The organism is Glaciecola siphonariae (assembly GCF_042652645.1).
Classification (GTDB): domain Bacteria; phylum Pseudomonadota; class Gammaproteobacteria; order Enterobacterales; family Alteromonadaceae; genus Glaciecola; species Glaciecola siphonariae.
Window position 1 is genome coordinate 1,729,858 of sequence record NZ_JBHSGU010000002.1, and the last position, 115,343, is coordinate 1,845,200.

Annotated in this window: 98 protein-coding genes (2 of these 98 only partly in view); 42 read left to right on the plus strand and 56 right to left on the minus strand. The window is 45.2% G+C overall.

What is annotated here, in order from left to right:
* The 11 genes from murG to ACFO4O_RS09035 all read right to left on the minus strand — a co-directional run.
* Positions 1-274, minus strand: partial view of an undecaprenyldiphospho-muramoylpentapeptide beta-N-acetylglucosaminyltransferase gene (murG, locus tag ACFO4O_RS08985; RefSeq protein ID WP_382407576.1) — the start only. It extends 968 nt beyond the left edge of the window; only the first 274 of its 1,242 coding nucleotides appear in the window; it begins with the start codon at positions 272-274; its stop codon lies off the left edge, out of view.
* Positions 267-1,601 (minus strand): cell division protein FtsW, encoded by a 1,335-nt coding sequence (gene ftsW, locus ACFO4O_RS08990; protein ID WP_382407578.1) that lies wholly within the window; start codon positions 1,599-1,601, stop codon positions 267-269. Before ftsW ends, murG begins: the two co-directional genes overlap by 8 nt.
* Positions 1,598-3,043, minus strand: a complete 1,446-nt coding sequence (murD, locus tag ACFO4O_RS08995) for a UDP-N-acetylmuramoyl-L-alanine--D-glutamate ligase (RefSeq protein WP_382407580.1) — start codon at positions 3,041-3,043, stop codon at positions 1,598-1,600. The genes ftsW and murD overlap by 4 nt, the downstream gene beginning before the upstream one ends.
* A gap of 4 nt (positions 3,044-3,047) precedes the next feature.
* Entirely contained in the window at positions 3,048-4,130 is a 1,083-nt protein-coding gene (gene mraY / locus ACFO4O_RS09000; RefSeq protein ID WP_382407582.1) for a phospho-N-acetylmuramoyl-pentapeptide-transferase, read from the minus strand.
* On the minus strand, positions 4,124-5,539 hold the full coding sequence (locus ACFO4O_RS09005; RefSeq protein ID WP_382407584.1) for a UDP-N-acetylmuramoyl-tripeptide--D-alanyl-D-alanine ligase: 1,416 nt from the start codon (positions 5,537-5,539) through the stop codon (positions 4,124-4,126). Before ACFO4O_RS09005 ends, mraY begins: the two co-directional genes overlap by 7 nt.
* Positions 5,536-7,254, minus strand: a complete 1,719-nt coding sequence (locus tag ACFO4O_RS09010) for a Mur ligase family protein (RefSeq protein WP_382407586.1) — start codon at positions 7,252-7,254, stop codon at positions 5,536-5,538. Before ACFO4O_RS09010 ends, ACFO4O_RS09005 begins: the two co-directional genes overlap by 4 nt.
* Positions 7,217-9,025, minus strand: a complete 1,809-nt coding sequence (locus ACFO4O_RS09015) for a peptidoglycan D,D-transpeptidase FtsI family protein (protein ID WP_382407588.1) — start codon at positions 9,023-9,025, stop codon at positions 7,217-7,219. Before ACFO4O_RS09015 ends, ACFO4O_RS09010 begins: the two co-directional genes overlap by 38 nt.
* On the minus strand, positions 9,025-9,348 hold the full coding sequence (ftsL, locus tag ACFO4O_RS09020; protein ID WP_382407589.1) for a cell division protein FtsL: 324 nt from the start codon (positions 9,346-9,348) through the stop codon (positions 9,025-9,027). Before ftsL ends, ACFO4O_RS09015 begins: the two co-directional genes overlap by 1 nt.
* Positions 9,345-10,283, minus strand: coding sequence for a 16S rRNA (cytosine(1402)-N(4))-methyltransferase RsmH (gene rsmH, locus ACFO4O_RS09025; protein ID WP_382407591.1), 939 nt, complete (start codon positions 10,281-10,283; stop codon positions 9,345-9,347). The genes ftsL and rsmH overlap by 4 nt, the downstream gene beginning before the upstream one ends.
* Complete coding sequence (mraZ, locus tag ACFO4O_RS09030) at positions 10,280-10,738, minus strand: division/cell wall cluster transcriptional repressor MraZ (protein ID WP_382407593.1); 459 nt, start codon at positions 10,736-10,738, stop codon at positions 10,280-10,282. Before mraZ ends, rsmH begins: the two co-directional genes overlap by 4 nt.
* Before the next feature lie 273 nt (positions 10,739-11,011).
* Positions 11,012-11,785 (minus strand): SapC family protein, encoded by a 774-nt coding sequence (locus ACFO4O_RS09035; RefSeq protein ID WP_382407595.1) that lies wholly within the window; start codon positions 11,783-11,785, stop codon positions 11,012-11,014.
* A 406-nt stretch (positions 11,786-12,191) separates the two neighbouring features.
* Between ACFO4O_RS09035 and ACFO4O_RS09040 the strand changes: the two genes are divergently transcribed.
* Entirely contained in the window at positions 12,192-13,367 is a 1,176-nt protein-coding gene (locus ACFO4O_RS09040; protein WP_382408291.1) for a dipeptidase, read from the plus strand.
* A 224-nt stretch (positions 13,368-13,591) separates the two neighbouring features.
* Complete coding sequence (locus ACFO4O_RS09045; protein ID WP_382407597.1) at positions 13,592-15,538, plus strand: alpha/beta hydrolase family protein; 1,947 nt, start codon at positions 13,592-13,594, stop codon at positions 15,536-15,538.
* Positions 15,539-15,622: 84 nt separating this feature from the next.
* Here ACFO4O_RS09045 and ACFO4O_RS09050 read toward each other — a convergent pair whose 3' ends face one another.
* Together ACFO4O_RS09050 and ACFO4O_RS09055 are read right to left on the minus strand one after the other, a co-directional pair.
* The gene (locus ACFO4O_RS09050) at positions 15,623-16,795 is read right to left on the minus strand and encodes an alpha/beta hydrolase (RefSeq protein ID WP_382407599.1); all 1,173 of its coding nucleotides are present in this window, start codon (positions 16,793-16,795) and stop codon (positions 15,623-15,625) included.
* The gene (locus ACFO4O_RS09055) at positions 16,770-17,513 is read right to left on the minus strand and encodes a glutathione peroxidase (protein WP_382407601.1); all 744 of its coding nucleotides are present in this window, start codon (positions 17,511-17,513) and stop codon (positions 16,770-16,772) included. The genes ACFO4O_RS09050 and ACFO4O_RS09055 overlap by 26 nt, the downstream gene beginning before the upstream one ends.
* A gap of 179 nt (positions 17,514-17,692) precedes the next feature.
* Between ACFO4O_RS09055 and ACFO4O_RS09060 the strand changes: the two genes are divergently transcribed.
* A complete protein-coding gene (locus ACFO4O_RS09060; protein ID WP_382407603.1) occupies positions 17,693-18,388 on the plus strand; it encodes an AAA family ATPase in 696 nt (231 codons plus the stop codon).
* The gene (locus ACFO4O_RS09065; RefSeq protein WP_382407605.1) at positions 18,348-18,650 is read left to right on the plus strand and encodes a hypothetical protein; all 303 of its coding nucleotides are present in this window, start codon (positions 18,348-18,350) and stop codon (positions 18,648-18,650) included. The genes ACFO4O_RS09060 and ACFO4O_RS09065 overlap by 41 nt, the downstream gene beginning before the upstream one ends.
* A gap of 151 nt (positions 18,651-18,801) precedes the next feature.
* Here ACFO4O_RS09065 and prsR read toward each other — a convergent pair whose 3' ends face one another.
* The 9 genes from prsR to ACFO4O_RS09110 form a co-directional block, all read right to left on the minus strand.
* Complete coding sequence (gene prsR / locus ACFO4O_RS09070; RefSeq protein ID WP_382407607.1) at positions 18,802-20,160, minus strand: PEP-CTERM-box response regulator transcription factor; 1,359 nt, start codon at positions 20,158-20,160, stop codon at positions 18,802-18,804.
* A 6-nt stretch (positions 20,161-20,166) separates the two neighbouring features.
* The gene (gene prsK, locus ACFO4O_RS09075) at positions 20,167-22,206 is read right to left on the minus strand and encodes an XrtA/PEP-CTERM system histidine kinase PrsK (RefSeq protein ID WP_382407609.1); all 2,040 of its coding nucleotides are present in this window, start codon (positions 22,204-22,206) and stop codon (positions 20,167-20,169) included.
* Positions 22,207-22,212: 6 nt separating this feature from the next.
* Positions 22,213-23,337: a beta-ketoacyl-ACP synthase III gene (locus ACFO4O_RS09080; RefSeq protein WP_382408293.1), complete on the minus strand. Its 1,125-nt coding sequence runs from the start codon at positions 23,335-23,337 to the stop codon at positions 22,213-22,215.
* 161 nt (positions 23,338-23,498) lie between these two features.
* Positions 23,499-24,410, minus strand: a complete 912-nt coding sequence (locus ACFO4O_RS09085; protein WP_382407611.1) for a hydrogen peroxide-inducible genes activator — start codon at positions 24,408-24,410, stop codon at positions 23,499-23,501.
* A 3-nt stretch (positions 24,411-24,413) separates the two neighbouring features.
* A complete protein-coding gene (locus ACFO4O_RS09090; RefSeq protein ID WP_382407613.1) occupies positions 24,414-25,706 on the minus strand; it encodes an inorganic phosphate transporter in 1,293 nt (430 codons plus the stop codon).
* A 134-nt stretch (positions 25,707-25,840) separates the two neighbouring features.
* The gene (gene phoU / locus ACFO4O_RS09095; protein WP_382408295.1) at positions 25,841-26,554 is read right to left on the minus strand and encodes a phosphate signaling complex protein PhoU; all 714 of its coding nucleotides are present in this window, start codon (positions 26,552-26,554) and stop codon (positions 25,841-25,843) included.
* Between the two features lie 16 nt (positions 26,555-26,570).
* Positions 26,571-27,377 (minus strand): phosphate ABC transporter ATP-binding protein PstB, encoded by an 807-nt coding sequence (gene pstB / locus ACFO4O_RS09100; RefSeq protein ID WP_382407615.1) that lies wholly within the window; start codon positions 27,375-27,377, stop codon positions 26,571-26,573.
* Between the two features lie 36 nt (positions 27,378-27,413).
* The gene (gene pstA / locus ACFO4O_RS09105; protein ID WP_382407617.1) at positions 27,414-28,934 is read right to left on the minus strand and encodes a phosphate ABC transporter permease PstA; all 1,521 of its coding nucleotides are present in this window, start codon (positions 28,932-28,934) and stop codon (positions 27,414-27,416) included.
* 13 nt (positions 28,935-28,947) lie between these two features.
* Complete coding sequence (locus ACFO4O_RS09110) at positions 28,948-31,206, minus strand: ABC transporter permease subunit (RefSeq protein WP_382407619.1); 2,259 nt, start codon at positions 31,204-31,206, stop codon at positions 28,948-28,950.
* Between the two features lie 17 nt (positions 31,207-31,223).
* Between ACFO4O_RS09110 and ACFO4O_RS09115 the strand changes: the two genes are divergently transcribed.
* The 3 genes from ACFO4O_RS09115 to ACFO4O_RS09125 are packed head-to-tail and all read left to right on the plus strand — an operon-like array spanning position 31,224 to position 35,398.
* A complete protein-coding gene (locus ACFO4O_RS09115) occupies positions 31,224-31,787 on the plus strand; it encodes a glycine cleavage system transcriptional repressor (protein WP_382407621.1) in 564 nt (187 codons plus the stop codon).
* A gap of 14 nt (positions 31,788-31,801) precedes the next feature.
* Positions 31,802-33,871, plus strand: a complete 2,070-nt coding sequence (gene ppk1, locus ACFO4O_RS09120; protein ID WP_382407623.1) for a polyphosphate kinase 1 — start codon at positions 31,802-31,804, stop codon at positions 33,869-33,871.
* On the plus strand, positions 33,872-35,398 hold the full coding sequence (locus ACFO4O_RS09125; protein ID WP_382407625.1) for a Ppx/GppA phosphatase family protein: 1,527 nt from the start codon (positions 33,872-33,874) through the stop codon (positions 35,396-35,398).
* Between the two features lie 38 nt (positions 35,399-35,436).
* Here the strand turns inward: ACFO4O_RS09125 and ACFO4O_RS09130 are convergent, their stop codons facing one another.
* From ACFO4O_RS09130 to tkt, 4 genes are read right to left on the minus strand one after another with little or no spacing between them, the layout of a single operon-like run.
* Positions 35,437-36,336 carry a fructose bisphosphate aldolase gene (locus ACFO4O_RS09130; protein WP_382407627.1) on the minus strand — a complete coding sequence of 300 codons (900 nt, stop codon included), beginning with the start codon at positions 36,334-36,336 and terminating at the stop codon, positions 35,437-35,439.
* A gap of 58 nt (positions 36,337-36,394) precedes the next feature.
* Entirely contained in the window at positions 36,395-37,570 is a 1,176-nt protein-coding gene (locus ACFO4O_RS09135) for a phosphoglycerate kinase (protein ID WP_382407629.1), read from the minus strand.
* 9 nt (positions 37,571-37,579) lie between these two features.
* Complete coding sequence (locus ACFO4O_RS09140) at positions 37,580-38,692, minus strand: glyceraldehyde 3-phosphate dehydrogenase NAD-binding domain-containing protein (protein WP_382407631.1); 1,113 nt, start codon at positions 38,690-38,692, stop codon at positions 37,580-37,582.
* A 21-nt stretch (positions 38,693-38,713) separates the two neighbouring features.
* Positions 38,714-40,705 (minus strand): transketolase, encoded by a 1,992-nt coding sequence (gene tkt / locus ACFO4O_RS09145; RefSeq protein WP_382407633.1) that lies wholly within the window; start codon positions 40,703-40,705, stop codon positions 38,714-38,716.
* A 435-nt stretch (positions 40,706-41,140) separates the two neighbouring features.
* Here tkt and metK point away from each other — a divergent pair, with 435 nt between their 5' ends.
* Both metK and ACFO4O_RS09155 read left to right on the plus strand, forming a co-directional pair.
* On the plus strand, positions 41,141-42,292 hold the full coding sequence (gene metK / locus ACFO4O_RS09150; RefSeq protein ID WP_382407635.1) for a methionine adenosyltransferase: 1,152 nt from the start codon (positions 41,141-41,143) through the stop codon (positions 42,290-42,292).
* 64 nt (positions 42,293-42,356) lie between these two features.
* Positions 42,357-43,172 carry a M48 family metallopeptidase gene (locus ACFO4O_RS09155; protein WP_382407637.1) on the plus strand — a complete coding sequence of 272 codons (816 nt, stop codon included), beginning with the start codon at positions 42,357-42,359 and terminating at the stop codon, positions 43,170-43,172.
* Between the two features lie 86 nt (positions 43,173-43,258).
* Here the strand turns inward: ACFO4O_RS09155 and ACFO4O_RS09160 are convergent, their stop codons facing one another.
* Positions 43,259-44,086 carry a mechanosensitive ion channel family protein gene (locus tag ACFO4O_RS09160; RefSeq protein WP_382407639.1) on the minus strand — a complete coding sequence of 276 codons (828 nt, stop codon included), beginning with the start codon at positions 44,084-44,086 and terminating at the stop codon, positions 43,259-43,261.
* Positions 44,087-44,320: 234 nt separating this feature from the next.
* Here ACFO4O_RS09160 and ACFO4O_RS09165 point away from each other — a divergent pair, with 234 nt between their 5' ends.
* From ACFO4O_RS09165 to ruvX, 5 genes are all read left to right on the plus strand, one after another.
* Positions 44,321-44,545 carry a hypothetical protein gene (locus tag ACFO4O_RS09165; protein ID WP_382407641.1) on the plus strand — a complete coding sequence of 75 codons (225 nt, stop codon included), beginning with the start codon at positions 44,321-44,323 and terminating at the stop codon, positions 44,543-44,545.
* A 119-nt stretch (positions 44,546-44,664) separates the two neighbouring features.
* Complete coding sequence (locus tag ACFO4O_RS09170) at positions 44,665-45,393, plus strand: 16S rRNA (uracil(1498)-N(3))-methyltransferase (protein ID WP_382407643.1); 729 nt, start codon at positions 44,665-44,667, stop codon at positions 45,391-45,393.
* Between the two features lie 79 nt (positions 45,394-45,472).
* Positions 45,473-46,420 (plus strand): glutathione synthase, encoded by a 948-nt coding sequence (gene gshB / locus ACFO4O_RS09175; RefSeq protein WP_382407645.1) that lies wholly within the window; start codon positions 45,473-45,475, stop codon positions 46,418-46,420.
* Between the two features lie 24 nt (positions 46,421-46,444).
* Positions 46,445-47,011: a YqgE/AlgH family protein gene (locus ACFO4O_RS09180; protein ID WP_382408297.1), complete on the plus strand. Its 567-nt coding sequence runs from the start codon at positions 46,445-46,447 to the stop codon at positions 47,009-47,011.
* 1 nt (position 47,012) lies between these two features.
* Positions 47,013-47,438: a Holliday junction resolvase RuvX gene (gene ruvX / locus ACFO4O_RS09185; protein WP_382407647.1), complete on the plus strand. Its 426-nt coding sequence runs from the start codon at positions 47,013-47,015 to the stop codon at positions 47,436-47,438.
* Here ruvX and ACFO4O_RS09190 read toward each other — a convergent pair.
* The 3 genes from ACFO4O_RS09190 to ACFO4O_RS09200 form a co-directional block, all read right to left on the minus strand.
* Entirely contained in the window at positions 47,425-47,748 is a 324-nt protein-coding gene (locus ACFO4O_RS09190) for a putative signal transducing protein (protein ID WP_382407649.1), read from the minus strand. The genes ruvX and ACFO4O_RS09190 overlap by 14 nt on opposite strands.
* An 81-nt stretch (positions 47,749-47,829) precedes the next feature.
* Complete coding sequence (locus tag ACFO4O_RS09195; protein ID WP_465253832.1) at positions 47,830-48,948, minus strand: PilT/PilU family type 4a pilus ATPase; 1,119 nt, start codon at positions 48,946-48,948, stop codon at positions 47,830-47,832.
* A gap of 28 nt (positions 48,949-48,976) precedes the next feature.
* On the minus strand, positions 48,977-50,008 hold the full coding sequence (locus ACFO4O_RS09200; RefSeq protein ID WP_382407651.1) for a type IV pilus twitching motility protein PilT: 1,032 nt from the start codon (positions 50,006-50,008) through the stop codon (positions 48,977-48,979).
* Positions 50,009-50,049: 41 nt separating this feature from the next.
* Between ACFO4O_RS09200 and ACFO4O_RS09205 the strand changes: the two genes are divergently transcribed.
* From ACFO4O_RS09205 to ACFO4O_RS09225, 5 genes are all read left to right on the plus strand, one after another.
* Positions 50,050-50,775 carry a YggS family pyridoxal phosphate-dependent enzyme gene (locus tag ACFO4O_RS09205; RefSeq protein ID WP_382407653.1) on the plus strand — a complete coding sequence of 242 codons (726 nt, stop codon included), beginning with the start codon at positions 50,050-50,052 and terminating at the stop codon, positions 50,773-50,775.
* Positions 50,776-50,844: 69 nt separating this feature from the next.
* Positions 50,845-51,666, plus strand: coding sequence for a pyrroline-5-carboxylate reductase (proC, locus tag ACFO4O_RS09210; protein WP_382407655.1), 822 nt, complete (start codon positions 50,845-50,847; stop codon positions 51,664-51,666).
* 15 nt (positions 51,667-51,681) lie between these two features.
* Positions 51,682-52,227 (plus strand): YggT family protein, encoded by a 546-nt coding sequence (locus ACFO4O_RS09215; protein ID WP_382407657.1) that lies wholly within the window; start codon positions 51,682-51,684, stop codon positions 52,225-52,227.
* A 70-nt stretch (positions 52,228-52,297) separates the two neighbouring features.
* Positions 52,298-52,738 (plus strand): DUF4426 domain-containing protein, encoded by a 441-nt coding sequence (locus ACFO4O_RS09220; RefSeq protein WP_382407659.1) that lies wholly within the window; start codon positions 52,298-52,300, stop codon positions 52,736-52,738.
* Between the two features lie 305 nt (positions 52,739-53,043).
* Complete coding sequence (locus ACFO4O_RS09225) at positions 53,044-55,965, plus strand: EAL domain-containing protein (protein WP_382407661.1); 2,922 nt, start codon at positions 53,044-53,046, stop codon at positions 55,963-55,965.
* A 141-nt stretch (positions 55,966-56,106) separates the two neighbouring features.
* On the opposite strand, the gene ACFO4O_RS09230 is transcribed toward ACFO4O_RS09225, so the two are convergent.
* From ACFO4O_RS09230 to yaaA, 4 genes are all read right to left on the minus strand, one after another.
* Positions 56,107-56,484 (minus strand): hypothetical protein, encoded by a 378-nt coding sequence (locus ACFO4O_RS09230; RefSeq protein ID WP_382407663.1) that lies wholly within the window; start codon positions 56,482-56,484, stop codon positions 56,107-56,109.
* A gap of 563 nt (positions 56,485-57,047) precedes the next feature.
* Positions 57,048-57,467: a hypothetical protein gene (locus ACFO4O_RS09235; protein WP_382407665.1), complete on the minus strand. Its 420-nt coding sequence runs from the start codon at positions 57,465-57,467 to the stop codon at positions 57,048-57,050.
* Between the two features lie 365 nt (positions 57,468-57,832).
* Positions 57,833-58,462, minus strand: a complete 630-nt coding sequence (locus ACFO4O_RS09240; RefSeq protein ID WP_382407667.1) for a glutathione S-transferase family protein — start codon at positions 58,460-58,462, stop codon at positions 57,833-57,835.
* Positions 58,463-58,558: 96 nt separating this feature from the next.
* Complete coding sequence (gene yaaA / locus ACFO4O_RS09245; RefSeq protein ID WP_382407669.1) at positions 58,559-59,332, minus strand: peroxide stress protein YaaA; 774 nt, start codon at positions 59,330-59,332, stop codon at positions 58,559-58,561.
* A 305-nt stretch (positions 59,333-59,637) separates the two neighbouring features.
* Here yaaA and ACFO4O_RS09250 point away from each other — a divergent pair, with 305 nt between their 5' ends.
* The 5 genes from ACFO4O_RS09250 (at position 59,638) to ACFO4O_RS09270 (ending at position 64,664) form a co-directional block, all read left to right on the plus strand.
* Positions 59,638-60,009, plus strand: coding sequence for a BlaI/MecI/CopY family transcriptional regulator (locus tag ACFO4O_RS09250; protein ID WP_382407671.1), 372 nt, complete (start codon positions 59,638-59,640; stop codon positions 60,007-60,009).
* The gene (locus tag ACFO4O_RS09255; protein WP_382407673.1) at positions 60,002-61,261 is read left to right on the plus strand and encodes a M56 family metallopeptidase; all 1,260 of its coding nucleotides are present in this window, start codon (positions 60,002-60,004) and stop codon (positions 61,259-61,261) included. Before ACFO4O_RS09250 ends, ACFO4O_RS09255 begins: the two co-directional genes overlap by 8 nt.
* Before the next feature lie 298 nt (positions 61,262-61,559).
* Positions 61,560-62,513 (plus strand): transaldolase, encoded by a 954-nt coding sequence (gene tal / locus ACFO4O_RS09260; protein WP_382407675.1) that lies wholly within the window; start codon positions 61,560-61,562, stop codon positions 62,511-62,513.
* 78 nt (positions 62,514-62,591) lie between these two features.
* The gene (pgi, locus tag ACFO4O_RS09265) at positions 62,592-64,232 is read left to right on the plus strand and encodes a glucose-6-phosphate isomerase (RefSeq protein ID WP_382407677.1); all 1,641 of its coding nucleotides are present in this window, start codon (positions 62,592-62,594) and stop codon (positions 64,230-64,232) included.
* A 255-nt stretch (positions 64,233-64,487) separates the two neighbouring features.
* Positions 64,488-64,664, plus strand: coding sequence for a DUF3545 family protein (locus tag ACFO4O_RS09270; protein ID WP_382407679.1), 177 nt, complete (start codon positions 64,488-64,490; stop codon positions 64,662-64,664).
* 46 nt (positions 64,665-64,710) lie between these two features.
* Here the strand turns inward: ACFO4O_RS09270 and ung are convergent, their stop codons facing one another.
* Genes ung through thrA form a run of 4 tightly spaced genes read right to left on the minus strand, consistent with a single transcriptional unit; the run spans position 64,711 to position 70,124 of the window.
* Positions 64,711-65,388, minus strand: coding sequence for a uracil-DNA glycosylase (ung, locus tag ACFO4O_RS09275; protein WP_382407681.1), 678 nt, complete (start codon positions 65,386-65,388; stop codon positions 64,711-64,713).
* A gap of 7 nt (positions 65,389-65,395) precedes the next feature.
* Positions 65,396-66,682 (minus strand): threonine synthase, encoded by a 1,287-nt coding sequence (gene thrC, locus ACFO4O_RS09280; protein WP_382407683.1) that lies wholly within the window; start codon positions 66,680-66,682, stop codon positions 65,396-65,398.
* An 11-nt stretch (positions 66,683-66,693) separates the two neighbouring features.
* Positions 66,694-67,659: a homoserine kinase gene (thrB, locus tag ACFO4O_RS09285; RefSeq protein WP_382407685.1), complete on the minus strand. Its 966-nt coding sequence runs from the start codon at positions 67,657-67,659 to the stop codon at positions 66,694-66,696.
* Positions 67,659-70,124, minus strand: coding sequence for a bifunctional aspartate kinase/homoserine dehydrogenase I (thrA, locus tag ACFO4O_RS09290; RefSeq protein WP_382407687.1), 2,466 nt, complete (start codon positions 70,122-70,124; stop codon positions 67,659-67,661). Before thrA ends, thrB begins: the two co-directional genes overlap by 1 nt.
* A 511-nt stretch (positions 70,125-70,635) precedes the next feature.
* Between thrA and aceK the strand changes: the two genes are divergently transcribed.
* Positions 70,636-72,375 carry a bifunctional isocitrate dehydrogenase kinase/phosphatase gene (gene aceK, locus ACFO4O_RS09295; protein WP_382407689.1) on the plus strand — a complete coding sequence of 580 codons (1,740 nt, stop codon included), beginning with the start codon at positions 70,636-70,638 and terminating at the stop codon, positions 72,373-72,375.
* Positions 72,376-72,604: 229 nt separating this feature from the next.
* Entirely contained in the window at positions 72,605-72,847 is a 243-nt protein-coding gene (locus ACFO4O_RS09300; RefSeq protein ID WP_382407691.1) for a hypothetical protein, read from the plus strand.
* Here ACFO4O_RS09300 and ACFO4O_RS09305 read toward each other — a convergent pair.
* The 3 genes from ACFO4O_RS09305 to ACFO4O_RS09315 form a co-directional block, all read right to left on the minus strand.
* Positions 72,839-73,810 carry a DUF4350 domain-containing protein gene (locus tag ACFO4O_RS09305; RefSeq protein ID WP_382407693.1) on the minus strand — a complete coding sequence of 324 codons (972 nt, stop codon included), beginning with the start codon at positions 73,808-73,810 and terminating at the stop codon, positions 72,839-72,841. The two genes, ACFO4O_RS09300 and ACFO4O_RS09305, sit on opposite strands and share 9 nt — an antisense overlap.
* A 280-nt stretch (positions 73,811-74,090) precedes the next feature.
* Positions 74,091-74,381, minus strand: coding sequence for a type II toxin-antitoxin system RelE/ParE family toxin (locus ACFO4O_RS09310; RefSeq protein ID WP_382407695.1), 291 nt, complete (start codon positions 74,379-74,381; stop codon positions 74,091-74,093).
* Positions 74,381-74,668: a type II toxin-antitoxin system ParD family antitoxin gene (locus tag ACFO4O_RS09315; RefSeq protein WP_382407697.1), complete on the minus strand. Its 288-nt coding sequence runs from the start codon at positions 74,666-74,668 to the stop codon at positions 74,381-74,383. Before ACFO4O_RS09315 ends, ACFO4O_RS09310 begins: the two co-directional genes overlap by 1 nt.
* A gap of 69 nt (positions 74,669-74,737) precedes the next feature.
* On the opposite strand from ACFO4O_RS09315, the gene ACFO4O_RS09320 reads away from it, so the two are divergent.
* Complete coding sequence (locus ACFO4O_RS09320) at positions 74,738-75,118, plus strand: site-specific integrase (RefSeq protein ID WP_382407699.1); 381 nt, start codon at positions 74,738-74,740, stop codon at positions 75,116-75,118.
* A gap of 114 nt (positions 75,119-75,232) precedes the next feature.
* Here ACFO4O_RS09320 and ACFO4O_RS09325 read toward each other — a convergent pair whose 3' ends face one another.
* Complete coding sequence (locus tag ACFO4O_RS09325; protein WP_382407701.1) at positions 75,233-76,633, minus strand: MATE family efflux transporter; 1,401 nt, start codon at positions 76,631-76,633, stop codon at positions 75,233-75,235.
* Positions 76,634-76,905: 272 nt separating this feature from the next.
* On the opposite strand from ACFO4O_RS09325, the gene ACFO4O_RS09330 reads away from it, so the two are divergent.
* From ACFO4O_RS09330 to ACFO4O_RS09345, 4 genes are all read left to right on the plus strand, one after another.
* Entirely contained in the window at positions 76,906-77,787 is an 882-nt protein-coding gene (locus ACFO4O_RS09330) for a helix-turn-helix domain-containing protein (protein ID WP_382407703.1), read from the plus strand.
* 134 nt (positions 77,788-77,921) lie between these two features.
* Positions 77,922-78,878, plus strand: coding sequence for an alpha/beta hydrolase (locus ACFO4O_RS09335; protein ID WP_382407705.1), 957 nt, complete (start codon positions 77,922-77,924; stop codon positions 78,876-78,878).
* Between the two features lie 23 nt (positions 78,879-78,901).
* A complete protein-coding gene (locus ACFO4O_RS09340; RefSeq protein WP_382407707.1) occupies positions 78,902-79,867 on the plus strand; it encodes a nuclear transport factor 2 family protein in 966 nt (321 codons plus the stop codon).
* 640 nt (positions 79,868-80,507) lie between these two features.
* Entirely contained in the window at positions 80,508-80,891 is a 384-nt protein-coding gene (locus ACFO4O_RS09345; protein ID WP_382407709.1) for a DUF3192 domain-containing protein, read from the plus strand.
* 71 nt (positions 80,892-80,962) lie between these two features.
* On the opposite strand, the gene ACFO4O_RS09350 is transcribed toward ACFO4O_RS09345, so the two are convergent.
* A complete protein-coding gene (locus ACFO4O_RS09350) occupies positions 80,963-81,349 on the minus strand; it encodes an MAPEG family protein (RefSeq protein WP_382407711.1) in 387 nt (128 codons plus the stop codon).
* Positions 81,350-81,421: 72 nt separating this feature from the next.
* Here ACFO4O_RS09350 and ACFO4O_RS09355 point away from each other — a divergent pair, with 72 nt between their 5' ends.
* Both ACFO4O_RS09355 and ACFO4O_RS09360 read left to right on the plus strand, forming a co-directional pair.
* On the plus strand, positions 81,422-82,117 hold the full coding sequence (locus ACFO4O_RS09355) for a response regulator transcription factor (RefSeq protein WP_382407713.1): 696 nt from the start codon (positions 81,422-81,424) through the stop codon (positions 82,115-82,117).
* Positions 82,118-82,164: 47 nt separating this feature from the next.
* Entirely contained in the window at positions 82,165-83,559 is a 1,395-nt protein-coding gene (locus ACFO4O_RS09360; protein WP_382407715.1) for a sensor histidine kinase, read from the plus strand.
* A 96-nt stretch (positions 83,560-83,655) separates the two neighbouring features.
* Here the strand turns inward: ACFO4O_RS09360 and ACFO4O_RS09365 are convergent, their stop codons facing one another.
* Positions 83,656-84,201, minus strand: coding sequence for a DUF3833 domain-containing protein (locus ACFO4O_RS09365; RefSeq protein ID WP_382407717.1), 546 nt, complete (start codon positions 84,199-84,201; stop codon positions 83,656-83,658).
* Between the two features lie 14 nt (positions 84,202-84,215).
* On the minus strand, positions 84,216-84,740 hold the full coding sequence (locus ACFO4O_RS09370) for a chalcone isomerase family protein (protein WP_382407719.1): 525 nt from the start codon (positions 84,738-84,740) through the stop codon (positions 84,216-84,218).
* Between the two features lie 294 nt (positions 84,741-85,034).
* Between ACFO4O_RS09370 and ACFO4O_RS09375 the strand changes: the two genes are divergently transcribed.
* The 4 genes from ACFO4O_RS09375 to nspC all read left to right on the plus strand — a co-directional run bounded on the left by ACFO4O_RS09375 (position 85,035) and on the right by nspC (position 88,989).
* Positions 85,035-85,961 (plus strand): 1-aminocyclopropane-1-carboxylate deaminase/D-cysteine desulfhydrase, encoded by a 927-nt coding sequence (locus ACFO4O_RS09375; protein ID WP_382407721.1) that lies wholly within the window; start codon positions 85,035-85,037, stop codon positions 85,959-85,961.
* A 74-nt stretch (positions 85,962-86,035) separates the two neighbouring features.
* Positions 86,036-86,464: a hypothetical protein gene (locus ACFO4O_RS09380; RefSeq protein ID WP_382407723.1), complete on the plus strand. Its 429-nt coding sequence runs from the start codon at positions 86,036-86,038 to the stop codon at positions 86,462-86,464.
* 171 nt (positions 86,465-86,635) lie between these two features.
* Entirely contained in the window at positions 86,636-87,838 is a 1,203-nt protein-coding gene (locus tag ACFO4O_RS09385) for a saccharopine dehydrogenase family protein (RefSeq protein WP_382407725.1), read from the plus strand.
* A 14-nt stretch (positions 87,839-87,852) separates the two neighbouring features.
* Positions 87,853-88,989, plus strand: coding sequence for a carboxynorspermidine decarboxylase (nspC, locus tag ACFO4O_RS09390; RefSeq protein ID WP_382407727.1), 1,137 nt, complete (start codon positions 87,853-87,855; stop codon positions 88,987-88,989).
* A gap of 228 nt (positions 88,990-89,217) precedes the next feature.
* Here the strand turns inward: nspC and ACFO4O_RS09395 are convergent, their stop codons facing one another.
* The 3 genes from ACFO4O_RS09395 to ACFO4O_RS09405 all read right to left on the minus strand — a co-directional run bounded on the left by ACFO4O_RS09395 (position 89,218) and on the right by ACFO4O_RS09405 (position 96,721).
* Entirely contained in the window at positions 89,218-92,295 is a 3,078-nt protein-coding gene (locus tag ACFO4O_RS09395) for a TonB-dependent receptor domain-containing protein (RefSeq protein WP_382407729.1), read from the minus strand.
* 373 nt (positions 92,296-92,668) lie between these two features.
* A complete protein-coding gene (locus ACFO4O_RS09400; protein WP_382407731.1) occupies positions 92,669-93,205 on the minus strand; it encodes a Slp family lipoprotein in 537 nt (178 codons plus the stop codon).
* A 339-nt stretch (positions 93,206-93,544) separates the two neighbouring features.
* Positions 93,545-96,721, minus strand: coding sequence for a TonB-dependent receptor (locus ACFO4O_RS09405; protein ID WP_382407733.1), 3,177 nt, complete (start codon positions 96,719-96,721; stop codon positions 93,545-93,547).
* 261 nt (positions 96,722-96,982) lie between these two features.
* Here ACFO4O_RS09405 and udk point away from each other — a divergent pair, with 261 nt between their 5' ends.
* Genes udk through ACFO4O_RS09420 form a run of 3 tightly spaced genes read left to right on the plus strand, consistent with a single transcriptional unit; the run spans position 96,983 to position 99,694 of the window.
* Positions 96,983-97,624, plus strand: a complete 642-nt coding sequence (gene udk / locus ACFO4O_RS09410) for a uridine kinase (protein ID WP_382407735.1) — start codon at positions 96,983-96,985, stop codon at positions 97,622-97,624.
* Positions 97,617-98,828: a NupC/NupG family nucleoside CNT transporter gene (locus tag ACFO4O_RS09415; RefSeq protein WP_382407737.1), complete on the plus strand. Its 1,212-nt coding sequence runs from the start codon at positions 97,617-97,619 to the stop codon at positions 98,826-98,828. Before udk ends, ACFO4O_RS09415 begins: the two co-directional genes overlap by 8 nt.
* A 26-nt stretch (positions 98,829-98,854) precedes the next feature.
* Positions 98,855-99,694: a 2OG-Fe(II) oxygenase family protein gene (locus tag ACFO4O_RS09420; protein ID WP_382407739.1), complete on the plus strand. Its 840-nt coding sequence runs from the start codon at positions 98,855-98,857 to the stop codon at positions 99,692-99,694.
* A gap of 104 nt (positions 99,695-99,798) precedes the next feature.
* Here ACFO4O_RS09420 and ACFO4O_RS09425 read toward each other — a convergent pair whose 3' ends face one another.
* The 6 genes from ACFO4O_RS09425 to ACFO4O_RS09450 all read right to left on the minus strand — a co-directional run bounded on the left by ACFO4O_RS09425 (position 99,799) and on the right by ACFO4O_RS09450 (position 107,620).
* Entirely contained in the window at positions 99,799-101,226 is a 1,428-nt protein-coding gene (locus ACFO4O_RS09425; RefSeq protein ID WP_382407741.1) for a TonB-dependent receptor, read from the minus strand.
* 154 nt (positions 101,227-101,380) lie between these two features.
* Positions 101,381-102,580 (minus strand): tetratricopeptide repeat protein, encoded by a 1,200-nt coding sequence (locus tag ACFO4O_RS09430; RefSeq protein WP_382407743.1) that lies wholly within the window; start codon positions 102,578-102,580, stop codon positions 101,381-101,383.
* Positions 102,581-102,669: 89 nt separating this feature from the next.
* Positions 102,670-103,362, minus strand: a complete 693-nt coding sequence (locus ACFO4O_RS09435; protein WP_382407745.1) for a 3'-5' exonuclease — start codon at positions 103,360-103,362, stop codon at positions 102,670-102,672.
* Complete coding sequence (locus ACFO4O_RS09440; protein ID WP_382407747.1) at positions 103,362-105,194, minus strand: DUF294 nucleotidyltransferase-like domain-containing protein; 1,833 nt, start codon at positions 105,192-105,194, stop codon at positions 103,362-103,364. Before ACFO4O_RS09440 ends, ACFO4O_RS09435 begins: the two co-directional genes overlap by 1 nt.
* Before the next feature lie 450 nt (positions 105,195-105,644).
* Positions 105,645-107,351, minus strand: a complete 1,707-nt coding sequence (locus tag ACFO4O_RS09445; protein WP_382407749.1) for a sodium:solute symporter family protein — start codon at positions 107,349-107,351, stop codon at positions 105,645-105,647.
* 2 nt (positions 107,352-107,353) lie between these two features.
* Positions 107,354-107,620 carry a DUF4212 domain-containing protein gene (locus ACFO4O_RS09450; protein ID WP_382407751.1) on the minus strand — a complete coding sequence of 89 codons (267 nt, stop codon included), beginning with the start codon at positions 107,618-107,620 and terminating at the stop codon, positions 107,354-107,356.
* Between the two features lie 257 nt (positions 107,621-107,877).
* On the opposite strand from ACFO4O_RS09450, the gene ACFO4O_RS09455 reads away from it, so the two are divergent.
* Positions 107,878-111,339, plus strand: a complete 3,462-nt coding sequence (locus tag ACFO4O_RS09455) for a PAS domain-containing hybrid sensor histidine kinase/response regulator (RefSeq protein ID WP_382407753.1) — start codon at positions 107,878-107,880, stop codon at positions 111,337-111,339.
* A gap of 3 nt (positions 111,340-111,342) precedes the next feature.
* Here the strand turns inward: ACFO4O_RS09455 and ACFO4O_RS09460 are convergent, their stop codons facing one another.
* Together ACFO4O_RS09460 and acs are read right to left on the minus strand one after the other, a co-directional pair.
* On the minus strand, positions 111,343-111,996 hold the full coding sequence (locus tag ACFO4O_RS09460) for a response regulator transcription factor (RefSeq protein ID WP_382407755.1): 654 nt from the start codon (positions 111,994-111,996) through the stop codon (positions 111,343-111,345).
* Between the two features lie 201 nt (positions 111,997-112,197).
* A complete protein-coding gene (acs, locus tag ACFO4O_RS09465) occupies positions 112,198-114,141 on the minus strand; it encodes an acetate--CoA ligase (protein WP_382407757.1) in 1,944 nt (647 codons plus the stop codon).
* A gap of 518 nt (positions 114,142-114,659) precedes the next feature.
* Between acs and ACFO4O_RS09470 the strand changes: the two genes are divergently transcribed.
* A protein-coding gene (locus tag ACFO4O_RS09470; protein ID WP_382407759.1) for a DcaP family trimeric outer membrane transporter crosses the window boundary here: on the plus strand, positions 114,660-115,343 show its 5' portion. It continues 486 nt past the right edge of the window; 684 of the gene's 1,170 nt are visible here — the first part of the coding sequence; it begins with the start codon at positions 114,660-114,662; its stop codon lies off the right edge, out of view.

Here is a 115,343-nt window from a genome sequence, read left to right on the forward strand (position 1 = left end):
GCTTGAGCTTTTTTAGTAATCTACGGCTCGCGATAACTGCTTTTACTAGTTTAAAGGGCGTCATTAACTTGTGCGTAAGGCCTTTGCCCCGAACACCAGCAATGTCAATAAAGTGTATGGGGTAGCCGTACTTAGGTACCGTAGCCGCTTCCATTTTGTCGGCGGTGCCAAACCAATTTACCGTCCAGCCTCGCGAACTCAGTTCATCTGCGACTGCCAAGCCCGGGAATACGTGACCACCAGTGCCGCCAGCCATAATCACAATGCTAGACATGAGCCAAGTCTCCGTCATCATCGTCATATGCAACGGTACTGTTATTCATGCCATCGGTTTTGGCTTTGCTTGTCGCTTTGGTTTTAGGTGTGGCCTTAGATTTTAATTGGGATGGCGACCGAGATTTAGACTTAACAGCAGCGCGTTTTTTACTTCGAGTAATCGCCTGCACACCATCTACTCGCATTTCAAAATCAATGCGAATTAACAAGGCCACCGCGATACTCATTATAATCAAAGACGAACCGCCAAAACTAACAAGTGGCAAAGTAAGGCCTTTGGTGGGCAATACGCCTGAACTAGCGCCAATATTGACCGCTGTTTGAAAACTAAACCAAACGCCGATGCTATAAGCGATAAATCCGTCAAATGGTCGTTCATTGGCAAGGGCTTTACTGCCAATTTGAAGCGCAATTACCACCATTAATAAAATTAAAAGCAGTACGCTTAATACGCCTGCAAAGCCAAGCTCCTCTGCCAGTATGGCTACGATAAAATCGGTATGTGCTTCAGGTAAAAATTCAAGTTTTTGCACGCTGTTGCCCAAGCCTTGTCCAAACCATGAGCCACGGCCATAAGCCATTAAAGACTGCGTAAGTTGATAACCTGTGCCAAACGGATCAGCCCAAGGGTCCATAAACGCCGTAATGCGCTTCATCCGATATTCTGAAAAAACAATCAGTGCCACCACAGCAGCTAATCCGGTAAAGGCAAGCGCGAAAAACTGCCATAGTTTAGCACCAGCCAAAAACAACAAGGTCATTGTGGTGGCAAACATCACAATCACCGTGCCTAAATCGGGCTGAAATAACAGTAAGGTCGCCAATAAAAACAACACTACCAAAGGCTTTGCAAAGCCGAAAACGTTATCAGTGACTTGTTCATAGCGGCGCACCAAGTATCCGGCTAAATAACAAAAGAAAAACAGTTTTGCAGGTTCGGCTGCCTGCACCGTAATCGGCCCGACAACTATCCAGCGCGTAGACCCGTTCACAGTGCGCCCTATAATGAGCACCGCCACCAATAATCCCACCGCAACAAACAATAAATAAGGGTTGGCTATTCGCCAAAACTGCATTGGAATATTCAGCACAATCATGGCAGCGCTCAGCGCAATAAGAATATACACACCGTGACGCATAGCAAAATGAAAAGGGTTGTCGTGCAGGCGTTCGGCGATGGGCATTGAGGCGGAGGTAACAATAACAAAGCCGATAGAAAATAGCGCGACGGCAATAAGTACTAGCGCCAAATTGTAAGGCCTGGGCGTTTGATTATCGTGTTTCGCTGAAAACAGCTCTGCAAGCTTTGATGCTGATTCGCTCATGCCGCTGCCCTCATGACTGCTTGCTTAAAGCGCTCCCCACGCTCTTGATAGTTAGCAAACATATCAATACTTGCGCACGCGGGCGACAGCAGTATGGCGGTTTGTAATGCAGGAGCTTGGGCGGATGCTTGCTGATCATTCGCGCCCAGATTAGGCTCCAATTCAAAGGCCAGTTTAAATGCCAGCGCAACGGCTTGTTCAATGCTGGCAACTTGATACACATCATCATGCAAATTTAAGAATTTTGCAGCATCTTTGCCAAACACAATGACCGCAAAAACACTTTGTCGCATAAGCGGTTCAAGTACGCTTAAATCACTGCCTTTTGCATCACCACCGGCAATTAATATGGTGCGCCAATTTAGACGCCGCGCGCAATTTAATGCCGCAATGCATGCACCTGTATTTGTGGCCTTTGAATCATTAATGGCGACAATATTGCGCCAGTTTCCAATCCATTCAAATCTATGTGCTAGGCCTTTGTATCGAATTAAGCTTTGTACAGCAGGCTGTAATGGCAACGCTAAACATTCATGAATTGCCAGCACAAACTGCATGTTCATCATAAGGTGTTCAAGCGCTAAGGGCAGTTCATCTGAGGCCAGCAGCAACTCATCATTGCGCTTAATTCCTTGGCTGTCTTGCCGGTAAGCGCTTATGTTTGCGCAAAGTGAATGAGGTAATTCACACTCATTTAAGGCTACCGAGCAAGTAACCTTTGATAGCTCATCATGCGGGATCGTGTGCGCATCGCCTGAATTAACAACTAGCTTTGCACTATGAGCAAAGATGCGCTGCTTGGCCTTTGTGTAGTTTGCAAAGCTTTGATGACGGTCGATATGGTCTTCGGTAATGTTGAGAATGCAGCCTACTTTAAGCGGCAAAGCTTGCGTTATCTCTAACTGAAAGCTCGATAATTCAAGCACAATATAATCGGCTTGCTGGCCTAACAAATCGAGCGCCCCAGTACCAAAATTACCGCCTACTAATACTTTGTGGCCGGCTGCACTTAAGGTTTTATCAAGCATGTCAACGACAGTGCTCTTTCCATTTGAGCCCGTAACGCCAATACAGGGGACACGGTTGTACTGTGCAAAAATATCTAAATCGCTCAGTACGTTTGCACAATATCGAATCGGCGCAATTGCCGGATGATTTGGATTTACACCCGGACTGAGTACCACATAGTCATATTCTTCTAAGCGGCTATGCTCGTCCAACAAATAAGTGCCTAAAAAACCGGTATCTGGTGCGCTCGAAGGCGCCATGTTTAGCTGCGCTTTTAGCATATTTGCATCGATAGGGTGTTTGTCAAAAGCATGCACGTTTGCGCCAAGACTTAGTAAAAAGCGAGCGCATGAACGCCCCGTCACGCCCATACCCACCACCGCAATGGATGCATCGCGATAGCTTGAACGGGTATGAAAGGTGACTTCGCTCATATCATTACCTTAGTTTCAAGGTAGCAAGCCCTATAAGGACTAAAATCAAAGAAATAATCCAAAAGCGCACGATAACGCGAGGCTCAGGCCAACCTTTTAGCTCGTAGTGGTGGTGAATCGGTGCCATACGGAAAATGCGTTTTCCGCGTAACTTAAAGCTGCCCACCTGCAAAATAACCGAAAGGGTTTCTGCGACAAAAATTCCGCCCATAATAATGAGGACAATCTCTTGTCGTACCAAAACCGCTAGCACACCAAGTGTCGCGCCAAGCGCCAATGAGCCAACATCTCCCATAAATACTTGCGCCGGATAGGTGTTAAACCATAAAAAGCCTAAGCCCGCGCCTACAATTGCGGTGCACACAATCACCAGCTCACCGGTCAACGGGATAAAGGGAATATTTAAATAGTCAGAAAAATTTGCATTACCAGTAACATAAGCAAATATTGCAAAGGCACCCGCTACCAATATGGTCGGCACAATGGCAAGACCATCTAGGCCGTCAGTGAGATTCACTGCATTGCTCGTGCCCACAATGGCAAAATAAGCAATCACAATGTATAGCGCGCCTAACTGCGGCAGTACGTCTTTGAAAAACGGCACAATGAGAGAGGTTTCTTGGGGCAAACTCGCGGTGTAATACAAATAAAATGCAACAACAATGGCAATAGCCGATTGCCAAAAGTACTTCCATCTCGCAATAAGACCTTTAGGGTCTTTGCGCACCACCTTTCGATAGTCGTCTACAAAACCCAAAATCCCGAAGGTCAGCACAACAAATAAAGTGACTTGTACATAGCGATTAGATAAATCAGCCCATAACAAGCAGCTAGTTAAAATAGCGGCTAAGATGAGTACACCGCCCATCGTCGGCGTGCCCGATTTTGATAAATGACTCTGCGGTCCATCATTCCTAACCGTCTGACCAATTTGCATGCGTTGCAACCAGCGTATCATCGTAGGGCCAATAAAAATGGCGATAAGAAGCGCTGTAAGCGTACTTAAAATCGCGCGCAGGGTAAGATAGGAAAATACGTTAAACGCGCTTTCAAATTGCGTTAGCCATTCGGCTAGCCAAATTAGCATAAGTCTGACTCCTGCATGCTAGATGTGTGATAGTGAGCATGAAGAGCTTGAATCACCCTTTCCATTTTTGCGCTGCGAGAGCCTTTCACTAATATATTGATGGGTAGTTTATTTGCATGCTGAGATGCCTCAATCATGACCGATAACTGCGCCACGAGTTCATCTACATCATTACAGTGGCGGCCTGTTTCGGCAAACACCTTGCTTGCAACATGACTAAACTGCCCAATACTGAGCAAAGCATCAACGCCCTTGAGCTTTGCGTAATCGCCAATTTGTTGATGATAAGACTGTGTTTGGTCGCCAAGCTCACCCATGTCGCCAAACACAAAAATTCGCGGCCCTTGATAGGTCACGAGCAAATCTATCGCCGCTTTTACCGAGCCAACGTTGGCGTTGTAGGTGTCGTCTATCACGCGAACATCAGCGCTCAAATTTGTCACGTTTAAGCGCCCCGATACGGCCTTCATTTCAAATAAGCCTTTTTGCACATCCGCTAGACTGGCACCAACCTGCATCGCAAGGGCCGCACTCAAAACCGCGTTACCCACATTGTGCGCACCGGGCAAACGCAAACGAATGGCGGCGTTTCCTTGCGGCGTGACAAGCTCAAATTCTGGGCAACCGTCGCTGTTGGTTGAAAGGTTGGTAGCATGATAATCACCGAGCTGACTGGTAGGTGAAAAGGTAAGCACCTTGTGTTCATCTGACTTACCCTGCCAAAATTCAAAAAACTGACTGTCGGTGTTCAATATGGCGACACCTTGCTCGCCTAATCCTCGAAATATTTCACTTTTTGCGCGTGCTACGCCAAATAGGCTGCCAAAGCCTTGAAGATGAGACGGCGCTGCATTAACGATGGTGGCGGCATCAGGTTTTACCAACGCCGTTGTGTAATCAATTTCGCCCTGATGATTTGCCCCCATCTCAACCACCGCATATTCATGCTGCATAGTGAGCGAAAGCAAGGTAAGCGGCACTCCAATATCGTTATTGAAGTTGCCTTGCGTGGCGAGTACTTTGCCTTTTTGCGACAAAATTAAGGCTACCATTTCTTTGACGGTAGTTTTTCCGCTGCTGCCGGTAATACCGATTGTTTTTGGATTGACCTTATCGCGGACAGCGCCGGCCAAAGCCCCTAGCGCGATGCGAGTATCGGCGACCTTTATCGTAGGTAAAGGACAGTCTACGAGTTGACTCACTATCACAGCGCTCGCACCCGACTCGAGCGCCTTATTGATATATTCGTGGCCATTAAATTTATCACCGACTAAAGCGATAAATAAATCGCCCTTTTTGAGCGTGCGAGTATCAGTGCTAACGCGGTTAATGGTCATATCTTTCACGCTTTGCGTGCTCAACTGTCCATTTACTGCTTGGGCAACCCAGCTTAAACTTACCTCAATCATAGGGCAGCCTCCGCACAAATACGCTGTACTAATGCACGCTCGTCGTATGCCAAGCGTTGATTGTTTATTTCTAAATAGGTTTCATGGCCCTTACCCGCGAGCAACACCAAGTCGTCAGCGCCGCTGCACTTCCACGCCCACTTAACGGCTTGTTCACGGTCGAGCTCTACATGCACTTTCGCGTCATTTGGAATGCCCGTCATTATCTCATTTACAATCGTCTGCGGCTGTTCGGTACGGCTATTGTCTTGGGTTAATACCAAAATGTCCGCGTGCTTAGCTGCCGCGGCTCCCATCACTGGACGCTTAGTTTTGTCTCTGTCGCCGCCACAGCCAAAAACGCACAACAGCTTGCCTCTTGTGTGCCGACGAGCCGCTTTTAGGGATTGCGCCAGAGCATCGGGGGTATGGGCATAGTCCACAATAAAATTGCCGTGGGTCTTGTGCCCTAAAGATGCATTAACTGCAGATGGTTTAAACAGCTCCATTCTGCCGGGTACGCCCTCAAGCTGACTAATTTGAGCGCTTAAGGCTTCAAAATCTGCGCCTTGAAGCAAATGCGCACCAAACGCCGCAAGAATATTCAGAACGTTAAACTCACCCAGCAAAGGCGCCTTTACCTTAGCACTTCCAAATGACGAATCTATAGTGAATTCGATGCCGCCGGGCGTGCAGTGTATGTTTTGGGCTATACAATAATGTTGTGCATTCGCCGGTAAACTGCTTTTTTGCAAGCCGTACCAAAGCGTTTGCACCTTTGAAGCTTGCGCCAAATCACGAGCTGCCAGTGCATTCGCCCAATTACTAGACTCGGCGTCGTCCGCGTTAAGCACTAAATGATTCAGCGACGAAAACAACAACAAGCCCCGTTTCGCTTGAGCGTATTGCGCCATGCTGCCGTGATAGTCGAGATGATCTTGCGTAAGATTGGTAAAAATCGCGCTGCGGATAGGTAAACCGGCGAGGCGCTTTTGTTCAAGCCCGTGGGATGAAGCCTCGAGGCAGTAGTTTTCTACGTGCTGCTGGGCCAATAAACGCAGTAGTTTATAATGCGAGACTATATCGCAGGTCGTATTTACGCCTAGCTCAAAGTGCTCATTGATGAAGCGAGGCGCATCAACTTTAGCAGCAAGCTGCGCTTGATGACTTGCGTCCGCTTGAAAAGAGTCTTTTTTAAAATTTGTTTTACTAGATAGATTATTCACAGAGACAATATTGAGCCCTAAAGTACCAAGACTCGCACTGCGCTGACGCGTTGCTAACGACAGTTGCGCGTATAAAAACGCTACCGACGTTTTACCGTTGGTACCGGTCACGGCAGTAATGCTCGGCGTCGTGTTTAATGGCGCGTAAAGCACAGACAAAAATGCGGGCAGTTTTTCAGCTAAGCCATCTACAGTAACTATCGACGCGCCTAACATACATGCTTTTTGCTTAAGCTCAGCAGAAGGCTCTCGCTCGCAAAACACCAGAGGACTTGCATTTTCGATGGCGTTATCAATGTAATGGAAGCCGTCGCTCTGACTACCGGCAAGCGCAATAAAGGCTTTTTTCTCATTTACCTGACGACTATCTAAGCCAATATCATCAATCTTCATCGCATTCGGCAATAAAGCATCTGGTGTCACTGTGAGCGCAGGCAAGGCTGCGCAAAGCGACGCTTGTGAAAACCTAATATCATCGAGCAGCATGAAGTTCTCGCTCCATCGTGACACTCGCATCCACAGTATTCACATCATCAGGTGGAATATTCAGCATATGCAGGGCACCTGAGACAATGGCTGAAAAAGTGGGTGCGGCGGTATCGCCGGCATAATACTTGTCACCTCCAGGCTCGTTAATCAGCACCACTACGGCAATTTGAGGGTTAGATACCGGTGCAATGCCGGCAAAAATGTTCACGTACTCTTCACCGTAACCACCGGCAACAGCCTTTCGGCTAGTGCCTGTTTTTCCTGCTACGCGATAACCCGGTACCGCGGCCTTTGTGCCTGACCCGCCGCTTTGCGTCACTGTTTCCATCATTTCGAGCACAGCCATGGCGTTTTCTTCACTAATGACGCGCTCAGGCAAGTCATTTGTTTGCATGTCTTGAATGATTTTAAGAGGCATTTTGATGCCGCCATTTGCTATCGTGGCGTACATGCGCGCAAGCTGGGCCGCAGTGACCGATATGCCATAACCAAATGAAAGGGTTGAAAGTTCAAATTTAGACCAACGATTGCGCTCATGAAAGATGCCGCTAGACTCTCCAATCATGTTGCTGCCGGTATCAGACATGAGCCCCATGTTGTAGTACATGTCCATCAAAAATTCTTTTCTAACAGACAGTGCTAATTTAGACGTGCCCATATTCGACGAACGCTTGATGATTTCCGTTAGTGATATTTCACCAAAATTACGCGGGTCTTGAATACGGCTTCCGCCCATTCGCGCCCAGCCCGGCGAAGTATCCACTAGGCTGTCTTTCTGCACAGATCCGAACTCCAAGGCAGCTAATACGGCCAGCGGCTTGAGTGACGAGCCGGGTTCGAAGGCATCGGTAACCGCACGATTGCGCACGCGAAAGCTCTTTACCGTATCTCGATTATTTGGATTGTAAGACGGCGTATTAGCAAGCGCGATAATTTCGCCGGTATGCACATCCACTATCACCACAGAGGCTGATGTTGCTTGATACAACATGGTAGCTTCTTTAATTTCTCGGTACGCGAGTGCCTGAATTCGTTGGTCTATGGTGAGTTTTAAATCTTTTGCCTTTTTTCCCGCTTCTTGCTCGATTATTTCAATCTGACGACCCTTAGCATCTCGGCGAATTTTACGCTTATCGGGCGTACCTGTGAGCCAATCATTGTACAAACGTTCTATGCCTTCTAGCCCATTGTCATCTACGTCTGTAAACCCAATAATGTGAGAAGACACTTCACCGGATGGATAATAACGCTTTGACTCCTCGCGTAAATATACCCCGTCTATATTCAGCTTTTTAACAAAGGTTGCCATGGCAGGCGTGACTTGGCGCTGCAGGTAAACGAAGCGCTGGGCCGGGTTATCGACGCGCGCTATGAGCTTATCAACATCTACCTCTAAGACCTCGGCTAGGGCCATCCATCGACGCCGATCTGCTAAGGCCCCTTTCTCACTAATTATTTTAGGGTCGGCGTAAATCGCTTGAGCCGGCACTGACACGGCTAGTTGCTGTCCGTGTCTGTCGGTAATTAAACCTCTGTAGCTGGCGTTATCGCGCACGCGAATGGTTCGATTATCACCTTGTTCAATCAGCCTATCAGGCTGTATTACTTGAATAAACGCTGCGCGTACTGCCAAGCAGGCAAATACCAATATCACGCCGCCAAGCACCACCCAAAAACGCCATTGCACTAAGCTAGGAGCAGTCGGTTTTTTGCCCGCTTTGTTTTTACTCGGGGCGTTACGTCTATTGCCTTTGGGACGACGAGGCTTTTGTAAAATAGCAGACACAGTCATCAGGGCTTCACCCTTACGAGCTTTTCATCGGCCTGTGTTGGCCGGCGCATATTCAATTTTTCTTCTACCAAACGCTCAATCCGATTGTGTTCGGTAAGCGCGGTTTCTTCAATAATCAAATGACGCCACTCAATGTCCAGCGCATCTTTTTGTTGCACTAACTGTTCTTGAGCAATAATGAGCTGTCGATTTTTGTGAGTACTTACTACAACTGCCAGAGCGCTTCCAATAACACTAAAATACAAGAGTATAATAAACAAATGACGACCTAAATCGGTCGCAATTATTAACAGCAAATTGAAGTTGGCAGTTGGTTTACTCATAGTTTTTCAGCCACCCTTAGCACTGAGCTTCGCGCCCTAACGTTAGCGGCAATCTCCTCGGGGCTAGGCTTGATTGCTCTGCCCATTGCTTTGAGTACTTTTCCAGCGTCCAGTTCACTTTGCGTGACCGGCAGCTTACTGGGATATACGCGGCCTTGGCTTTGCTGTTTGATAAAACGTTTTACCATTCTATCCTCTAAAGAATGGAAGCTGATGACCGCCAATCTACCGCCGGGTTTCAGGATATCAGTGGCTGCCGCCAAGCCTGCTTCTAATTGCTCCAGTTCGCCATTTATAAAAATACGTACGCCCTGAAAACTTCGCGTTGCTGGATGCTTATGCTTGTCTTTCACAGGCATAGCTTGGTCGATCAACTTAGCAAATTCGGCCGTCGTCTCAAGTGGCTTTTCTGCGCGGTATTCTAAAACCGCATGCGCGATGCGTTTACCAAATTTTTCTTCACCGTATTGTTTTAGCACATAGGTAATATCTTCAAGAGATGCCGTGTTTAGCCATTCGGCAGCACTTTGCCCAGACGACGTATCCATGCGCATATCTAACGGGCCATTTTGTTGAAAGCTAAATCCGCGCTGGGCATCATCAATTTGCGGGGACGACACACCAATATCCATTAGCACACCATCTATTTGATGCACCAAACCTAGCTCTTCAATGAGTGTGGCAAGCTCTGCAAATGGACGGTGATGAATACTAAAACGGGCGTCGTCTAACAATGGGGCGGCAGCGTCGATAGCGCTTAAATCTCTATCTAAAGCAATAAGACGGCCGTCGCTACCTAAACGCTCAAGCAAGGCGCGACTATGCCCGCCTCGTCCAAAGGTTGCGTCAACATAGATACCGCTCGACTTAATCGATAAGCCATCAAGGCTTTCATTGAGAAGGACGGAAGTATGTAAAGCGCTTTCAACCGTCATAGAGAAAATTCCTGAAGACGCTCTGTGAGCTCAAACTCACCTCGTTGTTCCATAGCGATATCTTCAGAAATTTGTTGATTCCAAGCTTGGTCGCTCCAAATTTCGAATTTATTCAATTGACCCACCAACATAATTTGTTTTTCCAAGGCAGCGTGCTGGCGAAGCGTTGGGGCGAGTAAAATTCGACCACTCTTATCCATTTCGCCCTCACTGGCGTAGCCGAGAAGCAGACGCAGTAAACGACGTTCATGGGGATTGGTAGATGAGAGTTTGCGGAGTTTTAATTCAATTTCTTCCCATTCGGGAAGTGGGTAAAGCAGCAAGCAGTTTTGTGAAATATCAATGGTGCAGACCAGTTGTCCCTGGCAATCATCCATCAAAGACTCTCGATACTTCGTCGGTATCGTTAATCGTCCTTTACTGTCAAGATTGATTGCGTTAGCGCCGCGGAACATATCCCCTAGCCTATTTTTCTTGTTAGTAGCTTATTATTTTTTTTATTAGCTGGTTACACCTGATAAAAACCCTTTTTCGCCACTTTTACCCACTTTTTGACAGTTTAGGTAGATTTACCCCCACCTGTCAAGCAAATAAAGCAATTAAATCCACCTTCTTTCTCAATAAAAATAAGGGCTGTACGCCTATACAGCAGTTTTATTTTGGGCAAAAAAAAGCTGCTCAAGACAAGTCTGAACAGCTTTTACTTTTAAAACAGTCTTTTAGGCAGATTAAGCAGAGGCAGGAGCCTGCGCTTCTGGCTGATTGACCGGAGAAATTTGCAATGACTGAATTGGGTTCTCAGATTTATTTGAAAGCTCAACCAACCGGTTTAACTGCCCTAATGACAGCATCATTGAGTAGGCAGCACCTAAATAACCCGCTTTGTGCATCGCCAATACTTTATCGTCGTCAAGCTCTAATAAACGCTTTTCATTGATTGATAAAATACCTGTTACATTGCGAACTTGGCTTGACTTATAGTTTACTCGAATCTGAATTTCTTCAAGTAAATCAAGCTCTTTAAGCTGCTTAATAAAGCGCTGATTTTGTACTTCGCTGTTGGCAAGCTCGGCTAAAAACTGCTGGCGATTTTTCAAAAACTCAGAGGCCTCACCGGCTTCAGTGAAAAGCGCTTCACCGCCGTCAGCTTCTTTTGACAGCATATCGCTGTTTTCGTCAATAAACACGCCAAGCTTCTCGCCGTCAGGGCGGATATCAAAGGGATAGCGCTGTATGTTCAATGGAACGTGAGGTCCTTGCCACTTTTCGTCAGCAAAAAATAGGTTACTGCCTTGCTCTAAGCCAAGCATCGCGACCGTGTGCACGTTCTTTGTATTCGGATCTTCAATAAATACCAATGGCATTGAGCCAGAGAGCTGAGCAAATTCCCTAATTGTTGCCGCAGCGAGGTGAGTTTTAGCGGCGTATGCAAAATCCACCTTTGGCGTGACTTTAAGGTCACTGTGCTTGTCTTTGTCAAGCGGTATATAGTTAATGGCCATTTAATTACTTCTCTTGATTATTTTTATATGGCTAGCGAGGTCAATGCCCATGCTAGACGCTTAAATTTACTAGCGTCATCCATCACACGCTAGCTGAAAAAACCCACGCATTATGAAACAAAGTGCAGCGGATGTCACCCGTTAAGGGCTATTTTGCGGCCGTGATTGCGCGTGCAAAAGCAGCCATTATTGATGAAATTGATAGGACAATTAAAAGCCGATTGCGTATAGTGAGAAATAACAGATACTTACCGTGCATTGGCCTAATCTACTCTATCTACAACAGATATGGGATTAATGGCGCAGATTACAATGAGGAACATCCATGAGCGTTTTGCAAAACATCTCTTCTAACACGCCCAACACCGCTACCACTAAACCTAAAATGCTTTGTATTAGCTTGGGTATGAGCCTATTTTTAGGTGCCTGCGCGCACTCTGGCTCGCAAGCGCCGGAAAGTCTTGAACAACGTGCACAGCGCCTCGTTAAAGAAAACATTATTGTAGACGGACACATCGACGTACCCTATCGTGTTGAAAAAGCTTGGGTAGACGTTACCAAGGCTACCGACGGTGGCGATTTTGATTATCCAAGAGCCGTTGCCGGCGGTCTTGATGCGCCTTTCATGTCGATATACGTGCCCGCGAGCCTCGATAATTCGCCGGCATCCACCGCACTTGCCCACGACCTTATTGATTCTGTTGAAGCCATCGTTGGCAGAGCACCCGATAAATTTGCGCTCGCCTATAGTGTCTCCGATGTTGAAGAAAATTTTAAGAAGGGCTTGATATCACTCCCAATGGGCATGGAAAACGGCTCACCTGTGCAAGGCTCCTTAGATACGCTGAACACTTTTTATGAAAGAGGTATCCGCTACATTACGCTAGCACATTCCCAATCCAACCATATCAGTGACTCATCTTATGATTTAAGACGCCAGTGGAAGGGACTCAGTCCTTTTGGCAAAGAAATGGTCGCGCATATGAATCGTCTTGGCATTATTGTAGATATCTCGCATGTGTCAGATGCCGCTTTTTATCAGTCAGTGGAAATAAGTCGTGCGCCGGTTATCGCGTCGCACTCGTCGCTTAGGCGCTTTACACCCGGATTTGAACGCAACATGAGCGACGACATGATCAAGGCGCTAGCTGAAAACGGCGGCGTCATTATGATTAACTTCGGCTCGGGCTTTGTTAGTCCATTGGCAAGAAGCTGGCGCGATAAACTCTCAGAGCAGCGCCAATCACTGATAAGTCAGTACGGCGAGGACAGCCCTGAGCTTGAAGAATTCAACCAAAAATATGCAAAACAAAATCCTTATCCTTTTGCCGATTTAAACATGGTGCTAGACCACATCGACTATGTACGCGACCTAGTCGGTATTGACTACATCGGTATCGGTTCAGACTACGACGGTGTGGGTGACTCACTGCCTGTGGGGCTAAAAGATGTATCGAGCTTTCCTAATTTAGTTGAGGGTTTATTATCGCGGGGATACAGCGAAGCGGATATTAAAAAAATCCTCAATGAAAACGTATTGCGCGTATGGCGTGAGGTCGAGCGCGTGGCGGCTTCCAGCTAACGCATTGTAAACCGACACAAACGCTTGCGCCAATTGCGCTTCTTGCCGCACTTGAATCAGGCAGTATTACAGTTTATTCTGCATGTGAGGTCGAACTTAGCGATTCGCTTTGCTTCATGCAGCGCGTTTCAAAACAGGAAGGTTGCTAATGTGCTTCGGTCTCAGTACTGCCGTGCGCACCTCGGTGTACGGCGCTGTGTATAACAAACGAGAGAATACCAAGGATGAAAACACTGATTCAAACTGTAATAGCGCTTATGCTATTTACCTGCACCACCAGCTTTGCTTTGAGCAAAGCAGCCCCAATTGATTTTGCACAATTAAATCAATACTCAAATGCCCAGCTGTCTCCAGATGGCACCAAGCTCAGCGTTCGCATACAAGTTGACCAGCGCTGGCGTTTAGCAATATTCGATATAAATACCTTCGACACCATTGGCGGTGCCAACTTAGGTGGTAATATATCTGTTGGAGACTATTATTGGGCGAATAACGAGCGCCTCGTGATTGAAATGGTGATCCATGAACCGTGGTTAGACCAACCGGTATTTAGAGGCGAGCTATTTGCGGTTGATTACGACGGAACTGGCGGTGAAGTCATTTACGGATATAGAGCGGGGGAGCAGCAAACAGGCTCGCGCATGCGTAAAAAGGAATCCGTAGTCGGTTGGGGTCAGGTGCTTAACTTACTTCCGAACGATGAAAAACACATTTTGATATCGTCTACGCCGGCAAGTAAAAATCGCGGCGCAATCCCAACTGTACATAAACTTAACATCGTTACCGGTGTTATGAGCAAAGCGTTGACCTACGCGCCAATCCCTTACACACGCTTTGTTACTTCAAAAGAAGGCGAGCTGTTATTTGCAACCGGCGTTGATAAAAATGAAGATAGAAAAAGTTACCGCTATGTTGACGGCGACTGGCAAGAGTTTATTCAGGGCAAAAGCGATAGTTTTACCCCTTTGATTACCGACGATGCGCAAACTAAGCTCTACTATCTTGATCGTGAAGACGGCGATAAACTTGGCCTTTATTCAAAAGAATATGCCAACGGTAAAGTCAGCAAGGTGTACTCTGACGCAGTTGTGGATATTACCGACATTGTGCTTAGCAGCGACCGCTCAAGTGCTTACGCAATAAGAGTGGACGATGGTTATCCTGCTTACATGATGTTTAATACCGGCTCTGAAGAGGCGGCCATGTACAAAAGCATGATTGCTACCTTCCCTGGCTACGTAGTCAACATTACCAGTCGCTCAGACGATGGACGTCTTTGGTTAATTCACACAGAAAATGACATCTCACCGGGTAGCTATTATCTGTACGACAAAAAAGTAAACAAGCTTCAACCACTGTTTAGCAATATGTCGCATATTGAACAGGCTATATTATCTGAAAAAACGCCATTTTCTTTTGCTGCCAGCGACGGTATGACAATACATGGCTATGTGACCTATCCTGTGACGCTTAAAGAAGGCGAGAGCGCACCGCTAGTTACCCTCGTCCATGGAGGTCCGCATGGCCCAAGAGATTGGTGGGAGTTTGACAGAGAAGTACAGATGCTTGCAGCAAATGGGTATGCCGTTGCGCAGGTTAACTTTAGAGGTTCTGGCGGATACGGTGAAGCGTTTGAAGCTGCTGGGTATAAACAGTGGGGCGATCGCATTCAAAAAGACATCATTGAGGGAACCGAGCACATAATCGCCCAAGGCAAAGTGAAAAAAGACAAGGTTTGCATCATGGGCGCAAGCTTTGGCGGCTACTCTGCGGTGATGTCGGCAAGCATGGCTCCCGACTTATTCAAGTGCGCTATCGCAAACGCGGGTGTATATGATTTGGAGCTATTGTATTCTGAAGGTGACATCAAAGATTTGCTGTGGGGAACAAAATACCTAGAGCGCGCGGTTGGAAAGGACGAAGCGCAGCTCAAAGAATTCTCACCGGTTAATCGAGTGGCAAGCATTAAAGCGCCGGTCCTAATTGCTCACGGTGAAAAAGACAGGAGAGTGCCCTTTGAGCACGCAGAAGCGCTTAGAAAAGCCTTGCGAGAGAATAACAAACCTTATAAATGGTTTGTAAAACCTGCAGAAACCCATGGCTTTTTTGATGTGGAAAATCGTACTGAATATTTTGAAGAGGTATTGAGTTTCTTAGACGCCAATCTATAAATAACCCGAACGCTGTTTAAGTAGATTAGGACGGACGCCATGGCGTCCGTCTTACTATATCAATACACCCCTAATCCATTCACCCTAGTGGTTTAGACTGTGCTGCTCTAAAAAATAGCTCAATACAGACAGCATGTTAGCATGCAGTGGGTTTGCCTTTGGCACTGCGCAGCGCTCAGATGCGTTGACCTTTGACTTATCGAATTTCATTTCAATGACTTGCGTCGCACTAATAACAAGATCGGCATGACAAACATCAAATTCTTCATCGATTTTAAACTGCGCATGCTCCCCTCTCACCCGACTTAACAAGTCTTCTATACCAGAAAACAGCGTTGTAGTGTCGGCCATAGAATGCGCAACAAAAATAGGTTTTTCGAGTTCAAATTCCTGTTGAGGGCTTTTTAATATCTCTCGTATATCTTTTATCACGTCCATCAACACCAAGCCCGAATAGCTTGCCACCTTTGGATATTTATAAGGGTTCGGCCCATCGGTTTGGTATTCTCCGTCAAGCCATTTTGCTAGCGTTTTTATGCCCCATATTTTAGACATCGTTTCAGCGCTAGCGCTCAACTCCAAAGCACCTGAAAACAAAAGCAGTCCGTCAATTTCATCAGGGTTTAGCAGTGTATAGCGCGTTGCAAAGGCTCCACCAGTAGAGAATCCACCAACAAATACTTTCTCATGGGTAGACGCTGCCAGTGCCATTATTTTATCAGCATGTTCATACCACCGTTCTTGCAGCTTTGTATCTTGCATATCAGCGTCGGCATTTAGCTTACCGTGACCTGGCGTGAGGGGCGCAATCACATTGTATCCCTGAGTATGCAAATGTTGGGCGATAGAACTCACAAAAAATGGCGAATCACTCAAACCATGAAATAGAACCACCGTAGCTTTTGCATCTGGGCTCAAAAGGGCATATGGCGCATTGCCCTGATTGCGTAGTTTATCTGAACATACTTTTACATCTGCTGCTAAGGTGCTGCGTTTTTCACTCATGCAAGGCACCAACGGCCCTAACTCTGGCGAATAAATCTCGACAAAGGCTTGCTCTACTTGCATTTGCTTGGCGAGTGCCGCGGCATTTTTGCTAAGCGCATCGGTGATCACCCTTGAAGGCTGTCTGGCTTCTGTTGCCGCATTCGCCTGTGCGAAGCTTTGCCCTGTGCAGAGCAGAAACGTGCATGCTAAGGCGCTCGTAAAGAGCGCCTGTCGGTAGGCATGCTTACGCAAAGTAGGCTTCCAAGTCATCACTTCCGCCAATATGCTTACCGCCAATAAATACTTGGGGCACCGTCTCGCGACCGGTCACTGCTTTTAACGACGCTAAGCTGGCGTCTTTACCCAATACAATTTCTTCGTAATCAAAGCCCTTTTCAGTGAGTAAAGCTTTTGCTTTTGCACAAAACGGGCAACCGGGCTTTGTAAATAGAGAGACTTCTTCAGGCGCTTTGGCACTTGGGTCTAAATACGCAAGCATAGTGTCAGCATCTGATACTTCAAACGGGTCGCCAGGCACATTAGGTTCAATGAACATTTTTTCAATCACGCCATTGTTTACTAACATGGAATAACGCCATGAACGCTTTCCAAAACCTAAGTCTTGCTTATCAACTAACATACCCATTGCTTCGGTAAACTCGCCGTTTCCATCGGGAACTACGGTAATGTTTTCTGCCTCTTGGTCGGCCAACCACGCATTCATAACAAAAGTATCATTAACCGACACACAGCAAATTTCATCTACGCCCATCTTTTTAAAAACGCCCGCCAGCTGATTAAATCTCGGTAGATGCGTAGACGAGCACGTTGGCGTAAACGCGCCGGGTAGAGAGAACACAACCACTTTTTTGTTTTCAAATATGTCTTTACTATTCAGGGTCTTCCATTCATCACCAACGCGAGTTGGCCAACTTACATTTGGAATAGTTTTACCTTCCTGACTCTTCAATTCGATAGTTTCGCTCATGTTTTTCTCACTCTTTCAGTTAAATATAGATATACATACATATTAATAGGTATGAATAGATACGCTAGTTGGATTGCAATTATTTGTTAGTCTTTAGCTCATATAGTCATTATTGCATGAATAGCAACACTTTGGCTCACTTAAGTAGTGTTGCAGATTAACGAGCCATAGGAGTCATTATGATCATTTTAGTAGGCGGAGAGAAAGGCGGCAGCGGAAAAAGCTGTTTAGCTCAAAACTTGGCAGTGCATTTAGTTGCTGAACAAAAGGCATCCCTGTTGATGGTTGATTGCGACCCACAGCGCACCACGTCAGACTGGATACAGGAACGTAACAGCCAGCCACAGCTAGCAAGCATTAACTGCGTGCAGCTTTACGGCAAAATCCGCAATGAACTCATGAGCTTTGAACAGCATTACGATTACGTCATCGTAGACTGCGGTGGGCAAGACAACCTCGCGCTGCGTTCTTCGCTTTCGGTTGCAGACTTAGCCCTGTTGCCTTTGCGCCCGAAACGCCGCGATTTAAAAACCGTTGTGCACATGGAAGACCTGCTAAGCACATGCCGCATGGTCAATCCTAAAATGCATGCTAGCTTTATCATCACCCAGTGTCCGTCGCTGCCCAACCAAGCGAACCGCATTCTTGAAGCAAAAGAAGTGTGTAGCTCGTTTGGCATTAATACCTTAGATGCAGTGACCTACGCTCGAAACATTTACGACGACAGCGAAGAAGATGGTTTGTCGGTCATTGAACGCGAACCGAATGGCAAGGCGGCTAATGAATTGCGTCAAGTCTTTAATGAATTAATTGTATCAGCAGGAGCGCAAGCAAATGAGCCTACGAGACCTCAAAAAGTCTACGCCATTAAGTAGTGATGGCGTGAGCGCCGCCGATATAGACAGCTTTATCGAAGGCGCTCACACTTATGCTTACGGCATACAACGCAAAGCATGCACTACTGAAGATGGTGGTAAGACAAAAAACGCGACGTTTTCACTGACTGCACAGAGTCATCACGAACTGATGACCATAAGCAAGCGCACTGGTGTCTGCAAGTCTCGCTTACTGCGTATTTTGATTCATGACCAGTATTATAGCGACGATCAATGGCTGTATAATCAAGCCATAAAATAGCATTGAAGAGCACCGCGGCAGTGGTCAATAGCGATACCAGCCGTCACAAAGCTACTCACGCACAACAAAATACGCAAAACAAAAACGGGGCATCGCCCCGTTTTGTTTATTTTTATAGTTGGTTTTTGTACTTGGTTTTTACGCTTGGTTTTTATGCTTGGTTTTTTAGGTCGTCTAAGCGGTATTTATCAATCAGCGAGTACAATGTGGGTCTTGTGACGCCTAGCAGCTCAGCGGCCTTTGAAATATTTTGCTCTGCCTGATGATACGCGTTACGGATAGCTTTACTCTCGGCTATTTCGCGCACCTCTCTGAGGTTAAACACACGCTCTTCTGTCTCATCTTCCGTGACAAACAAACCCAAATCGTCTGCCTGCACGAGCGAGCCCTCAGCGAGCACCACTGCAGATTTAAGTTTGTTTTGGAGCTCTCTTATATTGCCCGGCCATTTATGGCTTAGCATGGCGCTTAACGCGTCCTCACTGAAACCTTTAACTTTGGCTGAGTATTCTTCTCGATACTGATTCAGAAATGTTTTTGCTAACAGCACCACATCATCGTCACGGTCGCGCAAGGGTGGGATCAATATGCTAATTTCGCCAATTCGGTAGTATAAGTCTTCTCGAAAGGTTTCGCCGCTCACCATACTTTGCAAATCGCGGTGGGTTGCGCATATCACGCGCACATCAACGGCTATTTCGCTGCGACCACCTACCCGTTCAATCACCCGCTCTTGTAAAAAGCGCAGCATTTTGGCCTGCAGACCAAGCGGCATATCTCCTATCTCATCTAAAAATAAAGTGCCGCCCTGTGCAGTTTCAATCTTACCCAATGTGGTTTTATTCGCGCCGGTAAACGCGCCTTTCTCATAACCAAACAATTCGCTTTCTAGAAGATTCTCGGGGATGGATGCGCAGTTAATAGCAACAAAAGGCTTGTCGGCACGTGCACTATGCTCATGGATGCTGCGTGCAAACACTTCTTTGCCGGTCCCGCTTTCGCCTAATAGCAATACGCTGATATCGGTTTGTGCAATTTTTTCTGCTTTGCGGCTTGCGCCTTGAATCGCGCTGCTATTGCCCACAATCCGCCCCATCGCCGTGTTGGTGCGTGATAACATGAGATTTTCATGCTCAAGGTTCGCAAGGTTAATCGCACGATGGATAATCAAATTAATGGTGTCGGTATCAATAGGCTTTTGGTAATAATCGTAGGCGCCAAGGGCAATGGCTTTTAAGGCGTGCTCTTTGTCATCATTTCCGGTTACCACAATGACTTTGGTACTGGGCGCAAGACTGAGTATTTCTTTAAGGGCTAACAAGCCCTCAGAGGCGTTCGCTGGGTCGGGAGGTAGACCCAAATCAAGGGTGACCACGCTGGGTTCAAAACGCCTCAATTGGGTAATAGCGGAGGGACGGTCGGCGGCAAACACGACGTCAACACCGCTTAATGCCCATTTCAATTGCTTTTGAATACCCAAATCATCATCAACAACTAATATCTTATCCACGTACTCTTAATCCTTTCCATTAATCGGCAAACGAACAATAAACTCGGTACCCTTGCCCACTTCACTATCTACCATAATGTCGCCGCCACATTCATCTATGAATTGTTTGGCATCGTATGCACCGATACCCATGCCGGCGTTCCCTTTAGTGGTATCAAAGGGTTTGAACAAGCGCTGCTGAATAAACGCCTGACTCATCCCTGTACCATCGTCTTTAATCCTAATTTGAGCCCATTCGCTATCTTCAGCCTCAACGCTAAGCTCTACCTGCCCACTCTCTGTGGTAGCCTGCTGTGCGTTATTGATAAGATGATACATGACATTGAGAAATTTATCGGTATCAATTTTAATTTCCAGCGCTTGATGACTTTTTAAGCGGGGGTGCGGTAGCTGCGCGCAGCATTTTTGCTCAATCAACTCGGCAATTGCAGCTACAATATCTAAGCGCTGCAAGCTCTGCTTGGCTTCAACTTTTTTGTTAGTGAGCTGCTTGAGCATCTTATCCATTCGTTCTTGGGTGTATTCTAAGGTTTCAAAAGTATCCTCAATAAATTCAGGGTTTGATTTATGCTGTTGGGCGTTCGACAAAATCAGATTGATTTGGGCAAGTACGTTTTTCAGGTCGTGCACAACAAAAGCCGACATACGATTAAATGCCGCAAACTGCGCATTTTCGGCCAATGCTTTTGAACTCTCCCCATGAAAAATAAAATTCGCAATCTGGTCGCTTAACGCACCTAAATAGTCTCTTAGTTCCCAATTTAAGCTACGTTTATCCGGTTCAAGCGCACGCATCAATACCAGCCCCCAAAGTGAGTCATGCTGGTAAATCGGTACGGCTAATTGATAGGGGAAACTGCGCATAAGCGTTTCGCGCTGTGTTAAATCCTCATATAGGCCAGGTTGAGCACGCAATTCATCAAAGTCTATAATCCAATGCTTGTGCCGGCAAAAACTCAGCACCGGCGCAATGTCTTTTAGCAGGCTCTCGGTATTAACAATCAGCTCCCCTTCTGTGAGCGCGACAATCTCACTGCGCTCGCCTTTAACCTTGAGTAGGCAACCTTGCGCATAACCAATGCCGGCGAGGTAGGCGTCAAGTGCTGTTTGATATACGCTATCTGAGGTTTGGTCGACCGCCGATAAACGTTTTGTGAGGTTAAGCCACTCCGCTCGGTAGTCAAATTGATTGGCATAAAAATGCTTAGTGATGAACACTTTGATGCTGTTTCGAAACTGGTGCGACATAAACAAACTGATTAGCAGCACCAAAGACACCACCACGAGCGCCATCTGCAATGGCAAGCTCCAGCTACCGCCTAAATATTTAACGACGTAACCCAACAGCGCCATCGCCATCAAATAAAGACCGGCTACCAGTAAAAGGGTGCTGTGCAGCACCACCTCACGACTCACAAAAATATCAATGCCCCAATGCTGTATGCGCCGAATGGCAAGTACTAAAAATGGCATAAGTGCGAGGTAGATATAGCCACGAGCCGCAAAAAAATTCCAGCTTAGTTGATTGACCATGGTGGCATTGGCATAGGTAACAAAATCGAAAAGACTTAAGGCGCCTAAATAAAGTACCAAGGGCTTAAATGCCCATTTTTCCTTATCAGCCTGACGATACACCACTTCAAGTAATACAAGCGCCTGCAGCGCTGATAGCGTATGCAGGCTAAATTGCCAGGTACTAGGCAACCACACAAACAAAGAGGTAAGCAGCACTGCACTTGGCAGCAGCATAATGGCGAGGGTTTCAGGTCGGCCAACGAAACTAAAGAAGCTAGTAAACTGATTGCGCAAGCAAGCGGCGATAAACAACATCCAGACCCATTGGCGAATTGCATCATACTTGAGGAGGTTTTCTTGCCCGAGCGCTAAATTTAACACGCCTAAATGCACAGCCGACCACAATACCGTAGTAAGGGTAGCAAAAATCAAAAGATACTTGGCCATGCCAGCCTTACGCACAGCAAACAACATGAGCAGCAGGAGCAGATATGCCGCTGCGCTTAAGCCATAGCCTAGATTGAAGAACAAACGGCGCTACCTTTTCTGAACGAGCAAACTACCAATTGAGTAGCCAGCACCAAAGGAACATAGCAATCCGTAGTCGCCTTTCTGCAAATCTTCATGATGCAAAGCAAATGCGATTACCGACCCAGCCGAGGCGGTATTTGCATAAGTGTCTAGTACAATCGGTGCCTCTTCTGCGCTTGCCTCTCGGCCCAAGAGCTTTTTACTTATTAGCGAGTTCATATTGATATTCGCTTGGTGCAACCACCATCGTTTAAGATCATTCGGCTCAAGGTTGTGCGAAGCTAAGTGCTCGGTTATGTGAGCAGCCGCCATTGGGCAGACTTCTTTAAACACTTTGCGGCCCTCCTGATGAAAAAGCTTATCAGGACCGTAAGGGTCTGCGTCGGTGGCGTGCGTAACATACCCAAAGTTTGAGCGTATGTTGTTTGAGTATTTAGTCACCGCCTTGGTGCTTAGTAAGTCAAATCCATGACCGGGAGCTGCGGTTTTGTCAGACTCAATGATTGTTGCCGTGGCTACATCGCCAAATATAAAATGACTGTCTCGGTCGGTATAGTTGATTTGAGGCGATACTAATTCAGGATTGATGACTAACACCGCGCGCGCTGTGCCCGCCGCTACCATTTCATAAGCTCTATGCATGCCAAACGTGGCAGCTGAGCACGCCACTAGCATGTCAAAACCAAAGCCTTCAATTCCGAGTGCTTCTTGCACTTCAATGGCAATCGCCGGATAAGAACGCTGCGTGTAAGCACAAGATACAATCACCGCGTCGATATCTGCAGCCGCTTTGCCCGCGTTAGCCATTGCTTTTTTCGCCGCTTCCACAGCAATTTCGGCCTGCTGACACAGTTCATCATCAGCGCGTTCCTCAAGAACAGGGCGCATCCGATGAATGTCTAGCACGCCTTCTTTTGCATAAATATATCGGCTTTTTATGCCTGACGCCTTCTCTACAAAATCGGCACTGGAGTGAGGTTTGGCAGCGAGTGTGCCCGCTTCGATTTCGCTTGCATGCGTTTCGTTATAATAGTCAGCATAAGCATTATACGAATCGATGAGCTCAACATTAGAAATGCTATGGCTTGGCGTCCATAAACCAACGCCGCTCAAAATTACTTTAGTTTGCATCATGTGTCCTGATTGCGTGTTTCGCAGATTTGCTAATACTAGAGCGAGATAGCTGATACTTCAATAACTTATGTTAGCAGATACGCTTTAATGCTGGGGGCTGGCTTTTGCCGTGTAAAGCATATATCCAAGCAAAAGAGACTAGGGTCTGTTGAGCTTTGTTACAAGTCGGCTCTCGGTTGCGGAAGCAGTTTGGCAATGATGGTCGCGACCTTGCGAAATAGCTGCATGCGCGTTGTACCTACACGCCACGTTAAACCTATTTCTCGATAGGCGTCGTCTTCCGCCGGCATTGCCACAACATCCGTGCCGCTTAGCACGCCTTGATCAAGGGCCATTTCAGGCATAAAAGAAAAGCCCATCTTGCTGTTAACTAATGCAACCAAGGTATGCAAGCTACTGGCGGTTAACGAACTTACTTGCGCTTTATGTGCAAGACCGCACGCACTTACCGCGTGTTCGGTCAAGCAGTGTTCTTTTTGCAACAAAAAAATGCTGTCGTTTGGCAGACTATCAATAGAGAAGCTCGAAGCGAGCTCGTTTTTACGACTTTCATGGGCAACTAAGTGAAAAGGGTCTTTGCCAAGCGAGAGCTGCTTGCAGCCTGGGGTCTTCATAGGTAGGGCTAGTAGGAGCAAATCCACTTCACCGTCGCTAAGCTTAGTTAAAAGATTATCGGTGGTGTCTTCCATTAACTGCAAATGCAGCTTCGGCAGATGTTGATGAACCGCGGTAATAATGGACTCAAACATAAATGGCGCGATGGTAGGAATCACGCCTAGCTTAAGCACTCCCGACTGCCAGTCGCCAGAGGACTCAGCAAAGTTCGTCCAATCTTGAGCGTGAGCAAGTAATTGCTTTGAACGGTCAACTAAATCCTCACCAAAGTCGGTAAACACGAATGTCTTGTGCTCCCGCTCTAGCAACTGCTGACCGATGTTTTCTTCAAGGTTTTGAATAGCAGTGCTTAAGGTTGACTGACTCACGTTGCACTTTTGCGCAGCTTTAGCAAAGTGCTGCTCTTTGTGCAGCACCGTGAGATAGTACAGATGTTTAAGGTTGGGAAATCGCACGCGCTATACGCCGAATATCGCCCTTAAGATAAAGAAGAACAGGATGGAGAAGCCTGCACCTGCTGGCAAAGTAACCACCCAAGACACTACAATGTTACGTATCACTTTACCGTTAAGCGCGGCCACACCTTGCACAATTCCCACACCTAAAACGGCCCCAACAAGGGTTTGCGTGGTAGAAATGGGAAGGCCAGTGCCAGATGCAATCAATACGGTAGTTGCTGCAGCAAGCTCGGCTGCAAAGCCGCGGCTAGGCGTCAAATGCGTAATGCCCGAGCCAATGGTTTTCATCACGCGGTGACCAAAAAGCGCAAGGCCGGCAACAATACCAAAACCGCCCAGCGGCAAAATCCACCATGCTAATGGCGAATTCTCTAAGATAACGCCATCGTTCGATACCACACTTACCACCGCCGCCAAAGGACCAATGGCGTTAGCCACATCATTAGAGCCATGCGCAAACGCCATGCAGCAAGCTGTGAGTACCATCAAGACGGCAAACACTTTCTCTACTTTAAGCTGTTGATCTTCTACCGACAGATGGGCGAAGGTTGCTTTCTCGCCGTTTTTACGGTTGTTCACCTTACGAATAATGATCGCGCCGATAATGGCAACAGTCACACCGATGGCTATCGCCAAGGCATAGCCTTGCGCCGCAGGTAGACCTAAGCCAACATGTTTCAAGCCCTTTTTAATCGTAACCAAAGACATAATAAAGCCCGCCATTCCCATATAAATAGGAACATAGCGGATAGCTTGTGAAAGAGGGTTTTCTTTATCAAAAATAAGGCGTTTAGCACTTAAAAAGATAAGCACGGCAACCAAGCCAGATATCGCAGGAGTCACCACCCAACTGCCTACGATGCCGCCAATTTTCAGCCATTCTACCGCTTCGGTGCTAACGCCAACCGCCGTAAAGCCCACAATCGCGCCAATAATTGAATGCGTCGTCGAGACTGGCCAGCCATAAAACGAAGCAATCACCAGCCACACACCGGCTGCTAGCAGCGACGCTATCATGCCTAATACGAGTAATTCTGGAACGTTTGAGAAGTAACCGGCATCAATGATGCCTTTGCGTATGGTGGAAGTTACCTCCCCGCCGGCAAGATAGGCGCCAGCAAATTCAAACACCATCGCGATCAGTATAGCTTGCTTTAGCGTAATGGCTTTAGAGCCAACCGAGGTACCCATTGCGTTGGCAACATCGTTTGCACCAATGCCCCAAGCCATAATAAAACCAAAAGTAGCCGCGAGTACAACCAGTATGAGGCTATAACTTTCAAAAATTTCCATTGGGGAGTTTGCCTATCGTGTAGAAGTCAGTGTTGGCTTTTATGCTGGCAAAAATATATCTGTATTTCAAAACGGGTGCAACCGCAGAGCCATTATAAAATGTATTTTCAGATGCTGAATCCTTTAAGTATCTCTTATTTCAGTAATTTTTTAACTGTTTTTTTCATTGATGCACTGTTCATATCACGACCATAGGTAAGGTAGATCACATACTCACAAATATTTTTGCAGCGATCGCCTATTCTCTCAAATGCGCGAATAGCCCAAAGGACATCCATCCATTGATTTATTTCACTGGGATTTAGCTGGATCTCTGCAGCCGTTTGTTCCAATACCTTTTTATATACCCGGTCAATGTCTTTATCTAGCTGGTGAGCAAGAATAGCGGCCTTATCGTCTTGTCTTGCAAAGGCATCGAAGGTAGCTCGCATCATTGTGACATTTCGGTTACCAATATCTAGCATGCCGCTGAATACTAAATCTGAGTCGGGGATTTTGTTTAAGGTTACCAGACGCGCAACTCGAGCAATTTCATCGCCCATTCGCTCAAGATCGGTGGCCGTTTTCGACACCGTCATGATCAAGCGTAAGTCGCCAGCGGTAGGGTTTCGTTTGGCAATAATCCGCATACATTCTTGCTCAACCTGCGTTTCCATTATATCGACTTTGCTGTCATTCAATGCCACGCGCTCGGCGAGGCTAGGGGCTTTTTCCTTCAAGGCAACAAGCGTGTTAACCAATTGCTGTTCTATCACTCCACCCATAGTGAGCACAGAGTGTTTTAAGCCTTCAAGCTCTTGGTTAAATTTTGCTGAGATGTGTGTATTAAGTTGGATTTGTCTTCGCATCATAATCTATGTTGCCTTAACCGTAGCGGCCAGTGATATAGTCTTCGGTTTGCTGCTTGGCCGGCATGGTAAACAAAGAATCACTATCAGAAAATTCAATTAATTCACCGCGATGCATAAACGCCGCATAATCAGAAACACGCGCAGCCTGCTGCATATTGTGCGTCACTATCACGAGCGTGCACTGTTTTTTCAATGCGTTTATTAACTCTTCAATATAGAGGGTTGTTAGGGGGTCGAGCGCCGAGGTAGGTTCATCTAACAACAGAATCGATGGCTCTAAAGCCAAGGCCCTCGCAATCATTAAGCGCTGTTGCTGCCCGCCCGACAGTAATAATGCCGAGTCATATAGCCGGTCTTTGACCTCTTCCCACAGTGCTGCATTTTTTAAGGCGCGCTCTACGCTATCATCGAGCTTACGCCGAGCCGTTTCGCCCTGAATTCGAAGCCCAAAACAAACGTTCTCGTAAATACTCATGGGAAAGGGATTAGGGCGTTGGAACACCATACCTATTTGCGTTCTAAGCATCGATACTCTTTCACGACGATCGTAGATATTGCGATCGTCTATCCATACCTCGCCACTGCATTGGTGATTGCGATTGAGTTCATTCATTCGATTGAAACTATTGAGCAGAGTTGTTTTTCCGCATCCGCTTTGCCCGATAATTGCGGTAATCTTGTTTTTTGGAATACGCAAATTAATATTATTGAGCACTAGCTTATTGTTCAGGTGTACGCATAAATCGCGCACGTCAATGCCGGTTTGCGCCGCGGATATTTCATCTACTGAAAGAATGTCTCGCTCAAATAACTTTAGCATGTAATGGCCTTACTACTTTGTGTGTGACTGAGCTTATTATGCTCTTTCATATTTATGACGCAGCCGGTGGCGAATTAATATCGCAGAAATATTCAATAAAAATACGATGATCAGCAGCAACATACAAGTTGCAAACATTAGTGAAGCCGACTGAGTTTGCGTTTGGTTGTGAAAAGCACCATCGTAAATAAACACGCCTAAATGCATAAACTGGCGCTCTAGGTGCACAAAGGGATACTCGCCATCAATAGGCAGGTTTGGCGCAAACTTCACCGCTCCAACCAATATAAGTGGCGCAACTTCCCCCGCCGCACGTGCAATTGCCAAGATGATGCCAGTTAACATACCAGGGCTTGCCATTGGCACAACCACCCGCATGATTGTCTCAAATTTTGTCGCTCCCAGCGCATAACTGCCGCTGCGCAATCCTTCTGGCACGCGCTGTAGGCCCTCTTCGGCTGAAACTATGACCACCGGCAATGTGAGTAAACCCATGGTTAAACTGGCCCATAGTAATCCGGGTGTCCCAAAAGTAGGAGACGGCAGCGCTTGCGGGTAAAACAGTTCATCAATGGAGCCGCCCATCGTATAAACAAAGAAGCCCAAACCAAACACCCCGTATACAACCGACGGGACCGCCGCCATATTACTGATGCCGATGCGGATAAGCTGCGTTGTTTTGTTTTCAGGCGCATATTCGTGTAAGTACACCGCGGCGATGATACCAAAGGGCGCCACTACCACCGCCATTAATATCACCATCAACACGGTGCCAAAAATGGCCGGAAATACGCCACCGGTTGTAGACGCTTGTTTGGGAGTGTCACTTACAAACTGCCAAATTTTAGTCAGCGTAAATCCAATTTTTTCGAGGCTGCTTAATTGATTGGGCTGATACAAAAAATCGAGTTCGTTGAGGCCAATATCAACAAGTGTGTTATCAGCTTTTTTAAAGCTTATTCGATACTGCTCAATTTGCCGATCGAGTTCGTTTGCGTGGTTTTGCCAGCGTATATACTCTTGCATCAAGGTTTTTCGCGCGGGTGTGTCGTTGCCCACGTCGGTATTGTCTAAGGTGGCAATCCGCCTATGCAGTTCGCGTAGCTTCCCCTGTTGCACTTCGGTCAGGTTACTTTGCAGCAAGTCTACGGTGTTTTGTAGGTTTGTGAGCTCACTGAGAGGTAAAAACGCTTCGTTAGCATTCAATAGCCCATAAAACTCACCAAAATATACGCGGCCACTTTTGCTCACCACCTGATACACCTGCTCTGCTAAGTGCACGTCTACTTGAGGCCTGCTTTGAGGCTCAGCTAAAAACTGTCCTTTGTATCTTTCATCAAACTCAGCTTGAAGGGCTGCGGCATCTCGTCCGCTGGCCTGATAAAACACTTCTTGCTCTGCGGTGGGGAAAGTCAAGGTCACTTTATAGGCCGCTTGAGGAAGAAAATACTGACTGCCCTTGACCGTAATAAAAGCGACCATCGCGACTAAAAATATGATCAAAATAGACGCACACAGCAATGCAAAGACCTCAAAGAGAGCCTGTTTGTAATTCATGTTGCGAGCACGGCTAAACACGCTTATCACCTTGAAGACGCTGTTTCATTAACGAGGCAACTGTATTGATAAAAAAGGTGAAGGCAAACAAAATAGCCGCTGTTAGAAATAAAATATGATAGTGCGCCGTGGCGCTGCTCGACTCTTGCAGTTCTATCGTGAGGTTAGACGTAAGTGAACGCAAACCTGAGAGTAAGTCCCAGTCTGCAATGGGAGTGTTGCCAGTTACCATAAGTACAATCATAGTCTCGCCAAATGCTCTGCCTAAACCAAGCATAATTGCTGAAATTATACTGGGTAGGGCCACCACCAATACAACCTTTAACAAAGTCTGCAGCTCCGTTGCGCCTAGGGCAAAAGCGGCCTGTTTGACGCCATCTGGCACTTCATAAAGCGCATCATCAACCAGCGAATAAATGGTAGGCGCCACCGCAACGCCTAGCGCCAGCGCCACCACAACGGTGGTTTTACTTAAGGTTAAGTCACTTAGTATCCCATCAGATGACCCCATCGCACTGCTATCTAAAACGCTTTGTAATGCAGTAAACCCGTGAAATACGCCCAGCATTAAAACCAAAAACGTGCTGGCGCTCATCACTAAATAGAAAGGCTGTATCTTAAGATAGATATCTGTTTGCTTTACCCAGCTGTGCAGTGCCGCTAGCGCGAAAATAACAAAAGGCAGACTAATCACCAATGCCAATAAAGCAAACAAAGAGCGTTCAGCGAACGGCGCCAACCAAACTGCCGCCACAAAACCGATAATGACTGACGGAATGGCCTCAATCATTTCGATACTGGGTTTAACTCGACTGCGCACCCTAGCAGACGCAAAATAAGCCGTGTAAATAGCGGCACCTAAAGACAAGGGAATGGCAACAAACAAAGCTAACACGGCGGCTTTTAAGCTACCGATAATTAAGGGGATGAGTGAATACTTAGCTTGGGCAAATTCGGCAGATTGACTGGTTTGCCAAATATACTGGGCACTTTGATACCCCGAGTACTGCACCTGTTCAAAAAGGCTTTTCCACGTTGTAATGCCTGCAGGGTTTTTAAGCTGATAAACGCTCAGCTTGTCTTCATAAACAACATATAGGGCTTGATTGTGCCAATGCATTTTTTGCGCAGAGCTTGCATGCTCAGAACTTGCACTCTCAGACCTTACAAGACTATGCTGATTAACCACTTCATTTGTTGCACTGTTAAAAATACGCAACGAATCGTCTGCCGTGCGCGCAATCGCCACCATGGTTTGGCGGTCAAAGGCCCACTCGAGTATTGCCGCATCTTCTGCATCCTCAATGGGGGAGACCTCAGATAGCAAAAAGCGTCCGTCGATATTGCTTGAGCGCCAAAGACGCGCACCATTTTGCTCAGACCAAATGTAGACGGTGCGCTGACTGGGAGACAGCAAAATAATCGGCTTGGCTGTATTAGCTGGAGACGCACCTTCTTCGCCTCGCGTATTTGCTTGGACTTTCGGCAGTGTTTGCAGTATTTCGCCTGCCTTATCTCGTAAGCTGTATGCTCCATCGTTTACAACAAGTACTTGAGCAAACCTAGGCAACACCTTTATATAGTCGGCGTCTTCAATAAGCAAAACCTCAGGTTCAACCAAGCGATTTAAGCTATGCCATATCACAACATGCTTACCTTGAGGGTCGCTCGCCTGCAGCACAATATTGTTGTTATAGCGATGCATTTGCCACGATAGAGACTTCACAGCATCCATAGAATTTGCGAACTTATCAATGGGCAGATTAAACGATGCGCGTAAATTGCGTTCAAGCGCTCCACTTAAATTGTTGATGCTATACAGCTCAACGAGGCCGTCTTCACGCAACATAGCGTAATCAGCAAGGTAATCGGTATCGCCGGGCATATCGATGAAGGCAGCGCCACAACTGTGATTAAAGCTTGCTTGCTCTTGCATGCCCTCTGAATAGGCATTGATAAGACTGGGATTAGCACCATTTGAAAATGGCGCAAGCGCATACAAGACCACTTTGCATTGAGAAAACGATAAACCGACGACTTCATCTCCCATCTGCTGAATTGAGCGCAGTGACGATGGCACGCTCAAAAAGTAGTCTTGTTTTAAGCTCAGTGTAGGGGTTTGCAGAAGCGGAAAAGCATTTTTTAATATATGCAAAATCAACAACATAAACATCGCAAGCACAGTTAAACCAAACAGCGTCACGACTTTGCTGGCAAAAGCGTCTACGCGGAGTCGTTTTTTATTTGTGCGCTCTTGCGGATTTGGTTGCATAGGGTCAGTTTTGATTTATGATTCATAAGCATGCAATATTGTTTGCGATAATGATAGATGAATCAAATAAAAAGGTAATGAATATGCAAGCAATGGTATTGACGGTTATCGGAAAAGACAAGCCTGGTTTAATTCGCCAGATTGCGGCCTGTGTCGAGCGCGCAAATGGTAACTGGCTAAAAAGCAGTTTTTGTCATCTATCTGGGCACTTTGCAGGCTTCGTAGAAATTATGTTGCCCCAAGATAATCACAACACCCTTATTGAAGCCTGCCACACTTTGTCTAATTTACAAATTACCCTGCTACCGGCCACTATCGAGCCAGGTGAGCAGGCTCAAGAGTTTGACATTTTAGTCACCGGTAATGACCGTCAAGGCATTGTAAATGATATCAGCCATAGCTTAAGTAACTTAGACGTAAGCATTAAAGAAATGAGCACCCAGTGCGAGAGCGCACCAAATTGGGGAAGCCCTATTTTTACGGCTGACATGACGCTAGCCTGCAGCAACAGCACCGATATAGACGACGTCAAAGAAGCTTTAGAGCAAATCACCGACGATTTAGTTGTAGAATTTAAATAACAGGGTTAACGCCAGTGGCGAGTAAAAATTTATATTTTCCAAAAGAGCTTAGTTGGCTTTCATTCAATGAGAGAGTGCTGCAAGAAGCCGCCGATACTAACACTCCATTAATTGAGCGTTTTCGCTTTTTGGGCATTTATAGCAATAACTTAGATGAATTTTATCGGGTGCGAGTGGCAGACGTAAAGCGCCTGATTACTATTTCTCAAAACGACGGTGATATGAACACCGCAGATGAGCTTATTTCGCTGTTACAAGAAGTGCAGCAGCGAGTAAAAGTATTGTCAGCTAAGTTTGATAGCATTCACAAAACCGTGACCAAAGAGCTCAAGCGATACAACATTCATATTTTGAATTATCAACAGCTCGAAGAGAAACAAATTGATTGGGTTAAGCATTATTTTCGCAATAATGTGCTGCTTCACATTGCCCCGATATTGCTTGATAACAAAGTGCAGCTCATACAGCGTTTAAACGACAGCTCAGTCTATCTTGATGTTGCGCTGTATCGTCCGGGTCGCAATACTAAATATGCAGTTGTTGAAATCCCGACCAACCAAACCAGTCGCTTTGTGGTGTTGCCGCCTCAAGGCACGCGAAAAAAGAAACAAATCATCTTGCTCGACGACGTAATCAAACTTTGCGTTGAAGAGATATTTAAAGGCTTTGTACGCTTTGAAACGGCCGAAGCTTACTCATTTAAAATTACCCGTGATGCCGAGTATTCGATTAATGATGAGATAGATGAAAGCTATGTAGACAAGATGTCAGAAAGTATGAAGCAGCGCTTGATTGCTGAACCCGTGCGCATTATTCACGACAAGGGCATGCCTGATGAAATGATCAATGACCTACGTAAGCGTTTAAGAATATCAAACATAGACACCATTCAAAGCGCTGGGCATTATCGTAACTTTAAAGACTTTATTGGCTTTCCAAATGTTGGCCGCTCCTACCTTGAGCATTCTCCGCTGCCCAAGCTTCGGAGCAAAATGTTTAGCGAGCATGATACGGTGTTTGACGCCATCGCAAAGCAAGACATACTGCTCTACTACCCTTATCATGATTTTCTGCATTTTACTGAATTTGTGCGCCAAGCGGCCTTCGATCCGCAGGTAAAACATATCAGGTTGAATATTTATCGTGTGGCCTCGCAATCACGCATAATAAGCTCGTTGGTTGATGCGGTAGACAATGGCAAAAAAGTAACCGTGGTTGTAGAGCTGCGAGCTCGGTTTGATGAAGAGAACAACATCGCATGGTCAAAGCGCATGACCGATGCTGGAATCAAAGTTGTATTGGGTAACCCCAGTGTAAAAATCCACAGCAAGCTGTGTATTGTAAGTCGAGAGGAGCGCGGGCAACTTAAGCACTACACACATTTTGGCACGGGTAATTTCAATGAAAAAACCGCCAAAATTTATACTGACTTATCCTTGTTTACCTGTGACCAAGAGCTTGCTTTTGAGGCAATCCAGGTCATAGAGATGATACAAAATCCGTATAAAAAGGTGCGGTTTAATCAGCTTCAGGTTTCGCCAATTAATGCGCGCAGCAAAATCCAGTCTCTCATACGCCAAGAGATTCAGCGCTCTACCGAAGGACACTTCGCGCAAATCACCTTTAAGATTAATAATCTCGTTGACCCCGAGCTCATAGATGACCTATATCGAGCCTCTCAGTCAGGCGTTAAAATACGCGGTATCATTCGTGGGATGTGTGCTTTAATTCCCGGTGTCAGCGGCATGAGCGAAAATATAGAACTGATAAGTATCGTAGACCGCTTCCTAGAGCACCCAAGGATAATGGTGTTCGAGAATGGCGGCGACCGCAAAATATATATCTCATCTGCAGACTGGATGACGCGTAACATGGACTATCGCATTGAAGTGGGTTGTCCGGTTAACGACGCCGATGCACGGCAAATGATCATTGATTTGTTGGAGTTACAGTTTCAAGACACCCTGAAAGCCCGCGTGATTGATAAAGACCAAGTGAATGCATACGTCAAACGCGGCAATCGAAAAAAGCTACGCTCGCAGATTCAGATACATGAATACTTAGCCGCCAAAGAGGCCAACTAATTGCAAAACCTATATCAAATTTTTGATAATACTGAACAAAGAACAACCGAAACGATAGCCGCACTAGATATTGGCTCTAATAGCTTTCACCTAGTTATCGCTCGGGTTGTTGCCGATGCAGTGCAAGTTGTGAATCGAGTGAAGCATAAGGTGAGATTAGCCGATGGCCTCGATGAAAAGTCTTGCTTGTCAGATGAAGCCATGGACAGGGGCATTGCAACGCTTGAAAGCATGATGGAAAGCCTTTCTGGCGTTACGCCTGACGCTATACGCGTGGTTGCCACGCACACGCTAAGACGCGCTAAAAATGCCAACACATTTTTACGACGCGCTCGCAAAGTATTTCCGTTTCCCATAGAGATTATCTCAGGTGCCGAAGAGGCCCGTCTCATTTACGTAGGTATCGCATCAAACACCAATAACGAAGGAAGTCGCCTAATCATAGACATCGGCGGCGGCTCTACAGAGTTTGCGGTTGGCAAAAGTAGCGCACCGCAGCTTTGTAAAAGCGTACAAATGGGATGCGTTAGCTATCAAAAACGTTTTTTTGCAGACGGAAAAATCACGCGCTCTGCAGTAGAAAAAGCCATCACCGCTGCTGAGCAGGATTTAGAGTTAGCGTGTGCCAACTTACGCGAGTTTAACTGGCAGTATAGCGTGGCAAGTTCAGGCACCGCTAAAGCAATTGCCCTAGTTGCGCAACCTAACGACAGTGAGCAATTCCATCCGTTTAATCAACATGACTTACAGCTGTTAGTTGCTCGCTGCATCGAAAAAGGCAGTGCTGATGCGCTCGACTTTCAAGGTCTGACCGAAGACCGAAAGCCGGTATTTGCCGCGGGGCTGTGTATTATGCTTGCCATATTCCAGTCGCTTAAGCTTAAAGAGGTTGAAATATCGCAGTTTGCGTTAAGGGAGGGTGTTCTAAGAGAGCTACAGGGTCAGCAGACCTCTCAAAATGTGCGCGTGCGCACCGCACAAAGCCTTGCAACACGGTACGACGTGGATACGCAGTATGCCCACAAAGTATTAAAAACCAGTATGTCTATTTACAATCAGGTTAAGAAGGGCTGGCAGCTCGAAGAGGCAAAGTTTCGTTTTATGATTGGGTGGACATCTTTGCTTCATGAAATCGGTCTTCAAGTGAATTCCAGAGGCATACAAAAACATTCAAGCTACATACTCTCTAATTCAGATTTACCGGGGTTTAACCAAGACCAGCAGCGCGTGATGAGTGCGATGGTGCGCTTTCATCGAAAGAAGATAGTAAAAGAGGATTTTCCGGTGAGTATTGAATATACCGAAACATGTATTGCTAGGATGCTTACCATCCTGCGTCTCGGTATTTTACTGAACGTAAATCGCCAAGTTGCGTTTCAGAGCGCTATTGAGTGCAGCACGCAAGACGATATGCTCACGCTGTGCTTTAGCGACAAGGTTCTTGAGAACAATCGTTTGTTACAAGCCGATTTGAACAAAGAAACCAAATATTTAAAGACACTCGGCATTACATTGCTTATAGAATAAAAGCGATGCTGAAGCCGAGTGCCAGGCGTACTAAAGACTTAGGTAGCAGACGCGTCGTAAATGCCTTGAATAGTGGCATCGAGCGTACTATCGAATTCATCATCAGACTGTTTAGCATTCAAGCCTTCGGTTAATGCACGCGAAAAACTCGCAATCATGCCGTTGTTTTCACTCAAACGCTGATTTGCCACATCTCTGACGTAGCCCCCCGATAAGGCCACTACACGGAGCACGTTTGCATGCTCAATTAAGGGCTGATAAAAGTTAGCTTGCTCAGGCAGGGTCAGCTTTAGCATGACCAGCTCGTCGGGCGCGAGTGCATCTAGATGACGCAGAATCTCGCTACGAAGCAGTGCCTCTGCCTCTGCTTTCTCTGGACTATTAATATCAACCTCAGGCTCAACAATCGGCACTAAACCTGCTGCAATAATTTGCTTACCTACCGCAAACTGCTGTTCAACCACAGCTTTAATGCCGTCTGCATTAGCAAGTTTTACCACTGAACGCATTTTGGTGCCAAACACATCTTGTGCATTGGCTTTTGCTAAAAGCGCGTCAAGCTCGGGCATTTCTTTCATCACTTGAGCGCCGTCTTTTTCATCCGCTAGGCCTTTATCTACTTTTAAAAACGGGACAACGTGTTTATCTTGCCACAAGAATCGCGCACTCGATTTACCTTCAATATCTCTATCAAGCGTATTTTCAAACAAAATAGCGCCGAGTACTCGCTTGCCGTCAAAGGCAGGGCTTGTCACGATGCGTGAGCGCATAGCATGAACACAAGCAAACATTTCTTCGTCATTGCTGTATTCATTCTCTTCAACCCCGTAAAGCTTAAGCGCCTTGGGCGTGCTGCCGCCGCTTTGGTCTAACGCTGCAATAAACCCTACTTCTTGCTTTACCTTTGCTAACATATCTTGTTGTGCTTGCGTGGTCATTTTCCGTTTGTCCTCATCTTCATTTGGATATAGAAGGCTTTTGCGCCTTGCTGATTATTTAGTCGCGATTCAATATTGCCACAGCCGGAAGCTCTTTTCCTTCTAAAAATTCTAAAAATGCCCCACCGCCCGTCGAAATATACGATACCTTTTCGGCAATGCCGTACTTATCGACGGCCGCTAAGGTATCGCCACCGCCAGCAATAGAAAATGCCTCACTGTCAGCAATCGCTTGCCCGATAGCCTTAGTACCCTCACCAAACTGATCAAATTCAAATACACCAACTGGCCCATTCCACACAATCGTGCCCGCATTTTTCAATATATTGGCAAGATATTGAGCGGTATCTGGGCCAATATCAAAAATCATGTCGTCACTCTCGACTTGTGCGACCGGTTTTATGCTGGCTTGCGCGCTTTCGCTAAACTCTTTCCCTACCACCACATCGGTGGGAATGGGAATCTCTCCACCATTAGCTTTTGCTAAGTCAGTTAAGCGTTTTGCCTCATCGGTTAAACTTTCTTCAACTAAAGACTTGCCTACACCATGCCCTTGGGCGGCAATAAAGGTGTTGGCAATTCCGCCGCCTACAATAAGTTGGTCCACTTTATTGGCGAGTGCCGATAGCACCGTTAGCTTGGTTGAAACTTTTGAGCCGCCCACAATAGCTACCAACGGGCGCTTTGGGTTATCTAAGGCTTTTGATAATGCTTTGAGTTCAGCGTCGAGCAAGGGGCCTGCCACGGCTTGATTGGCAAACTTTGCTACGCCGTGGGTGCTGGCTTGCGCTCGATGGGCGGTGCCAAACGCGTCCATAACAAATACATCGCAAAGGCTAGCGTATTGTTTGGCAAGGGTCTCATCGTTTGCTTTTTCGCCTTTGTTATAGCGTACGTTCTCAAGCAACGTTACCTCGCCCACTGGCGCAGGCACCTCTGTGGTATCTAGATAGTGCGTCACAAAATTTACTTTGGCGTTCAAATGCTGCGCTAAGTAATCGGCAATCGGTTTAAGTGAAAACTCAGCATCCTGTTGACCTTCGCTAGGACGCCCAAGGTGTGACATTACTAACACCGCCGCGCCTTGCTTAAGTGCCTGTTCTATCGTTGGGATCGAGGCTTTTAAGCGGGCATCGGAGGTAATACTGCCGTGCTTTAGCGGCACATTTAAATCTTGTCGAATCAATACGCGTTTGTTGCTTAAGTCGCAATCTGTCATCGCGGTAATAGGCATTTTTGTCTCCTAGAGTTTTGGGTCGTATCCGACCGAATGCATGTGCAGGGCGGTATCAATCATGCGGTTAGCAAAGCCCCATTCGTTATCGCACCATACAAGTGTTTTGACCAACTGCATGTGACTCACGCGGGTTTGCGTCCCGTCTACTATGCACGAATGAGGGTCGTGATTAAAATCCACCGACACCAGCGGCTCTTCGGTGTAATCAATAATATTAGGCGGAAAATGTGCCGAAGCATTCGCAAGTACTTTATTTACTTGAGCCACTTTCACCTTTTCGCGTAGGGTTACGCTCAAATCCATAGCGGTTACATTAATGGTCGGTACCCGCACGGCAATCGCTTCAAATTTCCCCGCAAAGTGGGGCAAAATACGCTCAATGCCTGCAGCCAATTTGGTATCTACCGGGATGATTGATTGGCTAGCTGCGCGCGTGCGGCGCAAATCAGGATGATAAGCATCAATCACCTGCTGGTCGTGCATCGATGAATGAATGGTTGTTATGGTGCCACTTTCAACACCAAATGCATTATCAAGAGCTTGAATTACCGGAACGATACAGTTGGTGGTGCAAGAACCATTTGACACAATCTTATGTTCAGCTAACACCGCTTGATGATTTACGCCGTAAATCACAGTGATTTCCATGTCCTGTCCGCAGGGCTGTGAAAAGAGCACTTTTTTAGCACCGCGGCTCATGTGCGTTCTTGCATCGTCAGCAGTAGAATAAATGCCGGTGCACTCAAGCACGATATCGACGTTATGAGCCGCCCAATCAAGCTTGTTTAAGTCGGCTTCGTGCAGCAAGGCAATCGTATCGTCTTTGGTGGGTATTTTAGACTGTTGGCCGCTTAAAGATTCGCGGCTAGGATGAACAATCCCCCTACCGCGTGGTGGAGTAATCTGAATCGTATTCAAACTACCCGATTTAATATGCGTGACTTTATGGGCGAAGCGCCCGTGGGTACTGTCGTACTGGAGCAAGTGGGCCATAGCTTCAGGCGCGGCGACTTCATTAATAGCCGCTACCTGAATGCTTTCTTGGAACCCGTTTTCGTATATGGCACGTACAACACTGCGTCCAATACGGCCAAACCCGTTTATGCCTATACGAAGCACGTTTTCTTCCTTTACATTAGCCTATAAATCTAATGCAGCTTGTACAACGGCCTCAGTGGTAATGTTAAAGTGCTTAAATAAATCGCCCGCTGGCGCAGATTCACCAAAGGTGTCCATGCCCACTACTGCGCCATTTAGCCCTACGTACTTATACCAGCTGTCTTTTGACAAGGCCTCAACTGCAACACGTTTGCTTATGTTAGCAGGTAATACCGATTCTTTATAGCTCGCAGACTGTCTATCAAACACATCCGTACACGGCATAGACACAACGCGCACAGCTTTGCCTTGAGCGCTCAATTGCTGAGCTGCCTCAACGGCTAGATGCACCTCAGACCCGGTTGCAATCAAAATGATCTCAGGGGTGTTTTCACTATCGACCAGTACATAGCCACCGCGCTCTGCATCGGTCAACTGCTGAGGATTACGCGCTTGCTGCGGTAAGCCTTGTCGAGTAAATATAAGCGTAGTAGGACCATCGGTACGCTCAATTGCGGCTTTCCATGCAATTGCCGATTCAACTTGATCGCATGGACGCCAGTTATCTAAGTTAGGGGTACTACGAAGCGCCACAAGTTGCTCTACCGGTTGATGGGTAGGACCATCTTCGCCCAAGCCAATCGAGTCATGGGTGTACACAAAAATCGCCGGCTGCTTCATGATCGCAGCCATACGCACTGCGTTTCGAGCGTATTCCATAAACATCAAGAAGGTTGCGCCATAGGCTTTGAAACCGCCATACAGCGTGATGCCGTTCATCATCGCAGACATACCAAATTCACGCACGCCGTAATAAATGTAGTTGCCGCTGGCATCATCAGCGCTCACGCCCTTACAACCTTTCCAAATAGTGAGGTTCGAACCGGCTAAGTCAGCAGAGCCGCCTAACAGTTCTGGTAACATAGGACCGTATGCATTTAATGTATTTTGCGACGCTTTGCGGGTCGCAATATCTTGTGGGTTGTCTTGCAGAGCATTGATATACTTTGTTACGTCTTTATGCCAATTGCTTGGCAACACATTGGTTTTACGACGAATAAACTCTTGTGCTAGCTCCGGATGAGCCTGTTGATATTTCGAGAATTTTTCGTTCCATGCTGATTCTAATTCGCTGCCCTTGTCTGCTGCGTTCCAAGCTGAATAGATGTCGGCGGGAATATCAAAAGGAGCATGAGACCAACCAAGTGCCTCACGCGTGAGCGCAATTTCGTCATCACCTAAGGGCGCGCCGTGGCTTTCTTCTTTACCTTGCTTGTTTGGTGACCCAAAACCGATGGTGGTTTTGCAGCAAATCAGCGTAGGTTTGTCGGTTTGGCCTTGAGCCTTTTCGACCGCGGCAGCGATTTGTGCAGGGTCGTGACCATCTACGCCAGAAATAACGTGCCAACCATAAGCCTCAAAACGCTTTGGTGTATCGTCGCTAAACCAACCTTCTACTTCTCCATCAATCGAGATGCCGTTGTCATCCCAAAATGCAATTAACTTCCCTAAACCCAGCGTGCCGGCCAACGAGCAAGTCTCATGAGAAATGCCTTCCATCATGCAGCCATCGCCTAAAAATGCGTAGGTAAAGTGATTAACAATATCAAAGTCGTCGCGGTTAAACTGAGCTGCTAGTACTTTTTCGGCGAGTGCCATACCCACGGCATTAGAAATGCCTTGACCTAATGGACCGGTAGTCGTTTCTACACCCGGCGCATACCCATATTCAGGGTGGCCCGGCGTTTTCGAGTGAAGTTGACGAAACTGTTTTAATTCTTCAATGGGCAATTCGTAGCCTGTGAGGTGGAGCAATGAATAAAGTAACATTGAGCCATGACCGTTAGATAATACAAAACGGTCGCGGTTAGCCCAGTTTGGATTTTTAGGATTGTGCGCTAAAAAATCGCACCATAATACTTGAGCGATGTCAGCCATTCCCATCGGTGCGCCAGGATGTCCTGATTTTGCTTGTTGTACTGCATCCATACTGAGGGCTCGAATAGCATTAGCGAGTTCGCGACGTGATGACATGTAATCTCCTTTAAATATACCAAATTGGGCGTTATGCCTCATTTAAGACTACGCATTGTGGCGCAGGGTGTAGAGCACTTCAATCATTAATTAACACTTTTGATTTGTTTTTTTTACTCAATGTTTAGGCTTTTATCTGCACAATGAATCCGCAATCGACCCATCGTCATCATAAGTTTTTATGATCCAAAGCGAACATCCGCTCAGTAAATATGGATAATTCAAATAGACTTTTAGACGTCTAGACGGAAATATACTATACTTACGCGCATACAAAGGTCATATCTGCCGATACTAAGTAATATCTGCGTAATATCTGCGGATACTAAGTAAAGGTACGGCGCGGTCGCATATCATAAGACTGGCGCAGTACAACACGGCTTAACCTTTCATACTTATTAATATTCAATATCATTTTGTTAAACAGGATACTAAATGACTTCACGCTTATTCACTTCAGAGTCAGTTTCAGAAGGTCACCCAGATAAAATTGCCGACCAAATTTCAGATGCAGTACTCGACGCTATTTTAAAAGAAGATCCAAAAGCACGCGTAGCGTGTGAGACATTTGTAAAAACCGGCATGGTCTTAGTGGGCGGTGAAATCAACACCAGCGCATGGGTAGACATTGAAGAGCTTACCCGCACAACCGTGAAAAATATCGGCTATACCCATTCGGATATGGGCTTTGACGGTGAGTCGTGTGCGGTACTAAACGCCATCGGAAAACAATCGTCTGACATCAATCAAGGGGTAGACCGTGCATCCCCCGAAGAGCAAGGTGCTGGAGACCAAGGTCTTATGTTTGGCTATGCTAGCAACGAAACCGACGTGCTGATGCCCGCTCCCATCACCTATTCGCATCGATTGGTACAGCAACAAGCTAAGCTGCGTAAAAATGGTCAATTGCCATGGTTACGCCCGGACGCAAAATCACAGGTCACATTTGTATATGAAAACAATAGGCCTGTAGCCATTGACGCTGTGGTGCTGTCTACTCAGCATTGCGATAGTGTAAACAATGCCACCATTCGCGAAGCGGTGATGGAAGAGATCATAAAGCCTGTATTACCGGCACAGTGGTTGACCGCAAACACTAAGTTTCATATTAATCCCACTGGAAGATTCGTAATAGGCGGCCCGATGGGCGATTGCGGCCTCACCGGAAGAAAGATAATTGTAGATACCTACGGCGGTATGGCTCGTCACGGCGGCGGCGCCTTTTCGGGCAAAGACCCATCCAAAGTTGACCGCAGTGCCGCATATGCGGGCCGCTATGTCGCCAAAAACATTGTAGCGGCAGGCTTAGCCGAGCGCTGTGAAATTCAAGTGTCTTACGCAATTGGCGTTGTAGAACCCACCTCTATTAATATCGACACCTTTGGTACCGGCAAAATTAGCGAGCAGGCCCTTATTGAATTGGTTAAGCGCCACTTCGACTTGCGTCCTTATGGGCTTATTCAAATGCTAGACTTGGAGCGCCCGATTTACCTGCCAACGGCTGCCTACGGTCACTTCGGCCGTGAAGAGTTTCCATGGGAACAAACCGATAAGGCCTCTGTATTGCGCGATGATGCAGCGCTATAATGCTGCGTTAAAATGTTGCATTATAATAATTATACAAAGCAGGTACTAATCGAGGTTTAACAATATGAGCAATACGCTAGTAAGTAAAAGAAGTGGAGCGCTTGTTGCGCTTGGTTTTGTCGTCAGTGTACTCAGCGCTTGTACCACCTCCCCTACCGGAAGAAGCCAAGTACTTCTGTATTCTGATGAGCAGTTAGCGCAGTCGGGTGTTCAGGCTTTTGCCGGCATGAAACAACAAACACCCATCTCAAATAAGCCCGTGACCAATGAGTTTGTTCAGTGTATTGCCGACAACATAATTCGCCAACTAGGTGACAACGCTGATGTTGACGCTTGGGAAGTGGTTGTATTTGAGTCTGAGCAGGTTAACGCGTTCGCCCTACCCGGTAAAAAAATTGGCGTATATACGGGCCTTTTAGAGGTGGCTAAGAATCAGCACCAAGTGGCAGCGGTGATTGGCCATGAAGTAGGTCATGTGCTCGCTCAACACGGGAATGAGCGTATGAGCCACTCTACACTTATCGGCGTGAGCCAAGAGGTCGTAAACCAAGCGCTCAAAGCGAATGATGTACAGCAAACACCTGCTATTATGTCAGCTCTCGGTTTAGGTGTGCAGGTAGGCGTTGCGCTTCCGTTTAGCCGCGCACACGAGAGCGAGGCAGACATTATTGGCTTAGATTTAATGTCAAAGGCGGGTTTTGACCCTCGCCAATCAGTTGATCTTTGGAAAAACATGAACGCAGCAAGTTCAGGACAGCGCCCTTTGGAAATAATGTCGACTCACCCGGCACCTGAGACGCGCATCAACAATCTAAACGCGAATATGCCAAATGCCTTGGCCACATATAATAAAGTAAAAAACAAACCGAACTGTGGATAGGCGCGCAATTTTTGCAAGCTTTTCGCCATATCAAAAAAAACCAGTGCCGAGGCACTGGTTTTTTGTTTTAAACTGCGAATAAACGTTTATTCGGCATCTTTGTGCACGTGCACATCCATTTGTGGGAATGGAATAGAAATACCTTCTTTGTCAAAGCGCATTTTCACTTCTTCAGTAAAGTCGAACATCACGCCCCAGTAATCTGCGGCATTAACCCAAGGTCGAACAACAAAGTTCACGCTGCTGTCACCCAGCTCAGATACTGCCACCTGAGGAGCAGGCTCTTTAAGAATACGCTCGTCAGCACCCACCATTTCAGTGAGTACTGCTTTGGCTTTTTTAAGGTCATCGCCATAGCCAATACCAAACACCATATCTACTCGGCGCGTATCTTTTGCAGAGAAGTTTGTTATGTTACCGCCGTAAATACTGCCATTAGGCACAATAATTTCTTTGTTATCTGGTGTATTCATGATTGTCGTGAAAATACCAATGCTTTTAACCGTGCCCATGGCACCGCCTGCATCAATAAAGTTACCGGCCTTGAAAGGCTTGAATACCAGCAACATGACACCAGCTGCGAAGTTTTGCAAAGAACCTTGAAGAGACAAGCCAATTGCTAAACCAGCTGCACCTAAAATGGCAATCAAGGACGTTGTATCAACCCCGAGTTCACCAAGCGCTGCAATAATAACAAACAACATTAAGATCGCTTTAACAATACTCTTAATAAAGCTAACTAGCATTTCGTCGTACTTAGCACGCTCAAGAAGCTTACCGACTAAGTTAACAAGAATATTGACTACAATTTTACCAATAACAAATATTATGATTGCGACGACTAAATTTATCGCAAATGGAATGATGTACGCGTCTAAATATTTAGTTGCGTCATCTGTGCTTAAATCGAACATAGTGACATTTCCTTTGTGTAAAATGTTTAGGAATACCCATTGAGTTGAATTACACTACGCCTCCTCAAATGGATATACCCCAATCTAGCAATTACAAATAACAATTAGCAATAAATTTTTGTAAAAAATACACAGACTTACGAAATGTGTAGCAAAATTGCAACACATTTGCTTGCAAAGCGAATATGATGGGTGTATAAATTTCAATCAGTGGAAACACGGAGCGAAAAGAGTATGGAATCCTCTGTAATTATATTGACGATGTTATTTTTAGTAGTGCTGGGCCTTTTTGCGTTTTCTCTTACAGAAGCGCGTGGTAAAAATACCGTACATGCACGGAAAAATCAGAGTCAACCAACAAACATAAATGATGTCATGTCTGGGGCTCGTAAAGACCCCATTTCACAATCTTACAATGTGAACTATAGTATTAAAAACAATAAAACGGAGGCGGCTTAAGCCTCCGTTTTTTTATTCCTCATTACCTTTATCTTATCTACTAAAAGTAACTCAGTCTGCTCGACAGGCACCGTGTTTGTTTGACATAATCCTCGCCTGTTTCACTTCACTTGACACTCATGCGCATACCACGATTTTTCGCTGATCAGCCGCTACAGGCAGATGCAGAAATTACTCTCGATAGTACCTTGTCTCATTATATCGTTACTGTGCTGAGGCTAAAGGAAGGCGCACCCCTTATTTTATTTAACGGCGACGGTGCTGATTACCCTTCTCAAATCGTGCACGGTCACAAAAAGCATACGAGTGTGTTAGTCGATGCACAAATCAGCTTGCATGTAGAGTCACCTCTCAGCCTTCACCTTGCTCAAGGCGTCTCGAAGGGTGATCGCATGGATTTTGCCCTACAAAAATCAGTAGAGCTTGGAGTAACCGAGATAACTCCAGTGATTACTGAATATTGCAACGTAAAGCTGAGCGAGGAACGCTGGCTAAAGAAGCACGAGCAGTGGCAAAAAATTATTATTTCTGCTTGCGAGCAATGCCAGCGTAACCGTCTACCTGTGCTTCACCCAACCCTTAGCTTCAGTCAATTTGTTGGGCAACAGTCGAAAAAGAAAAAATTGATATTAGCGCCCGGTAGCGAAAGCTATTTGTCGGGTGTGGGGCGCGAGCCGAATGGATATATCTTGCTAGTTGGGCCAGAAGGCGGATTTTCAGAGCAAGAGGTTTATACAGCCTCCCAGGTTGCATACACGCCGGTTAATCTTGGGCCAAGAATATTACGCACTGAAACCGCCGCACTTGCGAGTATTTCTATTTTACAAGCAACGCATGGCGACCTTTAACTTGTATTTTGACAGTAAAGCACCACACTGTATTTTATAACTCATTAGTAGACTGCGGTAACGTAGCAGAGACTGACACATGGCGGTAAAAAAACTAGCGGTGGTCATGGACCCAATAAGCGCTATCAACATTAAAAAAGATACGAGTTTTGCAATGATGCTCGAGGCACAACGACGTGGCTATGAGATTCATTATGTTGAGCAAAAAGATATGAGTATCGACAACGGCCTTGCGTTGGCATCTTCAAAATCCATTCGGGTTACCGACAAGCAAGCGCAATATTACGAAGTGCTTAGCGAACAAGAAATTACCTTGGGCGACATGAGCGTGATATTAATGCGCAAAGACCCACCCTTCGACAGTGAGTTTTTGTACGCAACGCACATATTGGAGCTGGCAGAAAAGGCAGGCGCGCTAGTGGTAAACAAACCTCAGGCGCTGCGCGATTTCAACGAAAAGCTGTTTACGGCCCTCTATCCCCAGTTTATACCAGACACCTTGGTCACCACCAAAAAATCCGACTTTAAAGCCTTTCATGCCAAGCACAAAGATATTATTTGCAAGCCCCTCGACGGCATGGGCGGCACTTCAATATTCAGAGTAAGCGAAGACGGCACAAATCTGGGCGTAATAAGTGAAGTGCTCACTGATAATGGTAAAAAGCACGCCATGGTGCAGCGCTATATGCCTGAAATTAAACAAGGCGATAAACGCATATTGCTCGTCGATTGTGAAGTTATCCCATATTGCTTGGCGCGATTACCGGCGGCTAACGAGACTCGCGGCAATCTCGCGGCGGGTGGCTCAGGTGAGCCGCAGCAAGTAAATGACGAAGACATGAAGGTCGCTGCAGCCATTGCCAAAGACATGCCTGACCGCGGTATTTTATTTGTAGGTTTAGATATGATTGGCAACAAAGTAACAGAAATCAATATTACCTCACCCACATGCGTGCGAGAGATTGAAGCGGCTTACCCGATAAATATATGCGGCAAGCTGTTTGATGCCATTGAGAAACGTCTTTAGGAGTAAATAACTACCGTGGCTGATATTAAGCAAATTACAAGCTTACAAAATCATTTTCTCATTGCCATGCCGGCGCTAGATGACCAGTATTTTTCTCGCTCTGTGACCTACATTCTTGAACATAATGATGAGGGCGCGATGGGAATTGTGATTAATCAACCGTCGCGCATGAGCTTTAAAGAGCTTATCGAACAAACCGACAAACAAGCGCATATTGAAGACGATAAACTCGACAAAATCGTGGTCTGCGGTGGGCCAGTAAACCCAGACAGAGGGTTTGTGTTGCACAGTACCCAAGCCGGATGGGCTTCTAGCTTGGCTTTAAGCTCTGAAATAATGGTTACCACCTCAAAAGATATAGTGTCGGTGTTAGGCAACGACAAAGGCCCGAACCATTCCATTATTGCCCTTGGATATGCTGGCTGGAGTCCAGGTCAACTTGAGCAAGAGCTACATGACAATGCATGGCTCACACTTGAAGCCGACAACGAGATAATGTTTGAAACACCGATTCACAAAAAGTGGCAGGCTGCGGTAAATCGTCTCGGTGTAGACGTATGGCAGCTCACGCAACAAGCAGGTCACGCTTGATATGAGAATGCAAACCGTCTTGGCCTTTGACTTTGGCATGAAAAGCATTGGCGTAGCAGTAGGTCAAAGCATTACGCAAACCGCTTCCCCACTGCCTGCCTTAAAGGCACGAGATGGAATACCTGATTGGTCGCTGATTGAATCGCTCATATCTCAATGGCAAGCTAATGCACTGATTGTTGGGCTTCCACTTAATATGGACGGAACCGAGCAGCCAATTACCGCAAACGCCAGAAAGTTTGGCCGACGTCTCGCCCATAAATATAATGTAATGGTGCACTACCAAGACGAGCGATTAACTACGGTTGAAGCAAAAGCGCGCTTATTTGAATTTGGCGGGTATAAAAAGCTAAGCAAAGAAAAAATCGACAGCGTCTCTGCGGTATTAATTTACGAAAGTTGGTTAAGCGAGCCTACACAAGCCTAGGGCGCTCGCACTGCCAACAAATTCTAAACTGTGGCTCGTTAACTTGCGCGCATTCACTGCAGGTCCAATCGACCTTTGCAACGTCTTCGGCCGCAATGTCCTGCTCAAATTCTTTGAGCAAAGCATTTGCTTTAGCTTCCCATTGGGCGTCAAGTAACCATATTTCAGGGAGAGCTTCGTGATGAGGTATCTCGCCGCTAGCCCCCTGAATAAATTCGTTTTTGATAGTACACGGAATGCCTGCATCACTTAGCAAGCTGTAGACTTGTCGCACTCTGAATTGGTCAAAATCTTTATAAAATCGCTTCATCACGCCTCAATTTTCGCATCATCCGAGCCTGCAAGCATCTCGTTGTATCAGTCAACTGTCAACGTAGTCTAACTATTGGCATTAGTCTAGGTCGAACGACACATTGCTCAGCGAGCCAAGCGGACTACCAAATGACTTACTATCAAGTTTAATCATTAGTCGCAGGTCGTTTGGCGAATCAGCATGGTGCAGCGCTTGCTCTTCATTAATGCGGCCTTGTTTATACAAGTCGTAAAGCGCCATATCAAAGGTCTGCATACCCAGCTCGCGCCCCTTCATCATGGCCTCTTTCAATGAGCCCATCTCATTTCGTTGAATCAAATCAGAGATAAGGGGAGAGTTAAGTAAAATCTCGATGGCTGCTACGCGGCCTTTTCCGTCGATAGTAGGCACTAGCTGTTGTGCAACAATAGCGCGAATATTCATACTCAAATCGTAACGCAATTTATCATGCAGCTCGCGAGGAGCTAAATGCATGATACGCTCAATGGCTTGGTTGGCATTATTAGCATGCAGTGTCGCCACACAAAGGTGCCCGGTGTCGGCAAACGACATGGCATACTCCATGGTTTCCATAGAGCGTATTTCACCAATGAGGATCACGTCGGGCGCTTGTCGAAGCGAGCTTTTCAAGGCTTCGTCAAACGACAGGGTGTCAATTCCAACTTCGCGCTGCGTCACTATGCAGTTGCGGTGCGAATGCAAAAATTCAATGGGGTCTTCAATGGTAAGAATATGGCCATGAGAATTTTCGTTTCTGTGCCCAATGAGCGCAGCAAGCGACGTTGACTTACCTGTACCAGTGCCGCCCACAAACAGCACCAAGCCTTTTTTGGCCATGATAATGTCGTTTAAGATAGGCGGAAGGCCCAGAGAGCTTGCCTTTGGAATTTCCATCACTATGCGCCTAACCACCATGCCAGCGGCATCACGCTGCCAAAACGCAGAGCAGCGAAAACGCCCTACATCAAACAAACTAACAGCAAAGTTACATTCTTTTTCATGCTTAAAATCGTCTTTTTGCTCTTCATTCATCGACTGATGCACAAGCGATAGTGCATCTTCTTTAGAGAGCCTATGCTCTGCAATGGGCTGCAATTTTCCGTTTACTTTTACACTGATGGGCATGCCCGCAGTTACAAATAAATCGGAAGCATTGCGCGTCACCATCTCTTTTAAGCATTCATCTAATGTCATCATAGCGTGTTCTCTATCTTTCCAATTACATTTAGGTGTTTTTGTCTATCGACTTAGCCGCTGCATCTTGCTGCGTAATGACACCTTGTGCCACTAACTTTTGCAAACATTGATCCATTGTTTGCATACCGTGCGCTTGTCCGGTTTGTATAACAGAATACATCTGTGGCACTTTGTCTTCACGAATTAAATTACGGATAGCAGGAATGCCCAGCATGATTTCGTGGGCAGCTACACGACCGCCACCTACTTTTTTCAGTAAGGTTTGAGAAATAACTGCGCGCAGAGACTCAGACAGCATTGAGCGGATCATCGACTTCTCGGCCGCAGGAAACACATCAATGATACGGTCGATAGTTTTTGGCGCAGAGTTCGTATGCAGAGTACCAAACACTAAGTGACCGGTTTCTGCCGCAGATATTGCCAAACGAATAGTTTCAAGGTCACGTAATTCACCCACCAAGATAACGTCTGGGTCTTCACGAAGGGCGCTTCTCAGAGCGGCATTAAAGCTATGAGTGTCGCGGTGAACTTCCCGCTGATTTATCACGCAAAGCTTATCTTTATGTACAAATTCTATTGGGTCTTCAATTGTAAGTATGTGCTCACGTTTGTGCGCGTTTATGTAATCGACCATAGCAGCAAGCGTAGTACTTTTTCCCGAACCGGTGGCTCCTGTTACCAGAATAATACCGGTCGGTTGATTGATAATTTTCTTGAAAATATCAGGCGCACCAAGTTCGTCTAGGGTGAGTACTTTGCTTGGAATCGTTCGTAATACCGCAGCAGCGCCGCGATTTTGATTAAACGCATTTACCCTAAAGCGAGATAGCTCTGGAATTTCAAAAGAAAAGTCCACTTCCAAGTTTTCTTCGTATTCTTTACGTTGACGGTCATTCATGATGTCATATATGAGGGTGTGCACATCTTTGTGGGCGAGAGGGTCAACGTTTAAGCGACGCATCTCACCATCTACACGAATAATTGGCGGAAGGCCTGAGGTCAAATGTAAATCTGAGGCGCCATTTTGAACACCAAAGGCAAGTAATTCGTTTATATCCAAAACTTTTTCTCCATTGCATATAAGAGGCATTATAAAACACGATGACAGCAGACACTGTAGATATTGCTGAAAATATTCAACACATTCGTGCATCCATCGCTGTAGCGGCTGAAAAATGTGCTCGTAACGCTAACGATATTCATTTATTAGCGGTAAGTAAAACCAAACCCGTATCTGATATCTTGCTCGCGTATAAAACCGGACACCGCGACTTCGGTGAAAATTACGTGCAAGAGTCGGTCGAAAAGATACAGGCTCTTGCGCAATATTCAGACATCGTTTGGCACTTTATCGGCCCTTTGCAATCAAACAAGAGTAAATTTGTTGCCGAATACTTTGATTGGATGCACAGCGTTGACCGTTTTAAAATTGCCAAACGCCTGAGTGACCAAAGAGGTCCGTATCAAGCTCCTCTGAATATCTGCATACAAGTCAATATAGACAAAGAGCCTAATAAAGCTGGCGTTATGCCTGACGAACTCATCGAATTAGCAACACAAATATCAAGCCTGCCGCGCATTCGCCTGCGCGGTATTATGGCCATCCCCAAAGCCACTAACAAGCTTGACGAACAGCGGGCGAGCTTTGCACACATGCAGGCACTTTTTAAACAATGCCAGCAGCAGTTTTCAGATTTTGATACCCTATCAATGGGAATGAGCAATGATATGAATGTCGCTATTGAACACGGAAGCACGATGGTTCGGGTAGGAACCGCTATTTTTGGTGCACGCACAGCCAGTGTTCAAAATAAAGTACCGCAGTAGCAATAATGCAAAGCAAAACAATCATATATCATTGTTTAGTAACAGTATAGCAACAGTATAAGGAGTCTCATGACCCCACGAAAAATTAGCTTTATCGGCGCAGGTAATATGACGCGTTCAATTGTAGAAGGCTTAGTTGCCAATCAATATCCGGCTGAAAATATCATGGCCAGTAACCCCAGTCAGGGTAAATTAACTGCGCTGCAAGAGACATTAGGTATCCACATTACACAAAATAATGCTGATGCTATTGATTTTGCCGACCTTATCGTTTTATCTGTAAAGCCACAATTGATGGCGCAGGTATGCAGCGATTTTTTAAAAGACACACACCTGAGCGGTAAGCTCGTGGTTTCAATCGCGGCGGGCATTACGAGTGAGCGTTTGTGCGAAATGCTTAACGGACACTCTCAAGTAGTAAGAGTGATGCCCAACACGCCCTCCTCTCTCGGTTATGGCATGAGCGGCGTGTACGCAAGCGCCAAAGTAAGTGACGATGATGCAAAGTTTGTGGCCTTTATGATGAACCATGTGGGCGAGACATTAATCGTAAAGAACGAGGATGCTATTAATACGGTGATTGCAGCAGCAGGCAGTTCACCCGCCTACTTTTTCTTGATTGCGCAGTCAATGCAAGAAGAGGCAATCAATATGGGAATGGACGCATCTGACGCGCGCAAACTTGTACAGCAAGCCATGCTCGGGAGTGCTCACATGATAAAAGCAAATCCCGACACGCCTATTCAGACCCTGCGCGAAAACGTGATGTCAAAAGGTGGCACAACAGCCAAAGCTGTGGAGAGCTTGCAAAATGACAAACTAGCACACATATTAGCTAAAGCGATGCAGGCCGCCGTAACGCGCGCTGAGCAAATGTCTAAAGAATTTTAACGGAAGCACTCTTACATGAACGCCACATTTTTTCTTATTGATACCCTATTTAATCTTTACTTAATGATTATTATTTTGCGTTTATGGCTGCAGTTAGTCAGAGCCGATTTCTACAATCCTTTTAGTCAATTTGTGGTTAAAGCTACGCAGCCTGTAGTGGGGCCTTTGCGTCGACTCATCCCGTCAATTGGCTCTTTAGATACCGCAACGCTGGTGTTTGCGCTCTTGGTTGCCGGCATAAAAGTAGTGACCTTGAGCATGATATTCAGCTCCGGCTTAGTGCCAATAGTGCCTCTAATTGTGACTAGTTTAGCCATTGTTGTGAGTCAGATTCTTAGCCTGATGTTTTGGATTTTAATTATTCGGGCGATTTTAAGCTGGGTTAGCCAAGGCAACAACCCAATGGAACTGGTCATGATGCAGTTAACTGAGCCTTTTTTAGCACCTATCCGCAAGGTAATCCCTCCTATGGGTGGGCTTGACCTATCGGTACTCATCGCCATTTTAGCGTTGCAATTTGTGCGTATTCTTATTGGCGATTTTTTCGGACCTGGCATTTAAGCCTGCGGGCAATGCGTGCCTTGCAATATCGCTTTAGAACGCTTCAACACAAAGATTACTGGAGACAAGTATGCCACATAGATTTATAAGCGCAGCATCAGGCCTTGTGTTAGTGCTGCTTAGTTTAGTGAGCGTATCAACGCACGCTGAGCAAAAGAAGATACTGGGAGACTGGGAAGTGCACTACATTGCGTTTCCGAGTACATTTTTAAGTCCTGAGGTGGCAAGCGCTAACAATATTACGCGTTCGCAGACTCGCGCCGTCATCAATATCTCAGTACTCGATGCTGCGACAAAAGAAGCCTTAGACATCGATGTAAGCGGCAACGCTAGAAATCTTCTTGGTAGCAACAAAGTCCTCGAATTCACAACAGTCAAAGAAGGTGAAGCAATTTATCATCTGTCGACGGTAAGCTTTGACGACAAAGAAGTACTGCGCTTTACCATAAATTTAAAGCAAGGCAACGTAAGCCAAGAGTTAAAATTTCAGCAGAAAATGTATGAAGAATAGCCGCAACTTATGGCGGCATCTTATAGTGGCATCTTATATTGAAATAGCGCGGCTCTTTAATATGCACCACTTATTCACTCGCATCAGCCTTGAGCTAGACTGGCCGCAGCGCTGGGTTCGTCCATAACATCAAAGATGTGGTGGCGTAATGCAAACCTATTCTCGGCAGCTTATACAACGACTAAACTTGTACGGGCGACATATATCCATTAGTATCAATTTCTAGACAAGTTGCCCAGGAGTGATGGGTATGTTGTATTTTCAATGCACGTTTCATAGTAAACCGTAGCGGCTTGATACAGCCAATGAAGTTGCTCGCGTTTTTCATCATCGTTATGCCTGCGTTTTTAACATTTGCGCAAGCAACCAACACTCATATTAAAAGCTTAACCGTTTCAGAGGGCTTTGCCAGTACTAACGCATCCGCATATTCGCGCTACTTTGAAGACATATCCGGCGAACTCACTGTTGATGAAGTACTTCAACTGCCGCCAGAGCAATGGAAAAGCATTGACTCTGCAAGCCCTAACTTTGGCGCAAGCAGCAGTCATTTTTGGTTTAAGCTGAGCTTACATAATCAGTCTGGCGATGCGCAAAATTTAGTGCTGTTGAACAATTATGCGCCCACCGACGCGCTTAGTTTTTACCATCTTTTACCTTCTTTTGAGCTAAAAGCTGATTACCATACCGGCGATTCGCTTGTGCACTCATCTCGACCTATCACTCATTTTTCTTATGCCTTTCCAGTGCATATTAAGAGCCAAGAGAAAGCGCTTATTTTGCTCAAAGTCAGCAGCAAAGGCAGTGTCATTGTGCCCTTGTCGATGTGGGAGCAGGATACATTTTATGCGTATAAAGGCAGCTTTTTTCTAATTTTTGGCCTGCTAGTGGGTGTGCTGCTGATCACCAGCATCTACAACTGCTTTGTATATTTAAAAACCAAAGAGAAGCTGTTTCTTACATTTTCGTTTTTTATCTTAAGTATCGCATTTTTGGTGGTGCATCAGTCAGGTATGGCGATGCAGTATTTTTGGCCCAATTCCCCAGTATTCAATCAATTTGCTGCGGTGCTCAGTATCGCGCTTGCCAGCGTGGGCCACTGCGTATTCTCCCTCACATACTTGCACATTAAAGGTCGTTTAAAAGCGCTTTGCCTAGGGCTACTCAGTATTTCACTGGCGCTTGTGGCCCTGTATCCGCTCATAAGCTACAACTTTCTGATTCAGGCCGCACTGCTTAACGGCGCTTTGGTGCTGCTTATCACCTTGGTTTTCGCGGTGTACCGAACGTATACAGGTGATAAGAATGCTCAAATTTATGCATTAGCTTGGTCGCCTTTCATTCTTGGCGTCATCATTTCGGCCTCCATTCGCTTTAACGCCGTACCGTATTCTGTTTATACCGAATTTGCCGGCCTGTTTTTTGCTGTTGTTACCATTGTATGGCTCTCTATGGCTATAGCTGAACGTATTAATCGAGAAAAACAAAAACGCATTAGCGCGCAAAAAGAAGCAATATCTAATCTCAAGCGCTATGAAGACTTATTTGAAAATTCAGTGGAAGGCATTTTTTCTTCTACACTGTGCGGCAAGCTCATCAGCGTTAATGCAGCCTTTATTAAAATGCTCGACTTTAGCGATAAGCAGTCACTTTTTGACTATGTGAGGAACGATTTAGCAAATATCTATAAACGAGGAAGCGACCGCGAGCAGCTTATTAAAAAAGTCCGTGCACACAAACGTGTGGTAGACGAAGAAGTAGAGCTGATAAAAAGAGACGGCACCGTATTTTGGGCATCTCTGACGCTGAGACTGACCATGAATGACGAGAGCAAGACGCCGGTAATTGAAGGTGCAATGATTGACATCACCGACCGAAAAATGTCCGAAAGACAACTCGCGTATCTAGCATCTCACGACCCGTTAACTGATTTGTACAACCGACGTGAGTTTGAAGGGCGATTAAATATAGCGCTTAAAGACTTTCAAGCTAAAAACGATCATGACGCCTTTTGCTGCGTTTTGTATATGGACCTCGACCAGTTCAAAATTGTTAATGACACCTGCGGACATTCGGTTGGCGACAGGCTACTAAAAGATGTCACTAAACTGATGGAAAAAACCCTTAATGCACGAGGATTTCTTGCTCGTTTGGGAGGGGATGAATTTGGCGTGATCCTGCACAATATGACGGCAGTTGATGCTTATGACATTGCCAGCGAAATCCTAAGCGCGGTGGGTGAATTTAAATTTAAGCACTCAAAGCGTATTTTCAATCTTGGCATAAGCATCGGTCTGGTAGAGTTGACCAAGGGCTCTACCACCGTCGAAGATATTATGAGCTTTGCCGATACCGCTTGCTACACCGCTAAAGATGCCGGTAGAAATCGCATTCACGTCTATTCATCAGATAACTATGAGTTTGCTAAAAGACGAAGAGAGATTGAGCTGATTTCAGCCATTAATGCTGCGCTTGCCGCAGACGGTTTTACCCTCTGTCGACAAAAGATTGTGCATAACGACGCTGATTTTTCGCTGTACGGTTGGGAAATATTGCTCCGAATGAAGGACGAAGACGGTGTCGATATTTCTCCAAGTGAATTTATCCCTGCCGCAGAACGCTTTGGTCTTATGCTCAAAATCGATAAATGGGTGGTGCTTAATACTTTCAATTGGTTATCAAACTCACCCGACGAACTTGCAGCGATGGAGACTTGTTCCATTAATTTAAGCGGGCAATCTATCGGCAGTGCTGACTTAACCCAACATCTAAAACGTTGCTTTAGTCTTTTTGGCATTCCACACAACAAAGTATGCTTTGAAATTACTGAAACGCATGCCATCGAGGATATAGATAGAACCATCGAATTTATAACGCTGTTCCAATCCCTCGGCTGCAAATTTTCGCTAGACGATTTTGGTAGCGGACTATCTTCCTATGGATATTTAAAAGCCCTTCCCATCAACAACGTAAAAATTGACGGTCGTTTTGTGCAGGGCATCGCCTTCGATCCTGCGGATTTTGCCATGGTGGAGTCGATTCATGCGGTGGCAAAAGCCATGGGTAAAAGAACCATTGCTGAATATGTTGAAAACGAAGATATTGTTAAACAGCTACGAGGGATTGGCATTCATTACTTGCAGGGCTACGCTATTCATAAACCCGAGGCAATTGATACACCGCCTACCTGCTTGCTTTTAGATGATGCAAATGAGGCAGGACGGTGATTATTTACATGAGTTTTTACAATATTTAAGCGATAGCTATCAACTTTTTGATAGTTTCATTTTACCAATTCAGAGATCACTTGAGGATCAATACTTAAGACCGATTGATCATGTAAAACGCGTGCTTAGACCAAAAGGTGATCAATAAGCATAAAAGTAAACTGCCACCAACATAGGTAGAAAAAACAGTGAGCTAAATATGCTTACTATAACAGTTTGTGTTTTGCCGATTTTTTCTTTTGCATATGACAATTTCGGAGACCTAAAAATTGAAAGTATCGAAAGTCCAACAGCAATTATTAACCAAATCTTCCATAAATATAGTGGGCCAACCGACTTCTCTGATATGAATCCAAAAAATGGTATTAGTCCTAAGGCCATAAAAATTGCATTTCCCATTTCTTCAATTTTTACTTTTCTTGGGCTGGTATCAGTTCCTTTGACGTACCCATAAACTTTAAATGGAAACGGCAAAACTAGCAGCGCAGTATTCAGCCAAAAGAAAACTTCCCAAAACATAAATCTAAATCCTTGAACATGCTCGTTTCGAGCTAAGTAAGTGGGATTAAAATTCATAATTTCAATGATACCGAGCAGTTTTCACACAGCCTGTACATAAGCCGGAAGTAGAGGTAATTAAAACTAAGACCTTGTTTTCATGTATGAACCAGCCTCTTGTTGCTTTTCAAATCCCGCTGATACATTTAGTAGCGAAGCGTCAACATTCACTGCAAATAATTAAAAATTAACGGTAAGAATGCCACCATTCTTATTTTCACAAAATCATCCTATCAACATCACAAATCAGAGCTTACATTGCTATATCAATTGGTTGAGCAATGATATCTAGAATTGTTGGAACACCTTTTCCATCATGATTGTTGTCACCATAGCGTGTGGCAGAAGAGCTTGATAAATTTCTCAAGTTTGTTTGAATTGAGCACAGATTCTTTTTTCTCGTCTGCTATGACTTGCAAGGTTGACGATGACCCCTTTAGAGTGAACGTGCTTATTGCGCAAAAATACATTGCTAAGCTCAATTTTTATTTGAAAAAAATTTACGCTGGGAAACTTGGTGTAAATTATATAGAGCTAGAATTTTTTTTGCGATTTAGGAAATAAAAAGCAGCACCTATTAACGCTCCATAAAACGCAAACCTTAAGTAGACAAAAGGAAGCACAATAAAAATCAATCCCTCTTCCTCCAACCTACCATGCTCGATAGCATGCATCGCGGCCATCGATAGATAATAAATAGCTACACCAGTGACGGCCACAAAAGAAAACGACAATACATATTGGATGAGCACATTTTTTGATCCGAATGAGCTATACATAAACACCAACAAGACAGGTGCCCATGTGCACATGGATATGAGAAAAAAGTAGCCTTTCGAAGTTTCGGCTATGCCTTTAGTGCTTATCATTGCCAGAATAACCACAAAACCTGCAACGGCCCAGAAAAACTTGGCTATCAAGCTATTGTTCAGGCATTTATTCATCAATTTAATTAAAACCTTGAATTTAGAATGTCGAGAGCTTGATCTTTAGTGATCTGGTCAAAACCAATAAAAAACTGTGCAGGCTCAATATTGCATGTGATTTGATTGTATATCGGAGCAAATTTCGACTTCATTGCTTTGATTGTTCTCCCGAGATATGTCCGGTAACGCTTTTGCGTTAAGGCTGACCGAAAAGATCAGGCATATTTACGCTACTAATCGCATTCCCAAACCCATCATAATTGCCGCCCCGCATGAGCGTAAAATTAATTACTTAAACAAAACAGCTGTAACCCTACATTTGTCTGCATTAGGCCTCATGGGACATACCGTAGTAAATGTCAGATTAGGTATAAGCGTCCAATTTAAGCGATAGCATCTTTTGCTGCCTGCTCTTTTTCTCGAGCTCTTGCGAGTGCAGGACGTTCAAGCACACGAGCGGCATATTTAGCTACGTTCTCTTGACCGAGATTTTGTTTGAAGCCTTGTGCCCACGACAAAGTATGACCTGCAATAATGTCGACAACGCTGAAGTCATCGCCCAATAAATACGTTTTGTCACCAAGCAAGTCGCTAAATATGTTCAAGGCCTTTTCAAACTCCCATTGACCTAGCCCAACAACTTGTTCTATACGTTTTTCTTCGGGGTAGGCAAACTTGTGTTTTGCCATCGTCCACAAGGGCTGCTCTAATTCTGTAAGCACAAAATACATGCATTGGTCGAACAAAGCACGCTCGGCGCTTGGAACCGTAGGTATCAACTTTTGTGCTTTATCGGCAAGGTAAGTTACTATCGCGCCTGATTCGGCTAATACTAAATCCCCGTCTTGAATAGCGGGCACTTTTCCTGTGGGCGTAATAGCTAAGTAAGCAGGCTGTTTGTGCTCTCCCTTGTATAAGTTAACGACATTATAATCGTAATCCAAACCGAGTTCTTCGCACGCCCAAGTAATACGTACGCCACGTGTTGCCGGATAGCTAAATATTTTGATCATTGCACTGTCCTTATCTTTTTAAGGTCTTTGTTATTGCCTCTGTCACGGCCTTCGCCATCTTTTTGTCATTTCATTTCCAGGTAAAGAGCGCGCAAGCTATTGAGCGTTTCGCTTAAACACATAGTCCGTGTCGGTGCTTTGTTCATCGCAAAAGTAATATCCGCCGCTCGAGAATTCTTTTAACTGCTTGGCTTCGGTAATTTTGTTCTCAATGACATAGCGCGCCATCATGCCTCTCGCTTTTTTTGCATAGAAACTGATAATTTTAAATTTACCGTTTTTCTCATCTTTAAAATGTGGCGTAATAACCAAAGCATCTAAGGCTTTTTTCTTAACCGAAGAAAAATACTCATTAGAGGCAAGATTTAGCAGAACATTGTCTCCCTGTGCGGCCAAATCTTCGTTCAGAACATCTGTAATTTGGCTATCCCAAAACGCATACAGCGAATCGGCACTCGATGTTTTGAGCTTTATTCCCATTTCTAAACGGTAGGGCTGCATCAAATCTAGCGGGCGTAATACACCATACAAACCCGATAAAATGCGTAAGTGCGCCTGTGCAAAGTCTAAATCATCTGGCGCTAAGCTGTATGCATCAAGTCCGGTGTATACATCACCTGCAAAGGCAAATATGGCTGGGCGGGCATTTTCATCGCTAAAAGGAAATTCAAAGCTATTAAAGCGCTCTGCATTTAAAGTAGCAAGTTTATCACTTATGCCCATCAGGGAGCTCAAATCTGCTGGCGCGAGCAACTTACAGGTGTCTACTAAGTTTTTTGTTTGCGCTAGCAAACGCGGTTGACTTGAGACAATGCTTGGTAATTCACTTTTGTAGTCTAAGTTTTTAGCAGGGGAAACAACGAGTAACATGCCTTTTCAATTCCTCATTATGTTTTACTTTTACAATCTATACATTGTAATACATAAAAACCTAATTTTGTGACCATTGAGCAAACGCGATTAAATCACCCAACATTACTTAACATCACTGAACTTGGCATCCCCTATCGTGTCACCCCTAAACCTCATCATCTCGCGTCATTGCAAAAATAAATGCGATTAAAACTTGCACAATTAAATTACAAGTGTAATCTTATTAAAAATTACATTTGTAATCACAGTTAATCTAAGCAAGTAAGCAACTCTTGCAAGCAATACTGAAAAGGCCATGCTGTATGAATATAAGCAAGACTGAATTTGAAGTAATGGACGTTATTTGGCAACTCGAGCCTTGCGCCTCTTCTGATGTCGTAGCGCGTTTAAGTAAAACGGGTAATTGGCACGAAAAAACCGTGAAAACACTCATCAACCGCTTGCTTACAAAAGGCGCTCTCAGGCACAAAAAGGAAGGACGCAAATACACCTACGAATCTGCAATTAGCCGCGAAGAATATCAGCAAAAGCACTCTAAAGACCTCATTTCAAAAGTATTTAAGGGCAAGCTGTCTAGTCTTGTCAGCAGCTTTGCAAATGAGGAGGCGTTGAGTCAAGAAGACGTAGATGCGCTCAAAACAATTATTCGACAATGGGAACAAGACAATGATTGAGTGGTTATACATACAAACCTTAAGTTTAAGCATGCTCTTGTTGATTCTGATGCTTAGCTCGCCATTTCTTAACAAACATGTTGGGGCCAAAACCACATATTGGCTGTGGTTTAGTGTTCCCGGCGCCATCGTTATGAGTGTGTGCGTGCTATTTATTTCCCCGCAAAATATTAGCGCTCTGCAGCAAATGACCTATTTTGTAGGCGCAAAGCTCAACCACGCGCCACCTCAATATTTGATAGACCTGTCAACTATCGGGCTTACGATATGGGGCTTTGGATGCCTCGCTGTGCTAGGTTCAATAGCGCTGCGCTATGTCAGCTATGGCAAGTCTTTAAAGCGATGCGCGTTGGATAAGGTTCAACAGGCTAACGGACCTGTAATATATATGACGCAACAATCGGTTTCTCCCCATCTATTTGGCATAGTAAAACCAGCAATAATTCTGCCTTTTGATTTTAAAGAGCGTTACTCCAACGACCAGCAAGAGCTTATTATTCAACACGAGCTTGGGCATTGGCAGCAAAGAGATACCATTTGGAATATGGTGTCAGTTTTAGTGCTTGCCGTGTTTTGGTTCAATCCATTGTGCTGGCTTGGCATCAAACATTTTCGATATCAACAAGAACTCGCCTGTGATCATCGCGTTCTTGCTACAGCATCATTGCGTGAGCGCCAGCAATATGCGCTTGCCATGATAAAAGCGTCAGTGGGTCAGCAGCAGCGCTTCACTGACATTTCGTTGTCTACGTTTTATGGAAAAAGTATGAATATTCAATCAAGAATACAGCAACTTAAGTTGCACAAGCCAAATAGTGCGCTTGCAAAATCTGTTTTATTGATAGGTGCATGTGCAAGTATTAGCTTTAGCCAACTAGTCTTAGCAAATACAGCAAGCGATTCAGGCCGCTTGTTTACAGCAGAACAACTTGTGTTAATTTCTCAAGAAAGCCCTCAATACCCTGAGCATGCGTCAAAGGATGGAATTGAAGGTTTAGTTAAACTGTCTTATAACATTGAAAAAGACGGCTCGGTAAGTGGCGTAAAAGTCATAGACTCGCAGCCTAAAGGGGTTTTCGACAGAAGCGCTAAAAAGGCCTTTAGAAAATGGCGCTATGAACCAGTATCTGAAGTTAAAACCAATCAAGTGGTGGTAATAGGATTTACGCTAGATGCCGAGGATGAAAATGGTAACACCGATGATACTATCACCCGCTCTAGTCTTGGCACTGGGGATAGTTTAGAAAATTAGAGCCTTAACGCCAGCAAAGGCTCTAATACGCAGCTTAATAAAACGCCTCACGTCACGTTAAACTGCGCTATAAACAATAGCAAATAACGCGATAGTTCAGCAATGGATTATCGCGTTTTCAATTATGGAGAACGGCGAGTTCCACCCTCTTTAGTCTGCTTATACGGTATCTGAATATTAAAAATTCACGAATGATTTATGAAATAACGCTTTATATACCTGCGTAGGTAGTCAGGTACCCGTTTAACTTGGTATGCTTTGGTTATTATTATGATAACCGTTCGACTATAGGAAGATTATGTCAAATCAATTGAAATCTTTACGAGACCTTACGACCGTTGTTGCCGACACTGGCGATATCGACGCCATCAAAAAGTATCAGCCCGTAGACGCTACTACTAACCCTTCTCTTTTGCTAAAAGCTGCCGAACTGCCTCAATACGCATCACTCATTGATGACGCTATTGCTTATGGTAAGTCCAGCGCAAGCGACGCCCAAGAGCAAGTTAATAAAGCATGCGATCATCTTGCTGTTGCCATTGGTAAAGAAATTGTAGGCGTTATTCCGGGTCGCATATCTACCGAAGTTGATGCGCGCTTGTCATTTGACACTCAGGCCACTATTGACAAGGCGCACGAGTTAATCGCACTTTATAAAGATGCTGGCGTTGATAAATCGCGTATCCTAATAAAAATCGCCTCGACTTGGGAAGGTATCAAGGCGGCAGAAGCGCTTGAAAAAGAAGGGATTAATTGCAATCTCACGCTTCTTTTTGGTTTTGCGCAAGCGCGTGCATGCGCCGAGGCAGGCGTATATTTAATCTCGCCGTTTGTTGGTCGTATACTCGATTGGTATAAAGCAAAAAATCCTAACGAAGACTACAGTGGCGCTAACGACCCAGGTGTAAAATCAGTCAGTCAAATTTACCAATATTACAAAGACCACGGATACAAAACCGTTGTAATGGGCGCGAGCTTTAGAAATACAGGTGAGATTGTTTCATTAGCCGGCTGCGACCGATTAACAATTGGTCCTGGTTTACTTGAAGAACTAGAGCAAACCGCTGGAGATGTGAGCGCTGTATTGCTTGATAAGGGCAAAACCAAAACACCCGGCGAGAAGTTAAGCGAACAAGCCTTCCGTTGGGATATGAATCAAGATCCAATGGCTACCGAAAAGCTATCTGAGGGCATCAGAAACTTTGCAGCGGATCAGGTTAAGTTAGAAGCAATATTGCAGGCACGTTTTTAATCGGTAGGCACAACAGAGCATCGACTAACTTCGTCTTACCGTTACAATTATTGCTTATATCAACATTTGGAGATAGCTATGGATAAATTACGCAGCGCGCCTGCTTGGTCGGCCCTCGATAAGCTGGCACCATTGGTAAAACGCTACCACATGCGTGACATGTTCGATAAAGATCCCGAGCGGGCAAATAAATACACGCTCAAAGCCGCTGGTTTAACGCTGGACTACTCCAAAAATCGCGTGACCGAAGAAGTATTAACATCCTTGTTTGAGCTTGCCGAGCAGCGCAATGTAAAACAAAAAATTGTTGATATGTTTAGCGGTCAGCCTATTAACACCACGGAAGGGCGCGCAGTATTGCATACCGCGTTGCGCAACTTTTCTGATAAGCCGATTTATGTAGACGGTGAAAACGTAATGCCCGACGTCAATAACACGCTTAAAAGCGTGAAGCTGTTCACTGAAAAGGTGCACAGCGGCGAACATAAAGGGTATACCGGAAAGCCGATTAAGACTGTTGTTAGCATTGGTATCGGCGGTTCATTTTTAGGACCTAAAATTGTTAGCGAAAGCTTAAAACCCTACTGGGTAGATGGCATTAAAACGTATTTTGTTGCGAATGTAGACGGATGCCATATTCAAGACGTACTTGCACAAGTAGATGCGGAACAAACGCTCTTTGTGATGTCGTCAAAATCGTTTAGTACCCAAGAAACGCTGCAAAATACGCTTACTGCAAAAGCATGGTTTTTAGAACAAGGTCCAGAGCAAAAAGATATTGCAAAACACTTTGTCGCAGTATCGTCTAACGTTAAAGCGGCGGTTGATTTTGGCATGGCCAAAGAAAATGTCTTCCCTATGGGCGATTGGGTAGGCGGTCGATACTCGCTGTGGTCGGCGATAGGTTTACCCATTAGTTTAACCATTGGCTATGACCATTTTGAAGCCCTATTAAAAGGCGCTTACGACATGGATTGCCATTTCCAAGAAGCGCCCTTTGAGAACAATATGCCAGTAATTATGGCAATGCTTGGCGTTTGGTATCGTAACTTTATGGGGGCACAATCGCACGCTTTGTTGCCTTATTACCACTACCTGCGCGGATTTCCTGCCTATGTTCAACAGCTCGATATGGAGAGTAATGGCAAATCTACAACCCTTGATGGACGCACCGTTGATTATGGAACAGGGCCCATTATTTGGGGAAGCGAAGGCACCAATGGTCAGCATTCGTTTTATCAATTGATTCACCAAAGCAACTTACCGATCCCGGTGGATTTTTTGTTCCCCCTAAAAGTCCCGAATCAAAACGATACCCATCACAATATGTTGGCGTCGAACTGTTTTGGACAGGCACAAGCACTAATGCAGGGCAAAACCTTTGAAGAATGCTTAGAAGATTTGTCTGGCTCATCACTTTCTGAACCAGAAAAACTTAGCCTAGCTGCTCACAAAACCATGCCTGGCAACCACCCTAGCAATATGCTCCTTTTTGAAGAGGTCACGCCTCACTCGCTTGGCGCATTAATTGCTTTGTACGAACATAAGGTGTTAGTGCAGGGCTGCATCTGGGGTTTGAACTCATTTGATCAATGGGGTGTTGAGTTAGGTAAGGTACTCGGTAATGATGTGTTCGATATGATTGAGGGAGAAATGAGCCTCGATTCTGTGGATGCTTCAACCGCCAAACTAATTAAACATTTTATTAACAATCAATAAATAACGCGGCGCCTAGCCTCTCGCTAGGTGCCGCCTATCCTCTCCTCCGATTCAGTCATGCAATCGTCATATAAATTTAACATCACTTTAACGTTATTTATTTATTACTGACGTAAAATGTGGTACAAACTAACGACCCTCTGACGGTCTAGCTGCTTTAACGAGCACAATAAGCCGTTGATGGTATTAGGTGATGAGCTGTATATGGACAACAAGTCACCGCTGGTTCGAAGTAGCTGATAGGAGCATCCTAATATGGATTCAGTAGAAATTCTTTCTGTGATTGATAGTGAAACTCGTCCCACCAAAGGAAAACCCAAAAAGCGTAAATGGCGTGAAATTGAAGCGATAAAAGAAAAGTATCGTTTAAAGCAAGAGCTCATCGATATGGATGTAGGCCTTGAGCTTGAACTTGAGCAATTAGCGCGCTAACCAAAAACCTCAATATTTACAAATTAGTACTTATTATGTGAGGATTTTAGACCTGCCAGTCGATGGCAGAATGACCGTTTTTGAGTAAAATTCGGTTTGTCTCACTAAAGTGCCCGCAGCCAAGAAACCCGCGATGTGCCGAAAGTGGCGAAGGGTGCGCTGAGCGTAATACATAGTGCTTTGTAGTATCAATTAAGCTCATCTTTTTTTGCGCGGGGCCGCCCCACAACAAAAACACGACGCCCTGTGTTGCCTCACTTACTTTACTTATTACTGTATCGGTAAAGGTTTCCCAGCCCTTGTTTTTGTGGGAATGGGCTTGACCATCGCGCACCGTTAATACGGTATTAAGCAGCAAGACACCTTGTTTGGCCCAATGTGTTAACTCTCCATGCTCCGGCACGCAAAAGCCGGGAATATCTTGAGAAAGCTCTTTGTAGATGTTTCGCAATGAAGGGGGAATTTTATTACCCTGCTTTACAGAAAAGCATAATCCGTGGGCTTGATTCGGGCCATGGTAAGGGTCTTGACCAATGATCACCACCCTCACTTTATTGGCCTCACACAGTTTTAGCGCGTTAAACACCTCATGCTGAGGTGGGTAAACAATCTGACCACTCGCTCGCTCAGCCTCAACAAACTTCATAAGTTCGGTAAAGTAGCTTTTCTGCTTTTCGTCACCTAACAAATGTTGCCAAGTTAGTTCGTGCGACTGCGCGCTCATGTATTTGTTATTTACCCAAAGTCTTAAACATATACGCTTTTAGTGCCTCGTATTCTGGGCCTTGTTCTGAGGCCAGCGACGGTTTACCAGCGCAATCCACCAATGGCTGGGGCAGGCTAATTGGCTGACCCAAAACGTTCTCAACCGTTTCTCTGAATTTTGCAGGATGCGCAGTTCCAAGAAAAATGCCGACTTCATCTTTTGCTAGTTGCTTAACTAAACCACGATATCCAATGGCAGCGTGCGGCTCGCTAATATAACCGGCAGCCTGTAGCTGTTTCATAGCAACCTGCGTGTATTCCTCGTCAACCGCATCTCCGCTCAAAAGTGAACGGTCAAAATACCCATGCTCGATTAAGGCTTCTATTCGAGGCCAGTTGTTAGGCTGGCTTACATCCATCGCATTAGACATCGTGGCAACTGTAGGTTTTGGCGTCCATTTACCGTCTTGCAGATAGCGTGGCACTGTATCGTTAGCATTGGTAGATGCAATAAAGCGCTTAATAGGTAGCCCCAGTGTTTTGGCAATTATGCCGGCGGTCAAATTGCCAAAGTTACCACTAGGTACGGCAAACACAGCTTTATCTTGCTGCTCTTTTGGCAACTGCGCAATGGCTTCAAAATAGTAGCAAACCTGAGCGAGTAAACGACTGATATTGATTGAATTGGCTGAATTTAAATGCAGCCCCTCGCGCACTTCCTGATCATCAAAAGCGGTTTTTACCAGCCGCTGACAGGCATCAAAGTCACCGTCTATGGCAACCGTATGAATATTGCCGCCAAGGGTCGTAAAGAGCTTTTCTTGCAGCGGACTGATTTTGCCCTTTGGAAACAAAATCACAACGTTGATGTTGCTAATACCATAAAAAGCATGCGCGACTGCAGCGCCGGTATCGCCAGAGGTAGCAGTAAGGATGGTTACCGGCTCACCTTCGCTTATATGAGCCAAGCATTGCGCCATAAACCGTCCACCAAAGTCTTTAAATGCCAGCGTAGGTCCATGAAATAGCTCCAAACAAAAGATATTGTCTTTTACATTCACCAGAGGAGCCGGAAAGTTAAACGCATTTTGGATAAGGCTGTCTATCAACTCGGGGGACATCTCATCACCCACTAGATGCTTAATGATTGCTTGGCTGCGCTCAACCAAGGGCATTGCTAGCAGCTCATCGATATTGTTCATCGCACGTAGGTCGGTAGGAAAATAAAGCCCTTGCTCTTTTCCTAAGCCCTTTTTAACCGCTTGTGCAAACGAAACCTTATCGCTTGCGACTTTTAAATTCTGTAATTCCACGTAAATTTCCTCTAAGCGAGTATTCTAGTGCCCGCTGTGTCGATACGACATATATGGCTAAAGCCATCTTCATTCTGAATATAATGCTCATTTAACCAAGTTTGGATACGTTTTGCATCGTCTAGTTTGTTTGTCACGGCAAATACCGTTGGGCCTGAGCCCGATATCCCAAAGCCTAAAGCATTTTGCGACATACTGTATGCGCGGGCCTCATCAAATTTAGGCAGCAGGGTTTTACGATGCTTTTCTGCAATCACATCTTGCATCACCGATGCTGCAAGGGCTTTATCGCCCGAATGCAGAGCATGTACAAACACTCCAATTTGGCGGCCAAATGTAAGTGTTGTGCTCAGTTCATACTGGCGCGGAAGTATATCTCTTGCCGCCGCGGTCGATACCGATAGGCCAGAATAACAAGCCACCCAGTACCAATCATCAAATACCGGCAGCTGACTGCACACTGTTCGCTGCTGCCCTGTCATGAGCGTCATGCCGCCCAAGTAGCTCGGCGCCACATTGTCATAATGGACGCTTCCGCTGATCTGCCCTTCTAATTCGCCCATCATAACCAGCAGGGTGTCTTCATCGAACGGACGACCCGCATGATCGTTTAGGGCATAAAAGGCCGCGACAATAGACGAAGCGCTCGAACCTAAACCACTGCCAATTGGCAGTGCTTTGTGAAGGTGCATTTTTACCGACAAGCTTGGCTTGTTATGGCTAATTAGCGCCTGCTGAAAAAATTCGAAGCACCGTGTCACGATGTTGTTTTTAGTGCCTGGAGGCAGTCTGTCAGCAAAGCGACCGTCTACGCTCAATGAAAAGGTATCGGCATCTTTCACTTCAACCCAGTCTCCGAGCAAGGTGGCGTCAATAGGCTCAAGCGCGGCTCCTAAAATATCAAAGCCCAAACTCACATTGCCAATAGAGGCTGGCGCGAATGCGCGAGTAGTGCGCGCCTTTGCCGTATCTACCATTAACGATACTCCTGTTGAGTCGGCATGGTACGAAGTAAATCTGCAAATACTCCCGCTGCGGTAACCGTCGCGCCAGCGCCATAGCCTCTAATAACATACGGAATTGGCTGATAATAACGCGAATGGATAGCTAATGCATTTTCACCCTCTTTAACCGCCGCAAGTGGATGACTAAGCGCGACGGACTGTATGCTTACCTTGCACTTTCCATTTTCAATTGCGCCAACGTATCTTAGCACCTCACCATTAGCCTTCGCTTCGTCTACCTTTGCTTGCACGCTGGCATCTAATGAAGGTAGATTTTGCATGAAGGTGGCTATATCGCCGCTCGCATCAAAGTCGTCGGGCAACACCGACTCAATCTGAATATCATCAAGTTCGAGCTCCATGCCGGCCTCGCGAGCCATAATGAGAAGTTTGCGTGCCACGTCCATTCCGCTTAGGTCGTCGCGCGGGTCGGGCTCGGTAAAGCCGTTTTCTTTTGCTATTTGCGTGGCTTGAGATAAGCTCAAACCCTCATCCAGCTTACCGAATACAAACGAAAGCGACCCCGATAATATTCCTTCAAATTTGCGCAACTCGTCACCCGCAATAACCAACTTTTGTAAGTTATCAATAACGGGGAGGCCAGCACCTACAGTCGTTTCGTATAAGTATTGGAGGTTGTTGTTGAGTGCTGTGCGATGCAGCGCCTGATACCGTTCATACGAAGAAGTATTCGCTTTTTTATTCGGCGTGACTACATGAAAACCTGCATCCATGAAATCGAGATACATATCAGCAATCTCTTGGCTGCTGGTGCAGTCAACAATCACCGGATTGGTCAAACTGTGAGTCACAACAAACTGCGTGAGCTTATCTAGAGAAAGAGGTGAATCGGCTTGGGCAAGGCGCGCTTCCCAGCTCGCATCCATGCCAATGCCGTTGGGGTCTAGTAGGCAGGCTTTACTGTTTGCTATCCCGTATACCCTCAGTTTAATGTTTTTTTCTAATAAAATGCTTTGTTGCTGCGAAATTTGTCGAATGAGCTCTTTACCTACGAGCCCACATCCCACAAAGAAAGCGTCAATTGTATTGACGTTGGCAAAGAAATTCTGATGAATCACTTTTACTGCTTTTTTTGCTTTGTTGTTTTCAATTACCGTTGAAATTGAACGTTCCGAAGAGCCTTGTGCAATCGCCACGTTGTTAATCCTTGCTTGCGCCAATGCGTTAAAAAACTTAGCCGCCAATCCTTTAGACTGGCGCATTCCGTCACCAACTAGGGTGACTATTGCCAAGTTTTCACGCATTTCAATGGGCTCTAGTAGCTGATTGTTCAGCTCTAGCGCAAAGTTCTCCTCAAGTAGTTCGTAAGCGCGCGCTGCGTTTTTCTGCGCAATACAAAAGCTAATGCTGTATTCAGACGATGACTGGGTAATAAGCGAAATCGAAATATTGCCTTTTGATATCACATCAAAGATACGACTTGCCATGCCCACCATGCCTTTCATACCGGGGCCTGATACGTTGAACATCACAATATCTTCAAGATGCGATATACCTTTTACGCTAGTCCAAAGCGCACTTTTTTCATGGCTAATAAGCGTGCCAGGCGCAGCAGGATTTAGGGTATTGCGAATAAGGCAAGGAATGCCAAACTGCGCGATAGGTCCTATTGTTTTTGGGTGCAGCACTTTGGCACCAAAATAAGATAGTTCCATCGCTTCTTGATAGGTAAGTTTATCAAGTAACACCGCACCCTCTACCTGATTTGGGTCGGCGTTGTAGACACCGTCAACGTCAGTCCAGATTTCGCAGCATGAGGCGTTGATACAGGCCGCTAAAATAGCTGCCGAGTAGTCTGAACCATTGCGCCCAAGCGTAACTTTTTTACCCTCTTCATTCGCGGCTACAAAGCCGGGCATGATCAAAAATTGTTTGCCGCTTACATCAACATCACTGAACTTTGCGCGAGAGATGTCGAGTTGTGCGAGGCTATCGAGATAATCTCCGCTAGCCTGAACATAATCGACAGGGTCGATAACTAAATTATTAACGCCGTGCGCACTTAAAATTTCGCTAAATATGCGCACGCTTACGTATTCGCCCATGCTTAAAATGCTGGCCGTTACTTGGTCAGGGCAACTCTTCAACAAGGCAATACCTTGCAACTGCTCGGTGAGTAAGGCGAGTTTTTCGTCGATAAAAGCGGAAAGGTCGGTGTAGTTTAAATTAGGTAAGGCATCGTGTAGTTCAGCGGCAATGCTGGTGAGCGTCATGTTAAGCTTAGCGAGTAACTCGCGGTAGTCTTTACCGCTTTGAGCCTGTTCGCATAAAAGTGAGAGCGCATTGGTGACCCCTTTAGGTGCTGACAACACCACAGCTGCCCCCTCGCTCTCATGGGTAGCCCGACTAATGTCAAATACACGCATATAGCGCGCGGCATCAGCCAATGATGAACCACCAAACTTTAAGACCTTCATGAGAGACTCCTCGCTCTTTAATATATTTATTTACACACAAATTGACCAATAAAAAAGCCCGCATGCTGCGGGCTTTCGTTAACTATTCTATTGGCACAAGCTAACGACCGCCCTCAGTTGAGGTGGTAATGGTCATAATACGCATCATGTCGTTAGTTTTTATATTTGTTTTCATAAGGTCAATTTGCCGTATAGACGTCTAAATGTCAACAGGACTTTTAGATTAACTTATATCATTTACTCAGCATTTATAGGCCGCAGGCATTACGTTAAGGCCATGTTAGCAAAACAGCTTGCTTAGATAGCCAAGGGCAAAAAACTTGATTTTCAGGGGGCGTTTGCGCGCTAGTCTACTATAATTTAAACAGTTCTTTCTTAAATTAACACGGGCTTTATCTACAAAGTTCTTAATTTACTTTTCACTGTTTACTTTTCTCTGTTTACTCAAGGCGTAGCAGTGTATTAAGGTGTTGTTAATTACCATTCTTACCGCAATACGGCATTTATTTACATGCTCTCAAAAACCGAACAAGACCCACAGCAACAGGCAAAAGCACTCAGCTATCAAATTTTAAGCGGTTTTGATAAGTCATATCGCCGGTTCAGTCGTATCACCAGTGGAGCGCAAGAGCGTTTTGAGAAGTGTCAATGGGATGCCTCTAGTCAGGGCATTAAAGAGCGCATCACAACCTATCATCAAAGCTTGTCTGAAATTGTGACCGAAATTTATCAGCATATTAATCCTCAGCAGCTACCAGATAGCTTTTGGGAGGCTACCAAAGAGCACTATACAAAATTGCTGAGCAGCCATCCGCAGTTTGAGCTGGCTGAAACCTTTTATAATTCAGTTATTGGGCGTATTTACCGACACGGTCGCATCGACGACAAAATCATGTTTGTCCTCCCAAGCCGTTGCTACCTGTCAGGTCAAGACCGACATAAAGTGGTTAATAGTTTTGATACCTCCGGAACGGTTAGGGCGATGTACGAATCGATTTTTGATACCTATCGATTTAGGGTAGATTTTGACAACTTTGAGCTTGATTTAGCTAACTTAGATAAAGCATTGCGCGAGCGCCTCAGCATAGAACAACTGGCATCGGTACACACCGTTGAAATGCTCAAATCAGTGTTTTACCGAGGCAAGGCTGCGTACCTAGTAGGGCGCATCTGTATGCCTAACGAAACCCTGCCCTTTGTTATCGCTCTGCAGATGACCGAAAAACACACCTTAATGGTAGACGCCCTGCTTACCGAGCGCGCGCACATGAGCGTAATATTTGGCTTCGCACGCTCCTATTTTATGGCGCAAACGCAAAATCCAGCGGAGGTAGTTGCCTTTTTGCAGGAACTGCTGCCTCACAAAAAGCACTTTGAACTTTACACCTCACTTGGCTTTTACAAGCATGGTAAAACGGTTTTTTATCGCAATTATCTACAGCACCTCGATAACAGCGATGATAAGTTTGAACTCGCGCCGGGTATCAAAGGTTTGGTTATGGCAGTATTTCATCTGCCCTCTTATGGGGTGGTGTTTAAGCTTATTCGAGACGAATTTGCCGAAAGCAAAAAAATTACGCGCGAACATGTTAAAGACTGCTACCGCTTAGTAAAAATGACGGACCGAGTAGGCCGAATGGCCGATACTCATGAATACGTAAACTTTGCTTTTCCCAGAGCGCGTTTTGATAAGGCATTGCTCGATCATTTGCTTGCTACCTGCGCAAGCTCGGTAAAGTTTACCGAAACTGAGGTAATCATCACTCATATGTATATTGAGCGCAAAATGACGCCGCTTAACCTATATTTGCAGCAAGAGCAGGATGAAGAAAAAGTCAAAGATGCGATTAAAGACTTAGGGCTGTGTATCAAACAAATCGCCTATGCCAATATCTTCCCTGGCGATATGCTGCACAAAAATTTTGGCATTACCAAAACTGGCCGCGTTATCTTTTACGACTACGATGAAATTTGTTATATGCATGAACGCAATTTTAGGGAGCTGCCAAAATCAAATGACCCATACGCACTCGATACACTTTCAGTCGCGCCAAACGATGTATTTCCCGAACAGTTTGAACACTTTATCGTAGGCAAGAAACATCTTAAAGACCTGCTCAAAGAGTATCATGGTGATTTAATGAGTCCTCAGTATTGGAAAGAAGTACAAACGATAGCCGCTGAAGGCGTCATTCAAAATTTTACGCCCTATCCAGCGCATATTCGCTTTCGCCAAGGCACTGATGACTAGCTCTTAAACTTGAAAAGGCTATTTGCATTCTAAAGTTGGAAATTGATTAATCTGCGTGAGTCGCCAGAATCATCAGTTGGCTGTAAACCAATATTTGGGTACTAACGAAATGGTGCTTTTGAGACAAAGCGGAAGTTGACTCCTTTTTTATTCAATATCGCTTGAGATGTTCAGTTAACCTCACCCGAAAAAAGCACCCTTTGGTTAAACGTTTTACAGGAAAAGCACTATGGGTATTTTATTCGAATTAGTAAATGGCATGCTTTTGGCAGTCGCTTTTGAATTTTTGATGTACGTAACAGGCGCTTCAATCCTACGAGTCTTGTCGTTCGGTAGAATCGCGTTCCCTATTTATGGTTACAGTAAATTTAAAGCCATAAAAGAAGAGTCTACAAAAGGGTATACAGCCCCTAGTATTGTTGGCATCGTGTTCTACATTTTGTTGATAGCTCTAATCGCCATTTTAAATTAATCCACTTAACCAATGCATGACGTTTATTACAAATTGTTCATTGTCTTCCGCCCCCTTCGATGTCAGACCCATTTTCTCGCCTGTAGGAACGTATAATTGAGAAGTGAACATCATTGCTTCAGAAAAGACCGCGACGCGACCATTACCAAACTCTAAAATAGCGCCTTGAGACCAACCATCCATAGATATCTTTGGGGTTTCTGCCTTTATTTGAAAAGGTATTTCCGGTGTTCTTGAAAAAGCCCAACTACCCAATGTCAAAATAGACTTCGCATTTTTAGGTGGAGTAAAAGCGGAGCCTCCAAAGGTTTTTACTTGCTTGAGAAAGCCAAACTCAGAAGGATTCGGCTCGCTAATATCATTGAACGCATTCAACTGAATATTATTGGTTAAGTCGATTGATGACTTCGTAACTGCATGCTTCGCGAGACTACCGTCTTTAATTCGAAACAGTGCTTTATCGACATGACCATTGCTAAATTCAAAACCGAATGCGCTAGTTAATGATTCAGCAGCTTTTGGAAATGGAATATGGTCGGCTATTAGCAGCAAAGAACCGCCATCAGAGACCCATTGCTTAATCGCCTGAACTTCTGCTTTCTGAAAAGCATCTTCAAATGGCGGCATCCAATCATGTCTGTTTGTGTCGAGTGCATTAGCAATAACTAAGATATCAGTGTTTTTTAAAACATCTAAAGTGAAAACTTTCCTATTAGGTTTGACAGTATAGCCATCGCTAACTAGAACCTGTTGAAAGGCTTTGTAACGCCCACTAGCAGTATGAAAATTGTTATGTGCTTCATCGATTAATACTCTTGGGTTATCGACGTTGGAAAAAGTCTGCTTAAGATTTTTGGGGATAAAATCAGGGTCAGCCTGCTGAGGTGAACCATCAATATCAGAGCATGAAAATAAGAACAGGACTGTAACAAACAAAACTATTTTTTTTGACATTAATGCCATTTTTAGCCAACACTTGAAAAATATAACCCGAAGACTAGCAACCACTCTTACTTTTAGCAACACTATGTAGGCTTATGCCGTGCACTTGCCCTTGAGTGTAAGAAAGGGCAATGGCAGCTTATCGAGGGTATTGCAGTCATAAACCATTAATACCTTTCATACTACTGTGCTCAACTTAGCAGACAAAAATCGCTGGTTTTTGACCCAAGGTGATTGAGCCTTCAGCTTCCGCAATGCGAACAATCCAGCGATACACTGCTTATGCACAATCGGCCCATTATTAATCAAGCAATTGATTGTAGTTTTCTTTACGAAGCACCCTTGTGATTTCTATGTATTCAGGTTTTTGAACGAAGAAAACTGCATATGATTTATAGACTGCTTTTTGAAACTTTTCGTGTGCAGTAAACGCAAAAGGGTATTGGTCAGGCGAGTTTGTAATGGCATTAAGGACAGACAGTAATCCTTCATAAAATTGAATTGCAGAGCTTTCACCAAAATGCCTAATGCCATATCTAATGATTTTTTCTAAATCCTCATCGGCTGCGTTAGTAAGTCTATATTCTGGCATTAATCAGCCTTAGCATTTAATACATCTTTTAGAATATCTTCTGCGCTTCTACTTGATAAACCACTTCGCTCTCCAACCAGTAAAGCCTGCCTTAGAGAGTCAATCTGGTTCGACTTTTCTTGTTCTTTGCGTATCAAATCTCTCAACAACTCACTATCACTGGCATATCGACCCTGTGAAAGTTGTGACTGAATCCACTCGTTCTGTTGTGATGTGAGTGTAATACTCTTTTTTACCATGCCCATTGATGCTGTCTCTGTTTGTTCGGTGCGATAAAATACTACCACTGGTGGAACAACTATTGCAAAGCGACTTTTACTAAAGAAACACTCACACGCAATTACATGGAAATGACTATGTATGAGTTAGCCATCTATCGCAAAAAGAAACCGTGGAATAAGAATAAGCTTGTCGGTCAAAAAGCCCCTTTTAGGCTTCAGCAAATATTTGCAATCAGAGCAAGGCTTGAAATGAACAAAGAGGTGAGAAATCTAGCCCTCTTCAACTTGGCTATTGACAGTAAATTAAGAGGTTGTGACTTATTGTCACTTAAAGTACGTGATATTGCGCACGGGTCGTCAATTCAATCGCGAACCATGATTGTTCTGAAGAAAACACAGCAACCGGTTCAATTTGAAATCACAAAAGATACGAGAGCATGCCTAAAAGCACTTATTGATAAGTTTGACTTGCACTCATACGACTTCCTTTTTCCATCGCGAAATAGCAATGTTTAGGTACGGTTTGTAAATATTCCGGATCTTCAGGTTCAGATACAAAACGGCAGCATAATTTCGCATAGCCGCCGTTAAAGTGGCGAAAAAAGAAACCCGTAAACGATAAGAAATAACCTATAAATTAAGTTGCAAACTTCGAGTTTTGAAGATTAGTCTCCATGACAATAAAAAAGCTGCCAAATAAATTCCCACTCCATAGCCGATCCAAATACCAACAGAATTTAACTCAGTGTGTTTTGCAATCAGGTAGCCTAAAGGCAATCCAATTAACCAATAAATCACCAACGTAATCAGGACTGGTTGTTTAGTATCGAGAATTCCTCTTAATGCTCCAAGACAAGTAGCTTGCAGCCCATCACCTAATTGCACTAAGCCAAACACCCAAAAAAGTGTAGTTGCTAGTGCAATCGTGCCAGAATCGGAAGTGAATATTGCTGCTATTTCACTGCCAATGAAAAGGAAAGTTAACGTTATGATAGTCATCCAAAGAATAATTATCATATTTGCATTTATGGCAAATGACTTTATTCCTTCAATATTGTGTTCGCTACTTGATTGCCCAATTAGTATAGCAACGGCAATCGAAAGCCCTAGTGGGATCATGTAAGCAACAGAAGCAATTGAGTTTACTATTTGGAAGGATGCGAGAGCATCAATTCCAAAGAAACCTACCATAATACCAGCGAAAGAGAATGCGCCAGCCTCACCTATATAACCCAAGCTAACTGTAGATCCGTGTTTCAAATAATCCTTTGCTTCATCGAGACGGAATCTTAATGAGAGTTTAAATATATATAGTGTATTACTGCATTGGGTATAAACGATGATGCAAAGTAAAGCGAGAGTTTGAGCAGCAAAAGAGGCTATTCCAGCTCCTTTTAGTCCAGCACCGCCGAAATCATCAAACCCGTGAACAAGTATGATGGTTAGTGGTACATTCAACAGCACGGCAAGAAAAGAGAATAACATCGATATCCATTGGCGCTCTGATGCTTCTAAGCCAGATTGAATCGAACTAATCATCGTATATGGTAATAACGAAAACGCCATATACATCCAATAGCTTTCAACGGCTGTTACGACAGCTTTTGGTTGTCCCAATACTCCCAATAAATAGTAACTTTTTAACATCAGTAGCGCACCAATTACTCCTGCAGTACTGCTTATCCAAAACCCTGTGTTCACTATCGTTTTTTGGTCACTTTCTTTTTGGTTTGCGAGCAATACGCCAGTCATTGAAGCAAAGCCAAAAAGACCAGCATAAAAAATCAGAATAAAAGAACTGGTTATCGATATTGAAGCGAGAGCGAGTTTACCTAACGGAGCAACAATAATTGAATCTGTTACGCCTATAAGTGCTGCACTTAAGAAGCCCAGCGTAATGGGGATGCTTAAGTTGAGTAGCTGTTTTGTAGATGAGAGGGAGATATACTTAAGATTTTGTGAGGGCATAAAAACTCCGTTAGATGAAAACTGGCCCTTTTCACCAAAATCAAAGTCAATTACCTCAGCCATACGAGGAAGTTATAGAATACTGGAATTAGCCAATTGCTGCAATAACCTGATAAATGTCGAATAAGCAGAACTTCCGCTTCTTCTTCTAAACCAGACCACAATTTGAATAATATTTTTTTAGATTTTCAAAAAGCCTGAGATTCCGCAATGCGAACAAACCAGCTAGCCTTAAATACACTTAACACGGTGGGTAGTGCATAAATAATTTAATGAGCCTTTCGATAATTAACTGCGTTTAAATATCTAATGCTTCTTTAACTCAAAACAACTATATGACTTCCAACTTATACCAAGAAGTTTATCCGGAGCCCCCTCTGGTAAGCAATGCATCATTGAACCATACGCGCGCAGCCGACTTGTTAAATCTTGAGTATTTTGAAGCGCAGCCCTCGTCGATGCCGTATCAAGTATTCGACCAGCATCATATTTTGATAAATCTAAAAAAGGATTCCCATCGAGTTGAAAATTGGCGAGATGGCGAGCACCGTGATTTTATCTTCCAGCAGCACGAAATTATTGTTACTCCAGCAGGTGTCAGAAGTGGCTGGTGTTGGCATGCTAAATCTAAAGTCATTGTGATAACCTTGATTCCATCGAAACTTGAAAAGTTTGCTCAAAGTGAACTCGGTATTTTGCTCGGTAGCAAGCAACTGCAAGATATTCCGCAATTTATTGATGAGGACATTTGCAACGCGGCTGTCATGCTTCGAGATGCCATAAACAGTCAAATGGGCTCTGAAGTTATGTTTGAGAGTTTTTCGAGAATCTTCCTTATCAAGCTCATTCAAAAATATGGCGTGCAACGAGAAGATGACCTGCAATTTTCTAAAAGCTTTACTGCCAAACACTATCAGCGGGTATTAGAGTATGTAAGAAAATCATTCTCATATGATGTGTCACTTGAAAAAATGGCAACCGAGGCAGGATTGAGTACCTACCATTTCGCCCGTTTGTTTAAACAGACAATAGGGCAAACCCCGCATCAATTTCTGATGAGTTTTCGTGTTGAAAAGGCAAAAAATATGCTCAAAGAGATTGACCGTCCTATGATGGATATCGCAATGAGCTGCGGCTTTGCCGATCAGGCTCACTTCTCTCGTGTATTCAAACAATTAGAAGGTAAAACGCCAAAGCAGTACCGAAAAAACTCCTAAGCCTCACTCTGTTCATATCAAAAAAGCAAGATTCTTCAAAAACTAAGCAAGCAGCTTCAATAAGTACGTCTTTTGTTTTGGTTTAATATCCAACGTCAAAACAGGCTTTTAAACCAATCAATTGGAGAATAATTATGCTTAATCTACATAAAAACATCATCACTCTTTCTGTCTTTGCAGCTGCGAGTATTTCAACTGCCAACGCAGCCGATATAGTTCCAGTGAGCTTTGAGAGCCACGGACAGCAAATAAAAGGAAATTTGTATTTACCAGACGACTATGACGCAGGTCAAAAATTGCCAACTATTATTGTGTCCGGAGCTTGGACATCGGTCAAAGAACAAATGGCAGGTGGTTATGCAGAAAAGATTGCTGATCAAGGTTATGCCGCTCTGGCTTTTGATTTTCGAGGTTGGGGTGAATCAAACATCAATACGCCAGTCGAATTGCAATTCGCTGAAAACCCAATAGCGAAAACAGAAGATATTTTAGCCGCAGTAGAGTTTTTACTCGCTCGAGAAGAGGTTGATAGCAGCAAAATAGCAACGCTAGGAATTTGTGCGTCGGCCGGATATGCCATTGATGCTGCATATCAAAGCGAGAATATCGCAACTGTGATGACTGTGGCCCCGTGGCTTCAAGATGATGCGATTGTGACGCAAGTTTATGGCGATTCTAAACCCACTTTGCTCAACCTGTATGAACAAGCTGAACTTACAGGTATTCCGGTAATAATTGAGGCAGCGAGTGACACTAACGAACAATCATTGATGTATCAAGCGAGCTATTACACTGATCCAAATCGAGGCGCTATAGAATCCTACGATAATAAATTTAGCACCTTTTCGTGGGGGCCTTGGCTCAACTACGATGCTATTCAAACCGCAGAGCGTATTGAAAAGCCTGTACTTTTGGTGCACTCAGAAGCAGCAGCCATTCCACAAGGCGCTAAAAAATTCACTGAGCTTGCCGGTGAGAATGCGAAACTTGTGATGCTAGACGATGTCACGCAGTTTGATTTCTATGATAACAGCGATGCAATGAATGCATCCATCGAACAAATCAAGTTACATATTGAGCGTGTTTTTTAGCGCTCAATTCTTCTGAGGGAATCATGATGAAAAAGTTTATTTTTGGAGTTATCGGCATGGGCCTTGTAAGCGCAACAGCAGTTGTTTCAGCTTTTAATCAGGAGCTTGAGCAGGTTAATCAAGACATAGTTGAACAAATGAAAATTGAAAACACCGTTTATCAGGTAGGCAGCTTAGCAGATGCAAATCGCTTTGATGCATTAGAGCAACTCTATGCACCTGAAGTACTGGTGGATTATGAGTCTCTTTCGGGTGAGGAGCCAACTCTTAAAAGCAATACGCAATTGATGACAGAATGGGCAGGCGTTTTACCTGGTTTCGACGTCACTCAACACCAGATTTCGAATGTTGTTGTAAACGTTAACGGGTATCGCGCACACGTCCAAGCACAGGTCATAGCCGACCACTACGTCGATGATTTATTCTGGCAAGTCAAAGGGAATTACCACTACACCTTGGTAAAAGATGCACAAGATTGGAAGATTGCTAAACATCGGTTTGTGCTGCGAGAAGAAAAAGGCACGCGAGATGTTTTTGCGCCAGCTATACAAAATGCCAGAAGCAAACCTAATCGCTATCTAATTAAGGCACAATCGAAACAAACGGTTGTTGATTTTCTTGAGGCGCTCGAAAACAAAGACATGGATAAATTTGCAAACGTGTGGGCAGAGGATGCAGTCCAAGATATGCCGTTTTCACCGGAAGGTTTTCCGAAACGCGTCGTCGGTAAACAAAATCTATTGTCGCATTACAAAGCATGGCCAGAAATTAGCTGCGAAAACAGCGACTTCACTCGCAATCTAGTTTTTTATGACATGCTTGACCCAGAGACTGTTTTGGTAGAATACGATGGCTCAGTAGACATACTGTCAACTGGAAAACACTATCAACAGCGCTACGCCGGACTTTTTCACGTAATCGATGGAAAGATAGAATTGTTTAGAGAATATTACGACCCTATCATATTCAAAGAAGCATTTGACCTTTAATATATCAAACAAAAGAGCCGCCTATCACCAATATACTCAGATAACGCGGCTTCACCTACAAATCCGCATCTAGATTGTTAACTTCTGACTATAAGATTTTTTATTTGCTACTCAAAATAGGGGGGTACATCTTCCCCCTTACGTTAACCCCAATCGAATGAGTATTTTTGAGGCAGCCAGTGCGCCGGAGTCTCTGCGTATCATTTTAATTGGCGCCATTACAGTAATCCCCATTATTGTGCTTTACACCAGCTTTGTGTAATCCGCCTGTAGAGAAAAGAAAGGCCGAAGGGCTTTTACATATTTCATTGCGAAGTTCAGTACCAAGGTCGAGTTTAATTGCCGATCTTGAAGACAAGGACTTCACTGATTTCTGAAAAGTACCCATTTGACTCACGTGCAACTAGGCCTAAATACAGCTGTCACGATGTGTAGTATATAGCGTTAATACTTCTTATACTCAAACTCAAAAAAGCCCAGTTTCCGTTGATTTTTGGTTTAATTGGCTAAAAGATGAGTGTTTTTTTAATGTTGATAATAAAAATTTTAAATTTTTTGTTATTTATCAAGTGCTTATAAACTGGCGTATTCTTTGCTAACGATGCTTAAAGGAAAATGGAACTAAAAAGGAAATACTATTATGTCTCGGAATATGGTTATTGGTTTAGTTATCTTCTGTGTACTCGTTGGTGCTAAAGGCGCTCAGTTACTTTACTCAGAAGTAACAGAAAGCGCAGCAGGCGCGGATGCGCTGGACTGGGAAGAGCGCGAACTTGTTAACCGACAGGCTATTCAAAGTTTACGCATTGGTGATTCTTTGCTGCATGTTACCGACAATATGGGAACAGCTGATTTTAATGAAATTATACCGACCAACGACCAGCCAATTCAGGTTGTATATTATCGAACCCATCGTGTTGATGGCGATGGTGTAACAACAAAAGATGAATGCACGCCGCTTGTTTTTAAAGATCAAGTGTTGATGGGTTGGGGGAGCGAGTTTTTAGCGTCTGTCGTCGATTAAGCACGCTTGGTATAACAGCTTTCAAAATCGCTATTTCCAACTCTTAATGCAAATAGCCTTTAAAAAAACACTCAGCTCAAAAGAGAGACGAAATGCGCTACAATTGTGCCCATCGCTAGCACCCAAACACTGCTTCGAGCAACATGCCAATTGCACCAGTAGCAAATTAGATATAACAAGCGAAGCAACACAAAGGCAATACACAATTGGGCGGTGTACACGGTGTGAGCGTCAAGCGCGAGGACTAGCAGCACAGTGGGCGCAAAAAAGCAGATAGCCTCAAAGCAGTTATCGTGGGCAGCTTTCGCTCGCGCCCCCAACCCTTCTAAGCGGTTCTGTTGTGCTCGCGGGTGGCGATTATCATAAGTACCCTCACGATGCATCATCAGAGCTAGCGGCACTTTTGCTAACATTGGCATAAACAGCACAGCCGCCATACATATAATAATGACAAACACTTAATGTTCCTTTTACGTAATAAATGAGTATTTTATTTACACTTATTCAAGCTTATCAGCTATCTTAACACTATGAAATTATTGATTGTAGAAGACGAACCCACGGTTGCCCAACTCATTGTAAAAGGTTTGGCGCAGGCCGGGCATGAGTGCGATGTAGCTGATAACGGCCAGTCTGGTCTTGAGCTCGCGTTGAATGGCGCAGCAAACAGCACATACGATGTCATTGTGCTTGACCGAATGCTGCCTCAGCTAGACGGCCTAGAGGTTTTGCAAAAGCTGCGGGAAGAAAAGATAACAACGCCTACTTTGTTTTTAAGCGCAAAAAACAAAGTAGAAGATAAGGTCACTGGCTTACGAGCCGGCGCTGACGATTATCTTACCAAACCCTTTGCTTTTGAAGAACTACTCGCTCGCGTAGAAATACTCGCTAGCCGCTCAGCACCTTCCATAAGCGAAAGCAAAACCGAACTTGTACTCGGTGAGCTGCGTCTTGACTTAATCAATCGCAGTGTACTGCGCGACGGACAGGAAATTGATCTACAGTCAAAAGAATTTAAACTCCTTGAGTATTTGATGCTCAACGAGGATAAAATCGTAACGCGTACCATGCTTTTAGAGAAGGTGTGGGAATATAATTTTGACCCGCAAACCAATGTGATAGACGTTCACATTAGCCGGCTACGTAACAAAATCGATAAAGGCTTTGCCTATCCAATGATCGAAACCATTCGCGGAGCAGGATACAAAATAAGCACGCGACACTGAGCATAGAGCCCATACCCGCAAGAGAAAAAAGGAACAAGACCGCACGCATGCGAGCCATTCAAGCCTACAGTAAAAGCTCAAGCTTCATCGTTAGCTTTATATTCACTACCCTGCTTCTTATTGCCGTAATCTTTAATACCTATGTACTCACGGTCGCTAGTGATGACTTACTTATTAGAGAGACCGAGGCGGCGATACTAGCAGATATAGGGGGTTTCAGAAGCTTGTACAACGCCGCTGGCAGGCCGGCTGTGGTGCGCGCTTTGGAAAATCGCGTCGACAATATCAACAATGACTTTTTGTATTATCTAAAAAACGGTCAAGATGAGTTCATTGCAGGTAATTTAGCGACGTGGCCGGGTGCCAACACGCTTCCTATAAAAAACGGCTTGCTGGAAATTCAGGTTGACCTGCGCCCTAACCAAGACAATGTATCGCGGCGAGCAAATAAAGAAACCGCCATTGCAATGATTGTGGAGTTTGGCAATAAAGATACGATGTTGGTAGCGCGCAGCGTAAAAGATATTGAATTTGCACTGAAACTGGCACAAACCTCTTCATATGTGCTTATTGTGATTGTGTGTATCATTTCGATATTAAGTATTGTGGTGGCTTATTATGTGGTTAGCCGGATTAACCTGATGAGTGATACCGCAGATGAGATTATATCGACTGGTAATCTTAGTGACCGGCTATACGTCGAGAGCAGTTGGGACGATTTGAGTAAGCTAAGCTTGGCCCTAAATAAAATGCTCGATAAAATTGAGCAGTCTGTTAATAGCATACAAAATGTATCTGACAGCATTGCCCACGACCTCCGTACTCCCCTTACCCGCCTTAAATCTCACATTGAGCAAATTGAGCATCCCGAAAAACATGCCCTAATTGGCGAATGCGACAACATAATGGCCATTTTCAATTCTCTGCTTCGAATCACAGATATTGAGACCAGCGCCAAGCGTGCTGGATTTGCAGACGAAAATTTAAGCGCGGTTGCCGTTGATGCTATTGAACTCTATCAACCTGTGATGGAAGAGAAGGAAATCAGCCTAGATGTGAAGATATCACCAAACTTACGCCTTCACTGCGATAAAAACCTGATTTTTCAAGCTTTTGCTAACGTCATTGATAATGCCGTAAAGTTTACCCCGCAGCATGGGCAAATCAGCGTATCGCTTACATCACAACAAGATAGCGAGTCGGGCCAGCAACAATATTGCTTTTCAATTAACGATAGCGGTATTGGCGTAAACGAAGCAGTGATTGATAAGCTTACCCAGCGCTTCTATCGAGAAGACAAAAGCCGTACCGCGAGTGGCAACGGCCTTGGATTGGCATTGGTGGCGGCCATTGTAAGTTTGCATAAAGGAGATATTTCGTTTTCTCGCACGGCGCTTGAAGCGGAGTCTGGTCTGCAATGCAATCTTACTTTACCCGCTTAAGCACCTTAGCGATTTAAGTACTTTCACCACTTAGTTTCGTGCTAACTTAGGTTCTCGCCCACCTACTGTTTTTGCATGCCTATTGTTTTTGCATGCCTACTGTTTTTGCATAAATATGGTCACTTCCGCCATTACAATGCCGAACTTTTTGATATATGAGCGGTTCATCATGGTGTCATCGTTAAACGCCCAAAACCAGTCGTCAAAGTTGACTCGGTAAGTGCTGCCGTCTACCTCTAAATCCATTTCATAGGCAAAGCTAAATGCATTGCCATAGGATATTCCTGTTGCCGGACCTGCAATATCACCCGCGTTACCGGTATAAGTACCATCCGAGTTTTTGCTGATTGTCCACACGCGCGTAAGAGGGCCATCGCCTACGCCGTATTCAAAGGTTTCGTCTAAAATCAGATTTCCATCTTGTTGGTATGCGTCAATATCAACAATAAATCGCTGAACCACCTCGCCTGAGCGATTCTGCACAATGCCCCACGCTTTTACCTTTCCATCAAAAAAAGACTCAAGTTTAAATTCTGGCTGCACGTCTCGGTAGGTATCGCCCTCAATTGATACTGAACACCCCATAACAACGAGTGCACTTAAAAAGATGAGCAGTGACTTAAGCGATGATTGAATCGACATAGAATCTCCTTTGTTTAGTTTACAGACCCTAATAGCTTTTGACGCAATTTAGGCTGCGATGTATCTTCCGATAGCCAGATGTTAAAGAACCACTTCGTAAATTCTGGGTCCTCGATGGTTCCCATTTTGTTGTCGTTAAAATAGAAATGACTGTGCTGCTTGTCATCAACAATGCCGGTAAGCGTCTGCCCTTCGTCAACGTTAGGGAATACTTGCTGCATCTTTTCAAACCACTTGGCGAGTTTCACCTCGTCCTTCATGCCCTGGTCGCGCATTTCATCTATGCTTCTGCTCGCTATGTTTTTTCCTTCAAACTCTCGCAGGTAAGTTAATGCCAAGGCAAAAGGTTTTTCGGGATGAAAGTCACCGTTAGGCGCAATAAGCTTTGCGTCGTAAATATCCCAGAACATTATTTCAAGGCGAGCCTCCCCAACTGGCTTTGGATTTTCGATGTAGTTAGACACAGCATATGCACTATTACTAAAAACCACGCTGCCAACTGTGAGCAGGATTGATATTAAAACTGAAACCGCTTGCATAAATATTATCCTCGTTTGATGCCCTATTAACGCACAGTTATAGGGGTTTAGATCATTAAGAATTCGTAATGCTTGAAGCGCTAATGCGTAAACAAACACATGACAAACCCGCGCTGTACTCGCTAAACTTAAGCAATTCCAGGCCCGTGACGCATATGTTTTTGGCTTTTCGGCTCCCATGCCCTTGACTCTCGGCCCCTAGCTTACGGCTCCTTACTTGAGGCCTCTTACTTACGGGCCTAACTTACAACTAAACTATAACGGCCAAAAACTAGGACATAACGCTTACATAAGATGGATATAGCAAAAAGACTTAATATCGCTCTACCTTCTGAGCTTAATCAATTGAAGGTTGATGGCACACAGATATGGTGCAAACGCGACGACTTGCTGCATCCTGTTATCAGCGGCAACAAGTGGCGTAAGCTTGAGCCCACTTTACAATACGCCCTAAAGCACAAGGTAAAACATATCGGCAGCTTTGGCGGGGCTTACTCTAATCACCTGCATGCACTTGCATACGCGTGTTACAGACTAAATATCGCCTGTACCGCTTTTGTGAGAGCACACCCAAACAGCCCGCTAAGCCCGACCTTACAAGACATACAAAGCTGGGGCACAGCGCTGCACTTTATGAGCAGAGTCGAATATAAAAACCGAGACAATACTCAAACGCAGCAAGAATTAATCAAAGCTCACTCCCTTGATATGCTGATTCCTGAGGGCGGCAGCCATCAAAGCAGTCTTGATGGTGTTGGCGGTATTTTGCAAGAGTCGACGCTTCAAGCCTCGCTACCTTTTGACAATATCGTGCTGCCGGTTGCAAGTGCCGGCACAATGGCTGGACTGGTTAAGTACATTCATACACACCGCCTTAACACAAAAGTTATTGGCATCGCTGTGCTTAAAGGAGAAAGTTACTTGGAAGGGAGTTTACAGCGTTTACTAGGCGACAGCGTCTATTTAGGTCACCAGGGTAATAAAACACATTGGCAAATCATACATAGGGCAGACTTTCATGGAGCAGGCTACGCTAAAAATACAGCCGAGCAGTTAGCGTTCAGAGCGTCATTTTTAGCCGAGCATGGTATTGCCCTAGACAAGGTTTATAACACTAAAAGTTTTTTTGCACTTACCCGTTTATTGGCTGAGGGGCTAATATCCAAGCACGAGCGCACTATGATTTTGCACACCGGTGGGCTGCAAGGAGACCGCGAATAATAAGGAAAAACCGAGCATTTTTTACTGAACTTTTTGCATACATCTGCCGTTAACTAGATAATCAGCAACACTTAATGGCAACACACTTGAAACCAAACATGATACTCAAACAAAACATTCCGTATGCCGCATTAATATATTCGGCCTTGGATTTGTGTGACATCATGCTGACTCGGTCAAGCACCTTATATCCGTTTGCGGTCATGTCTATCGATAACGACGTGCAGTGCGTGTTTACGCCCAATCTAAACGAACATCCGCAGAACGGCATGATAGAAGACTTATCAGCGCAGTGTCGGGAACAACGTTTGCTTGCAGAAAACGCGATTTCAGTGATTGTTTACTGCGCAACCATCTCGACTCCTCAAGGGGACGAAAGTGATGCTATTGTGTTTAATATTACCGACTCAAACGACAAGAATACGGTAACGCTCTACCCTTACGAACACGATACAAATGCCATCAAACTTGGCATCCCATTCACCTGTGATTTTGCTGACTAAGCGTTTTTTCCCCGCTTAACGGGTAACACCCTCTAATATTAGATTAATTCGCATACACTCAGCGCAAAAGCGCAAAATCTTCATTGAAACTACCAAGAATGTGACCCACACTATAGGGTATTGCGAAAAGCCCTTTTTGGCTGAACGCGCTTTACATGTTAAGGAAACATTATGTCTAGAGTTCTTATTATTGGCGCCGGCGGCGTTGCCTCTGTTACCATCAAAAAGTGTGCTCGTCTGCCTGAATTTTTTGATGAAATTTATTTGGCCAGTCGCACGCTTTCAAAATGCGAAGCGTTGCAGCAAGAAGTAGGCGCTGACCGCGTGAAGGGTGTGTTTGCGCTAGATGCCGATAACGCAAAAGACGTAGAAGCGCTTATTGAGCAAGTTAAACCTGATTTGCTTATTAATCTTGCGTTGCCCTATCAAGACTTACCGATTATGGACGCCTGCTTAGCGACAAAAACAGACTACCTCGACACGGCCAACTATGAGCCAAAAGACGAGGCTAAATTTGAATACTCTTGGCAGTGGGCATATCAGCAGCGTTTTCAAGATGCAGGCATTATGGCGCTGTTGGGCAGCGGCTTCGACCCCGGCGTAACAAATGTTTACACAGCATACGCAGCTAAGCACTATTTTGACGAAATTCACTACTTAGACATTGTTGACTGTAATGGCGGCGACCATGGACAGGCATTCGCAACTAACTTTAACCCTGAGATCAATATTCGTGAAATTACGCAGCGCGGTAAATATTGGGAAGATGGCCAGTGGAAAGAAACCGACCCGTTAAGCGTGCGTGAAGATTTAGATTATCAAAATATTGGTGTTCGTGCGTCGTATCTTATGTTTCATGAAGAGCTTGAGTCAATTGTGAAGCATTTCCCTACGCTCAAACGCGCGCGCTTCTGGATGACCTTTGGTGATGCTTATTTAACGCATTTGAAAGTATTAGAAGGTATTGGCATGACAAGTATTGAGCCTATCGACTTTCAAGGCCAAAAAATTGTGCCACTTGAGTTTTTAAAAGCGGTACTCCCCAATCCTGGCTCACTGGCCGATGGCTATACCGGCATGACCTGCATTGGTACTTATATTACCGGCATTAAAGATGGCAAAGAAAAAACCATTTTTATTTATAACAACTGCGAACACGCTAAATGTTTTGAAGAAGTTGGCGCCCAAGCGGTTTCATACACCACTGGTGTACCGGCGATGATTGGTGCGGCGCTAATGCTTAACAAAAAGTGGCATAAGCCGGGTGTATGGAACATGGAACAGTTTGATCCCGACCCGTTCATGGAGCTACTCAACGAACACGGCCTGCCGTGGAATGTCATTGAATGCGACGCTAGCCCCTTTACACGATAGAGAATACGATATTAATGACCGATTATAATCGAGCAGACATTCCCTCTCCCTGCTACGTATGTGATGAAGCCAAGCTTGAGCAAAATCTCAAGTTAATGCAGCGTGTGCAGCAAGAAGCTGGGGTAGAGATTATTCTTGCCCTCAAGGGCTTTTCAATGTGGTCAACCTTTGGGCTGATTAAGCAATATTTGAAAGGCGCGACTTCAAGTGGCGTATGGGAAGCACGCTTGGCAAGAGAAGAAATAGGCGGCGACGTGCACGTATTCTCCCCGGCTTATAAAGACAAAGATATAGACGCACTGTTAGGGCTTGTTAATCACATTTCATTTAATAGTGTTTCTCAATGGCAACGTTATAAATCAAAAATCGTTGGCTCTGGGGTATCTGCGGGTTTACGTATTAATCCTGAGAATCAAGAGGCTGATACCCCGCTTTACGACCCATGCGCGCCCGGTTCGCGTCTTGGTATCTTGGCAAAAGACATCGAAGGACTCGATTTAAACGGCATAGAGGGCTTTCATTGCCACAACCTATGTGAGTGTGACTCCTACGCTGCCATGCGCACTTTGGAGGCAATAGAGGCCAAATTTGGTCAGTATTTGCCTTCACTGAAATGGCTAAACTTAGGCGGCGGCCATTTAATGACCCGCGAGGGCTATGATGTTGCGCATTTGATAAGTACCTTAAAAGCATTTAATGCAAAATATCCTAACTTACACATAGTAATGGAGCCGGGCTCAGCGGTTGCGTGGCAATGTGGTCCGCTAATTTGCGAAGTGGTTGATATTGTCGAAAATGAAGACAAAATCGCTATATTAGATATTTCTGCCACCGCGCACATGCCAGATGTGCTAGAGATGCCATATCGCCCTGTTATTACCGGGGCGGGAAAAGAAAATGAAAAGGCCTACACCTATCGCTTTGGCGGAAATTCTTGCCTTGCGGGTGACGTTATTGAGCGCTATAGCTTTGACGAACCACTGAAACCGGGCTCACGTTTAATATTTGAAGACATGATGCATTACACAATGGTTAAAACGAGCTTTTTTAATGGTGTGCAGCATCCTGCAATCGCAATATTGCGCAAAAATGGTGAGCTTGACGTGGTGCGTGAGTTTGATTACGCAGATTTTAAAGGGCGTTTGTCATAGGGCTCGCCTATAGCCCGTGACATAGCCCATGACATAGCCCATGACATAGCGCATCGTATAGCCCATTACGCAGCTCATCACATAGCCAATTAAAAAATCACTATCTGAGCGAGCATGCGCAAACAAGTACAAGCAGTATCATTAAAACAAAAAACCTCGCCGCGGCGAGGTTTTTTTTATGGCATAAAGGGTTTGGTGTTCATCAAACCCTGTATTTATTGCACCTTGTTACATGGTGTAATTTAAGCCCAAGAACAAGAAGCGTCCGCGCGGACCTGCTGGTCTTGAAAGCGTACCTAAGTAAGGCTCTTCTTCAAACGCATTGTTTACGCCACCGTATATCTCTAAATCTTCGTTATAGGTATAAGAGGCAGAAAAATCATGCACTAGAGATGTACCGGTACTGGTGATGTTTGAGAAGTCAGGATCGTTCTCAAAATCTTGATTTTCCCGGCCAGGAAGCAATTGGTCAGACTCATAACGCGCTCTCCAACCAATGGTGAAATCACCCACGATGTAATCAACATCAAAGTTCACTATCCATTCTGGACGTGTGAACGTGCCGAGCACGTCGGTAATTTCGTCAGGCGCGGAAACATCACGAGTTTCGTCGTTCTTCAAGAAGTTAGTTCCGTTCATAGTAAATACAAACTCACCAACATCATCCAAGCTGAAACCATAATCAACTCTAAAGTCGATACCAGAAGTTTCAACCGCTGCCAAGTTAATAAAGCCAGAGCGGAAGTCTGTGATGAATCCGTTTTGCGCGTCGCGGTCAACCGCTGCACAGAACTGGTTATTAACAGTTGGCGCATCAACACAGTTAGATGCGATATCAAAACCACTTAAGCTATCAATCAAACCGTCGATTTGAATATCGTAGTAGTCCATCGTCACAACTAAACCGTCTACTACGCCACCAAAATCACCTTCAGGACGCCATACTACACCGAGGGTGAAGGTTTCGGCTTCTTCTGGAGATAAGTCAGGGTTACCGCCAGTGGTACCCGATACAAACGCCGATAAGAAGTTTGTAGAATCATAAGTACCGTTGGTCACGCTTGCGCCAATTAAAGCAGCGCAGTTACTTGCCCTAAATTCAGAGCCAGCGTTAATGAAGTTTTGGTTACACGGGTCTTGACTCGCACCCAGTGTAGCGGCAAACGTAGGGGCGAAGGCTTCACCGATGTTTGGCACTCGCACGGCCTCAGAAACCGTTGTTCTGACGGTAACCGAAGACACTGGTGACCACACGCCGCCCACAGTCCATGCATCTGTACTTCCGTAAGGGTCATAGTCTGAATAACGGTAAGCCGTGCGCAGCTCCACTCGCTCTGCAAAGGGCATGTCTTCAACAATAGGTATCTGTGCTTCAATAAAGTATTCAGACACATCATATTGCCCAAAGGAAGCGTTTGTTGGACCACTACGTGAATCTAAGGTGCCAAAGGTAAGTCCTGACGCGGTGAAGTTATCAGGCGTAAACTCACTTGTTTCACGGCGCCATTCATAACCTAAAGCGAAACTTACCGGTCCTGCTGGTAAGGTAAACAAGTCTTCACTGTCACCTGAAATAACCGCCAAAATATTCTCTTGCTTAATGTCATTTTGGTCAGTCACTGGTTGGAATACAAAGTTAGCGCCCTCTTGGCTAATCGAATCTTTACCAAATAAGTTGATAGGTACGCACTTACCGTCGCCAGGTTGAAAGGTATTGAAGCCAAAATTGCCGTTTACGTTAGGAAACGGCGACGATGGCGGCACGGCGCTTGGGTCGAGGTCTGAACGACACACAGTATTGCCTGTTGCAGGGTCAACCACTGCATCGATTGCGGCAAAATAACGGTCTTCCAAACGTGCTCTAGAGGTAATGTTTGCGTCTGTTTTTCCGTAGTTATAGGCGACTTCATAGCCTAATTCAGTGCCTGGAATAACCCCTTCAACACCAAGTACTATGCGGAATGTTTTACGATCAGCCTCTGGATTTTGCTGTGCAGCAACATCCAGCACGTCACGCGACATTGCCAATGACACCGGTACACCCTCTGCTTGCAGGGTGTTAATTTGGCTCATTAGTGCAGCCGGAATAAAAGGGTTGTCTAGAGCAATAGGAATATCGTCGTTAAACCCGTTTACTTGGTTTGTCTCAACGGTCTCGCTGGTAACGTATTTTGCATCCACAAAGAAGGTAGCAAAATCAGTAAGGTCATAAGACCCCATTGCTTGGAATAAAACACGCTCGCTCTCTGGAAGAATTAGCTCATTGTCTGGGTCAGCTGGAACGCCGTCGCCGCCGCTCGCCTCAAACGCATTAACAAAAATATCGCCTGGGTTATATGGGCGCACATTGCCGTCTGCACCTACCACCTGACAAGCAGGAATGTTGGCGGAACCTAAAAATGCACAACCAGGGACGCCACCTGAACTTACTACGTCACCAAACGCACTGCCGGTGAGCGAGATTACGCCGCGGTCACTTGAAATTGGCAGTCGAAAATCATTTATATAGGTATTTGAAAAGCGCGCGTCAACGCCCAAACCGTCTTGGGTAGCAGCGTTATTAGCCACTAAGCCTGATAAACCTGAGCCTGCAAAGTCGCGGTCGCGGGCAAACACCGGACTCGTGCGTTGATATTCCACGGCGAACACTAAATCGCCTTTACCATCGTCACTTGCAAAGCCGTTAGCAACTGATACAAAAAACTCATTCGCATCGCCTTGGTCGGTCACGCCGGTTTGCGTTCTAAGCTCTAAACCTTCAAATGAACTGCCATCGCGCATGTTAAAGTTAACAACACCCGTTACCGCATCAGCACCGTATACCGCAGAAGCGCCACCGGTAAGGATTTCTACGTTTCTTAATAGGGCGGTAGAAATGGTATTTACATCGACCGAACCTGAGCCCTCAATTCCTGAGATATGACGACGGCCATTTTCCAAGACTAGGGTGCGCACCGTGCCTAGGTTACGCAGATTTAACTGGCTGGCGCCAAGCGGTGTTCCGTTAAACGCTGAAAACGAACCTGGAAGAGAAGCCTGAAGCTGAGGAGACTCTCTTAATAACGAACCTAAATCAATCTGGCCTGACGTTTTAATACTGTCGGCGCCAATGGACAATACCGGACTTGCCGCATCAAGCGTATAGTCTTGTGCTACACGAGAGCCCGTTACGCGGATTTTTTCTACGTCTTGCTCGTTTTCGTCATTTGTTTCTTGTGCAAGCGATATTGCTGGCGCTGCACTCAGTGCGCACGCAAGCGCAATGCTCAGCGTGGAGCGCGCAAACTTGGGGGTGAATGTATTCATACTTTATCCTAAATGTGTGTTAGCAAAGTGATTCGTGCAATAAGTGTTCCCTCCATTGAACGCCTCGCAATCGCATCTAACCCTATGTTTTTATTTGTTTATATTAATATTTAGTGGCTAGATTAGAACTTCAATGGTGTTTGACTGAGTCTGTTCGCACCAAAGCTGACATCCCTGCCCTGACATAGTGCAATAAAAGCTTAATAAAAAGCAAATGTTTGGTGGGTTTGTTAAGGCTTTATGTTTTGCTGTATAAAATCATGCTGTTTAAATTATTAACCCCTAGCAGAACGCTGGTGTCACGGTTAGCGGGAGGGGTGTTATTAGATGAACCAGTAGAGACTAACCAGTTAGTCTCTACCTCTCATATTGACTAGTTTCGCTCAAAACGATTACGGCCCCACGCTGGCACCATAATCCATGGAGACTTATTGTCTGACGATAGGTCTAAAAAGTTTGAATCGCTGATGTCCCTCTGCCAAACATGCAAGGTGTCTGTTTCAATGGTCGGGTAGGTATACGTTCTGTTGTTTATAAGACCAACTGTAGGATTTGATATCTCGCCAACAACTGTCACCAACGCGCCTGTGTCGACGTTAGACAGGAGCGAATCGTTTTTCACCAATGCTTTAAACCGAAGATCTGCAGCTTTAGGTTTGCTTGGGCTGTGATCATTACGCATAGGCGCATAGACGATTTCAAGTTCGGTAAAATCTTCTGAGGCAAGCTTACCAACTACTACGCCGCCCCAACGTGCTTGCTGCCCTAGAGGTACGTCAGCCACTTGCGAACGCATTACGCTTGTAAACGAAACGAGATTGTTTTCGTTTTGTACCTGAAGCGGCAAAGGAGCGCTGCTGCAAGCAGAAAACAAAGTCACAGAGATAACGCTTAACAAAAAGTTTTTCATATCCATTATTCCTTAAACGAGCCTTAGCACACCGGTCGATTTTTTCTTACCACCGATTTTTACCGCTACTTCTTACTGCTACTTTATACTGCCACTTCCTACTGCTGTCCATAGCACTAGAACACCGACGAAATATACCCGCCCCGCTCCGCATATGTGTTAGACAAAATAATCATTGTATAAAAATCTAAATGAGTCAAGAAACACAGCATATATGAATGTAAAGCCATTACAGCATTTTAGCTAGTGGGTTTGTTCTGGTTTGAGACCCATAAAAAAACCCCAGCGATGCTGGGGTTTCTAAATTTGATGCTTAGTTAACTAAGCAGATACACTTAATTAAAAGGTGTACTTAAATCCGATGCGAGCGCTCCATACAGAAGATTCTGCACGTAAGCTCTGACCACGGAAACCATCAAAGTTGGTGTAAAGGTATGTGCCGTTATCTTGAATTTGAGCATCTACTACAGGTGCATTAAATTCGAAGTTAACTTGCTGATAGTTACCCCAATCCGGATTCAATAGATTGCCTAGGTTGCGAACAACAAAGTAAATCTCACCGCGATGGTTATCCATAAATCCAGGAATTTCCTGTGACGCACGGAAATCTAAACGACCCCACCAAGAGCTGTTTTGAGAGTTACGCGGCAAAATCGTACCACGTCTATCTTCTAAGCCTTCATCAGCAATAAACTGATTAAATGCTGCTAGGTCAAACCCTGGGCCGTATTCAACGATTGGGTCATTCTCAAGCGGAACATAAAGCAAGTTACGATCTTCGAACGAACGCTCATCACCAAAACCCGGATCGTTGTCGAAGTTAAAGCTAAATGCACGGCCTTTTTGACGAGTAAAGAAGAGATTGAAACGCGTAGAATAATCTTCAAAGAACTCGTAACGATAGCCAAGGTTCAAAGTAAAGCGATGCTGAACTTCGTAGTTACTAGTAGCAATGCCAGGTTCGTTCAAATCGATAACTGAAAGGTTACCAAAGTTAGACGAAGCGGTAGAGCTGTTCATTGGGCTGCCTTCTTCGGCATCCATATACGCATAACCGGTGTTCACAGACAAACCGTTATCCCAACGCTTACGAAGGAAGGTAGAGAATACCGTTGTCTTACCGTCGTCATCTGCATTAGTTAGGAAGTAGTCTACACCACTACGACCTGAACAATCACCGCCCGTTGGGTTGGTGCGGCAGTCTGGGTCAAGTAAATCTACGTCTTGATAGATTGGACGACCGTCAGGTGCTGTGCCAACTTGAACGGTGTTCAAAGGAATCGTTTTAGCTGCATTACGCTGACGCGAGTGAATCACGTCAAAGCCTACTAAATAGCTATCACCAAATTCATGCTGAATACCTAGGTTTAACTTAAGGATAGCAGGAATGTCAAAGTCTGGGTCAAGCGCGTTAACCGCACCATCACCACCTTCTAGTGAATCAATGGCAAGTTGCGGTAGCTCGGTCACAAAGTTATTTGTGTTAGTACCGTCAAGGGCAGCAAGCACGTTAGCTGGGCTATCGTCTGAACGCTCAAACTCAGAGTTAAGAATCGTTACACCGTTGTTTGAGTAGTTGTTAGACAACCAAACGTTAGGGTTACCGCCAGAGAATAAGCCTAAACCACCATAAATGAAGGTTGCATCGTCAAGCACATAGTTAAAGCCTACGCGTGGCTGAAGCAAATCAAAGTCTGGGCCATTAGCATTTGTAAAGCCATAGCGCTGTTGGAAGTTAGCATTTGCTGTTGGGTCACTATCAGCATCCCACATGTCGTAACGTAAACCATAAGTCACCGTCAGGTCATCAGTTACCATCCAACGGTCTTGAACGTATAGGACTGTTTGACGGAATTCAAACTCTGCAGCACCGTCAGCAGGGTTCAATGAACCAGGAATTGAAAATTCAATGACATCGGCTTGTTGATTACGGAAATTATCAAGACCAGAGAATTCGAAAATACCTTGGCTACCTGGAACAAATAGGTTAAAAATATCGGTATTTTGGTATTCAACGCCACCGGTGATTTCGTGGTCACCCGCAATGTAAGTACCTGCAAACTTAAAGTTAAGCGTGTCGTACTCAAGCACGTTGGCCTGACGGAAACGGTCAGCACCTAAGAACACATCGATTCCTGGTACTACGTCTTCAATGCGCACATCACCGAAACTTGGATTAGTAGTGCCCGGGACCTGACCATTGTCTACTGATGTTTTCGCTACACGGAATTCGGTAAAGAAGTTGCTAGACCAATCAGAGTAAAGTGAAAGCGCAAGTGAAGACAAATCATTTGCACGCTCGTAATAACGGTCGCTGAATGCATAGCTTGTTGTGCCAGCGCCAGTTGACGTTGCAGAAGCACTTTCAGTATTTTGATACGTTAATGCAGCACGGTGATCGTCATTAATCTGCCAATCTAACTTAACAAGTAGTTTTTCGTCTTTTTCGTCAGCTGAGTTGATGATGTCACCCGCTTCATAGCCGTACACGTCTCTCGCGATTTGACGAACTTCGTCTAATATCCCAACAGTTAGACCATCGATTGGCTGTGCAAAACCCGCACCTTCTGGGCCATTTTCATAAATTCTGATTGGCTCATGCTTTTCGTAAGCTGCAAACACAAACAACTTGTCTTTAATCAAAGGGGCGCCAATGGTGAATCCGTAACGGCTTTCATCAAAATCAGGCACGTCAAACTTGCCTTCTTCGGTTTCATCACCTTGGAACGCATCGCTGGTGTAATCGTAGAACACAGAACCGAATATATCGTTTGTACCCGAACGGAAAACTGCGTTGATGTTACAGCCTGTAAAACCACCGTAAGTCACGTCAAATGGGGCAAGCTGAACGTCTACTTGGTCGATAGCGTCGAATGGGAAAGGAAGACCTTCGGTAGGATAACCGTTGTTATTCAAACCAAAGTTATCGTTTTGTTGCACACCATCTACTGTCAGGCTGTTAGTTCGGTTATTACCACCGGCACACTGAATAGCGTTAGAGTTAGTTGGGTCAATTGAAATACGCGGGTCTACCTGCAGTACGTCTTTGATGTCACGATCAACAGAAGGTTGATACTGTAAGTCGTCAAAACCAAAGTTTGCGCTTGGACCTAAAGCTTCTGTTACCAAACCGCTGGCGTTGCCAGTTACTGTGATGCGCTCTACGTCGCTTGCAGCGATAAGGTTAATCGTTAAGTTGGCGTCTTCACCAAGATTAGCAAATACACCTTCTACAGTGCGAGAGCCAAGCTCATCTTCTACGATTACAGTGTATGGACCACCGATACGCAAACCACGAATGGTAAACGCGCCAGTGTCTGAAGACGTGAATTCACGTGATGAATTCGTGCGGTTATCGATAACGGTAATTTTTGCACCGGTAACAGTTTGACCCGATTCAGTTTGGATCGTACCGCGGATGGTGGAAGATGTTTCTTGTGCCATGGCTGCGGTCGAGAGACCGACAGACAGTGCGACTGCAACTGCAATTTTATTGAGTTTAGTCTTTGCAAACATTGCTTTTTCCCTATGTGTTTTTTTAATAAATGTGTGACATCATTTTTAATATGATTTGAACGAGCGCATTGTCGTTTTGTAACGTTACAATTATATTACAGAATGTCAGATAAGCGAATGTTTAATGCACAAAGCATCCTAATTTCATTCGCTTTACAAGGCATTAACATCTTGGTCATATCTCATCAAAAAGAGGGTTTTCATTGAATGAAATTGGCTGACGATGTAAAGTTGCGCAAATTTCGACGGTTGTCTGTAAGCATGAAAAAACCCATCATCATCGCCATTTCGGGTGCATCTGGCTCCGGTAAATCATTATTTACCCAAAACTTAGCGCTTAAACTTGGACACAATCATCAACACGTTCTTGTTCTGCAAGAAGATCATTATTACAAAAGCCAAGACCATATCCCCTTAGAAAAACGCGCCGACACAAATTACGACCATCCTGATGCTTTTGAACATGACTTACTCGGTCAACACCTGCTAGCCCTCAAAAACGGCGAGGCAATTGAATACCCTGCCTATTGTTACAAAACGCATACCCGTTTAGATACAAGCGAAACTATACAGCCAGCGCCTATCATCATAATAGAAGGCATAATGCTGCTCACGCAGATACAGCTGTTTGATCATTTTGATATTAAAGTCTTTGTAGATACAGCTCTGGATGTATGCTTAATGAGGCGCATGCTGCGTGACACACAAGAACGAGGTCGTTCCATGGTGTCAGTAGCCAATCAATATGAGAACACCGTCAAGCCGATGTACCACAAGTTTATTGAACCTTCTAAAACCTTTGCTGATTTAATTATTCCCCACGGCGGTGAAAACTTTTTGGCGGTGGATGTGGTCAGTGCCTATCTTTATCAATCAGAAAAAGGAATCTCTGCACATGGTTAGTGTGTTAGGCGTCATCTTTTTGCTTGCCGTAGCGGTTTTGGTGAGCAAATCGCGCCGCAGTATCAATCTTCGAACCGTTGGCGGTGCGTTTGTGCTGCAAGTAGCGATAGGCGCGTTTATTCTTTATTCCGACATCGGGATTGGCGTGCTGCTAAGCCTTACCGATTTTGTCGCAAACATTATTGATTACTCCCGCCAAGGCATTGAATTTTTGTTTGGCCCCATTGGCAACATGTCGCTTGGATTTATATTTGCGTTCAACGTTCTCCCGGTCATTATCTTTTTCTCATCGTTAATCGCCGTTCTTTATCACTTAGGTGTAATGAGTTTTGTCATTCGTATTATCGGTGGAGCGCTTCGAAAACTGCTGCACACCAGTCGTCCTGAGTCGATGTCGGCTGCAGCGAATATTTTCGTCGGTCAAACCGAAGCGCCTTTAATCATCAAGCCTTTTATTCCGCAAATGACGCGCTCTGAACTTTTTGCGGTCATGGTAGGTGGCTTAGCATCCATCGCCGGTTCCATCATGGCGGGTTATGCCGGACTTGGTGTTGAGCTAAAATATCTACTGGCCGCTAGCTTCATGGCGGCGCCAGGCGGGTTATTAATGGCCAAACTCATTGAGCCAGAAACCGACACACCCAATCAAACTTTGACCGAGGTCAAATCAGATAACGACGACTATGCTAATGTACTCGACGCCGCCGCAAGTGGCGCTGCATCGGGCATGAAATTGGCCGTCAATGTCGGTGCGATGCTGCTAGCATTCATTGCGCTTATTGCGATGTTAAACGGTATTTTAGGGGCGCTTGGCGGGTATGTTGGACTTGAAGACCTGACCATTGAATTGATACTCGGTTACATTTTTCAGCCGGTTGCATGGCTGATTGGCGTACCGTGGAATGAAGCACAGTTGGCAGGCAGCTTCATTGGTCAAAAAGTGGTGGTGAATGAGTTTGTTGCCTACTCAAATTTTGTAACTTATATCGACCAACTTTCACCGCAAACTCAAGCCATTGTAACCTTTGCGCTGTGCGGCTTTGCCAATTTAAGCTCCATCGCTATTCTAATGGGCGGCATTGGTGCGATTGCGCCCAACCGTAGAAAAGACATTGCGCGCTTGGGCCTAAAAGCGGTATTGGCGGCAACACTGGCGAACTTAATGAGCGCTGCCTTGGCTGGCATCTTTATCTCGCTCACATAAAGCACATTTTTACATCGGACATTACAATGAAATTAGAAGCTGTTGACTATCAATCTCCCACCGCTGCAAAAGACTTTGTGGAGTCTTTGCGTCAAACGGGCTTTGGTGTACTTAAAAACCACCCTATATCAAAACAGCGTGTAAGCGATATCTACAAGCACTGGGAAGCATTTTTCAATACTGACGAAAAACACAGCTTTTTGTATAACAAAGGCACGCAAGACGGTTTTTTCCCCACGTCGGTATCAGAAGTGGCCAAGGGCTTTAAAAAGAAAGATATCAAAGAATATTACCATTATTATCCTTGGGGACAGTGTCCTGACGCCCTCAAAGCAGAAATCCATAGCTATTACGGAAGTACCCTGTCGCTTGCCAGCGAATTGCTTAACTGGATTGAAGAACAATCGCCTGAGGAGGTAAGTAAGCATTATCGTGAGCCGCTGTCGAATATGATTGCCAGCAGCGAACAAACTCTGCTTAGAATTTTGCATTATCCGCCGCTAAAAGGCGATGAGGAGCCCGATGCTATAAGGGCAGCGGCTCATGAGGATATCAACCTTATTACTATTTTGCCGTCGGCAAACGAGCCGGGACTACAGGTGAAATTAAAGGACGGTACATGGATGGATGTGCCGTGCGACTTTGGCAATCTAATTGTGAATATTGGCGATATGTTGCAAGAGGCATCTGGGCATTATTTTCCGTCTACCTCACACCGAGTCATTAATCCTGAAGGGACAGACACTAGCAAAGCGCGCATCTCTCTACCGCTATTTTTACATCCGCGCCCAGATGTTGTGCTGTCTGACAACTACACCGCCGAGAGCTACTTGCAAGAACGTCTGCGCGAACTTGGCGTGATTTAAACACTGGAAGCGGCAGGGCTAATAAACCCCGCCGCCTCCAACTCGCTTAATGTTTCTTTCTTTTTGCCACAGCGCTAACTATCTTTTTGCCATAGCGCTAACGTTTAGGTGCGGCGTTTTTTCTTAAAGCCAAAAAATCCATTGTCTTTAATTTGCTGAGCCACCAGTTTAGGTACTGACGATTCCCACTCACTTTTACCAGACTTGATTTTTTTCAGCACGTCGCGCGAGTAAATTTTAAATAGCGCCATGTCGGAAGTTTCAATGCCATATAAAAAGTCGTTTTCAACAAGATGACGATACAAAAACCGTAAGTGCTCCTGCACTTTTAGATGACTGGCATCGCGCAATTCCCCTTCGGCATTGAGTTCAGGATATATATACATGCGGGTATTGTCTGGAAACAGCTTACCAAAGCCTTCTAGTATACCGCCCTCAACCCCTCGATAAGAATCTTCATCAAAAATCTGTTTTAAGTTAATCATGCCCACCACAATACCAATTTCCATCTTGGTATATTGTCTAAAATAGGCTCTTAGTGAGAAGTAACGAGTATAATCAGAAATCATAACGTTATATCCCAGCGCATTTAACAGCTGCACGCGTTCAACGAGGTCTTTTTCTGGTACGTGATTATCGTTGCCTTTTGCATCATTGAGCGATATCTCTGCAATTACTATGGTGTTTTCTTCTTTAATCCCGGACTGTGCAAAAAAGGCCTTTTTGCCCTGCTCAATCATATCCACATTTAAATTTGTGACTGGCCTGAACGAGCCTCTTATGGTGAGCACGTTTTTCTTGTAGAGCATTTCTGCAGGTACGCTGATGCTGCCGTCAGGCTTGAACATAATCGCTCGCGTCTTCCAGCTTCGAATCAGTTGAAGATTAATCGCGCGATTATCAATATCTTCAAAATAAGGGCCGATAAACTCAATTGAGTCAATTTCAATACGACCAGGCTTTATGCTGTCGGTGAGCGAATCGATGATCATTTTGGGATTTTCAAAATAATAATACGCGGCATAAATCAGGTTAACGCCGAGTATACCTAAGGCTTGTTGCTGTGCTTCAGCATTGTCGTCGTGCATGCGTACGTGCACTTTAATATTCGACGGCTCGGCTCCCGGATACATCTGAATACGAATACCGCACCATGCATGGCACTCGTTGTCACGATTAAAGCTCTTTGCCGCCACAGTTGCGGCGTAGGCAAAATACCGAGAAGACTTGGAGCGTCCCTCACTCACTCGCTCAAGCACTAGAGCAAGCTCTTGTTCCATCATCGCCTTAACGCGCGCCTTACTTACATAGCGACCGTCGTTTTGTACGCCGTATATGGCATCTGAAAACTTCATATCATAAGCAGACATGGTTTTTGCAATTGTGCCTGCTGCTGCGCCAGCCAGAAAAAACTGCCGCGCAACTTCTTGACCTGCCCCAATTTCAACAATCGTTCCGTATTTTTTATCATCTAAATTCAGGCGCAGGGCTTTTTGCGACGTTGAGCGAGAGCTGACGTTCTTATGTTCCATAGGGGCTCCTGTGTAGGGTCATTCAATGGGGAAAACTAAAGGCGATGGCTGTTAGCTTAGTTTAATTTTATACATACTTACAATGCCTTATCGACCCCTTCGCGTAAAAATCGAGGGGTGATATCACCGATGCAACAGCACCACTATCAACAATTTATCTATTTTGCACATGAGCAAGCATAGATAGCTTGTCGGCGTAGTCTTCCGCCACGCGACTCTTGCCGGCTTTGCGCTTAGCGCGAGTTAAATATCGCTTTGTTGCAGGCACGTCGCCTAAATGAATATAGGCTTGTGCCATACCAAAATAAAATTGGTGCGGCGCATCATCTAGGGAGATGGCCTTTTTGAAATGCCGAATACTTTCATCATATTGCTCTTTATCGAGCGCTTCTTCCGCGAGCATCATGTGATAGTAAGGATTGGCCCTGCGCTTCGTTTCAATATCGGCATATATTTGTCGTGCCTGCTCTTCTCGCGATGTCCTATCATACACGGCAGCTAGATTTTCCCAAGCGGTGAGATAGTCGTCATCTATTGCGATAGCTGCTAGATAGGCTGACTCAGCTAAATCGAGAGCACCGGCCTGGCGATAGACCAAACCAAGATTAAGCCACGCCCCCTCAAAGCTCGGATCGGTTTTTACCGCCGATTTTAAATATGCGTATGCATGATTAAGCTCACCTTTCAAAATAAGCTCTGCGCCTTTGTTGTTGTAATACATCGACACGATACGCGTTTTATCTAACTCGTCGGCGTTAAATTCATACGCGCCGTCTTGAGGGTCAAAATCAATGATTAAATTACGACGAATAAGGTTAATTGAGCTTACCGTGTACTTAGGTACGATGCGCAAATTGATATGACCGTTGAGTAAAGTATAGCCGCCCCTTCGCGTCCAGTATTCTGGAATATTGAGCTGTTGAAAGCGGGCGTTGAATCCAGCGTGGCGGGCCATCGCGTAAGTCATTATGGTGAGTGATAAACAATTTGCAGCGCGGTTTTCAAATGTCTCAGTGGCATTGGTATTCGCATCTGCCTGATACAACAAATCAAACTCAGCACGATCAAAAATGTGGCCCATCAGGTCTTTGACTTGCCCTTCTTGCGTTTTTCGCTGGCTAATCGCGTTGCTCACAAAGTCTTTAGCTTCATCGCTGAGAGCAAAAATGCTGTCTGGTGCTTCAATGGGGTAGAGGTGGGCTGCCGGAAATACACTATCGTTAAAGACGAACTCTGGCGTCGCGGTCTTGGTATGGGGAGTAAGCACAGTACATGCGCCCAAGGTCATGCAAATAACGAGTGCAAAAGCTGATCGTACGCAGCGATTAAATACGGTGTTGTTATATTGAATCATGAATTACCTCAAGCAATACATCCGCCCATCGACCTTAGCATCATCATAGACCTTTGCGAATCAGACCGCAATGTGCCATTATTTACGCTTTACTTATGTTTCGTTAATGCTTTTTGGCCTAGGGTAAAAGTACGTATCGCACGAGTGTGTGAGAGCTCAAGCAAATTCATATGCCCTTGCTTGTTGAGCGAATACAGTTGCGCAAACAACAAAGTAAGCGTGGCTAGCGCATCATCGAGCGCATTGTGGGCCGGCGCTGGCGCGAGGGAGTGGCGGCGGCGAGCATTTTCAAGACTTACCCCACCGCTTGGGACAAAACCTAAGGTTTTTTCGCAGGCGTAGACTTCAAGCAGCATCGTATCTATTGTGGTTACCGTCACCATCGGAAAATCTAAAGCAAGCCAAATTTTATTCAGCACCCGCATATCAAGCACTGCATTGTGCAACACCCATACGTGAGATTGAGTGTGTTCGCGCAAATAAGCGAGCTGGTCTTTAATATGGCCGCCTTTGGCAATGTCCTTAGCTGTTAATCCATGAATGACCGGACTTTGCTTTAAATCGCCTTTGGCTCTGACCACACTGTAGTGGGCAGAGCGTAAATCAACCTGAAAGTTTTGTCCGCGCACCCAAGCGATGGATGTGACCTTTGCCACGTCAGTATTTAAATCCGTTAGCTCTAAGTCTAAAGAAAGCAGCGGCAGCTGAGGGTAGCAAACATGCTTGAATGCCTCGGCAATAGGATGTTGTCCAAACACGACTCTCTTTAAAAAATCGAGCACTAACCAATGCCTCCCGAAAATTTCAGCACCGCTGCCTGCTGTGCTCGATGAATCGCTTTAAAAGCAGCTTTTAGCTGGTGTTTCTCAATAGATGATAAGTCACTGACTCTTACACAATTGTCTTGCACTTGATTAGTCAGCTGATGACGCCAACGTAAACGATTTAGAAACAACCAAATATCAATGAGGTTCTGCCGGTCTTTATCAGACAATCCAGATTCTACCGAGAGGTTTTTCAGCCTAGCAACAGTGGCCGGCATGGTAAGCCCCATACTCAAAGCATAGAGGCGCACGATGTTGTTCAAAATAGCCACTGCGCTTACTTTCAGGTCAATGCTGTCTTTGTGTTTTGCCTTTTTCAAATACACAAACTTTTGAAACATCGACAGTGGGACGCTGGTTTCATTGGCACTTCGCGCCAGCGCAGCTAAAAACATAGCTTGCTTTAATAAGGGTTTTCGCTGGCTTTGTAGTTGCTCAAATAAGCGAGTATCGCCTGCCGCTGCCCGCGCATCTAAAAAGATATTAAAATCTAAAATCGCCTGACCGGTAGGACTATTTACCCAGCGCTTGGCCTCACTGACCGCTGCATCGACCGATAGTCTCAATTTAGGATTGCTGGCCATAATATTGCCGTCGCATAGCTTAATACCGCACTTTGCTAGCCCTAAACACACGTATCCTGACATTTTTTCAAAGTACTCGCTCTGCTCTTTGTCAGCGTCGCGCTCCAGCAGCAGCGCATTATCTTGATCAGACCCCATAGTTTGGTCTTCACGCGCTTGAGAGCCATATACCAGCCAGCAAAAACGCATGGGCGCCTTGCCATGCTCTTGTTGGAAAAAGGTAATGAGCTTTCGCGTCATAATATCAGTTGCTTGCGACAATACCTTTCCTGCAATATCAAAATCTCCTGCGCGCTTGGCTGAAGATGCCAAATACTGAGGAATTTGCCAGGCTTTTGAGACCAACTGCTCTGCATCCTCAGCATGAGACAAATCACTGATAACAAAAAGTACATTCGTGCGCTGCTGTTTAGACACATCGGTATTCGTTATCATGCCCACCGGCTTTTTGCTGACCGCGTCAAGCACCGGGAGATGATTAATACCGTATTGCGACATCGTGCAAATCGCGTCAAAAATGGTTTTATTTTTGGTTAAAAATGCCGGACGCTCGGTCATTATTTGTTTAATTGGCAGTTGCGTGTTCAAGCCAGTAGCGACTACGCGATTGCGCAAGTCACGGTCGGTCGCAATGCCAATTAAGTCGTCATTCTCAACAATCAACACCGAGCTCACCTTGTGCTCACTCATCGATTTAGCCGCAGCTTGTATGGAGTCACTGGGTTTAACTGCCACCGGTGCATGAGTTATCACCTCGTGAAGCGGTTTATACAACCACATGGAATTTGAATCAGAGACCGCTTGGTTTTGCAATGCATCGTCTTTAGAGGCGGTAAAGAATGTTGCAAAGGCCGGATTTTCCATACAGATGGCAAAATCTTCTTTGGGTATACACAACACAATCCCCGGACTGTCGACAACAACACTGAGTGCATAATCGACTTTATTGAGTAAGCGCGCATAACCAAAATAGTCACCGTCGCTAAGATGCTTAATAGGCCCATCACAGTCTTTAACCGCAAACTGACCGCTTTGAATCACAAACAATGAATCTTTATGTTTGTGCATTAATTCTTGCTGATTTTCTGCCGCCAAATAAATAAGATGGCTATGCTGAGCAATATCCTGCCTCAGCGCTTCATCAAGCTCATCAAAGGGGCCTTCAGTGCGCAAAAAATCAATAATTTGTTGGGCGCTTGCACTCATTCATTTTCCTTATCTGACCTATCGCATTGTTTTTTTTCCATGCGTTGGGATGGGTTGGGAACGCTTGGGTCAGGGGGGAAGAGTAGCAAAAACTAAAGTCGCTTTGCGCCATCCATGGCCGCTCAGGCAAAACCATCCATGGTTTTGCATGCTTTAGTTTTTGCTACTCTTCCCCCCTAACCGATGCCAACCCTTTGCTATAAATCAACACTGGATCAAAGCGAATCGATAATCCACAGAAGGGCTCCTAGGGCTTCAATGTCTCCAAAACCAAGGATGGTTTTGGCGAAGCGGTCATGGATGACGTAAAGCGTCATTGAAACCCTAGGAGCCCTTCTGTGGGTAATCGTTTTCTCTTCGTTAAATCAATAAAACTATTAACAATCTTGTAAAAACAAGCCCAGCATTGCTGGGCTTATTTGTTATTTTTAGCAAGTTTGCATGCTCAGCTTAGTGAGCCGACGCTTCGCCTGCCCCTTTAGGAAAACGAATGCTCTCAACTAAGTCCTGTATTTCTTGTGGTGATTCTTTGGTCAACTTAAAGACCACGAATGCCACCAAGAAATTCACCAACATACCAATCGTACCAATCCCTTCTGGAGATATGCCGAACAACCAATTATCTGCTGTGTTTAGCTCCGGGTTCACAAACTTGAAGTAAATAATATACGTCATTGTGAATACCATGCCCGCTATCATGCCCGATACCGCTCCGTGATTGTTCATACGTTTGGAGAAGATACCCATAATAATCACTGGGAAGAAGCTAGATGCGGCCAAACCGAATGCAAAGGCTACCACAGCCGCCACATATCCTGGCGGATGCACACCAAAATAGCCTGCGATACCAATGGCCACCGCGGCGGCAATACGCGCACTGAGCAGCTCCTTTTTATCACTAATGTTGGGCGCAAAGGTTTTCTTCAACAAGTCGTGCGAGACCGAGGTGGATATTACCAGCAGCAGGCCGGCTGATGTCGACAGCGCTGCCGCTACCCCACCCGCAGCCACCAAGGCAATCACCCAAGCGGGTAAACCTGCTATCTCTGGGTTTGCAAGAACCATAATGTCGCGGTCAATGGTCATCTCATTGCGCTCATCGCCTGAGTAAAACATTCTGCCGTCGCCATTTTTGTCTTCATGCGAAATTAAGCCCGTTTCTTTCCACGTTTTAATCCATCCAGGCGTTTCGCTTAGCGGCGTACCGGTTTGTTCAACACCGTTGATGGTTTCAATCATGTTAACGCGAGCGAAAGCGGCCAAGGCAGGGGCTGTGGTGTAAAGCAAGGCAATAAACGCAAGGGCCCAGCCTGCAGATTTACGCGCATCGGCCACTTTAGGCACAGTGAAAAAGCGCACAATCACGTGGGGTAGTCCTGCGGTACCTACCATCAAAGCAAAGGTGATTGCGAACACGTCAATCATGCTTTTTGAACCGGAGGTATATTCATTAAAACCCAGGGAAGTCGACAAGCCGTCGAGTTTATCGAGCAAGTGCACACCCGAACCGTCAGCCAAGGTTGCGCCAAAGCCTGTCATAGGCAGAATATGCCCTGTTACCATCATTGAAATAAACACCGCTGGCACTAGGTAAGCAAAAATTAAAACGCAAAATTGTGCAACCTGCGTATAAGTAATGCCTTTCATACCCCCTAATACCGTGTAGAAAAACACGATACCCATGCCGATAATAACGCCGGTGGTAATGTCCACTTCTAAGAAGCGAGAGAACACTACGCCAACGCCGCGCATTTGTCCTATTACGTAAGTAAAGCAAACGATAATTGCACAGACAACGGCAACGGTGCGCGCGGTTTGACTGTAGTAGCGGTCACCAATAAAGTCGGGCACGGTAAATTTACCGAACTTACGCAGATATGGCGCCAAACATAGTGCCAAAAGCACATAGCCGCCTGTCCAGCCCATCAGATAAACTGCGCCATCGTAGCCCATGAATGAAATTAAGCCAGCCATTGAGATAAACGAGGCAGCCGACATCCAATCGGCCGCTGTTGCCATGCCGTTAAGCACCGGTGGAACGCCACCGCCAGCAACGTAGAAATCGGTTGTTGAGCCAGCTCTGGCCCATATAGCAATGCCTATGTAGAGCAGAAACGACGCCCCTACAATTAAAAATGTAAGTATTTGAACGCTCATGATTATTCCTCTTCTACGCCATATTTTTTGTCGAGTGAGTTCATAAGCTTCATATAGATGAAAATAAGCGCTACGAACACGTAAATTGCTCCTTGCTGAGCAAACCAAAAGCCTAATTTAAATCCGAAAAAGTGGATTTGATTAAGCTGTTCTACAAATAAGATACCGGCGCCGAAGGAGACGACAAACCAGACCGCTAAAAGCTTGAAGAGGATAGAGAGATTCTCTTTCCAATAGGCTTTTTGATCGTTTTCATTTTTAAAACTCATCTTAAAGACCTCTACCAGGTTAAGTTAGTGTGTTGCAATTTACATTTCAGTAACGATAGGTTTTATAGCATTGCCTTTAGAGTCGAGGCACTTATTTATCAAGCGCATAAACCGCCTACAAAACCTATTGCTACTGGCCTGTTAGCTACTCTAGTTTTATTGGTAAAAGGGTGAAATCAGACCTTGGTCTTACGGTGTTAGTATTAGATTGTTCTGTGGTAAAGTGATAATTGTTAAAAGCTTGTATAGGATTTTACATGTCGATCGGTTGGATAGCGCTGTCTCTGGCGTATTTGTTCTTATTATTTTGGATAGCAAAATGGGGTGATAAAAACTCTCCAACCGCTCGTTGGTTGACGTCTCATCCTTTAGTCTACTGTCTAGCGCTTGGCATATATTGCACCGCATGGACATTTTTTGGCGCAGTAGGGCAATCGAGCACTGAGCAATGGATGTTTTTGCCCATATTGCTTGGCCCTATTATTGTTTACGTAGTATTTAATTCATTTATATATAAGCTCGTACATGTAAGCAAAAAACAGCATATCAGCACGATTGCCGACTTTATAAGTTCGCGATACGGTAAACGTCAGGTGGTAGCTTTGCTGGTCACAATTATTGCGCTACTTGCCACCATTCCTTATATCGCGCTGCAGCTCAAAGCCGTAGGCTCAACCTTTCAGATGATCACAGAGCAAGAAGACAGCCAAATTATTGTGGTACTTGCCAGCCTCTTTATCGCTATATTCGCGATGTATTTTGGCACGCGCAACACCGATGTGACCCAATATCGCAGAGGATTAATACTCGCCATTGCATTTGAGTCGTGCATCAAACTCATTGCCTTGGTCTTGGTAGCATTTGTGGGCTATCGGTATTGGCAGGCACAAGGCAGTGGTAATATGTTGGCAGACTACGCAACACAAGATGCATTTGCTGCATTTAGCTCTATGAGCTTTTGGGCACAAACCATTATGGCGGCAGCGGCTATTATATGCCTGCCGCGTCAATTTCATATCACGGTAATAGATAACCTGCATCTTGAGCACATTCGCAAGGCTCGCTGGTATTTTCCTGCCTACTTAGCACTAATTGCCCTCACTATCCCGCTGATTGCAGCAGCCGGCAACGCCATATTTGCCTCAAGTCCAATCGACGGTGACCATTACGTGATGGGTATTGCGCTTTTTTCCGACTCTATTTTACTGCAAATTATTGTATTTGTGGGCGGACTGTCGGCAGCCACTGCCATGATTATAATTGCGACCCTAACCTTGAGCACCATGATCACCAATGACGTAATTTTGCCTCGCATCATGGACAAAGGTATTCAGCAAGGGCTCGATAAAGTTAAACGCATCAAGCTCATTCGTCGCTACGTAATATTCTCGATTTTGCTGCTCGCCTTTGCTTACCAGCAACAAATGGCTTACCAAGCGCCACTGGCCTCTATTGGCTTACTGGCATTTTCTTTAGTGATTCAGCTTTTACCTGCCATTGTGGGCGGCTTATATTGGCAGCGCGGACATGCTCACGGGGTGTATGCTGGGCTGCTCAGTGGCTTTGTGGTATGGCTGATGTTTTTGCTATTTCCCCTGATTGAACCTAACGGTAGCGCCTATCAAACCGATATCGTAAGCCAAGGCGCCATGCTAAGTTTAATTGCTAACGTTGCTGCGTATATTGGGTTTTCGCTTATATCAACACCTCGCTTAATCGACCGCATTCAAGCTAGGGCATTTGTCTCTCCCGCGACTTACAATGCATCCTTTAAAACTGACACCACCTTTGAGGTCACCGTAGCCGATTTACAAACGCTGATTGCCCGTTTTAGCGGAGAGCATCGCTGTCAGCAGCTTTTTGATGACTATCAAAAACAAAACGACATGCAGTTAAATTATGATGACAAGGCCAGCGAGCGCTTTTTGGAATTTTGTGAGCGCGCCTTAGGCGGCGTGGTGGGCTCCTCAAGCGCGAAAGCACTTATTGATACAGTAGTACGCGGTAAGAAGCTGGATATTACCGAGGTGGTCAACTTTTTTGACGATACCACGCAAGCCATGCAGTTCAACATGAGTGCGCTGTTAACCTCCCTAGAAAATATTGACCAAGGTATTAGCGTTGTCGACAAAAACCTCAACCTTGTGGCTTGGAACAAGCGCTACATCGATTTGTTTTCTTACCCAGAAGATTTGGTTAAGGTGGGCGCGCATATTGAACCCTTGATTCGTCATAACGTGTTAAGGGGTGATTGCGGGCCCGGCGAAATAGACTTACAGGTGCAAAAACGCATGGAGCACCTGCGAAACGGCACGCCCCATCGCTTTACGCGTCAGCGCGACGATGGTCACGTCATTGAAATGGTAGGAAATCCCTTACCGGGTGGTGGCTTTGTAACGAGTTTCCACGACATCACCGGTCACGTCGAAATTCAGCAAGCGCTAAAAGAGTCCAACATAGACCTTGCGGCGCGCGTCGCCAAACGAACCGAAGAGGTGCACTCCATTAATGCTGAACTGCGCTTAGAAATAGAGCGGCGTAACCACTTAGAGAAAAAACTCATAAGAGCGCGCAAAGAAGCAGAAGACGCCAACGCCAGCAAAACGCGCTTTTTGGCCTTAGCGAGTCATGATGTATTGCAGCCTTTAAACGCCGCCAAACTATATTTAACGGTGTTAGAAGAGGCCGACATTGACCACGAACTCAAAAATACCATCCGTAAACTGAGCGATTCAGTAGTGTCAAGCGAGAGCTTAATTAGCACTATTCTTGATATCTCTAGACTTGACCAAGGTGAACTCAAACCCTTTATTGAGACCATCAACGTTCTCGAGGCTGTCACCCCCATTGTGAATGAGATGAGCATGAAGGCCAAAGAAAAAGGCCTTAAATTTAGCAGCCGAGTGCAAGACTGCTACATCAGTGCAGATAAAACCTACCTGTACCGAATCATACAAAACCTCGCCTCAAACGCGGTTAAGTACACCCAATCGGGTAAGGTGCTGCTGACCGTCAGAGTAGTCAATCAAAAAGTCAGAATAGAGGTAAGAGACACCGGCATTGGTATTCCAGAGCTGCAGCAGGCCGCTATATTCAGTGATTTTTATCGCGTCGAAAACTCTCAAGAGCAGGGAATTGGCTTAGGATTGGGCGTGGTCAAACGGCTAACGCAGCAGCTTCAATGCCAAGTAAGGGTGCACTCAGAAGAAGGAAAAGGCTCGTGTTTTTCTATTGAGTTTAATCAAGTCCCGCCCCCAGAGGCGCCAAAGATAATCAAATCACCCGCTCAATCGATTTTCAATAAGCTGAAGATTTTATGCATCGACGACCAGTCAGAAAACCTAGATGCTATGCAGACGCTTTTGAGTAAATGGGGCATAGAGGTAGCCATTGCGCAAAGTTATGAAAAGGCAAGTGCACTGGCCCAAAGCTTCAACCCCCATATTTTGCTGGTCGACTATCAGCTTGGCAGAGGGCCTGACGGACTTGAAATTATCGATTCAATTCGTCAACAGCTCAACACTATCTTGCCCGCTTGTTTGGTCACCGCTCAGCGAGGAGAAGAGCTGATGAAAGCCTGCAGTGAGCATGGCGTAAACTATCTTGCCAAGCCTCTCAAGCCTGCCAAGCTAAGGGCCCTGATTCAGAGCATGTCGAAGTTTATCAGACATGTAGAGGTGGCCGATAAAAATCAGGCCAGCGATTTACCAAAAACGTAAAGGCTATACGTCTTCTTTTAGCGGGGGCTCTAGTTGAAGTTGTGACGCAATAAGCACCGCTTGGGTGCGATTATTGATACCCAGTTTACGGAAAATTGCGGTAACGTGAGCCTTTACCGTGGCCTCTGCAATATCGAGATTGTAACCAATTTGTTTATTTAATAAGCCGTCGCGCATATAGCACAACACCTTATATTGTGAAGGCGTGAGGCTGGCCACATTCTCTGCAAGTTGCGAAAAGGTTTCGTCTACATCTTGGATTTGTTGGCGCACTGACTCGGGTACCCATATATCGCCTTCTAGCATATTGGTGACAGCATCTTTTATTTCTTGTGCACTGGCAGTTTTAGGAATAAACCCCATTGCGCCCAGCCCTACCACTTTTGAAATGAGCGCGGCATCTTCGGTGCCCGAGACAACCGCGATAGGTAAATCTGAAAAGGTTTTTTGGATATGCAAAAAGCCAAACAGGTCGCTGCTGCCCGGCATGTGTAAATCGAGCATAAGTAAATCTACATCGTTGGCTTCTAAAGCCGACACAGTGCTATTTAAATCTCCCGACTCCAGTATAGTCAGGTCATTAAAAGCCATGGACAAGGCACCTTTTAAAGCGTCACGGTATAGTGGATGGTCGTCGGCAATAAGAAGAGTCACCATGTCAATGTCCTTGTGTAAATCGTGTTAAGCAGCCAGTGCAATTTCAATAGTTTAACAAGATGTTAACAAATAAGGAAGGCTCTGGTCGCATCAATAATCACTCGCTAATTAAACAATAAGGAGGCCTGAGCCTCCTTATTTAACTGAGCTTTTATGCATGCAATAGAACAACGGCCATGCTGCTAAAAGTGCTCGGTGTGCTTATCGATTGAGCCGCTTGTCAATCAATGAATCGACCACGGACGGGTCAGCCAATGTCGAGGTATCGCCTAATTGGTCGTACTCATTTGCCGCTATTTTTCTCAATATTCGGCGCATGATTTTACCTGAGCGTGTTTTTGGCAAGCCGCTTGTCCACTGAATCAAATCAGGGGTTGCAATAGGACTAAGCTCTTTGCGCACCCATGTTCTAATTTCAGCGGTAAGCTGTTCGCTGGCCTCTATCCCTTCGTTTGGCGTGATATACACATATATCCCCTGTCCCTTTATGTTGTGTGGATATCCAACAACCGCAGCCTCCGCAATGACTGAATGAGCCACCAGCGCTGATTCAATTTCAGCCGTGCCAAGTCGGTGACCCGACACATTAAGCACATCATCAACGCGACCGGTGATCCAGTAGTAGCCATCTTCGTCTCGGCGCGCACCGTCACCGGTAAAATACACATTAGGATAGGCACTAAAATACGTTTCGATAAAGCGTTTGTGGTCACCGTATACCGTTCGCGCCTGCGACGGCCAGCTGTCTTTAATGACCAAATTACCTTCGTTTGCGCCCTCAAGTTCGTTTCCTTCAGCGTCAAACAAGGCGGGCTGCACACCGAACAACGGGCGGGTTGCAGAACCAGGTTTGAGAGCACTTGCCGCAGGCAGCGGCGCTATCATCATGCCGCCTGTTTCGGTTTGCCACCACGAATCGATGATCGGACAACGGCTTTGACCAATCACGCGGTAATACCATTCCCAAGCCTCCGGATTAATAGGCTCACCTACTGATCCAAGCACACGAAGAGACGATAAATCACAACCCTCAACAGGCTTTTCGCCGTGCGCCATTAGCGCGCGAATTGCGGTGGGTGCGGTGTATAAACTATTGACCTTATACTTCTCTACTACTTGTGCAATGCGGCGCACATCCGGATAGGTGGGAACGCCTTCAAAAAACACCTGCGTAGCGCCGGCTGCTAACGGACCGTAGGTCATGTAGCTGTGTCCAGTGATCCAGCCCACATCTGCGGTACACCAATAAACATCGTCAGCTTTATAATCAAACGCATAGCGAAAGGTCATAGCGGTATATAAAAGATAGCCGCCTGTGGTATGCACCACACCTTTTGGCTGACCGGTAGAGCCTGAGGTATACAAAATAAACAATGGGTCTTCTGCATTCATCGACTCTGGCTCGCACTGGGCCGAGCAGTCGTCAATAAGCTCGTGCCACCATACGTCTACATCTGCATTCCACGTAATATCGCCGCCGGTAAGTTTGAGTGTTAGTACTGCACTAACACTTGGGCACACGCCGTTGGCAATAGCTTCATCAACATTTGCTTTGAGCGGAACGGTACGACCAGCTCTGCGGCCTTGGTCTGCGGTAATAACGACTTTAGCATCTGAGTTATTGATTCTATCGGCGATCGCATTGGGAGAGAAACCGCCAAAAATAACTGAATGAACCGCGCCTATTCGGGCACATGCGAGCATAGCGTAAGCCGCATGCGGCGTCATAGGCATATATATGGCTACTCGGTCACCTTTTTGAACGCCTAATTTCTTTAAACCATTTGCAAGCTTACAAACTTCGTAGTGTAGCTGCTGGTAGGTCACTTTTTCGGAGTCTTCGGGCGAATCGCCCTCCCAGAAAATAGCCGTTTTTTTCGCGTTTTTTTCTAGATGACGGTCAATACAGTTATAACTGGCGTTTAATTCGCCATCTTCAAACCACTTAATTTCGCAGTTTGACTGACTAAAATTAGTGTTTTTAATAATGCTCGGCTTTTTATACCAATCTAGCTCGTCTAATTGCTCACGCCAAAAGCCTTCTGGGTCGTCTACCGATGCTTTGTACATGGTTTGATAATCGTCATCACTAAAATGTGGATGCTGTAACAGTGACTCTGGCACTGGATATGTTTTGGCACTCATTGGTTCTGCCTCCGTAAAATGCTTGTTAGTACGTCGTTAACAATAGTCTTCTTATTTAAAACCAAAATGAGACTTTGGTATTACCGCCTCTAGCACAGCTCAAGGCTTTATATAAACGCTTTAATAGGGCCATAGGGTCTGTTGACCTTTGCTGTATGAATTTTGTTCGTTTCATGTGCTTTCCGATCGCGGCACGTGCTTGCAGGTGCAGTTATTCTGCATCAAGAGCACGTAACAAAGAGCGGGATGCACATGGAGCGAACCCTCCGGGCGGCGCTTGTGCACTATTTATTCTGCATCATCGTTATTTTATGTAGATGACTACACTTCAATAACGATTCTTTGTCTAAATAGCGCACAAACTGCCGCAAAATCATACAGCAAAGGTCAACAGACCCTAACAAAATACAACCATAGTCTCATAGACCAAGCGCTAATTTGAAAGTCGATTAGTTTACATAAAAATGTATCCCGCTTAACTACCTTTTTACACCCTATTAACGAAATTGGACACACCTATGACAACTAAAATGACGAAAACAGCTCAAGCCATTTCTTTATGTTTATGCTTAGGTGCTGCTTCACTGACTACGCAAGCAGCTACTATCGGAGATACTACAGTCAAGTTTTCAGGTTATATAAAAGCCGACGCCATCATGACAAACTATTCAGACGGCACACTTGCGTCTGGGAATATCGGACGCGACTTTTATATTCCAAGCTTAACGCCAGTGGGTCAAAATGATGAGGGCACCCAGTTTGATGCCCATATTCGCCAATCGCGCTTTCGTTTTACAACCTCGACGCCTACTGACGAGGGCGATACCATTACTGGCGTCCTTGAATTCGATATGCTGGCAACTCCAAACGGTGACGACCGCATCAGCAACTCCTACACACCGCGTATTCGCCACGCTTTTGTTAGCTATAAAGGCTGGACGGTTGGACAAACCTGGTCAACATTTATGGATGTCAAAGTCCTGCCTGAAACCGTTGATTTTATTGGTAATACCGACGGCACTATTTTTGAACGCCAGCCACTGGTGAAATACACCACCGGCAGTTGGGAGTTTGCACTTGAAAACCCAGAAACTACTATCACCCCAGCAAGTGGCGCAGGTCGCATTACCGCCGACGATAACGCACTACCCGATGCCATCGTGCGTTATACCCACAGCGCTGATTGGGGTCATTTCGCAGTA

Coding starts and splice junctions, on each gene's coding strand:
- ACFO4O_RS09195 (WP_465253832.1), bottom strand. CDS start 48,948: ATGATGACATTAGATGAATGCTTAAAAGAGATGGTGACGCGCAATGCT.
- thrB (WP_382407685.1), bottom strand. CDS start 67,659: ATGGTAGATACGGCAAAGGCGCGCACTACTCGCGCATTCGCGCCAGCC.
- murD (WP_382407580.1), bottom strand. CDS start 3,043: ATGAGCGAAGTCACCTTTCATACCCGTTCAAGCTATCGCGATGCATCC.
- ACFO4O_RS09060 (WP_382407603.1), top strand. CDS start 17,693: ATGATCATTTTAGTAGGCGGAGAGAAAGGCGGCAGCGGAAAAAGCTGT.
- ACFO4O_RS09205 (WP_382407653.1), top strand. CDS start 50,050: ATGACAGCAGACACTGTAGATATTGCTGAAAATATTCAACACATTCGT.
- ACFO4O_RS09310 (WP_382407695.1), bottom strand. CDS start 74,381: ATGCCAGAATATAGACTTACTAACGCAGCCGATGAGGATTTAGAAAAA.
- ACFO4O_RS09270 (WP_382407679.1), top strand. CDS start 64,488: ATGGATTCAGTAGAAATTCTTTCTGTGATTGATAGTGAAACTCGTCCC.
- ACFO4O_RS09255 (WP_382407673.1), top strand. CDS start 60,002: ATGATTGAGTGGTTATACATACAAACCTTAAGTTTAAGCATGCTCTTG.
- gshB (WP_382407645.1), top strand. CDS start 45,473: ATGGCGGTAAAAAAACTAGCGGTGGTCATGGACCCAATAAGCGCTATC.
- ACFO4O_RS09450 (WP_382407751.1), bottom strand. CDS start 107,620: ATGAGTTTTAAAAATGAAAACGATCAAAAAGCCTATTGGAAAGAGAAT.
- ACFO4O_RS09250 (WP_382407671.1), top strand. CDS start 59,638: ATGAATATAAGCAAGACTGAATTTGAAGTAATGGACGTTATTTGGCAA.
- ACFO4O_RS09370 (WP_382407719.1), bottom strand. CDS start 84,740: ATGCAAGCGGTTTCAGTTTTAATATCAATCCTGCTCACAGTTGGCAGC.
- ACFO4O_RS09090 (WP_382407613.1), bottom strand. CDS start 25,706: ATGGAAATTTTTGAAAGTTATAGCCTCATACTGGTTGTACTCGCGGCT.
- ACFO4O_RS09330 (WP_382407703.1), top strand. CDS start 76,906: ATGACTTCCAACTTATACCAAGAAGTTTATCCGGAGCCCCCTCTGGTA.
- ACFO4O_RS09220 (WP_382407659.1), top strand. CDS start 52,298: ATGCCACATAGATTTATAAGCGCAGCATCAGGCCTTGTGTTAGTGCTG.
- ACFO4O_RS09420 (WP_382407739.1), top strand. CDS start 98,855: ATGAAATTAGAAGCTGTTGACTATCAATCTCCCACCGCTGCAAAAGAC.
- ACFO4O_RS09305 (WP_382407693.1), bottom strand. CDS start 73,810: ATGGCATTAATGTCAAAAAAAATAGTTTTGTTTGTTACAGTCCTGTTC.
- ACFO4O_RS09340 (WP_382407707.1), top strand. CDS start 78,902: ATGATGAAAAAGTTTATTTTTGGAGTTATCGGCATGGGCCTTGTAAGC.
- ACFO4O_RS09425 (WP_382407741.1), bottom strand. CDS start 101,226: ATGGAACATAAGAACGTCAGCTCTCGCTCAACGTCGCAAAAAGCCCTG.
- ACFO4O_RS09460 (WP_382407755.1), bottom strand. CDS start 111,996: ATGGTGACTCTTCTTATTGCCGACGACCATCCACTATACCGTGACGCT.
- phoU (WP_382408295.1), bottom strand. CDS start 26,554: ATGCGAAGACAAATCCAACTTAATACACACATCTCAGCAAAATTTAAC.
- ACFO4O_RS09225 (WP_382407661.1), top strand. CDS start 53,044: ATGAAGTTGCTCGCGTTTTTCATCATCGTTATGCCTGCGTTTTTAACA.
- ftsW (WP_382407578.1), bottom strand. CDS start 1,601: ATGAGCGAATCAGCATCAAAGCTTGCAGAGCTGTTTTCAGCGAAACAC.
- ACFO4O_RS09385 (WP_382407725.1), top strand. CDS start 86,636: ATGTCTAGAGTTCTTATTATTGGCGCCGGCGGCGTTGCCTCTGTTACC.
- ACFO4O_RS09055 (WP_382407601.1), bottom strand. CDS start 17,513: ATGAGCGAAACTATCGAATTGAAGAGTCAGGAAGGTAAAACTATTCCA.
- ACFO4O_RS09050 (WP_382407599.1), bottom strand. CDS start 16,795: ATGACTTGGAAGCCTACTTTGCGTAAGCATGCCTACCGACAGGCGCTC.
- ACFO4O_RS09190 (WP_382407649.1), bottom strand. CDS start 47,748: ATGAAGCGATTTTATAAAGATTTTGACCAATTCAGAGTGCGACAAGTC.
- ACFO4O_RS09320 (WP_382407699.1), top strand. CDS start 74,738: ATGTATGAGTTAGCCATCTATCGCAAAAAGAAACCGTGGAATAAGAAT.
- ACFO4O_RS09045 (WP_382407597.1), top strand. CDS start 13,592: ATGAAAACACTGATTCAAACTGTAATAGCGCTTATGCTATTTACCTGC.
- ACFO4O_RS09440 (WP_382407747.1), bottom strand. CDS start 105,194: ATGAGTGCAAGCGCCCAACAAATTATTGATTTTTTGCGCACTGAAGGC.
- proC (WP_382407655.1), top strand. CDS start 50,845: ATGACCCCACGAAAAATTAGCTTTATCGGCGCAGGTAATATGACGCGT.
- ACFO4O_RS09355 (WP_382407713.1), top strand. CDS start 81,422: ATGAAATTATTGATTGTAGAAGACGAACCCACGGTTGCCCAACTCATT.
- ACFO4O_RS09235 (WP_382407665.1), bottom strand. CDS start 57,467: ATGAATAAATGCCTGAACAATAGCTTGATAGCCAAGTTTTTCTGGGCC.
- pstB (WP_382407615.1), bottom strand. CDS start 27,377: ATGCTAAAGTTATTTGAGCGAGACATTCTTTCAGTAGATGAAATATCC.
- ACFO4O_RS09130 (WP_382407627.1), bottom strand. CDS start 36,336: ATGACCACGCAAGCACAACAAGATATGTTAGCAAAGGTAAAGCAAGAA.
- ftsL (WP_382407589.1), bottom strand. CDS start 9,348: ATGAGTAAACCAACTGCCAACTTCAATTTGCTGTTAATAATTGCGACC.
- ACFO4O_RS09035 (WP_382407595.1), bottom strand. CDS start 11,785: ATGGCCATTAACTATATACCGCTTGACAAAGACAAGCACAGTGACCTT.
- tkt (WP_382407633.1), bottom strand. CDS start 40,705: ATGTCATCACGTCGCGAACTCGCTAATGCTATTCGAGCCCTCAGTATG.
- metK (WP_382407635.1), top strand. CDS start 41,141: ATGACTTCACGCTTATTCACTTCAGAGTCAGTTTCAGAAGGTCACCCA.
- ACFO4O_RS09170 (WP_382407643.1), top strand. CDS start 44,665: ATGCGCATACCACGATTTTTCGCTGATCAGCCGCTACAGGCAGATGCA.
- yaaA (WP_382407669.1), bottom strand. CDS start 59,332: ATGTTACTCGTTGTTTCCCCTGCTAAAAACTTAGACTACAAAAGTGAA.
- ACFO4O_RS09345 (WP_382407709.1), top strand. CDS start 80,508: ATGTCTCGGAATATGGTTATTGGTTTAGTTATCTTCTGTGTACTCGTT.
- ung (WP_382407681.1), bottom strand. CDS start 65,388: ATGAGCGCGCAGTCGCACGAACTAACTTGGCAACATTTGTTAGGTGAC.
- ACFO4O_RS09360 (WP_382407715.1), top strand. CDS start 82,165: ATGCGAGCCATTCAAGCCTACAGTAAAAGCTCAAGCTTCATCGTTAGC.
- ACFO4O_RS09080 (WP_382408293.1), bottom strand. CDS start 23,337: ATGCAAACTAAAGTAATTTTGAGCGGCGTTGGTTTATGGACGCCAAGC.
- ACFO4O_RS09300 (WP_382407691.1), top strand. CDS start 72,605: ATGGGTATTTTATTCGAATTAGTAAATGGCATGCTTTTGGCAGTCGCT.
- ACFO4O_RS09015 (WP_382407588.1), bottom strand. CDS start 9,025: ATGACTGTGTCTGCTATTTTACAAAAGCCTCGTCGTCCCAAAGGCAAT.
- pgi (WP_382407677.1), top strand. CDS start 62,592: ATGGATAAATTACGCAGCGCGCCTGCTTGGTCGGCCCTCGATAAGCTG.
- ACFO4O_RS09380 (WP_382407723.1), top strand. CDS start 86,036: ATGGCAACACACTTGAAACCAAACATGATACTCAAACAAAACATTCCG.
- ACFO4O_RS09240 (WP_382407667.1), bottom strand. CDS start 58,462: ATGATCAAAATATTTAGCTATCCGGCAACACGTGGCGTACGTATTACT.
- ACFO4O_RS09115 (WP_382407621.1), top strand. CDS start 31,224: ATGATTCATAAGCATGCAATATTGTTTGCGATAATGATAGATGAATCA.
- tal (WP_382407675.1), top strand. CDS start 61,560: ATGTCAAATCAATTGAAATCTTTACGAGACCTTACGACCGTTGTTGCC.
- acs (WP_382407757.1), bottom strand. CDS start 114,141: ATGAGTGCCAAAACATATCCAGTGCCAGAGTCACTGTTACAGCATCCA.
- rsmH (WP_382407591.1), bottom strand. CDS start 10,283: ATGACGGTTGAAAGCGCTTTACATACTTCCGTCCTTCTCAATGAAAGC.
- ACFO4O_RS09065 (WP_382407605.1), top strand. CDS start 18,348: ATGAGCCTACGAGACCTCAAAAAGTCTACGCCATTAAGTAGTGATGGC.
- nspC (WP_382407727.1), top strand. CDS start 87,853: ATGACCGATTATAATCGAGCAGACATTCCCTCTCCCTGCTACGTATGT.
- ACFO4O_RS09400 (WP_382407731.1), bottom strand. CDS start 93,205: ATGAAAAACTTTTTGTTAAGCGTTATCTCTGTGACTTTGTTTTCTGCT.
- ACFO4O_RS09230 (WP_382407663.1), bottom strand. CDS start 56,484: ATGTTTTGGGAAGTTTTCTTTTGGCTGAATACTGCGCTGCTAGTTTTG.
- ACFO4O_RS09165 (WP_382407641.1), top strand. CDS start 44,321: ATGGAATCCTCTGTAATTATATTGACGATGTTATTTTTAGTAGTGCTG.
- ACFO4O_RS09455 (WP_382407753.1), top strand. CDS start 107,878: ATGTCGATCGGTTGGATAGCGCTGTCTCTGGCGTATTTGTTCTTATTA.
- ACFO4O_RS09445 (WP_382407749.1), bottom strand. CDS start 107,351: ATGAGCGTTCAAATACTTACATTTTTAATTGTAGGGGCGTCGTTTCTG.
- pstA (WP_382407617.1), bottom strand. CDS start 28,934: ATGAATTACAAACAGGCTCTCTTTGAGGTCTTTGCATTGCTGTGTGCG.
- ACFO4O_RS09135 (WP_382407629.1), bottom strand. CDS start 37,570: ATGCCTATTACCGCGATGACAGATTGCGACTTAAGCAACAAACGCGTA.
- udk (WP_382407735.1), top strand. CDS start 96,983: ATGAAAAAACCCATCATCATCGCCATTTCGGGTGCATCTGGCTCCGGT.
- ACFO4O_RS09160 (WP_382407639.1), bottom strand. CDS start 44,086: ATGTTCGATTTAAGCACAGATGACGCAACTAAATATTTAGACGCGTAC.
- ACFO4O_RS09110 (WP_382407619.1), bottom strand. CDS start 31,206: ATGCAACCAAATCCGCAAGAGCGCACAAATAAAAAACGACTCCGCGTA.
- ACFO4O_RS09155 (WP_382407637.1), top strand. CDS start 42,357: ATGAGCAATACGCTAGTAAGTAAAAGAAGTGGAGCGCTTGTTGCGCTT.
- ACFO4O_RS09395 (WP_382407729.1), bottom strand. CDS start 92,295: ATGAATACATTCACCCCCAAGTTTGCGCGCTCCACGCTGAGCATTGCG.
- ACFO4O_RS09375 (WP_382407721.1), top strand. CDS start 85,035: ATGGATATAGCAAAAAGACTTAATATCGCTCTACCTTCTGAGCTTAAT.
- ACFO4O_RS09365 (WP_382407717.1), bottom strand. CDS start 84,201: ATGTCGATTCAATCATCGCTTAAGTCACTGCTCATCTTTTTAAGTGCA.
- ACFO4O_RS09335 (WP_382407705.1), top strand. CDS start 77,922: ATGCTTAATCTACATAAAAACATCATCACTCTTTCTGTCTTTGCAGCT.
- ACFO4O_RS09040 (WP_382408291.1), top strand. CDS start 12,192: ATGAGCCTATTTTTAGGTGCCTGCGCGCACTCTGGCTCGCAAGCGCCG.
- thrA (WP_382407687.1), bottom strand. CDS start 70,124: ATGAAGGTCTTAAAGTTTGGTGGTTCATCATTGGCTGATGCCGCGCGC.
- ruvX (WP_382407647.1), top strand. CDS start 47,013: ATGAGAATGCAAACCGTCTTGGCCTTTGACTTTGGCATGAAAAGCATT.
- aceK (WP_382407689.1), top strand. CDS start 70,636: ATGCTCTCAAAAACCGAACAAGACCCACAGCAACAGGCAAAAGCACTC.
- ACFO4O_RS09415 (WP_382407737.1), top strand. CDS start 97,617: ATGGTTAGTGTGTTAGGCGTCATCTTTTTGCTTGCCGTAGCGGTTTTG.
- ACFO4O_RS09430 (WP_382407743.1), bottom strand. CDS start 102,580: ATGATTCAATATAACAACACCGTATTTAATCGCTGCGTACGATCAGCT.
- mraY (WP_382407582.1), bottom strand. CDS start 4,130: ATGCTAATTTGGCTAGCCGAATGGCTAACGCAATTTGAAAGCGCGTTT.
- ACFO4O_RS09215 (WP_382407657.1), top strand. CDS start 51,682: ATGAACGCCACATTTTTTCTTATTGATACCCTATTTAATCTTTACTTA.
- ACFO4O_RS09005 (WP_382407584.1), bottom strand. CDS start 5,539: ATGATTGAGGTAAGTTTAAGCTGGGTTGCCCAAGCAGTAAATGGACAG.
- ACFO4O_RS09325 (WP_382407701.1), bottom strand. CDS start 76,633: ATGGCTGAGGTAATTGACTTTGATTTTGGTGAAAAGGGCCAGTTTTCA.
- ACFO4O_RS09405 (WP_382407733.1), bottom strand. CDS start 96,721: ATGTTTGCAAAGACTAAACTCAATAAAATTGCAGTTGCAGTCGCACTG.
- mraZ (WP_382407593.1), bottom strand. CDS start 10,738: ATGTTCCGCGGCGCTAACGCAATCAATCTTGACAGTAAAGGACGATTA.